Genomic DNA, 106,733 nt, shown 5'->3' with positions numbered 1-106,733 from the left:
CAGCCGCCCCGCCCGCCGCAGCCGCCGCAGCCGCCGCAGCCGCCGCCTCGGCCGTATCCGCACAATAGGCTGAGCGAATGAAGATCGCGCGCTTCTCCCACGACGACACCATCGCATTCGGCATCGTCGACGAGGAGGAGGACGAGCTCGTCGTGCTGAAGGCCGACCCGATGTTCGCCGGGTACGACCCGACGGGGGAGCGCGTGCCGCTCGCCGAGGCGAAGCTTCTCGCACCGGTCATCCCGCGGTCGAAGATCGTCGCGGTCGGCAAGAACTACCGCGAGCACGCGGCCGAGATGGGCGGCGAGGCTCCCGAGGAGCCGCTGCTGTTCATGAAGCCCAACACCTCGGTGATCGGTCCGGGCGACGCGATCGTGCTGCCCCCGCAGAGCGAGCGCGTCGAGCACGAGGGCGAGGTGGCGGTGGTCATCGGGCGCATCGCGAAGAACGTGAGCGAAGCGGATACCGCAGGCGTGATCTTCGGGTACACGATCGCGAACGACGTCACCGCCCGTGACCTGCAGCGCCGCGACGGCCAGTGGACCCGTGCCAAGGGCTTCGACACGTTCTGCCCGCTCGGACCGGTGATCGACACCGACCTCGACGTCGAGCGCGGAACGATCGAGACGAGCGTGAACGGCGAGCGCCGGCAGGACGGGCGGCTGGCCGACATGGTGCACGGCGTGGCCGCGATCGTGTCGTACGCATCGAGCGTGTTCACGCTGCTCCCGGGCGATGTCATCCTCACGGGCACTCCCGCGGGCGTCGGGCCCCTCGTCGACGGTGACACGGTTGAGATCACGGTCTCGGGCCTCGGCACGCTCTCGAACCCCGTGCGCTCGGCCGGGTAAGCACGATTGCCGTCGCCGAGCATGCTGAACGTCGCGTGAGCATGGTGCGTATCGCCTGAGCATCGCGCGTTGCCTGAGCGCACGCGCGCAGGCCAGGCGCCTGATCGCGCGGCCTGTTCGCCCGCCTCGCAACTCGCGCGCGGGCAGACTTCTATCCCGCGAAGCGCGCAGGCTCTGGTTCCCGCACAGGACGCGGTGTCGGCGGAACAGGCAGGCGCACGGGATCAACCGGATTCATGATGTCGGCTGGCGTCTTCGATCGCATCAACCTCGGTGTCTGCCCCGGATCGACCGCCGCAGGAGGGATCAGCCAGTACGTCGCGCCTTCGCGCCGAACCTCCCACCCCTCGTTGTGGTACCTGAGATGGTCGCGTCGGCAGAGCAAGATGCCGTCGGCGATGTCGGTGCGCCCATCGTCGCTTTGCCAGTGGTCGATGTGATGCGCCTCGGTCCACGAGGGCGGGCGCTTGCATTCGGGGTCCATGCATCCGCCGTCGCGGATCGCGAGGAGCGCCTTCTGCTTGGCGGAGAAGAGACGTTCGTCTCGGCCGAGGTCGAGGACTGCGCCCCCGTCGTCGAATCGCACCGGCATGTATCCCTCGCAGAGGCCCGTGTGGATCGCACCGATCGGCAGTCGGTCTGGGTGGCCCTCAATCATGCCCGAGCCGCGGCCCGCCGCCAGTGCGTGCGCGTTCACCACGATGCGAACGGAGGGCTTCTGAAGGTTCAGCAGTCGGGTCGGGTCGACGCTGACGCCGGACCGGAGCAGCTGCACGAGCCCGTCGGCGGCGTTGCGCTCTCGTATCGCCCGCGCATCGGCGAACGCCCGGTCGCCGACCGCCGGATCGCCGAATCCGCGGCGCACCTTCGGTTCGACGAGTCGTGGGTGGGTGAGCTGGTCGAACACCGCCTTGACGAGCATGCCCGACTCGGGTTCGAGTTCGAACTCGCCACGGACCATTCCGTCGGGCTTGACCCACACGCGCCAGAACTGCTGGTCGTGCTGCACGGCGGCACGCGTGGCGACGCCCGCAGCATCGATGCGATCGCGGGCCTGCCGGGCTGCGAGTCGCGCCGCATCGGCGTGGGCGTTTCGGCACTTCGGAATGAGCTCTTCGAGTTCGGCAGTGAGGCACGCTGCGTCGGCGTCGCCACCGGGCTCGCCCAGGCCCGACCTGATGGCCTCGGCGACTGCGACCGTCAAATCGCCGTCCACCACTGCCGAGCTCAGCGGTGCGAACCAAGGCGCGTTGACCTCGGGCAGCACGGCCGCGGCGGCGGGGTCGTCGTATCGCATGCGCTCGAACTCGGCCGCCGCCTCGGCATCTGCCACCATCGTGCCCACTGAGACGAGTGCAGCCGCATCGCGCTTGGATGAGCGGGTGATCGACTGCAGCATCGCACCCGCCGACGTGTGCCCGTCTCGCCGGGCGAGCCCGTGAACGCCGAATCCGACACGCGACCGCCGCGCGACCTCAGCCGCCGCGAGCGCCTGATGCCGCTCGACCTCGTGTCGCAGCGCCGAGATCGACTCGAGCGCGGTGACCAGCGTCGCGTCATCCGCTTCGTGGAAGCTGGCAGGGGTGAGCCCGAGCGAGCGCAACTCGCCGGTGATTCCGGCGAAGTCGGGGAGCGTCTCTGGCATGTCTCCATCGTCTCGCCACCCACTGTCACTCGAATGAATCTTCTGAGTATCTGTTTACGTGAAGCTCGCCTGGCCGCACCATCCAAATGCGCTTTGGGCGATTGCGGCCACGGTGGAGGAAGCCACAACGGTGGTGACGGGGTACTACGACCGGGTCGAGGAGACCATCCCTGCCAACGCAATGCTCGGTACGAGCCAAGAGATTGTCCAGGAACCTTGTCCGCTTGAGGACCGTGGAGATCGGGCGACCGTCCGATGCGTGATCAACCTTGAGCCGACGATGGATCGCGTCGCGTGGGCTGCCTCCCTTTCGAAGGAGTTCCCCGAAGCGGACAGCTGGGTGGTGCGCGTGAGGACGCTCGACTCTCGCGAGAACCTACGTATCCGAATCGTCGGGAAGACCATGATCATTCTCAACATCACCGCCGTCCGCAACGCGGCCGGTGAAGCGAGCATCATCATGACGTCCGCGAGCGGGTGCAGCCAGCCTATGAAATGACCCGCCCCAGCACGACACGCGCCAACTTCATTCGAACTGACACTCGAATGAACCTTCGAAGAACGGCGGATGCCCCTGCGACGCTTCGGCCCGAACGGCGGACCGCTCTCAGCGCCCGAGCGCCCGGGCCGCGCGATCGACGTCCTCATCGTCGTTCCACACGTGGAAGGCCACCCGCGCACGCCCGGCGCGACCCGACGCGGTGATGCCCGCCGCGGTGAGCGCCGCGAGGTCGGCCCCGTCGCCGTCGGCCCACGTGACGATCGCGCTGTCGGATGCCGCGGCCCCGAGCCGCTCGCGGAACGCGTTCGCGAGCCCGAGGTCGTGCCGCCGCACGTCGTGCATGTCGAGTGCGGCGGCGAACCCGAGGGCGGCCTCGGCGCCGGCCCACGCGTGCCACGCGGGGGAGACGTCGAAGCGGCTCGCATCATCGGCGAGGAAGAGCGCGGGCCCGTAGCAGGACGCCCACGGGTCGGCTCCCGAGTACCACCCCGCCGCGTACGGCGTGAGCTCGGCGAGCGCCCGGTCGGAGAACGCGGCGAACGCGGCGCCGCGCGGCGCGGAGAGCCACTTGTAGGCGTGGCACACGATCAGGTCGGCCTCGAGGTCGGTGGTCGGCATCCATCCGGTCGCCTGCGTCGTGTCCACGAGCACGCGGGCGCCGGCGTCGCGGGCGGCCGCGGTGACGGATGCCACATCTGCGACCTCCCCGGTCGCGGACTGCACGAGCGAGTACGAGACCATCCAGGTGTCGCCGGTCACCGCGTCGGCGAGCGCGTCGAGCGGCACGTGCCGCACGCGCAGGTCGCCGCGGGCGAGGAACGGCGCGACGACCGAGGAGAAGTCGCCGTCGACGCACACGATCTCGGCGCCGCGCGGCGCGGAGGCCGCGGCGAGCCCGGTGAAGACAGAGACCTGCGACCCCGTGGCGACGCGGCTCGGCTCCACACCGAGGAGGGCCGCGGCGTGACCGCGCGCGCGTTCGAGCATCGCCGAGTACTGCGGTGCACTCGCGCCGCCGACGGCCCACCGGTCGAGGTCGCGTCGCACCGCGTCGCGGGTGACGTCGGCGGGGAGGCCGAGCGTGCACGCGGCGAGGTAGCCGCTGCCGGCGTCGAATCGCTGTCGCATGGATTCCATGCGGCCAGTCTGTGCTCGGGGCATCCATTCGACAACGACAGGTGAGTGATCACATACATGACAGCGGGTTATGATTCGGTCATGTACGATGCATCCGTCGAGCACCTCTCCGCGGCACTCGACCTGCAGACCGTGCGTGTGGCGCGGCAGGTCGCCGAGCACGGCTCGCTCACGGCGGCCGCCGAGGCGCTCGGCTACAGCCAGCCCGCGGTGAGCCAGCAGCTCAGGCGCTTCGAGGAGCGCACGGGCATCGCGCTCGTCGAACGCGTGGGCCGCGGCATCCGTCTCACGCAATCGGGGCGCGTGCTCGCCCGCCATGCCAACGCCGTCGCGACCGCGCTCGAAGCCGCCGCGGGCGAACTCGCCGAGATCCGCGGACTCCGCACCGGTCGGGTCAGGCTCGTCGCATTCCCGTCGGCGTCGGCGACGCTCGTGCCGCGGCTTATCGCCGCCCTCGGCGCGCGGCATCCGGGCGTCGCCGTCACCTACGTCGAGGCCGAGCCGCCCGAGGCGGTCGCCGCGGTGCGCGCCGACCGGGCCGACCTCGCGATCACGTTCAGCTATCCCGGCGACCGCGACGACCCGCACCGGGCGAGCGCCCGGGGTCTCGACGTGCGCGCGTTCGGCGACGAGCCGATGCGGCTCGTGCTGCCCGAAGGGCATCCGGCCGCGGCATCCGACGTCGTCGACCTCGCGAGGCTCGGCGACGACCCCTGGATCGCCGGATGCCCCCGCTGCCGCGGCCACCTGCTCGAGCTCACGGATGTCGCGGGCTTCACGCCCCGCATCGCGTTCGAGACCGACAACTTCGTCGCCGTCGAGGGCATGGTGGCCCAGGGTCTCGGCGTCGCGCTGCTGCCGGCGCTCGCCCTCGACGCGTCGCCGCGGCATCCGGGCGTCGTGACCAGGCCCACCGCACGCGCCGACGTGCGCTCGCTGCACCTCGTGACCGCGCGGGGCGCCGAGCGGGTCCCCGCGGTCGGTGCGACCCTCGCGGTGCTGCAGGAACTCGCGTCGACCGCATGACCCGGCGCGGCAGGACCCGGCGCGGCAGGACCCGGCCGGTCGGTAGCATGGACGCGTATGTCTGACGCAACCCACCCCTTCTCCACGGCCTCCGGCAGCGACATCCGCGTTCGCTTCTGCCCGTCGCCCACCGGTACGCCGCACGTCGGACTCGTGCGCACCGCCCTGTTCAACTGGGCGTACGCGCGCCACACCGGCGGCATCTTCGTGTTCCGCATCGAGGACACGGATGCCGCGCGCGACAGCGAGGAGAGCTACGAGCAGATCATCGACGCCCTCACCTGGCTCGGCCTCGACTGGGACGAGGGCATCGGCATCGGCGGCCCGAACGAGCCGTACCGCCAGTCGCAGCGCGGTGAGCTCTACGCCGGGGTCATCGAGCAGCTGAAGGCGGCCGGGCACCTCTACGAGAGCTACTCGACCGCCGACGAGATCGACGCCCGCAACGAGGCCGCCGGCCGGCCCAAGCAGTTCGGCTACGACAACTTCGACCGCGATCTCACGGCGGAGCAGAAGGCGGCGTACCGCGCCGAAGGACGGCAGCCGGCGCTCCGCATGCGGGTGCCCGACGTCGAGCTCGCATTCGACGACCTCGTGCGCGGCCGTATCGACTTCCCGGCCGGGTCGACGACCGACTTCGTCGCCGTGCGCCCCAACGGCGTGCCGCTCTACACGTTCGTGAATCCCGTCGACGACGCGCTCATGGGCATCACACACGTGCTGCGGGGAGAGGACCTGCTCTCGTCGACCCCCCGCCAGATCGCGCTGTACCACGCGCTCATCGACATCGGCGTGACCTCGTTCATCCCGCGTTTCGGACACCTGCCCTACGTCATGGGCGAGGGCAACAAGAAGCTCTCCAAGCGCGACCCCGAGTCGAATCTGTTCCACCACCGCGACCGCGGCTTCGTGCCCGAGGGGCTCGTCAACTACCTGGCGCTGCTCGGCTGGGGCTTCTCCGCCGATCGCGACGTGTTCAGCCGCGAGGAGCTCGTGGCGGCGTTCGACGTGTCACACGTCAACCCGAATCCTGCCCGCTTCGACCTGAAGAAAGCCGAGGCGATCAACGGCGACCAGATCCGCCGGCTCGACGTCGCCGAGTTCGCGGCGCGCACGGTGCCGTACCTGCAGGCGGCGGGCGTGGTCGAGACCCCGATCACCGCAGCGCAGGAGGCGCTGCTCGTCGAGGCCGCCCCGCTCGTGCAGGAGCGCATCGGGCTGCTCGGCGAGGCTCCCGGCATGCTCGGTTTCCTCTTCACGGATGCCGCGGGCCTGTCATATGCCGACGACGCCCTCGCTGCCCTGCCCGACGACGCCGGTGCCGTGCTTTCGGCGGCGCGCGAAGCGCTCGACCGGCTCCCCGCGGATGCGTGGACGCACGACCAGATCGAGGAGGCCCTGCGCGGCGCCCTCGTCGACGGGCTCGGCCTGAAGCCGCGGGTCGCGTTCGGCCCGGTGCGCACGGCGATCTCGGGCCGGCGCGTGTCGCCGCCGCTCTTCGAGTCGATGCAGATCCTCGGCAAGATCGACTCGCTGGAGCGCATCGACGGGTTGACCGCGCGCCTCGGGTCGACGGTCGGGTAGCGCCGCCTCGGTTTGGCCGGGGTGCGATGCGTAGGCTAGAGTTGCATGTCGGCCCGGGGCTTCGGTTCCAGGCCATTGGGGTATGGTGTAATTGGCAACACGGCTGATTCTGGTTCAGTTGTTCTTGGTTCGAGTCCAGGTACCCCAGCGCAAGGCCCGCGAGGATTCGCGGGTCCTTTTCGTTTCTCCGGCGCATGCGGTCGGCACGCGGCTCGAGCCCTCAACGAAACTCCCGCGGGGACTTCGGCGGTGCCTGGAGCACCGGCCGGAAGCCAGGCGGCTGCGGACGGCGGCCGGGTGACGGATGCCTCGGGCAATGCAGCGAGGCTGCGCGCGAGCGCGGTGCCGACGTTTCCGGTGCCGACGACGCCATAGCGTAGAGCCTATGGGGACATGGGTTCCTCACGAATAGACCTGCGTGATTGACCTGGCGGCGGTCGGATGCCGCGCCGTCGCGCTCATGACGTGAAGTCGATCACGACCTGGAGTTGGTCGCGCGGGTTCTGATCCAGCGCGCGGTACGCCTCGGCGATCTCGCTCAGCGTCACGGTGCGACTGATGAGCGAGAGCACGTCGAGCCTTCCCTCGCTGGCGAGGCGGAGCGCCGTGGCATTGAGGCGGTACCGGTCCCAGCGGTGGCTGACGGCCGCAGCCGAAGCGGAGATCTGCGAGCACACGAGCTGCACCCGGTTGTGATGGAACTCCTCGCCGAGCCGCAGGCCGACGGCATCGCCCTGGAGGAAGCCGGCGACCACGACGCGGGAGTTGTACGAGACGGAGCGGATCGCCTCGTGGAGTGCGCGCGCGCTGCCGCTGATCTCGATCGCCACGTCGGCGCCTCGGCCCTCGGAAAGCTCGCGGATGCGCTCTGCGACCGGCTCGGCAGAGTCCAGAGCCGCTTCCGCGCCGAGTCGAAGAGCGAGGTCGCATCGCGCGGCAATTCCGTCGACGGCGACCACCCGGCCCCCGTTGAGGCGCGCGAGCTGCGCTACGAGTTGCCCGGGCACGCCGAGCCCGAACACGGCGACGATCTCGCCCACGTGGATGTCGGCGTCGATCACCGCGTTGAGGGCGACAGCGCCGATGTGGGAGAAGATCCCGATGCGCGGGTCCACGTCGTCGGGAAGCACGCGCCTCGCGGCATCCGTCGCCTCGAGCACCGCGGAACTGCGGTGCCCCCACGTTCCCCACACGCGGTCGCCGAGGGCGACTCCGGCGTGCGGGCCCGCGACCTCGACCACCTCGCCGACCTCCTCGTACCCGAGATCGGTGACCGGGAACGACGGCACTGCCGACCCCTCGAAGAAGAGCCGCAGGTCAGGGTCCCAACGTCTCGTGAGGTGCGGGCTCGTGCCCCGGTAGCCGGCCAGCTCGGTGCCGGCTGAGATACCCGAGTACAGCGTGCGCACGCGCACCTGGCCGTCGGCCAGCGGCGCGTCGGGCTCTTGCACCACCGCCACCGTGGCCACCCGGGGAAAGGTCACATGTGCTCCCACCACGACCGCCCTTCGAAACCGACGGACTCACGTTAGGTGACCCCCCGGCTGGGCACAATGCTTTGTCCAATGATCCGGCATAAAGAAGCCTCGAAACCTCGACCCACGGATGTGAACGCGGACAATTACGTCTTGCGGCACGACATAAGTCGGGTGTTCAATTTGCTCAGCACCGTTGGTTCCAGGATCCGCGGTCCCGGGATCCGCGTCGATGAAGACCACCGAGTGCCGCCATGCACCGCGAGTTCTCCAGACCGAAAAGAGTGATCATGCGCACCGTTCGAACCTGCGTCCTCGCTGCCGTCGCGACATCCGCCCTCCTGCTCGCGGGCTGCACCCCCGCATCCGACGAGGACGGAGGCGGAGGCGACGACCAGCTGCTCATCTGGACCGTCGAAGACATCGCGGAGCGCGTCGAGGTCCAACAGGCCCTCCTCGACGCGTACGCCGAGGAGAACGAGCTCGAGATCGAGCTCGTCGCCCTCGCCGAAGATCAGTTGTCGACGGTGCTCGCTTCGGCGGCCGCCTCGAACGAACTGCCCGACGCCATCGCGGCGGTTTCGCTCAACGCCGTCAACCAGCTCAACAACGACGGGGTTCTCGATCCCGCCGCCGCGGAAGCCATCGTCGAATCACTCGGAGCAGACACCTTCTCCGAGCGCGCCCTCGAACTGACCCAGTCCGACGGCACACAGCTCTCGGTGCCCAGTGACGGCTGGGCGCAGCTGCTGTTCTACCGCACCGACCTGTTCGAGGCCGCCGGTCTCGACGTGCCGAACACGTACGAGGCGATCACCGAGGCCGCCACGACGCTGCAGTCGCCGGAGGTCGCGGGCATCGTCGCCGCCACGGCGCCCGCCGACTCGTTCACGCAGCAGACGTTCGAGCACTTCGCGCTCGCGAACGACTGCCAACTGGTGAACGACGAGGGTGACATCCTCCTCGACAGCCCGGAGTGCGTCGAGTCGATCGACTTCTACACGAACCTCATCACGCAGGGCTCGGTGGCGGGCAATCAGGATGCCGACACCACGCGCGCGACCTATTTCGCGGGCGGCGCCGGCATGGTCGTCTGGTCGTCGTTCCTGCTCGACGAGCTGGCGGGCCTGCGCAACGACGCGCTGCCGACGTGCCCGCAGTGCGCGGCCGATCCGGGCTTCCTCGCCGCCAACACGGGGGTCGTGAGTGCGATCGAAGGACCGGGCGGCAGCGAGCCGGCGTCGTTCGGCGAGATCGTCTCGTGGGCGGTGCTCACGGGAGCGTCCGAGGAGACTCGCGGGCTCGTCGAGCACATGATGGGCGACGCGTACCTCGACTGGCTCGCGCAGGCTCCGGAGGGGAAGGTCCCGACCCGGCTGGGAACCGCCGACGATCCCACCGCGTTCGTCGACGGGTGGCTGGAGCTCGAGGCGGGCGTCGACGCCAAGGCGCAGCTGTCGTCCGTGTTCGGGGAGGAGACCCTCGCCGCGGTGCTCGACTCGCCGAACTCCTTCGACCGCTGGGGCATCCCGCAGGGATACGGCGGGCTCGCCGGAGCCGTCGGCTCGCAGTTCGTCCTTCCCGGCGTGCTGTCGGAGACGATCAACAGCGGCACGTCTGCGGAGGACGCCGCCGGCCAAGCCGCCGAAGAGGCGACCACCATCAAGCAAGACCTCGGCCTCTGACCGCCGATCGGGGCGCCCGGCCCGGATTCGCCCGGCGCCCCGGTACGGCCCGCCGTAAGGAGGAACTTCCCATGACGGCAACCGAGACCCGCGACCCATCGACGCCCCCGCTCCCCGGAGCCCGGCGACCGGGTCGGCGACGCACGCTCACGCAGCGGGATTCGCGCACCGGCGCGCTGCTGATGACCCCGACGCTCATCATCGTGGTCGCCGTGGTGATCTTCCCGCTCCTCTGGTCGGTGGTGATCGCCTTCCAGAAGCTGAGCCTGATCCAGATCGGCACGCAGAACCCGTTCAGCAACTTCACCCTCGACAACTTCCGCCTCGTCTTCTCCAGTGGCGACTTCTGGTCGGCGCTGGGCACGACGATCGTCTACACGATCGGATCGGTCATCCTCGTGCTCTTCCTGGGCACGGTCGCGGCGATGGCCGTGCGGAAGCCCTTCCCCGGCCGCACGTTCGTTCGTGCGGCCTTCCTCCTGCCCTACGTCGCGCCCGTGGTCGCCGTCACGTTCGTGTGGCGGATCATGCTGAACCCCGAGTTCGGCATCGTCAACGAATGGGGGCAGAACCTGTTCGGGTGGGACCGCCCGATCCCGTTCCTGTCCCAGGCTGTCGCGCAGTGGGACGTGCTCGGGCTCGAGATCCCGATCCCGACGGCCCTGCTCACCGTCATCGTCTTCGAAGGATGGCGGTACTTCCCGTTCGCCTTCCTGTTCCTCATGGCCCGGCTCGAGGCCATGTCCACCGAACCGGAGGAGGCGGCGCTCGTCGACGGGGCAGGGCCGTGGCAGACCTTCCGATACGTCATCTGGCCGCAGCTCGTGCCGATCATCGGCGTGCTCGCGATCCTGCGCACCATCTGGACCTTCAACGAGTTCGACGACATCTTCCTGCTCACCGGCGGAGCGGCCGGAACCGAGGTCGCGAGCGTGCGCATCTTCCAGCTGCTCACCGTGCAGCGCAACGTCGGCGCCGCGTCCGCGACATCCGTCGTGCTGGCCTTGATTCTCATCGCGATGCTCTTGACCTATGTGCTCGTGATGCGTCGGAGAGGGGAGAAGATATGACCGCCGACATCACGGTCGCCCTCGCCGACGAGCAGGCCACCGTTCCCCAACGGCGCCAACGCCGCCGCCACCCCGGTCTGCAGCGCCAGCGGCTCATCCTCGCAATCATCCGCTGGGTGACCATCTCGCTGTTCCTGATCGCCGTGCTCGTGCCGTTCCTCTACATGCTGCTGCTCTCGGTGCGGCCCATCGAGAGCCTGCTGCGCAACCCCGGATCGCTGCTCCCGAGCCTCGACGAACTCACCCTCGACACCTACATCGACGTCTTGGCCCCGGTGTCCGAGGGTGGCCAAGGGTTTCTCACGTTCCTCGTGAACAGCGCGATCGTCGCGATCAGCTCGGTCATCCTCGCCCTGCTGGTCGCCATCCCCGGTGCGTACGCGATCGCACGTCTGCCGTTCTTCGGGTCGCGGCAGGTGAGCGCGCTGTTCCTGGCGGCCTACCTGTTCCCGGCGATCGTCGTCGCGATTCCGCTGTTCGTGATCTTCACGCGGATCGGCCTGCGTGGATCTCTCCTCGGCCTGGTCATCGTCTACGCCGCCCAAACCGTTCCGGTCGCGATCTACATGATGCGCAACTACTTCGAGACGGTGCCCGCGTCGGTCGAAGAGGCAGGGCTCATGGACGGGTTGTCCCGCGTCGGTGTGCTGCGCAGGATCACCCTGCGGTTGGCCATGCCGTCGATCATGGCGACGGGCCTGTTCGTCTTCATGATCGCGTGGAACGAGTTCCTCTTCGCGCTTCTGTTCCTCGTCGACCGGCGACCCCTGTGGACGGTGTCGTTGGGCCTGGCTCAGCTGTCGGGCAGCATCGAAGTTCCGACCACCGTGCTGATGGCGGGATCCGTGGTGCTGACCCTGCCCATCATCGTGCTGTTCTTCCTGACCGAGCGCCTGCTCACGGGCGGGCTGACAGCCGGCGCGGAGAAGGGCTGATCCGCGTGCCGAACGCGACGGGCAGTGCAAGCGCCGGCGAGATCCTCGAGCTGGTGCGCTCAGGGCGCGCTCGCACGCGCCGCGAGGTACAGGAGCTCACCGGGCTCTCGCGATCCACTCTGTCGCTGCGGATGTCGCAGCTCATCGCCGCAGGCTACGTGCGGGAGTCCGGGCAGGTCGCGGCATCGACCGGTCGACCGGCCCGTATCCTCAGCTTCGACGAGCACGGGCAACTGGTGCTCTCGGTGGACATCGGTGCGACGCACGCGAACCTGGCACTCCTCGACGCGGGGAGCCGGGTCATCATGCGAGCGCAGGCGGAGATCGATATCGCCGCAGCGCCGGGCGTCACGCTCCGCGGCCTCGCCAAACGACTGATCGAACTGCTCGGTCGCGCGGAGAGGCCGCTCTCGGCTGTCGCGGGCGTCGGGGTCGGCATCCCGGCGCCCGTTCGTTACGCCACCCAGCGGCCGAACAATCCGCCGCTGATGCCGCGGTGGCACGACTTTCCCATCGCTCAAACCCTGGGCGACCTGCTCGGACTGCCCGTCTTCGTCGACAACGACGCGAACCTCATGGGGCTCGGCGAGGCGCGCGACCGGTACCCGGAGGCGCCCAGCCTGCTGTTCGTGAAGGTCGGCACCGGCATCGGCGTCGGGATCATCCTGCACGGTCAACCGGAACGCGGGATCGCCGGCGGCGCGGGCGACATCGGGCACATCCGCATCGTCGAAGGCGAAAAGGCCCATGCCTGCACCTGCGGCGCAGCGGGATGCCTCGCCACCGAGGCCAGCGGCGGGGCCATCGCACGGATGCTTCGCGACGACGGTCGTGACGCGGGATCCGCGACCGACGTCAGCCGGCTGGTAGCCGCCGGCGACCCGCGTGCCGTGGAGCTCACGAGGCGGGCGGGCAGGCTGCTCGGAGACGTGCTGGCGACCTCGGTCGCCCTGCTCAACCCGGCGGTGGTCGTGATCGGCGGGGTCATGGGCGGCTCCGGGTCGGTGCTGCTGGACAGCGTGCGCGACCGGATCTACGAGCGGACCGTGCCCATGGCCACGCGCGAGCTGTTCGTCGCGGCCAGCGCACTCGGCTCGGACGCCGGCATTCAAGGAGCCGGCCATCTGGTGATCGACCAGACCTTCTCAGCGCGATCCGTCGACGACCGGCTGCGGCCGGCGAGCTGACAGGGACCCCTGATGCACGATCCGCTGTCTGCGCAGGACCTCCTCGTGGATGAGGTCCGGCAGCGACGCGAGAGCGGGTTCGACCTCGCCGGACTCGAGCACGTGACTTCGGCCGCCGACATCGCCGAGGCGGAGCGGATGCTGGGCCGGCTCGAACAGCTGACGCGGCGTGAGGACTGGGCGTACGTCGAACCCGACGACCTCGATGCGATCGCCGCCGAGAGCGGACCGGCTGCGGATGCCGCAGGGACGATGCCGGATCTCGACCGATTCCAGGGCGCGTGGCTCGGCCGGATCGCGGGATGCAACGTGGGCAAGCCGGTCGAAGAGGGGCGGATCTGGACGAGCGCCCGGATTCGCGAGTACCTCGATCGAGCAGGTGCCTTTCCGCTCCGGGACTATGTTCCGCCGCCGGACCCGCAGTCGCAGGAGGCGTTCGCGCTGCGGGAGAGCTGGCCGCGCACGACACGCGGCAACGTGAACGGCTCCGATCGCGACGACGACATCGACTACACGATCCTCACGCTGCAGCTTCTCGAACGGCACGGGCGTTCGTTGTCCACGGCCGACGTCGCCGACGCCTGGCTGGCCTTCCTCCCGTACGCCCGGGTGTACACGGCTGAGCGCGCGGTATACGTGAACCTTCTGCACGGGGTGCCGCCGCACGGGGCGGGGGAACGGCGGAACCCGTACCGGGAGTGGATCGGCGCGCTCATCCGGGGCGACGCCTACGGATGGACGCATCCGGATCGGCCGTGGGCGGCCGCACGCCTGGCCTACCGCGACGCGGTGCTGTCGCATCGGGCCAACGGCATCTACGGCGAGATGTGGAGCGCCGCCCTCGCCGCGTGCTCGCTGGTCGAGCACGACGTCGACGTGGTCGTGGAGCGGTCGCTCGCCGTCGTGCCCCGCCGATCACGGCTGGCCGAGTCGATCGGCTTCGTGCGGGGGTTGCGACGCGACGGCCTCGATTGGGATGCCGCGCTTGCGGCGATCCTGCAGCGGTTCGGGCACTACGAGTGGGTGCACACGGTCAACAACGCCGCCCTCATCACCGCGGGCCTGCTGTGGAGCGAGCACGACCTCGCGGTCGGGGTGGGCAACACCGTCACGGGCGGATGGGACACCGACTCCAACGGCGCCACGGTGGGCTCGGTGCTCGGAGGAATCCTCGGCGCACGCCACCTGCCCGCCAACCTGATCGATCCGCTGCACGGCCGCACGCGCTCGGCCGTGTTCGGCGCCGACAACTCGCAGATCCGTGAGCTGGCGGAGCGGACTCGCCGGCTCGCGACGAGGTTCTCCGACGGGGCATGAACTCCATGGATGCCACAGACGACCTCCCCGACCACCGCCCGCATGTGCCCTCTCAACCGGTGCGCGTCGGTCTCATCGGGGCCGGATCCATCGCACGCAGCGCCCACCTTCCCGCGTATGCGGCATGGGGCATACCCGTTGCGGCGATCGCCTCGCGCACGGCCGCGCACGCGGAGGAGCTCGCCGCGAGGTTCGGCATCGAAACCGTCCACGAGACGGTCGACGCGCTCCTCGCTGACGAACGCGTGAACGTCGTCGACATCGCCACGGGGCCGGTCGGCCGGCTCGACCTCATCGCATCCGCGGTGCGGGCGGGAAAGCACGTGCTCGCCCAGAAACCGTTGAGCATCGATGAGGATGAGCTGCTCCGCCTTCACGACGTGCTCGCGGAAGCGCGTGAACTCGGCCTGAAGGTGGCGGTGAACCAGAACGGGCGGTGGGCGCCTGCCTGGCGGCTCGCGACGCTCCTCATCCGAGGGGGCGCCATCGGCGACGTCGTCGGCGTGACGCACCTGCACGACAAGCCGCTTCCGCCCCTGGCCGGCACACCGTTCGACGACGTGCCCCACATGTTGCTCGCCGACTACCTGGTGCACTGGATCGACATCACGCGATGCTGGCTCGAAGGCTCGCGCGTGACGAGCGTGAGCGCACAGGACTCGCGCGTGCCCGGCCAGCCCGTCGACGCCCGAAACCCGTGGCACGCGGGGATCCAGGCGGTCGTCGATTCGGGTGCGAGCGCGTCACTGCGCATCGTCGGGAACGCGCACGCGCGTCACGGCGGCTGCCCGTTCTGGATCCACGGCACCGAAGGCACCCTTCGCGGCAGCGTGCTCCTGGGCAGCGACCGGCTCGAGCTGGAACGCGGCGCCCGCGTCACCCGTCTCCCCCTCGAAGGCGAGTGGTTCACCGACGGGTTCGCGGGGGCGATGGGGGAGCTGCTCAGTGCCATCGCCGAGGACCGGGAGCCCGAGAACTCCGCCCGCCACGTCATCGCCACGGCCCGTCTGGGGTTCGCGGCCGTGCGGTCGGCGCAGGCGGGCGGTGCGCCCGTGCATCCGGAGGGCCTGGTGCTCGACGCGATCGCAGACTCGCGGAAGGATGACGCATGACCACGATCGACGAGGTTCCCGTCGGACCCGAGGGGCGCGTCTACGCCGAGGGCTGGCAGAGCTGGAGCCCGACGACCTGGTACGGCCGCGTCGATCCCGCGCATCGGCCGTCGCAGCAGCGGGAGCACCTGATGCGGTTCCGTCCCGGCAGCCCGCTGACCGACGGCGTGCAGGGCGAGGGTCTTCTCGTCGTCGACCCCGGCGACGGCAGTCCGGTGCGCACGTACGGCACGATGGATGCCTCGACGGAGGTCCCTTCCATCCGAGCGGCGTGGCTCGGCGATCGCGTGGTCGTCGACGCCGAGACCCCGGTGGAGATCTGGACGACGGATGCCGGTGACGCCGCCTCTTCGCCCGCCGCAGTCGGCGGCACCGGCTCACCGGCAGGACGCCGCGCGCTGGAGGAGTTCGGCGACAGGTTCGGCGCGACATCCGGTGCCCGCACGGGGACGCCGCCGCGGGTGTGGTGCACGTGGTACCGCTACTTCGAGGACGTCACCGCCGACGACCTCGTCGAGAACCTCTCCGCGATCGACGAGCACGCCCTCCCCGTCGACGTGGTGCAGATCGACGACGGCTGGAGCCTCGGCACGGGGGAGTGGATGAAGCCGAACCCCCGTTTCGGATCGCTCCCCGACGTGGTCGCCCGGATCCGCGACAACGGACGACGCGCGGGCATCTGGCTCGCACCGTTCGTCGTCGGCTCACGATCCGACGCCGCACAGCGGCAACCGGAATGGCTCACCGGTCCGGCCGGCCGCAACTGGGGTGACGACCTCATCGGCCTCGATCTCACGAATCCCGGTGTGCAGGCGTACCTGCGCGAGGTCGTCGCCTCGCTCAGGGAACTCGGCGTGGACTACCTGAAGCTGGACTTCCTCTACGCCGGCGCGGTACCGGGCCCGCGGCACGACCCCGACGCAGGGTCCGTCGAGGCGTACCGTTCGGGGCTCGGCCTCATCCGCGAGGTGATGGGCGATCGGGCCTACCTGCTCGGGTGCGGCGCGCCCATCCTCCCCAGCGTCGGACTGGTGGATGCCATGCGGATCTCGCCCGACACGTTCCACGAGGGCGGAGAGGACGGCTCTCAGGGCCTTCGCGGCGCGATGTCGCTGCAGGCGCGAGCGTGGCAACACGGCCGCCTCTGGACCACCGACCCCGACTGCCTCGTGGCGCGCCCGCAGTTCGCGCTGCGCGACGAGTGGGCCGACGTCGTGCTCGCCGCGCCGGGGCTGCGCGGCTTCTCCGACCGCATCGCCGAGCTCGACACGCACGGTCTGCGGCTCGTCGAACGACTCCTGGACGGGGCATCCGCATGACGGATTCGAGGGTCGAGCCGATGACCGAGCCGGACGTCGCGAGCCTCCGGGCGCGCCTCGCGCCGCTCGTCGAGAGCCTGTATGCGCAGCGGGGTCCCGACGTGCTCGACGAGATCATCGCGCTCGCCGAGCGATGGGCGCCGAAGCTGCGGCCCACCGACCGCGATCGGCCCGACGAGAGCACTGCCTACCTCATCACCTATGGCGACGCGTTCCGGCGCCCAGGCGAGAGTCCCCTCCACACGCTCGCACGCGTGCTGCGCGAGCACGTGCGCGACGCGGTCACCGACGTCCACCTCCTCCCCATCTACCCCTGGACGTCCGACGACGGCTTCGGTGTCGTGGACTATCGCCGCGTCAACCCCGACCTGGGAACCTGGCAGGACATCGCCGACCTGCGCGCCGACCACGCGCTCATGCTCGACTTCATCGCGAACCACGTCTCAGCGTCGAGCCCCTGGTTCCGCGGTTGGCTGGCGGGCGACGCCGTCTACGCCGGGTACTTCCTGGCGCCCGGCGCCGACTTCGACGATTCGCGTGTCGTCAGGCCGCGAACGAGCCCGCTCGTGCACGAGTTCGACCGTCCCGACGGCACGAGGGTCGGCGTGTGGACCACGTTCGGAGCCGACCAGGTGGACCTCGACCCGAGCACGCCCGCGGTGCTGCTCGATCTGACCGACGTCCTGCTCGGTTACCTCGCGCGCGGCGCCACGACGATCCGACTCGATGCCGTCGGATGCCTCTGGAAGCAGTCGGGCACGACGTGCATGCACCTGCCGCAGACCCACACGATCATCCGCATCTGGCGGGCGCTGACCGACGCGCTGGCACCCGGGACGCAGCTGCTCACCGAGACGAACGTCCCGCACGCCGACAACATCTCCTACTTCGGGAACGGCGCCGACGAGGCGCACATGGTCTACCAGTTCGCCCTTCCGCCGCTGGTGCTGCACGCCTTCGTGACCGGACGTGCGACGGCGCTGTCGGCGTGGGCCGAAAGCATCGGCGCCGTGAGCGAAACCGCGACGTGGTTCAACTTCCTCGCCAGTCACGACGGCATCGGCATGCGCCCGACCGAAGGTCTGCTCACCGACGCCGATCGCGGGCTCCTCGTGCAACGCACCCTGGCCCGCGGCGGTCGGGTCTCGATGGCACGTCGCCCCGACGGAACCGAGGACGTCTACGAGCTCAACACCAACTATCTCGACGCACTCGTCGCCCCCGACGATCCCGATCCGGATGCCTCGGCCGTCGTCCGCGGGCTGGCGGCGCACGTCATCCTGCTGTCCGTCGTCGGCGTTCCCGCGATCTACTACCACTCGCTGCTGGGGTCGGGTCAGGACCACACGGGCATGGAGGAGAGCGACATCCCGCGGCGCATCAACCGCGAGGCACTCGACGCCGATCGGCTGGCGGCGGAGCTCGTGTCGTCGCCGCGCAGAGCCGGCATGGTGGAGGGTCTGCGCCGGCTCCTCGAGGTGCGTCGCGCCCTCCCCGGGTTCTCGCCCTTCGCCGACCAGTCGGTGGAGCCGCTCGACGACCGTGTGCTGGTGATCCGGCGCGCTGCTGACACCGACGACGAGGTGGTCGCGGCGGTGAACGTGAGCGAGGAGACGGTCGAACTGCCGACGCTCGGCGGCACCGACGCCCTCACCGGCACTCGGCACGAAGGACTCACGCTGAAGGGATTCGGCTACGTCTGGCTGCGACCCACGTCGCCGAGTCCAGGCCGCTGAGGGTACGCACGAGGCATCCCCGCACAGAACGGCTCTTTACAGCGGGCCGCCGCTGAGGTTGCATTGGGAACGACGACGAAGGCGCGCCATGCCGAACCAGGCTCGTCTCGGTGGGACTCGCGTGAGGGGTGAACGTGGAGGCACGGAACAAGCGGAATCGCGATTTCGCCGAGACTCGAACTCCCGTGGGCGTCATCGGCGGACTCGTCGGCCTCGTCGCGGCGAGTGCGGCGGCGGCCACGCTCGTCGTGGTCGGGATCACACCGGCGATCGCGACCGTCGGCCTCGCGGCATCCGGAACCATCGGGATGTTCGAGAACCTCCCGAGTTACCTTCAGATCGGCGAGCTCTCCCAGAAGAGCGACATCTACGCGACGAGATCCGACGGAACGCCGGTGCTGCTCGCGTCGTTCTACGACCAGAATCGCGTCGAGGTCGGCTGGGACGCGGTCAGCCAGTACGTGAAGGATGCCGCGGTGGCGGGCGAGGATCCGCGGTACTACGACCACGGCGGCATCGACCTGCAGGGCACCGTGCGTGCCGCGGTGACGACCGCCACCGGCCGCGAGACCCAGGGCGGATCCTCGATCGCGCAGCAGTACGTGAAGAACGTGCGGGTACAGGAGTGCGAGCGCGAGGCGGGCGCGACCGCGCTCGACGGGCTGTCGGATGAGGAGTCGGCCGCGCTGACCCCCGACCAGCGCCATGCCTTGGTCGAGGAGGCGAAGCTCGCCTGCTACGACACGGCCACCGAGACCACCATCGACCGCAAGCTCAAGGAGATGCGCCTCGCGATCGGCGTGGAGAAGCGATACAGCAAAGACGAGATCCTGCTCGGCTACCTCAACATCGCAGGCTTCGGCGGCACGGTCTACGGCATCGAGGCGGCGGCCAACTACTACTTCTCGACCAGTGCGGCGGGCGTCACGCTCGCGCAGGCCGCGTCGCTCATGGCCATCGTCAACAACCCGGTGAAGTTCCAGCTCGACCGCCCCGACAGCGAGACGAACGGGGTGGCGAACGGATACGCGGAGAACACCAGGCGACGCGACTACATCCTCACGAAGATGCTCGAGCAGAAGAAGGTCACGCAGACCGAGTTCGACGAGGCGATCGCGACGCCGGTGCAGCCCGCGATCATGGAACCGAGCACAGGCTGCCAGACCGCGGCCGGCAGCGCCTACTTCTGCGACTACGTGAAGAACATCCTGCAGACCGACCCCATCTTCGGTGAGGACGCGCAGGAGCGTTTCCTGAATTTCCGCCGCGGCGGATACGACGTCTACACCACCCTCGACCTCGACCTGCAGAACGCCGCCGAGACCGCGATCGCGAACAACGTGCCCCAGGCGTATCCCGGATGGGACCTCGGCGCGGTGATGTCGAGCGTGCAGGTCGGCACCGGGCGCGTGCTCGCGATGGCGCAGAACAAGGTCTACAGCCAAGACCCGGCGGTGCTCGCGATCGGCCCGCAGTACACGAGCATCAACTACAACACCGACTACGCGCAGGGCGGATCGAGCGGATTCCAGCCGGGCTCCTCGTACAAGGTGTTCACGCTGGCGCAGTGGCTCAACGAGGGGCACGGCCTCGGCGAACGCGTCGATTCGCGTCCGAAGAGCAACTGGGGCGTCTTCCAGGACAGCTGCGAGGGTCCGCACTTCGCGGGCGGCTGGAACCCGAGAAACGATGCGAACGAGTCCGGCGCCAACTACAGCGCGCTGGAGTCGACGATCGGCTCGATCAACACGGGCTTCGTCGGCATGGCGAAGCGGCTCGACCTCTGCGGCATCCGCAAGACCGCCGAAGCGTTCGGGGTGCATCGCGCCGACGGCGATCCGCTCTTCCAGGGCCCGTCGGCGGTGATCGGCACCAACGAGGTCGCGCCGCTCAGCATGGCGGTCGCGTTCGCGGGGATCGCGAACAACGGGGTCACCTGCACCCCGATCGCAATCGACCGGATCGTGGGTCGCGACGGCGCCGAGATCCCGCCGCCGAAGACCACCTGCACGCAGTCGGTCTCTCCCGATGTCGCCGCCGCGATGCATTACGCGCTCGCGCGGGTGATGACGAGCGGCACGGCTCAGCAGTCATGGAACGGCACCGAGCCTCGCGTGCCGCTCATCGGCAAGACCGGCACGACGGATGGCGCGAAGGACACGTGGATGGTCGGGGCGAGCTCGAAGGTCGCCACGGCCGCGGCGGTCGTCAGCGTGAACGGGGAGGCGAACCAGCGCGGCATCTCCTTCGACAGCGGCCAGGCGGCGACGGCGCGGCACCGGATGTGGCCTGTGGTCATGTCGGTCGCTGCGGCCAAGTACGGCGGCGACCCGTTCACCGAGAGCCTCGGACCCAGCGGGCCCCCGAGTAATGCGCCCGATGGGGACTCAAGTGAGCCGACCGAGGTCGGTCCGCCTGAGGGCGATGCACCCGGTGACGGCGAGACGGATCTCGGCGGCGACGATGGTGACGTGCCCGGCGGGGGCGATGTGCCCGGCGGAGGCGACGTGCCGGGCGGCGGCGACGTGCCGGGCGGCGGCGATGTGCCGGACGGCGGCGTGCCGGGCGGCGGCGTGCCCGGTTGGCCGGACGGCTGGCCCGACATCGATGCTCCGGGGTGGCCGAACACCGGGTGAGCCGGTGCCGACCGCCGAGAACGAATCGGCGGGTCAGAAGTCGAGCGTGTCGCCCGGTTCGAGCGGGAGGTATTCTCCGCCGCCCTGTTCGGTCGCCCAGGCGAGGCGTGCGTTCGACAGTGCCTTGCCCGCCTGCGACAGCAGCATCTCGTGCGTCGGGAATGCCCGTCGCGGCGCTACCGCCATGACGTAGTCCATCGCCTCGCTGATCTTCATCCAGGGTGCGGCGGCGGGTGCGGCGAGCACGTCGACCGCGACATCCTGGGGCACGGCGAACGAGTCGCCCGCATAGTAGAGCGCGTCGTTCACGAGAACGCCCACGTTGTCGATGATCGGGATCGAGGGGTGGATCTGCGCGTGCTTCCCGCCGAAGAAGCGAAGCCGGAAGGTTCCCACGTCGATCTCGTCGCCCGCGGCGACGGCCTGCACCGCGAAGTCGGATGCCGCGGCGGCGACGCCCGCCGCACCGAAGATGCGCACGTCGGGGTTCGCCTCGACGATGCGGCGAAGCTGCTCGGGCGTCCAGTGGTCGTCGTGCTGATGGGTGACGACCACCGCGACCGCGCCCGACGACTCCGTGATCGGCGTCGTGAACTTGCCCGGATCGATGTAGAGCTTGTTCGCGGAGTCCTCGATGACGAGCGCGGCGTGCTCGAGCTTCGTGAGTCGCATGGTTCGAGCCAACACCGGTCGTCGGTCGGCGCGCAAGCCCGTCGCCTGCCAGAATCGCTCCATGGACCGTGCCCCCCGGCGCCTGCTCGTGGCCGTCAATCCGGCGGCCTCCTACGGCCGGCATCGTTCCGTCGGTCCCGCGGTCGCGGAGCGGCTCATCGCCGAGGGCTACGAGGTCTCGATGGTTCGCGAGGCGAACTTCGAACTGATCCGGCGGGAGGCCGAGTCGGCGTTCGCACAGGGCACCGACGGCCTCGTCGTCGTGGGCGGCGACGGCATGGCGTCGCTCGGGGTCAACCTGGTCGCCGCGACGGGGGTGCCGCTCGGCATCGTCGCGACCGGCACGGGCAACGACTTCGCGCGAAGCCTGGGCCTGCCGCTGGACGATCCTGTCGCGGCAACCGAAGCGCTGGTGACGGCACTCGTGCGACCGCCGCGCACGATCGACTCGGGGGTCGTCCGGCACGGCGGGCTCCGCACGTGGTTCGCATGCGTCGTCTCGACGGGGTTCGACGCGGTCGTGAACGAACGAGCGAACCGCATGACCCGCCCGCGTGGCCGGAGCCGGTACACGATGGCACTCGTGCGCGAGCTCGCGACGTTCCGCCCGCGCAGGTATGCCATCACCATCGACGGGGTGCGCCGCGAACAGCACGCGATGCTCGTCTCGGTCGCGAACGCCCCCTTCATCGGCGGCGGAATGAAGGTCGTGCCGCACGCCGACCTCGCCGACGGCCTCCTCGACGTGTTCATCGTGCATCCCGTCTCGCGTGCCGCACTGATCGCGGTGTTCCCGAAGGTGTTCGCAGGCGAGCACATCCACCATCCCGCCGTCGAGTTCGTGAGCGGCCGTCGCATCGTGATCGAGGCCGACGACATCGTGGCGTACGCCGACGGCGAGCGGATCGGCGCGCTCCCGATCGAGGTCGAGGTCGTCGCCGGGGCGCTCTCGGTCTTCGCCTGAGAGCGACGGATGCCTCGCCGGCCTCGATTTTGCGGCGGCCCGACGGCTGTGTCATACTCTTCAAGTTGTCGATTCGGCCCCATCGTTTAGCGGCCTAGGACACCGCCCTCTCACGGCGGCAGCGCGGGTTCAAATCCCGCTGGGGTCACGCAGTGACATCCGACAACCGACCGAATGCCCTCGCCATCGCGAGGGCATTCGGCGTTTCCGGGGTGGTTCGGCGTGCGGCATCCGTTGAAACCCATCGGCTAGACTCGTCGAGCGAAGGGGAGTATCCCGCGGGGCGCATGCCTCGGGCCACGATCGTCAATACGAGCGGCAGAGACGCCGCTCCGGGCGTGGCGGCGCGCAGCGCGCGGTCGGGAGAGACTTTCGGGTTCACCTGTCCCCCCACGCACCCGGAAGGCCCCACGTTGCTCGAACTCCCAGCCTGGTTCGAAATCGGATCACTCGTCGTCCTCACGCTCATCCTCGTCGCAGACCTCCTCCTCGTCCTCAAGCGGCCGCACGTCCCGTCGTTCCGGGAGTCGACCCTGTGGGTCGTGTTCTACGTCGTGCTCGCGCTGATCTTCGCGCTGCTCATGTTCGTGCTCGGCGACGCCGAGCACGCCGGCCAGTTCATCGCCGGATGGCTCACCGAGTACAGCCTGTCGATCGACAACCTCTTCGTGTTCGTCATCATCATGGCGCGCTTCGCGGTGCCGAAGAAGATGCAGCAGGAGGTGCTCATGGTGGGCATCATCCTCGCGCTGCTCTTCCGCGGGGTCTTCATCCTGCTCGGCGCGCAGCTCATCGAGAACTTCAGCTGGATCTTCTACATCTTCGGGGCCTGGCTCGTGTGGACGGCCTACCAGCAGGCGTTCGTCGAGCACGACGACGACCGTGAGAACCCGATCATCCGGCTGCTCCGCAAGCGCGTGCGCATCGCCGACGACTACGACGGCATCAAGCTGCGCACCACCGTCGACGGAACTCGCATGTTCTCGCCGGTGCTCATCGTGTTCGTCGCGATCGGCACCACCGACCTGCTGTTCGCGCTCGACTCGATCCCGGCGATCTTCGGCATCACGGAGAGCGCGTTCATCGTGTTCACCGCGAACATCTTCGCCCTCATGGGCCTCCGCCAGCTCTACTTCCTGCTCGGCGGACTCCTCGAGCGCCTCGAGTACCTCAAGTACGGCATCGCGTTCATCCTCGCGTTCATCGGCGTGAAGCTCGTGCTCCACGCGCTGCACGTGAACGAGCTGCCGTTCATCAACGGCGGCGAGCACGTCGACTGGGCGCCCGAGATCTCGACGTGGGTGTCGCTCGGCGTCATCGTGGCGGCGATGGCGGTGGCCACGATCGCGAGCATCGTCAAGGCTCGGGTCGACTCCCAGCGTCGCGGCACCAGGCTGCTCGACGAGGTGCCGCACTTCACGGAGGACGACCACCGCCCCGCCCGGTGAGCCCGGCGACATCCGGCGCTCCGTCTCCGCGTGGTCCGCACGTGCGAGCCCGAGTTGCTAGCGTGGGGAAGCGGCGCCTGGAGCGGGCGCCCGGGCGGTTGCCCGGCAACGTGCTGCAACGAGGAGAAACGTGTCGGCTGATGGCGAGGACATCGTCGCGCTCCCGCGCGGCTCGGCCGTGATCGCGCACAGCGCGCAGAGCGACGTCGGCCGGGTTCGCAGCGTGAACGAGGACTCGTTCCTCGCCGAGGCGCCCGTCTTCCTCGTCGCCGACGGCATGGGGGGCCACGCCCGTGGCGACGCGGCGAGCCGTACCGTCGTCGACACGTTCCGCCGTCACATCGAGGCGGGGCGACCGACCTCGCCCGAGCAGGTGCTCGACGCGATCCACAGTTCGAACGAGGCCGTGCGAGCCCTCAGCGACGAGGGGGAGGAGGGCACGGCGGTCGCGGGCACCACGCTCACGGGCGTCGCGCTCGTCGACGCCGGCCACGGCGACGGCCTCCACTGGATGGTCTTCAACATCGGCGACTCCCGGGTCTACTCCTGGGACGGGCGCACCCTCGACCAGCTGAGCGTCGACCATTCGGCCGTGCAGGAGCTCGTCGACGCCGGGCTCATCCGACCGGAGGAGGCCGAGCGGCATCCCGACCGCAACGTCATCACCCGTGCGATCGGCGCCGACGAGGTCGTCGACCCCGACGTGTGGCTGATCCCGGCTCTCGGCCGCCAGGTCTTCCTCATCTGCTCCGACGGACTCTCGAGGGAGGTCGACGACGAGCGCCTGGCGCATATCCTCGCCGGTGCGACGAGCCACGCGGCGGGCCTCGCGGGTGAACTCGTCGAGGCTGCACTCGACCACGGCGGCCGCGACAACGTGACGGTGGTCGTCGTCGAGTCGGATCTCGGCCAGAGGGAGGACGACGACGAGACGACTCGAGATCGGCCGGGCTCCTCCGGGTCCCCTGCGCCCGAAGACACCACACCGCGCGGCTCGGGAGGCGATCGTGGCGACCTACCTGCCTGATCAGGCGGCGGACTGGCTGGCGGCCGTGCGCGGCAGGGTGGTGCTCCTGGCGCCCGCGTCGGCCTCGGCCGAGCTCACCGCGCTCTGGCCGCGCCTCACCGACGGCGACCCCACCTCGCATGTGCTCGACCGGCTGACCGCCGGCGGGCTCGCGGCGACGCCGTCGTTCGCGCTCGTGGTGCGCGACATCGCGAACGGCTCCGTACGGGTCGTCGTGCGGGGCCCGCTGACGGTGCGCACCGCTGGCGAGGATGTCTCGGGCATGGGCGTGTCGACGTGGACCGAGCGCGTGCTGGAGACGACCTCGTTCGAGGTGACGGCCCGTTCCCCGGCGCCCGACTCGGCGCCCGACTCGGGGATTCCCGTCGTCGAGGCCGTCGTGCCGGCCCTCTCGGTGATGTCGCACGGGGTCGAGTCGATCGCACGTGAGAGCCCGGCCGTCCCGCCCGTGCCGCCCGTCCCGCCCGTCGCAGCAGCCGAGCAGACGATGGTGCCGGCAGAGGACACCGTCGCCGGGCCGCCGACCCCCGCACCGCCACTGCCCGCGATCGCGGAGGACGGGCGTCTCGAACACGGTGGCGATCACGACGGACTCACCGTCGCCAGCATCGATCTCAGGCGCCTCCGAGCCGAACGCGCCGCGCGCGTGACCGAGGAGACGCCCGGCCTCGGCCTGCCGAGCGTCGTCGTCGACGGGCGGCGGTCCGCGCCGGCGGCGGCGGCGAGCCTGCGAATGCCCGACGGTGCCCTCGAGCCGCTCGGGCCGGGCGTCATCCTCGGGCGCGCGCCGAGCGTCAGCCAGTTGTCGGGCGGGCGACTGCCCCGGCTCGTCACCATCGGCGCAGGCGATCCCGACATCTCCCGCAGCCACGTGCGCATCGGGGTCGAGGGCGACACGGTCGTCATCACCGATCTGCACTCCCGCAACGGCACGCACGTCGTGGCACCGGGCAAGCCGCCGGTGAAGCTCCGCGCCGGGGAGCCCGCCCCGGTGCTCGCCGGCACCGTCATCGACCTCGGCGGCGGCTGGACCGTCGAGGTGGTCGGCGACTGATGCGCCGCGCACCCTCGACGCCGCCCGACCTGCCCGGGTATACGCCGCTTCAGCTGCTCGGCTCCGGCGGCTTCGCCGACGTGTTCCTCTACGAACAGCGGCTGCCGCGCCGCAAGGTCGCCGTCAAGGTGCTGCTCGCCGAGGGGCTCGCTCGCGATACCCGGGCGCAGTTCGTCGCCGAGGCGAACCTCATGGCCCAGCTCTCAGCGCACCCGTTCATCGTCACGATCTTCCACGCCGACGTCTCGGGCGACGGTCGGCCCTACTTCGTCATGGAGTACTGTTCCGGTCCAAGCCTCGCCGAGCAGTACAAGCGCGAACGATTCGCCGTCGAGGATGCGCTGCGCACCGGCATCCGTCTCGCAGGGGCGGTCGCCACCGCGCACGCCGCCGGCATCCTGCATCGCGACATCAAGCCGGCGAACGTGCTCACGAACGCGTACGGATGGCCCGCGCTCACCGACTTCGGCATCTCATCGAACCTCGAGGGAGAGCTGCCGGTGCACACGGTGACCTCGCCCGATGACGGCTCGGCGACGTCGTCGGGGCAATCGGCGGTCGGCATGAGCGTGCCGTGGTCGCCGGCCGAGATGTTCGAGGACGACCCGAGGCCCGACCAGCGCAGCGACGTCTTCTCGCTCGCCGCGACGGTGCACACGCTGCTCGCGGGACGCACGCCGTTCGAGATCGCGGGACGGCCCAACGGATCGCTCGACCTGATCGGCCGCATCGAACGCGGCGCGATCACGCCGATCGACCGGCCCGACGTGCCGCGGACCCTCTCGTCGGTGCTCGCGAAGGGGCTGGCGACGCGGCGCGACGACCGCTACCCGACCGCGGTCGAGTTCGCCAGGGCGCTGCAGCGGGTCGAGCTCGAACTCGGCTACGCACCGACCTCGATCGAGGTGCCGAATCTCGCGATCGAGCGGTCGGGGTCCGATGACGACGGCGCGGATGCCACGCGCGCCCGCGCCGTGCGGTCCGTCGATGCACAGCCGATCGTGCCGACCGCGGCGCACGCCTCGGGTGGCGGCGATGCGACCCGGGCTCGGACGCCGCGCCTCATCGGCGCACAGTCGCCCGCCGCCGGGCTCGCGGGCGCGACGACCCCCGACGACGGCACGGTCATGCGGAACGCCGTACCGCGCTCCTCGACGGCGCACGACACGGTCGACGAGACCGTCGCCCGCCCACGGCGGGCCGCGGCATCCGACCCCGATGCCGAGGACGTGACGCACCGGCGTCCGCGTCGCGCCGACGTCGCAGGTGCGCACCCCGGCACCGACGACACGCGCACCCCCTCGCCGAAACGGTCGCGTCTCGGCGCGGTCGTCGGCATCGCCGCCGGGTTCGTCGTCGCTGGCGCCGTGGGGGTCGCGGTGGCACTCTCGGGCACGGTGCAGCAGGCTCAACCCGACACGACGGCCGCGCCCGTCGTCGAGGACGCGATCATCGAGGCGACCGTTCCCGTGCCGGTCGTCGCGCCGGGGACGCGTTCGGCCGACGGCACGACCGTCTCGTTCCCGGTGTCGCACGAGAACGCCGAGGACGGCGATCGGTACCGCTGGCAGCGCGCCGACGGCTCAGGTTCCGTCGAGGTGACGGATGCTCCGGTGATCCTGGTCTTCGACGCGCCGACCGACGGGCGCATCTGCGTCGACGTTCAGGTGCAGCGGGGGAGCAAGACCTCCGAGGCCGCGACGGGATGCACGTCGTGAGGCCGCTCCGCGTCGAGTTCTGCGGCGAGTGGTACACCGTCGACGGCGACCGGCCGTTCACGATCGGCCGCGAATCCGACCTGACGATCGACGACAACCCCTACCTGCATCGCACCTTCCTCACCCTCTCCTCGGAGTTCGGGCTGTGGTGGCTCTCGAACGTCGGGCAGTTGCTGTCGGCCACCGTCTCGGATGCGACCGGGAGTGTGCAGGCGTGGGTCGCTCCCGGCGCGAAGCTGCCGCTCGTCTTCCAGACCGTGCACGTCATGTTCAGCGCCGGATCGACCGCCTACGACTTCACGGTGCACGCCGAGGAGGACTTCTACAACACGTCGCTGACCGCGAGACCAGAGGACGGCGGCACGACGATCCTCCCGGTGACCCTCACGTCGAGCCAGCGGCTGCTCGTCGTCGCCCTGGCCGAACACGTGCTGTCGCAGCCCACCGCGGGCCGTGCGTCCGTTCCGACTTCGGCCGCGGCGGCCGCACGCCTCGGCTGGAGCATGACGACCTTCAATCGCAAGCTCGACAACGTCTGCGAGAAGCTCGACAAGCTCGGCGTCGACGGGCTGCGCGGCGGTCGCGGGAAGCTCGCCACCAACCGTCGCGCGCGGCTCGTGGAGTATGCGGTCGCGACGCGTCTGGTGAGTGTCGACGACCTCGCCCTGCTCGGGGAGACACGCTCCGACGACGTTCCGTCGAACGACTCCTGAGCCGTGCCGGATGGGCAGGGCTCCCCATTTGGGGGCCACTTCGGACCGTGTTACGTTGAGGCCCGTTCGCCGCGCGCCGGCATGTCGCGATCGACGCACCCGACCGACGAAATCCTGGGGAGATGAGAGTGGGCGCTTTCGCCGCATGGGTTCGTGCGCGCAAGACCGTCGCCTCGGGTGTCGCGCTCGCCGTGCTCGCCGGCGTGCCGCTGGGCTTCGCAGTCCTGCACCAGGGGTTCCCGGTGACAGATCCCGACCTGCGTGCGCGCGACGTCTGGGTGACGAATGCAGAGGAACTCCTCGCGGGGCGTCTGAACCGCCAGATCGAGGAGCTCGACGCCTCGGTCGCCACCGCGACGAACGAGATCGACGTCTTCCAGAACGGCGACGACGCCTTCCTCTTCGACCCGAGCATCGGCTCGATCGAACGCATCGACGCCGCGTTCACGACACTCGTCCAGCGTATCGACGTGCCACCGGCCTCGAGCGTGGCCCATGGCGGCGACGTGCTCGCCGTGCTCTCGCCGAAGGGCGAACTCTGGCGGGTCGCGGCGGGTGGCGAACTCGCCTTCGACTACCGCGGCACCGACCCCATCGCCGAGGTCGGCAGCGACGGTCGGGTCGCGGTGAGTCCCGACGGCACGATCTTCGCCACGTCACCCGGCGACGGCGAGCTCCTCGAGTTGCGCCGCGACGCCGACGAGCCCGAGCGGTCGGAGCTGCCCGAGCTCGGGCGGCATCAGCTCGCCGCGGTGGGCGAACGCGCCGTCGCGCTCGATCTCGACGCTGATGCCGTGATCGTCGAGGGTCGCTCGTTCGAGCTCCCCGAGCCGGCGCTGCGGATCCAGCAGTCGGGCGCTGCAGATGACGCGGTGCTGCTCGCCGGCGGCGCATCCCTGCTCGAGGTGTCGCTCGGCGACGGGGCGGTGCGCGAGATCCAGGGCGAAGCGGATGCCGCGGCCACGACGCCCGACGAGGTGGCCGCGCCGGTGCGGCTCGGCGCGTGCGTGCACGGAGCATGGGCGATCTCGTCGCGCTATGTCGTCGCCTGCGAGGGTGCTGAGCCCGAGTCGGCGGGCCTCGAACAGGCCACGGCCGGTTCGCGCCTCGAGTTCCGCGTGAACCGCGACGTGATCGTGCTGAACAACCTCTCGAACGGCAACTCCTGGCTCGTCGACTCCGACCTCCGCCTCGTCGACAACTGGGACGAGGTCACGCCGCCAGAGGAGAGCGAGGAGCTCGAGGGCGACGAGAAGAGCGCCCAGCAGACCTTCGAGGACACGCTCGCCGAGCGCACCGACGTGAACCGTCCGCCCGTGGCACGAGACGACGACTACGGTGTACGCCCGGGCCGGGCGACGATCCTCGAGGTGCTCGAGAACGACACCGACCCCGACGGCGACGTGCTCACGGTCGCCGCGACCGGCGACGTGTCCGAGTCCGTGGGCAGGCTCGAGCTCATCGACGGCGGGCGCGCGCTGCAGTTCACCTCGAACGAGGGAGCTGCCGGCACCGCGTCGTTCCGCTACACGGTCGACGACGGCCGCGGCGGCGTGGCCGAGGCATCCGTCGACGTGCGGGTCGTGCCCGAATCGGAGAACGCGGCGCCGGCGTCGATTCGATCGGGGGCCATCAGCGTCGAACAGGGCCAGCAGCTCTCGTACAACGTGCTGGGCGACTGGAACGACCCCGACGGCGACGACCTGTACCTCGTCAACGCGTCGCCCACCGGGGGAGACGCCGTGCGTGCGAGCCCCGACGGGTATCTCACGTTCGAGCACCGGTCCGCGGAGCTCGGGCAGAAGGAGGTGCAGTTCACCGTCTCCGACGGCGTCGCCACCGCTGCGGGCACCCTGACCGTCGACGTGAAGCCCGCGGGCTCGCTGAATCCGGTAGGCACGCCCGACTTCGCTCGCGTCTTCACGGGCGAGACCGCACTCATCGAGCCGCTGGCGAACGACCTGTCGCCGTCGGGGGCGCCGCTGCAGCTGCTCGGCGTCGCCGAACAGCCCGCCGCGGCCTCGGTCACGCCGAACATCGAGCGCGGCACGATCTCGTTCACCAGCAACGAGCCGGGCGAGTACATCTTCCGCTACGACGTCGCCGCCGGCACCGCAGTGAGCGTCGGCCTCGTCCGCGTGCAGGTGGTGGAGGCCCCCGCCGACGCCGGTGCGCCCATCGCCGTGAAGGACACCGCCTACCTGCGGGCCGGGGAGCCGCTCTCGATCCCGGTACTGGCCAACGACGTCTCACCGTCGGGCCGCGTGCTCGCGGTGCAGTCGGTCGACGATGCGGCCGGCGAGGGACTCGTGTCGGTGGAGATCATCACCAACACGGTGCTCCGCGTGACGGCCTCCGCCGCGGTCGACCGTCAGCTGCAGTTCGCCTACACCGTCTCCGACGGGGTGAACAGTTCGACGGCGACGGTGATCGTCGTGCCGGTGCCGCCGCTCGTGAAGCACCAGCCCCCGGTGGCCCTCGATGACGGCACGAACGTGCGCGCAGGCGACATCGTGACGGTGCCGGTGCTCGACAACGACTACCACCCCGATGCCGCGGACCTGCACGTGCTGCCCGAACTGGCCGAGGTCGAGGCACCCGAGGGCGTCGCGTTCGTCGACGGCGACACCGTGCGCTTCCAGGCGCCCGAACAGCCCGGCGTCTACTCGGCGGTGTACACGATCGGCGACGACTTCGAGCAGACGGCCCGCGCGACGGTGCGGTTCACCGTCATCGCGAAGGACGCGGGCGAGAACCGTGCGCCGCTGCCCACGCCGCTCACCTCGCGCACCTTCGCCGGATCCGCTGTGCGGATCGACGTGCCGCTCGACCAGCTCGACCCCGACGGCGACTCGGTGTTCCTCACCGGCGGAACGTCGACGCCCGAGCTCGGCCGGATCATCGACCGCACGAGCACGTCGTTCACGTACGAGGCCTTCGCCGGGTCCGCGGGCACCGACACGTTCACGTACGAGCTGCGCGACGCGCTCGGCGCGAGCGCGACCGGCACGATCCGGATCGGCGTCATCCCGAGGGCGGCCACGCAGCTGCCGCCCACGGCGGTCGACGACGCCGTCGAGATGAAGCCCGGACGCACGGCGTCCGTCGAGGTGCTCCTCAACGACTCCGATCCGAGCGGCTACCACCTGCGCGTGACCGACCTCCCCGAGGTCGACGACGGCATCGAGGCCGAGATCCGCGACCGGCGGCGCATCGTGGTGACCGCGCCCGACCAGGAGGCCGCATACACCGTGCGCTACGAGATCTCCAATGGGCACGGCGGAACCGACACGGCGTTCCTGCAGGTGGCGGTCACCGAGGACGCGGTGATCCCGCCGCCCACCGCGGAGGACCAGGTGATCGAACCGCGGGAGGTCGTCGACGGCGAGCCCGTGACGGTGCATCCGCTCACCGACGCGACGAACCCGGGCGGACTCGTCGAAGACCTCGTCGTCTCGGTGGACGGCCCGAACGCGTCGCGCGCCGAGGTGACCTCCGCCGGCAGCATCGTCGTGACGCCGGGGCGGGAACGGTACGCGGTGGCGTATCGGCTCACGAACGAACTCGACGACCTGTCGGCGATGGCCTTCGTGATCGTTCCGCCGGTGGAGGCCGGCGACGACACCGTCGAGGAGACCCAGCGGCCCAAGACGCCCGAGGAGCTCGCGGCGGAGGAGAAGGCCAAGTTCCCCGCGCCGTACCTCGCCGACCTCGCCGAGATCATCGTGCCCGTGAACGGGCGCATCGAGTGGGGCGTCGACCAGCTCGTCGTCGTCCCCTCGGGCAAGCCCGCGCGCATCCTGTCGGCGTCGGCGACCGAGTCGGACGAATCGTCGTTCGTCGACGCGACGACGTTGCGGTACGTGCCGGCCCGCGACTACCGCGGTCCCGCCTCGGTCACATTCGAGGTCACCGACGGCAGAGGTGCCGACGACCCCGTCGGGAGGACGGCCGTGCTCACCATCCCGATCACGGTCGGCGACCCGGACTTCAACGACGCCCCGCCCGCCTTCACCCCGCGCAGTGAGACGATCGAGGCCGGCGAGGCGCCGCTCGACCTCGACCTGCGCTCCTCGACCGATCATCCGAACCCCGACAACATCGCACGGGTGTCGTACTCCGGTCTGTCGGGCGCCACCGCCGACGTGGACGCCGCCATCGTCGACGGCGCGACCCTGCGCGTCTCGGCGCCGCTCGGAGTGCAGCCCGGCACGAGCGTGCGGCTCACGTTCGACGTCGCCTTCAACGAGTTCACGGTGCCCGGGTACGTCGACGTGAAGGTCGTGTCGTCGACCCGTGCGCTCCCGAAGGCGAACGACGACGGGCCGGTGAAGCTCGAACGCGGCCAGAGCACCACGCAGTCCGTGCTGGCGAACGACTTCAACCCGTTCGCCCCCGACACGCCCCTCCGCGTCGTCGACGCCACGCTCGACCAGGCCAGCGTCTCATCGAACGCGACCGTGAGCTTCACCGCCTCGGACGTGACCGTGCGGGCGGCGGCCGGCTTCACCGGCACGGTGAGCGTGATCTACCGCATCCAGGACGGAACGCGCGATCCGGCCCGTGAGACGCAGGGCCGCCTGCTCGTCGACGTGTGGGACCAGCCCGAGCGGCCCAATCCGCCCGCGATCGTGAACTCGGGCGACGGCAGCGCGACCATCCGGTGGACCGCGCCGGCCGCCAACGAGTCCGCGATCGACCAGTACGAGGTGAGCTACGGCAGCACCTCCGCACCCTTCGGCGCTGCCGCCGCGGGCGTGAACCAGCGCATCACCGGCCTGAACAACGGCACGGCGTACACGTTCAAGGTGCGCGCGCACAACGCCGTCGGCTGGGGCGAGTGGTCGTACGCGTCGGCATCGGTGACCCCGTACGGCACGCCGACGCCGCCGCGGAACCTCCGCGCATCCCCGGCCGGCGACGCGCCCGCCCGCGTCGACGTCGACTGGGCGGCGCCCGACGACACCGGCGGCGGCTCGGTGACCTATCGCGCCCGTATCGACGGCGGCGGGTGGAAGTCCGTGAGCGGCAGCTCGACGTCGTTCGCCGGGGTCGGCGCCGGCACGCACGACATCGACGTCGTCGCCAGGAATGCCGCGGGCAACGAGAGCAGCGCGGCGAGCGTTCGCTTCAACGTCGACGCCCCGCGGCCGGTCGTGCGCCTCTCGAAGGGCCAGAGCGCGGCCGGGCAGCCGGGCTGCAGCAGCGGCTACTGCTGGTACCTCGACGTGGACGTGCAGAACCTGCCGCGCGGCACGCACAACCTCACGACCTACTGCAACGGCGGCCAACTCGGGTCCTCGCAGATCACCGTCGGTGCGAACGGAAGCGGATCGTTCCGCGGCTCGTACAGCGAGGGCGGCTTCTGCGGATACCCGAACGTCTGGGTGCGCATCCACGCCCCCGGCGGACCGTACGACAGTCCCGTGCAGAACTGGTCCCGATGACGACAGGAGAGACAGACGACATGACCGTGACCCAGGAACAGGCCCTCTGGTTCCAGGACGCCTTCTCGAAACTCGTCGACAACGTCGACCGGGCCATCCTCGGCAAGCGCCACGTGATCGAGCTGGTGATCACCGCCATGCTCTCCGACGGCCACGTGCTGCTCGAGGACTTCCCGGGCACCGGCAAGACCGTGCTCGCGAAGGCGCTCGCGAACACCCTCGACGGCACGCACTCGCGCATCCAGTTCACCCCCGACCTGCTGCCGTCCGACGTCACGGGCGTGACCATCTACGACCAGGGCAAGGGCCGGTTCGAGTTCCACCGCGGTCCGATCTTCGCGTCGATCGTGCTGGCCGACGAGATCAACCGGGCGAGCCCGAAGACCCAGTCCTCGCTGCTCGAGGTCATGGAGGAGGGTCGCGTCACGGTCGACGGCGTGGGCTACGACGTCGGCAGCCCGTTCATGGTCATCGCGACGCAGAACCCCGTCGAGCAGGCGGGCACCTACACCCTCCCCGAGGCCCAGCTCGACCGGTTCCTCATCAAGACGTCGCTCGGATACCCCGACCACGACACCGCCGTGACCCTGCTCCTCGACTCCGCCAACCGTGCGCGGGCCTCGCGGGTCTCGCCGATCATCGCCGCGAGCTCGGTCACGACGATGGCGCAGCTCGCCTCCGAGGTGCACGTGGATGCCGCGGTGCTGTCGTACCTCAACGAGATCGTCTCGGCGACCCGCGACCATCGCGACTCCGCGCTCGGCGTGAGCATGCGGGGGGCGCTCGCGCTCGCACGCATCTCGAAGACCTGGGCGATCGCGAACGGACGCACCTACGTGACACCCGACGACGTGCGCGAACTCGCGGTGCCGGTGCTCGCGCACCGCATCATCGTCGACCCCGAGTCGGAGTTCTCGGGCGTCACCGCCGAGGACATCGTGTCGCGCACGCTCGTCGACGTGGCGCCGCCGGCGTACCGGGCGGCATGACGGCCGGGACCGGCGCGCCGACCACCCCGCCGCCCCCGTCGCAGGCGCGCATCGCGCTTCGCTCCGTCGCACGGTCGGTCGCGGCATCCGCTCGCTCGACCGGCGGACGGGTGCGCGCGAGCGTCGCCCGCGCCGCAGCCGTCGCCGCGCCGGTCACCGGCGTCGTGTCGCGGACCGGGTGGCTCGTGCTGGCGGGCGCGGCGATCTCGCTCGGGCTCGCCTGGGCCTTGAGCTGGGTCGAGTTCGCGTTCCTCGGCGCGACGCTGCTCGCGGCCGTGGCCGTGTCGATCCCGTTCGTGTTCGGACGCATGCGGTACCGCGTCGGCATCGAGCTGCAGCCGACACGCGTGGTCGCCGGCGAGCGCGCGCTCGGGCGCCTGGTGATCGAGAACGTGGGCGATGGGGCATCCGTGCCCTCCCGCCTCGAGCTGCCGGTCGGCGGCGGGCTGGCGGAGTTCGTGGTCCCCGCGATCGCGCCGGCGGCCGGGCACGAGGAGCTCTTCGCGGTGCCGACGAACCGGCGCGCCGTCATCGTCGCCGGGCCCGCGGCATCCGTTCGCGGCGACCAGCTCGGCCTGCTGCGGCGTGAGGTGCGCTGGACCGAGCCCGTCGAGCTCTTCGTGCACCCCGCGACCGCACGGCTCCGGCCGTCAGCCGCGGGACTCGTGCGCGACCTCGAGGGAGAGGTCACGAAGACCATCACCGACCACGACATCTCCTTCCACGCGCTGCGGGCCTACGAGCCCGGCGACGCCCTGCGGAACGTGCACTGGCGCACCTCGGCCCGCACGGGCCGGCTGATGGTGCGGCAGTACGAGGAGACGCGTCGCTCGCAGCTGCTGCTCGTGCAGGCCACGCGACAGGGCGACTACGCGTCCGGCGACGAGTTCGAGCTCGGCGTCTCGGTGTTCGCGTCGCTCGGCGTGCAGGTCATCGGCGATGCGACGAGACTCGCAGCCGCCACCGACCGGCTCCGCCTGCGAACCGCCACGCCGACGTCGCTCCTCGACGACACGAGCCGCATCGAACCCGCAGACGGCAGCACCGTCTCGATCCGAGACCTCGTGCGCGCGGCAGCGCGACGGGCGCCCGCGCCGAGCGTGGTGATCGTCGTGGGCGGGTCGCTCGTGCCCGTCGCGGAGTTCCGGGCCGTCGAGACCGTGCTCGGCGCCGACACGCAGGTCATCGCCTTCCGCGCCGAGCACGGCGCCGCATCGCGCATCGCACGGGTGGGCGACTCGACGATCGTCACCGTCGGCGCACTCGATGAGCTGCCGCGGCTCGTGCGGCGGGTGCGCCCATGATCCGCCTGCCTCGCTCCGCCTGGAGCGACCTCGCCGTGCTCTCGCTGCTCTCGCTGCTCGGGATCGCCGGGTTCGAGACGGCCTTCGGCGACCTGGACTTCCTCGCCGCCGCCATCGCCGGGATCGCCGTCGGCACGGCCGCCGCGCTCGCGGGAACCGTCTGGCGGCTCGGTGTGCTCACGACCGTGCTCCTCGCGTTCGCCGCGTACTTCCTGCTCGGGTCGCCGTTCACGATGCCGGATGCCGCGCTGCTGGGGTTCCTCCCGAGCGTCGCCACGCTCTCGGGGCTGGCGCTCGGCGCGGTGCACGGCTGGGCGGACGTCGTCACGATCGGCGCTCCGGTCGAGGCGCCCTACTACGTGGCGGCCGTGCCGTACTTCGCCGCGTGGCTGGTGTCGCTCGTCGTCGCGATGCTGGTGCTGCGCTGGCTCCCGGGCAGGCGCACGCCCGCGCGTTCGGCCGTCGTGCTGGCCGGGCCGGTGCTGCTGTTCCTGTCGGGCATCCTGCTCGGCACCGGCGAGGCGTTCTTCGCCGGAGTCCGCGGCGTCGCGTTCGCCGCGATCGCGCTCGTCTGGCTCGCGTGGCGGCGGGGCGCCGCGGTCGAGGCCACGGGGGAGGGCGCACGGCGCCTGCGCCGGCGCAAGCTCGCCGGGTCGGCGGCGGTCGTCGCCGGGGCGGTCGTGGTCGGCGCGGTGGCGGGACTCGCGCTCGCGCCCGCGGCATCCGAGCGATTCGTGCTCCGTGACCGGATCGTGCCGCCGTTCGACCCGCTCCAATTCGCGAGTCCGCTCGCCGGATTCCGCAACTACACCAAGGACCTCGCCGAGGAACCGCTGTTCCGGGTGTCAGGGCTGGAGCCGGGCGACGTCGTCCGGCTCGCCACGATGGACTCGTACACCGGCCGGCTGTGGAACGTCGCCGGACCAGGGGATGCCGCCGACGGCGGCTACACCATCGTCGGCTCGACCCTTCCGGCGCCCGAGCTCGCGAGCCTCGGCGGCTCGCGGGAGATCGAGGTCGCCGTCGTGGCCTACGACGACGTGTGGCTGCCGACGGTGGGGTACGGTTCGAGGCTCGAGCTGCTCGACGAGGGCACCTCGGATCGCAGGGGCGACCTGCGCTACGACGCCGACGCCGGCACGGGGGTGCTCACCAGCGGCGCCGCCGAGGGTGCACGGTATCGGCTCGAGTCGCGCATCCAGCGCGTCCCCGACGACGACGACCTCGTCGACACGCCGGTTGCACGACTCGACGCGCCCGAGGTGGAGAACCTCCCCGACGTCGTCGCAGCCAAGGCCGAGGAGTACGCCGGCGACGCGACGAGTCCGATCGAGCAGCTCCGCGCCATCGAGCGTGCGCTGAAGACCTCCGGATTCCTCAGCCACGGCCTCGCGAGCGACCTCGTGCCGTCGCGGGCCGGTCACGGCGCCGACCGGCTCATCGAGTTGTTCACGCGCTCGCAGATGGTCGGCGACGAGGAGCAGTACGCGGCCGCGATGGCGCTCATGGCGCGTCATCTCGGATACCCCGCGCGGGTGGTCATGGGATTCGCACCCGACGTGCCCGAGGACGCCGCCGACGCCGCCGACGCCGCCGACCCCGACGAGGTCGAGGTGATCGGTTCGGATGTCACCGCCTGGGTCGAGGTGCCGTTCGAGGGCGTCGGCTGGATCCCGTTCCGCCCCACGCCCGACCAGGTCGACGTCCCGCAGGAGCAGACGCCGAAGCCGAAGTCGGAGCCGCAGCCGCAGGTGCGGCAGCCGCCGCGCGCCGAGCACGTGGAGGACGACCTGCTGACGACGGTCGAGATCGACGACACCGACGAGGAGGACCGGGATCGCCCGTTCGAGGTCCCGGGCTGGGTCTGGGTCACGCTCGCCTCCGTGGGCGTCCCCGCCGCGGTCGCCCTGCTGCCGGTGCTCGTCATCGCGCTGCTGAAGCGCCGCCGGCGCGAGCGGCGCCGGAGCGGGCCGAACGAGCGGCAGGCGGCCGGAGCCTGGGAGGAGCTGGTCGACCGCTACGCCGAGCTCGGCCTCGACCCGCCCGAGAGAGCGTCGCGGCTCCAGTCCGCGCGGTCGCTCGAGCGCCAGCTCGCCGAGCAGGGGCTGCCGGTGCCGGGCGGCGAGGGCGATGGCGTGCGCCTCGCGACGCTCGCGGCCACGATCGATCGCGACGTCTTCGGCGGAGCGGATGTGAGCGGCGAAGCCGTCGCCCGTCGCTGGACCGAAGCGGATGCCGCGGCGGCGGCCGTCTCGCTGGCCGCGGGCCGGCTCCGTCGGTTCGTCGCACGATACCGGTTCCGGCGCGGGCGCTGACGGACGGCCGCCGGTCCAGGCGCCGCCCTCGTTAGAGTGATGGGGTGGCCGAGCCGGACTTCATCGTCCCGCCGCCCGGGCTGATCCCGGCGGCGCCGCCCGCCGACGCCCCCGTCCGCAGGCCACCGGATGCGCCGCCGCGCATCCTTCCGGCGATCGCCGCGCCGCCCGGGGTTGCGCCGCCGCCCGGGATCGCGTCGCCGCCCGTCCGCGTGGAGGCGCCGGCAACGGTCGTCGGGCCGGGCGTCTGGCGCATCCGCGGTACGGGCATCGACGTACTGCTCGGCCGGCCCGTGGTCCTCGGACGCGACCCGTCGGTGGACCCCGCACGACCGGCCGACCCACTCGCGGTGACGGATCCGGCGCGATCCGTCTCGAAGACGCACGCGCGCATCGAGGTCGTCGACGACCTCGTCGTGGTCACCGACCTCCACTCCACGAACGGCACCAGGGTCCAGCGCGCCGACGGCGAATCCCGCGAGCTTCACCCCGGTCGCGGCACCCCCGTGCCGTGCGCAGCCACCCTGCTCCTCGGCGAGTACCCGGTGCGGCTGGACCGGGTGCCTGCCGACACGGTGTAATCTGGATGGGTGCGCGCTCCACGACTCCTCCTTCTTCCATGCCGCGGCGGGGCCTCGTTCTAGGCCGATCCCGTCGCGGAGTCCGTCGTCGGTCGACCACTGATTCTGAGGAAGCGAACGCATGATCCACACGAGCACGTCGGAAGCGCCACCCCGCACCCTGGCCGAGAAGGTCTGGGATGCACATCTGGTGAAGAAGGGCGACGAAGGCACCCCCGACCTCATCTACATCGACCTCCACCTCGTGCACGAGGTCACCAGCCCGCAGGCGTTCGACGGCCTCCGCATGGCCGGGCGCCCGGTGCGCAGGCCCGATCTCACGATCGCGACCGAAGACCACAACACCCCGACGCTCGCGATCGACCGGCCGATCGCCGACCCGACCAGCCGCACCCAGATCGAGACGCTTCGCCGGAACGCTGCGGAGTTCGGCATCCGCCTGCACTCCCTCGGCGACAAGGAGCAGGGCATCGTGCACGTCGTGGGGCCGCAGCTGGGCCTGACCCAGCCCGGCATCACCGTGGTCTGCGGGGACTCGCACACCTCCACGCACGGCGCGTTCGGCGCGATGGCGTTCGGCATCGGCACCAGCGAGGTCGAGCACGTGCTCGCCACGCAGACCCTGCCGCTGAAGCCGTTCAAGACGATGGCGATCAACGTCGAGGGCACCCTCCGGCCCGGCGTCACCGCGAAAGACGTCATCCTCGCCGTCATCGCGAAGATCGGCACCGGCGGCGGGCAGGGGTACGTGCTCGAATACCGGGGCAGCGCCATCCGGGCCCTCTCGATGGACGGGCGCATGACGATCTGCAACATGTCGATCGAGGCCGGTGCCCGGGCCGGCATGGTGGCACCGGATGCCACGACCTACGAGTACCTCCGGGGCCGTGCCCATGCGCCCGAAGGCGCCGACTGGGACGCGGCCGTGGAGTACTGGCAGACCCTCGCGACCGACGCCGACGCCGAGTTCGACGCCGAGGTGTTCATCGACGCCGACGCCCTCGAGCCCTTCGTCACGTGGGGCACCAACCCGGGGCAGGGCGTCTCGCTCTCCGAGCGCGTGCCCGACCCCGCCTCGATCGACGATCAGCACGAGCGCGCCGCCGCCGAGCGGGCGCTCGAGTACATGGCGCTCGAGCCCGGCACGCCGCTGAAGGACATCCGGGTCGACGCGGTCTTCATGGGGTCGTGCACGAACAGCCGCATCGAAGACCTCCGCGCCTTCGCCTCGGTCATCAAGGGCAAGCAGAAGGCCGACGGAGTGCGCGTCATGGTGGTGCCGGGCTCGGCGCGGGTGCGACTCGAGGCCGAGGCCGAGGGGCTCGACAGGGTGTTCGAGGAGTTCGGCGCCGAGTGGCGCTTCGCGGGCTGCTCGATGTGCCTCGGCATGAACCCCGACCAGCTGGCACCCGGCGAACGGTGCGCGTCCACGTCGAACCGCAACTTCGAGGGGCGCCAGGGCAAGGGCGGTCGCACGCACCTCGTCTCACCGCTCGTCGCGGCGGCGACCGCGATCCGCGGCACGCTGTCGAGCCCCTGGGACCTCGAACAGCCGCTCCCTGAGCCTGTCGAAGGGAGCGTCGCTTCGGCGAGCTCAGCGAGCGAGGAGAACTGAGATGGAGAAGGTCAGCACGGTGACGGGCGTGGCGGTTCCGCTGCGCCGTTCCAACGTCGACACCGACCAGATCATCCCTGCCGTGTTCCTGAAGCGCGTCACCAAGACCGGCTTCGACGACGCGTTGTTCCACGCCTGGCGGCAGGACCCCGACTTCATCCTGAACGACCCCGCCTACGAGGGCGCCCGCATTCTCATCGCCGGTCCCGACTTCGGCACGGGATCGAGCCGCGAGCACGCGGTCTGGGCGCTGCGCGACTACGGCTTCGACGTCGTGATCAGCTCGCGCTTCGGCGACATCTTCCGGGGCAACTCCGGCAAGCAGGGCCTCGTCGCGGCGCAGGTCGCCTACGAAGACGTGGAGCGCCTGTGGGAGGTGGTCGAGGCCGACCCGCGAACAGCCGTCACGGTCGACCTGGTCGAGCGCACGGTGACCGCCGGTGCACTCACAGTTTCGTTCGACATCGATGACTACACTCGGTGGAGGCTTCTCGAAGGGCTCGACGACATCGGGCTCACCCTGCGGGACGAGGAGTCGATCGCCGCGTTCGAGACACATCGAGAGGCGTGGCGGCCGAAGACCCTCCCGATCCGGGAGCCGGCAGAATCAGGGAGCCTGTGAACACACTCGGACAGGATGCCAAGAACCACGGCACGGCGGTCGGATTGAACGTCGACCGCATCACGATCAACGGCGGCAAGCCGCTGCGTGGCCGCATCGAGCTCAAGGGCGCGAAGAACCTCGTCACGAAGGCGATGGTCGCGGCGATCCTCGGCGACACGCCCAGCGTGCTGAAGGACGTGCCCAACATCAGCGACGTGCGCATCGTGCGAGGCCTCCTCGAGGTGCACGGCGTGAGCGTCACGCACGGCGTCGACGAGGGCGAGCTCATCCTCGACCCCTCGGCGGTCGAGTCGGCGCACATGGCCGACATCGACGCGCACGCGGGCTCCAGCCGCATCCCGATCCTGTTCTGCGGGCCGCTCCTGCACCGACTCGGCGAGGCGTTCATCCCCGACCTGGGCGGATGCCGCATCGGCGACCGGCCCATCGACTACCACCTCGAGGTGCTGCGCAACTTCGGCGCCATCGTCGAGAAGCTCCCGAGCGGCATCCGGATGTCGGCACCGGGCGGCCTCCACGGCGCCAAGGTCGCGCTGCCGTACCCGAGCGTCGGGGCGACCGAGCAGGTGCTCCTCACGGCCGTGCTCGCCGACGGCATCACCGAGCTCTCGGGCGCCGCGATCGAGCCCGAGATCATGGATCTCATCAACATCCTGCAGAAGATGGGCGCGATCATCACGGTCGACACCGACCGCGTCATCCGCATCGAGGGCGTCGAGAAGCTCGACGGCTACACGCACCGCGCCCTCTTCGACCGCAACGAGGCCGCGAGCTGGGCGGCCGCGGCCCTCGCGACCGACGGCGACATCTTCGTCGGCGGCGCGCGACAGGCCGAGATGCTCACCTTCCTCAACGTGTTCCGCAAGGTGGGCGGCGACTTCGAGATCGAGGAAGACGGCATCCGCTTCTTCCACCCCGGAGGCGAACTGAAGCCGGTCATCATCGAGACCGACGTGCACCCTGGGTTCATGACCGACTGGCAGCAGCCGCTCGTCGTGGCGCTCGCGAAGGCCAAGGGCGTCTCGATCGTGCACGAGACGGTGTACGAGCAGCGATTCGGCTTCGTCGACGCGCTCGTCGAGATGGGCGCCTCGATCGACGTGCACAAGGAGTGCCTCGGCGGTCGTCCGTGCCGGTTCGGGCAGCGCAACTTCCAGCACTCCGCGGTGATCTCGGGCCCGACGCCGCTGCGCGGCGCCGACATCGAAGTGCCCGACCTCCGCGGCGGCTTCAGCCACCTGATCGCGGCGCTCACCGCGGACGGCCGTTCGACCGTGTCGAACGTCGGCATCATCGCACGCGGTTACGAGAACTTCATCACCAAGCTGGAGCTCCTCGGGGCGGACTTCGAACTCGAAGGATAATAGGCGAGTGCCTCACGACGACTCGTCTCCAGCTGCGCCGGCGAAGGCGCGTTCGGAGACCCGCCGCCCTTCGTTCTTCTGGGTGCTCGCCGCCCTGGTCCTTCCGGTCATGAACCTCGCGATCCGCTTCCGCTTCCACCATTCCGAGCGGATGCCGCAGGCGGGCGCCTTCGTGCTCGCCCCCAACCACTACAGCGAGATCGACCCGGTCGTGATCGGCATGGCGTGCTGGAAGCTCGGCCGCGCGCCGCGCTTCCTCGCGAAGGCGTCGCTGTTCAAGAACCCGGTGCTCGGGTGGCTCCTGCGCACGTCGGGCCAGATCCCGGTGGAGCGGGCGGGGAGCAAGAGCCACGCGGCCCTGCGTGCCGCGGAGGAGCTCGTCGAGAAGGGGCGAATGGTCGTCGTCTATCCCGAGGGCTCGCTCACCCGCGATCCCGACCTCTGGCCGATGCGCGGCAAGACCGGCGCCGTTCGCATCGCGCTCGAGCAGGACATCCCCATCATTCCGGTGGCGCACTGGGGCACGCAGGCCCTCATGCCGCGCTACGGCAAGAAGCTCAGCCTCGTTCCACGCAAGACGATCGACGTCGCCGTCGGCGAGCCGCTCGACCTCGGCGCCTACCGCGGCAAGCCGCTCGAGCCGGCGATGCTGCTGAAGGCCACCGGTGAGCTGATGGACGCGGTCGCCGGGCTCCTCGCCGAGCTCCGCGACACGCCCGCCCCCGCCGAGCGCTGGGATCCCGCGGCGCACGGCCAGAAGGAGACGGGTCGCCTTGAGGACTAGAACGCCGGGCCGGAAGCCCCCGGGCAGGCGTGTCGCCGTCCTCGGCGCCGGCAGCTGGGGCACGACGTTCGCCAAGATCCTCGCCGACGGCGGCGCCGACGTCGTGATCTGGGCGCGCCGGCCCGAGCTGGCCCGCGAGATCCAGGAGGCGAAGCGGAACAGCGACTACCTCTCCGGGGTGAACCTCCCGCTCGGCCTCCGCGCGACGAGCCGGCTCGACCTCGCACTCGCGGGCGCCGAACAGGTGTACGTCTCGGTGCCGAGCCAGTCGCTCCGCGACAACCTGAAGGTCTTCGCGCCGCACCTCCACGCCGAGGCGACCGTCGTCTCCCTCATGAAGGGCGTCGAGAAGGCGACGGGGCTGCGCATGAGCGAGGTCATCGCCGACGTGCTCCGCCTCGCTCCTGCGCAGATCGCCGTCATCTCCGGGCCCAACCTCGCGCTCGAGATCGCGAAGGAGCAGCCGACGGCGGCGGTCGTCTCGTCGGCGAGCCTCGAGACGGCGCAGGCCGTGGCATCCGTCGCCCGCAACCGGTACTTCCACTCGTTCGTCAACACCGACGTCATCGGCACCGAGTTCGGCGGCGTGCTGAAGAACCTCATCGCCGTCGCGATCGGCATCGTCGACGGGGCCGGGTACGGCGAGAACACGAAGGCCTCGATCATCACGCGCGGACTCGTCGAGATGACCGACTTCGCGGTCGCCTACGGCGCCCACCCCGAGACCCTGTCGGGTCTGGCCGGCCTCGGCGACCTGATCGCCACGAGCCAGTCGCCGCTGTCGCGGAACAACACCGCCGGACGCCTCCTCGGGCAGGGCTATCACCTCAGCGACGTGGTGAACCAGATGCAGCAGACCACCGAGGGGCTCGCGTCGGTCGCGCCGATCCTCGAGCTCGCGCGGGCGAAGGGCGTGGAGATGCCCATCGTCGAGCAGGTGCGCCAGGTGCTCGCGGGCACGCTCGATCCGAAGGACATCGCGCCGCACCTCACGACCGACGACGAGCCGCAGGGCGAAAGGACGAACGATGGACAAGCTCAGGGTGGTTCTGCTGTTCGGCGGGCGTTCCAGCGAGCACTCGATCAGCTGCGCCACGGCGGGCGGGGTGCTGGGGGCGATCGACCGTAGCCGGTTCGACGTGATCCCGGTCGGCATCACGCGCGACGGCGCCTACGTGCTCGAGTCCGACGACCCGGCGCGCTTCGCCCTCGACCCCGGGCACCTGCCCGAGGTCGTCGACAACGGCACCCGGGTGCGCTGGCCCGAGAGCGCGACGTCCCGAGAACTGACGGTGACGGACACTTCGACGGAGCTCAGTGGACCTGCCGCTTCGGGCGAGCGTTCGCTCGGCGAGGTCGATGTGGTCTTCCCGATCCTGCACGGCCGGTTCGGCGAGGACGGCACGGTGCAGGGCCTGCTCGAGCTCGTGGGGCTGCCGTACGTCGGCAACGGCGTGCTCGCGTCGGCGGTCGGCATGGACAAGCACTTCACGAAGACGGTGCTCGAGGGCGCGGGCATCGCCGTCGCCCCGTGGGTCACGCTCACCCGGGTGGCCCTCGACCACGATCCCGAGCTCTGGAAGCGCCGGGTGCACGCCCTCGGCCTGCCGGTGTTCGTGAAGCCCGCCCGTGCCGGCTCGTCGGTCGGGGTGAGCAAGGTGGCCGACTGGTCGGAGCTCCACGCCGCACTCGACGTCGCCTTCGCCGAGGATGGCACGGTGCTGATCGAGGCGGCGGTCGGCGGTCGCGAGATCGAGGTCGCCGTACTCGAGGCAAGACGGGGCGAGACCGATCGCGTGCGGGTGAGCGTGGCGGGCGAGGTGGTCGTCACGGGTCGCGGGTTCTACGACTTCGAGGCGAAGTACCTCGACGCCCCCGGCGTCGAGCTGATCTGCCCCGCCGACCTCGGCGACGGCGAGCTGTTCGAACTGCACCGTGTCGCACGCCGGGCCTTCGAGGCGATCGGCGGTGAGGGGCTGGCCCGGGTCGACGTGTTCCTCACCGACGAGGGGTTCGTCGTCAACGAGGTCAACACGATGCCGGGGTTCACCCCGATCTCGATGTTCCCGACCTGCTGGCTGAACACGGGCCTGAGCTACCCCGAGCTGATCACCGAGCTCATCGAGGTCGGTCACGCCCGCGGCGCCCGCTAGCTCGAGGCCCGCCGGCTACCACTCGGGGTCGATCGGCGCGTCGTCGATCGCGACGCAGCCCCCCTCCGCGGGGATCGCGGATACCGCCGACGACAGGTCGGCGAGCGCGGTCGACCCCGACACCACGTCGTTGTCGACGAGCACCTCGACAGCGGGCGTGCGCCCGTACGTCGTGAACAGGTAGTTCGGGGCATCCGACTCGTCGATGACCCAGTCGACGCCGTCGACGCTCACGCAGCGGTCGGTCGTCGGACCGGGCGGCTGCACGCCGCAACGCAGCAGCACGGATGCCGGTTGCCCCCACGCTCCCGTGCCCTGCGCGTTCGTCTCGCGCTCGGCGAGCCCCGCCACCGTGTCGGGCAGGCGCACCACGACGGCGGCGCAGTCGGCATCGGTCGCGTCAGGCGCCCGATCGAACGCCACGGCCTGCGCGCACCCGGCCAGCGCCAGGGCGCCGAGGAGCGCGGCGAGCATTGCGAGGACGGCGCTGAGGCGACCGCGGCGCGGGGGGCGGGCGACTGGGTGGGGCATCCCGATCAGGCTACCGTGAGTGGCATGGAACCAGCTGCGCACCCGGGCGACGGCACCTCGATCGCCGAGCTCGGCGAGAGCGCAGTGCTCGCCCGCATCCTCCCGCGGCTCCGGGCGGGCGACGCAGCGCTCCTCGGGGCGGGCGACGATGCGGCGGTCGTCGCCGCGGCCGACGGCCGGATCGTCGTGACGACCGACCTGCTCGTGCACGGGCCCGACTTCCGACTCGCGTGGTCGACGCCGTTCGAGCTCGGCTGGAAGGCGGCGGCCACGAATCTCACGGATGTCGCGGCGATGGGCGCGCGGCCGACCGCGCTCGTCGTGGCGATCGCGGCGCCGCCGGCGACACCGGTCGCCGTGCTCGAGGGCTTCGCCGACGGGCTCCGCGAGGGGCTCGCGGCGCTCGCCCCGGGCGCGGGCGTCGTCGGGGGAGACCTCTCGGCGTCATCGGTGCTCACGATCGCGGTGACGGCGTTCGGCGACCTCGAGGGGCGAGCCCCGGTGCTCCGCTCCGGCGCCCGGGTCGGCGACCTCGTCGCGCATGCGGGCGCCCGTGGTGACGCGGCTCGCGGCCTCGCGCTGCTCTTCGCCGAGGGCACGGATGCCGCGGGCGAGCCCGACGCGGCACGTGCGCACGACGTGCGGAAGCGGCATCCGGAGCTCGTGCGCGCCCAGCTCGCTCCAGAACCGCCGGTCGCGTCCGGCGTCGTCGCGGCCCTCGCCGGCGCGACGGCCATGCTCGACGTCTCCGACGGGCTCGCCCGCGACGCCCGGCGCATCGCCGAGGCGAGCCGCATCGGCATCGACTTCGACGCCGCCGCGCTCGGACCCGACGTGCGCGTGGCCCTCGCGGGCGCCGAGGACCACGGCCTGCTGGCGACCTTCCCCGCAGGAGCCCGAGTGCCCGAGCCGTTCGAGGTCATCGGCAGGGTCGTCGATGCGCCGGGCGAGATCCTCGTCGACGGCATGGCCGCGGGTGCCGACGGCTGGGATCCCTACTCGGGCTGGGACGGCCGTGCCGGCTGAGCGCCCGCCCACCAGAGCGTGGTCTCGCCGTAGTCGCGGCGCCGCTCGGGCGCGATGCCGGCGGGCCAGATGGGCTCGGGCGACCGGGAGCTGCGCTCCACGACGACGATCGCGTCGGGGGAGAGGAGTGGCGCGAGGAGCATGAGGTCGTGCGCGAGGGCCCGTTCGCCGAGCTCGTACGGCGGGTCGATGAAGACCAGGTCGAACGTGCCCGAGGCGGACTCGAGGTATGCGGCGACCGATCGCACCGCCACGCGCACGCGCACCCGATTCCCCCGCAGGGCCCGGGTGACGGCGTCGGTGTTCCTGCGGCACACCTCCGCGGCCGGTTTGGCACGCTCGACGAGCACCACCTCCGCTGCGCCCCGGCTCGCGGCCTCGAGTCCGAGCGCGCCCGATCCTGCGTAGAGGTCGAGCACGGCCGCGCCGTCGATGGCGTCGCGGGACTCGAGCGCGGAGAAGATCGCCTCGCGCACACGGTCGCTCGTCGGGCGCGTTCCGGAGCGCGGCACGGCGAGGCTGAGGGAGCCGGCGGAACCGGCGATGATGCGGGTCATGCTCTCGGCAGCCTAGCGAGGCGCGCAGGCACTGTCATGCCCGCGCGGCATCGGCGTCCGCGCTGCCATGATTGAAGGGTGGATGACTCGACCGACCGGCCGCCCGCCGAACCGTCCCGCCATCGCGGCGACGAACAGCAGATGATCGACCGCCTGTGGGACTTCGGCGACCCGGCCGCGAGCGAGGAGCGCTTCCGCGAGGCGGCCGACGACGACGAGCACACGGCGCACGTCCGCGCCGTGATGGCGACGCAGCTCGCGCGGGCGCTCGGAATCCAGCATCGCTTCGCCGAGGCGTTCGAGGTGCTCGACGCGGTCGGCACCGAGGGGACCCCGTCGGGCGACGCCGAGCGCGACGTCTCGGAGGTGCGGGCGCGGGTCGCGATCGAGCGCGGCCGGATCCTGGCCGCCGATCCCGACCACCTTGCGGAATCCATCCCCGAGCTCACCCGCGGCGTGCGGGAGGCGGCGCTCGCCGGCTCGCCGTTCCTCGTGCTCGACGCCCTGCACATGCTCGCGCTGAACGACGCCGGGCACGAGGAGGAATGGGCGGCGGAGGGACTCGACGTGCTCGCCGGCTCGCGCGATCCACGGGTGCTGCGCTGGGGCGTCGCCCTGCACAACAACCTCGGCTGGACGATGCACGACGCCGGCCGGCCCCAGGGGGCCCTCGCCGAGTTCGAACGGGCCGTCGAGTCCGCCGACCGCTACGGCACGGCCGAGCAGCAGCACGTCGCGCGCTGGTCGGTCGCCCGGTGCCTGCGCACGCTCGGCCGCACCGAGGAGGCGCTCGACCTGCAGCGGGAGCTCGCCCGCGCTCGGCCCGACGATCCCTACGTGCAGGAGGAGCTCGCTGCATTGACGGGGGAGGAGCCTACGATCGAGCCATGACGGCAGCGGATGCCCCGGGCGCCGGCCGGTTCAGCCTCGACACGCGCCTGGCGGGGGCGCTCGGCGGCCGCACCGCGCAGGCGATCGAGCGCGCGTTCGGCCACCGCACCGTCGGGGAGCTGCTGGCGCACTACCCGCGGCGCTATGCGCTCCGCGGCGAGCTCACCGCCCTCGCGAGCCTGCCCCTCGACGAGAACGTCACGATCGTCGCCGAGGTGCTCGAGGTGCGTGTGCGCGAGATGCGCCAGCGTCGCGGGTCGATCCTCGAGGCCAAGATCTCCGACGGCACCGGCATCCTGACGCTGACGTTCTTCAACCAGAAGTGGCGCGAGAACGAGCTGCGCCCCGGCCGTCGCGGCATCTTCGCCGGCAAAGTCGGCGACTACCGGGGCAACCGCCAGCTCGCGCACCCCGACTACGAGCTCTTCGACGACGACGTGCCGCTCTCGGCCGGCGACGCCGCGGCGAAGCGGTGGGCCGAGGCGCCGATCCCCATCTACCCGGCGACGGGCGCGCTCGCGAGCTGGCAGCTCGCGAAGTCCATCGCGCTCCTCCTCGACGGACTGGGGCCCGTCGACGACCCGGTTCCCGAGCGGGCGCGCGCCGCCCGCTCGCTCCTCACCCAGCGCGCCGCGCTCGAACAGGTGCACCGTCCCGAGGTCGAGGCCGACTGGAAGGCGGCCCGTCGCACGCTCCGCTTCATCGAGGCGTTCGTGCTGCAGACCGCGCTGCTCGAGCGGCGCGCCGAGCTCCGGGCGCACACGACGACGGCGCGGCATCCGTCCGACGGCGGGCTCCTCGAACGGTTCGAGGCGTCGCTGCCCTTCGACCTCACCGACGATCAGCGGGCCGTCGGCGCCGAGATCTCCGACGACCTCGAGCACCCGGTGCCGATGAACCGCCTCGTGCAGGGCGAGGTCGGTTCGGGCAAGACCGTCGTCGCACTCCGCGCGATGCTCGCGGTGGCCGACTCGGGCGGGCAGTCCGCGCTGCTCGCGCCCACCGAGGTGCTCGCCGCGCAGCACCTGCGCTCGATCGCCCGCATGCTCGGCCCCGAACTCTCGACGGCGGTGATGCCCACCCTCATCACGGGGCAGCTGTCCGCGGCCGAACGCCGGAAGGCGCTCCTGCGTGCCGCGGCGGGGCAGGCGCGCATCGTCGTCGGCACCCACGCGCTCATCGGCGACGCCGTGTCGTTCGCCGACCTCGGGCTCGTCGTCGTCGACGAGCAGCACCGCTTCGGCGTCGAGCAGCGCGAGGCGCTGCGCCTGAAGGGGCAGCATCCGCCGCACGTGCTCGTGCTCACCGCCACGCCCATCCCGCGCACCGTCGCGATGACGGTGTTCGGCGACCTCGACGTGTCGACGATCCGGGAGCTCCCCGCAGGCCGGGCCGGCATCACCTCGCAGGTCGTGCCGCTCGCCATCCGCCCGGCGTGGCGGCCGCGCGTGTGGGAGCGCCTCGCCGAGGAGATCGAGCAGGGCCGGCAGGGCTTCGTCGTGTGCCCGGCGATCGAGCCCCGCGTCGCGGAGGACGACGGCGAACCGCCCGCCGACGCCGAGGACGGCGTCGAGAACGGCGCGCACGCGGCATCCGTCGCCTCCGTGCTCGCCGAGCTCGCCGGGCACCCGCGGTTCGCCGGCAAGCGGGTCGCACCGCTGCACGGGCGCATGGGCTCGGACGAGAAGGATGCCGCGATGCGCGCGTTCGCGGCGGGAGAGCTCGACGTGCTCGTCGCGACGACGGTCATCGAGGTGGGCGTCGACGTGCCGAACGCGAGCGTCATGGTGGTCGTCGACGCCGACCGGTTCGGCGTCTCGCAGCTTCATCAGCTGCGCGGACGGGTCGGTCGCGGGTCCGTGCCCGGGCTCTGCCTGCTCATGACCGCGGCCGAGCCGGGCTCGGTCGCACTGCAGCGGGTCGAGGCCGTCGCGGCGACCCTCGACGGGTTCGAACTCGCCCGCGTCGACCTCGAGCTCCGGCAGGAGGGCGACGTGCTCGGCGCCACGCAATCGGGCGGGCGGTCGTCGCTGAAGCTCCTCCGCGTCGCGCGCGACGGCGACGTCATCGCCGACGCGCGCGAGGTCGCGGCCGAGGTGCTCGTCGCCGATCCCGGCCTCGAGCGCCACCCCGCGCTCGCCGCCGAGGTGCGCCGCCGCCTCGACGCCGAGACCAGCGGATTCCTGAGCAAGGGCTGAGACTCTCGTGCAGCAGTCCAGGGGCCCCGACCGGGCACTACGCTGTTTCGTATGCAGCGGATCGCCGTCGTCCCAGGCTCGTTCGACCCCGTCACGCTCGGCCACCTCGATGTGATCTCCCGGGCCGCGGGTCTCTACGACGAGGTTCACGTCGTCGTGGTGCACAACCCCGACAAGTCGGCCCTGCTCCCCATCGCACAGCGCGTCGCGCTCATCGAGCGCTCCATCGCCGACGCGGGCATCCAGGGTCGCATCGTCGTGGCGTCCTGGAGCATGGGACTCCTCGTCGACTACTGCACGGATGTCGGGGCATCCGTGCTCGTGAAGGGCATCCGCTCGCAGCTCGACATCACCTACGAGACGCCGATGGCCATCGTGAACCGCCATCTCGCGGGCGTCGAGACCGTTTTCCTCCTGACCGATCCCGAGAACGCGCACGTGTCGAGCTCGCTCGTCAGGCAGGTCGCCGCCCTCGGCGGCGACGTCTCGCCCTACGTGCCGCTCGTGGTGGCCGATTACCTCCAGGCGGCGATGACGCCATGAGCGAGACGGTGGTCACGGCCGCGGGCACCGGCGACTCGGGGGCCCAGGGCGGCGTGATGGGCATCGACGAGGTCGGCTCCCGCGCCGCCGACATCGTGCAGAACGTCGAGACCGTCATCGCCGGAAAGCGCGACGCCGTCACCGCGGCGCTCACCGTGCTGCTCGCCGAGGGGCACCTGCTCATCGAGGACGTTCCCGGCGTCGGCAAGACCATGCTCGCCAAGGCACTCGCCCGGTCGGTCGGCAGCTCCGTCAGCCGCATCCAGTTCACTCCCGATCTCCTCCCGAGCGACGTCACGGGCGTCTCGATCTTCGACCAGCAGAGCCGCCGGTTCGAGTTCAAGCGCGGGCCGGTCTTCGCGAACATCGTCATCGGCGACGAGATCAACCGGGCCAGCCCCAAGACGCAGTCCGCGCTCCTCGAGTGCATGGAGGAGGGGCAGGTCACCGCCGACGGCAAGACCTACGTGCTCGACCAGCCGTTCACCGTGGTCGCGACGCAGAATCCGGTCGAGATGGAGGGCACCTACCCACTGCCCGAGGCCCAGCGCGATCGCTTCATGGCACGCGTCTCGATGGGCTACCCGTCGGCGCCCGACGAGCTCGCGATGCTCTCGACCCGCGAGACGTCGAGCCCTCTCGATCGGCTCGGCACGGTCGTGTCGCTCGCCGAGCTCCGTGCCATGATCGCCGCCGTGCAACACGTGTTCACGTCGCAGCCGGTGAAGGAGTACGCCGTCGAGCTCGCCCGGGCGACCCGCGACGACCGGCAGCTCAGGCTCGGGGCGAGTCCACGCGCGACGCTCCAGCTGATCCGCGCCGCGAAGGCCCACGCGGCCATGCACGGCCGGGACTTCGTGCTGCCCGACGACGTCGACGCCCTCGCCGTGCCCGTGCTCGCGCACCGGCTGGTGCCGACCAGCCGCGCCGTGGGCTCGCACGACCGCGACAGCGGGCCGCTCATCGACGCCATCGTGCGCCGCATCGTGGGAGAGACTCCGGTACCGGTCGGCAGCGCACGAAGGAACTGACCCATGTCCCGCCCGCGTTCCGCGAGAGTCTCGGCCTGGCCGCGACTCACCGGCCGCGGCCGGTCGCTCATGATCGTCGGCGTGCTGCTCCTCGCGGTCTCGCTGTGGTTCGACCTCCGGGACATCCTGCTGCTCGCCTTCGTCGGCATCGCGATGCCCCTCGCGGCGGCCGTCTTCGTCGTCGTGCGCACCCCGCGACTCGCGGTCACGCGCTCGTTCGCACCCGCGGTGGTCGCGGCCGGCGGCTGGACCCGCGTGTCGCTCGTCGTGAAGAACCGAGGACGGCGCACGCTCGATGGCGCGCACTGGCGAGACACGATGCCCGACGGCTTCATCAGCCCGCCAGAGGCGATCCTGCCCGCCATCGGGCCGTACGAGGGCGTCCTGCCCTCGGGCGACGACACGGTGCACCTCGCGTACCGGCTCCGGATGCCGCGGCGCGGGGTCTACCCGGTCGGGCCGCTCCGCATCGGCGTCGCCGACCCGTTCGGCCTCGCTCACATCGACCGCGAGGTCGGATCCGGGCACGAGGTCGTGGTGACCCCGAGGGTGACTCCGCTCGAGGCGGCGCTCGGCAGCGCCGCCGCGATCGACGGCGTCGTGCACGGGCTGCAGCGTCGCACGCATCCGAACTCCGACGAGCTCATCGCCCGCGAGTACCGCTACGGCGACCCGCTGAGGCGGGTGAACTGGGCGGCGACGGCGCGTCGCGGCGAGCTCATGGTGCGCGAAGAGGAGCAGCGGGGCGATCCCGAAGCGCGCATACTCCTCGACACGACCCTGGCGGGCCGGCCGCGCGTGTCCGCGCTTCGACGCGAGCACGATGACAGCGCACACTTCGGGTTCGAACTCGGTGTGGAGATCGCCGCGTCGATCGGCGTGCACCTGCTCGACCGGGGGTTCCGCGTGCGGTGCACGCAGGTCGGCGATCCCGAGCACGGCCTGACCCCCGGCGCGGCGATCGACGGGGGCTACCGGATGCCGGGAGGAGACCACGCATTCCTCGAAGACCTCGCCCGGCTCGAGCGGCCCGAACGGGCCGCGGGCCGCGCGGTCGGGTCCGATGTGCCGGAGGCCGGCGCGCGCGCCCGTGAGGCTCGCGCTCCCGGCTTCGCCGTGCTCGTCGATCCCGGCGAGCAGGACGCGCGCAACCTCGTCGCGCTGCGGCCGACGTTCGAGCCCGCCGTGGCATTCGCGACCGATGGCGTGTCACAGCTCGTGGTCGGCCTGCTCGAGGAGGCCGACTGGCGGATCGTGCGCGTGCGACGCCCCGTCGAGATCGGCGACGCGTGGTCGGCGATCGCGACGACGCCGCGCGCGCGCGTCGCCTCGAAGCCGGGTGGTGCGGCATCCGGCGCCGACGACGCACGCGAGACGACGGAGGGGGCCGGCGATGCGCCCTGACCCCGTTCCGCTCTCGCGCGTGCAGCGACTCGCGCTGACGGCGGCATCGTTCCTGTTCCTCGTGATCGCGACCATGGCGCTCGGTCCGCTGATCTCGGGCAGCGGATGGTGGTGGCTGTGCGCGTTCATGGCCGCGGGCACGATGTTCGCCGGCCTCGGCCTTCGCGCGATCCGCACGCCGCCGTCGCTCGTGCCGGTGCTCGAACTCGTCGTGGTCGTGCTCCTGCTCACCCTCCTGTTCGGCGGTGCGTCGAGCTTCGCCCTCATCGTGCCGACCGCGGGCACGTTCGACACGTTCAGCGAGCTCCTCGCCGCATCGCAGCGCACGATCGAACAGCAGTCGGTGCCCGCGATCGCCGTGCCGCCGCTGACGTTCGCACTCGCGCTCGGCGTCGGCCTGCTGGCCGTGGTCGCCGACACCCTCGTGCAGACCGCGCGGATGCCGGCGCTCGCCGCTGCACCCGCGCTCGTGCCGATCCTCATCCCCGGCTTCATCATCGAGGAGGGTGCGGAGCTGCCGACGCTCGTCCTCACGGCCGCGGCGTACCTGCTGCTGCTCAGGGTCGACGTGCGCGTGCGCCGGCGCGCGAGGCTCGACGCGGGCGACGAGGGCGACCAGGCGGCGACCGTGATCGCGCCGAAACGGGTGCCGATCGTGTCGACGCTCGGTGCCTCGCTCGGCCTCGCCGCAGTCGGCCTTCTCGCGGCGTCCGTACTGGCGGCATCCACGCCGAGCGTCTCGACCAGCCTCCTTCTCGGCTCCCCATCGCAGGGCACCCTGTTCGCACGAGGCGTGAGCCCGTTCATCGACCTCGGTCGCGACCTCCGCCGCCCCGAGCCGCTTCCCGCGTTCCGCTACCTCGCTCGAGACGGCGACCGACCCTACTTCACCCTCCTCACCCTCGAACGGTTCGAGGGTGAGGTGTGGGCGACCACCGACCGAGCCGTCGACGGCGACAACACCGTCGACGCGATGCCGCGCCCCGACGGGCTCTCGAGCGGGGTCGAGACCTCGGAGCATCCGATCGACGTCATCGTCGACGAGGTGCGCACCACCTGGCTGCCGGTTCCGTACCCGACCGCGCGGATCGAGGGACTTCAGGGGTCGTGGTTCTGGGACGACGGCTCGCTCACCGTCCGCAGCGTCGACACGGACACGGGCGGGCAGCGCTACCGGGTGACCCGGCTCGACGTCGAGCCGACCCCGCAGCAGCTCAGGAGCGCAGACCGGACCCCGTCCGACGAGTTCGCCCCGTTCCTCGAACTGCCCGACGAACTGCCGGGGATCATCGCCGAGACGGCGGCGTCGGTCACCGCCGGAATGGCATCGCGGTACGACGCGGCGGTCGCCATCCAGGCGTATCTGCGGAGTTCGGACTTCGACTACTCGACGGAGGCGCCGGTCACCGAGGGCTACGACGGCGGCGGATTCGACGTGATCGCGAGGTTCCTCGAGACGAGGTCCGGCTACTGCGTGCACTTCGCGTCGGCGATGGCCGTGCTCGCCCGCGAGGCCGGGATCCCTTCCCGCATCTCGATCGGCTACACGCAGGGATCGCCCACGGACGACCGGATCGGCGGCGTGCTGCAGGTCGCGGTCGACTCGCATGATCTCCACTCCTGGCCCGAGCTCTACTTCGAGGGTGTCGGCTGGGTGCCGTTCGAACCGACGCCTGGTCGTGGCACGGTTCCCGGTTACTCGCGTCCCGGCGCGGGTGAGGAGCAGGCCCCGGCGGTGCCGAGTCCCGGTCCTGCATTCCCGGGTTCGAGCGGCCGGCCCGACGTCGATCCCAGCCTCGGACTCGGCGGGCAGGGCGGCGACCCGCTCGCGACCGCGGGCGGGTGGTGGCTCCGTGGAGGCGTGCTCGTGGCCATCGTCACCGCGCTGCTGCTCCTTCCCGCAGCCCTCCGGCTGAGCCAGAGGATCACACGTCTGCGACGGATCCGGCACGGTGAACGGCCCGCGGATGCCGCGTGGGACGAGTTCGCGGCGACCGCCCGCGACCTCGGGGTGGGCGGTACGGGCGGGGAGACCCCGCGGGAGTTCGCCGCGCGCATCACGGGGCGCGACGCGTTCGACGACGCGCGCACGCGTTCGGCCGTGATCCGGCTGCGTGACGCCGTCGAGCGGGAGCGCTACGGTCCCGTCGACGGCATGCACGGGCCGGCGGGATCCGTCGTGACACTCGTCGACGACCTCGCGGTCGCGCGTGCCGCGCTTCGTGAAGACGCCGCCGCCGCCGAGCGGGTGCGGGCGTTCCTCGTGCCGCATTCCCTGTTCGACCGGGTGCGGAAGGCGTTCGGAGATCGCACGGCCGCCGGAGCGTAGAATCGTCGATCGTGGCCACACAGCATTCCCCGTTCCGTGTGAACGTGCGCGACCTCGTGAACCGTCCGGGCGAGATGCGCGAGCATCGTCTCGCGGTCTCCGTCACCGAGCCGATGGGCGAGGGCCTCGTCTCCGTGAAGGAGTCGTCGTCGATCGACATCGACGTGCGGCTCGAGTCCGTGCACGAGGGGATCCTCGTCACCGCTGAGGTCGACGCCGTCGCCGAGGGCGAGTGCGGGCGATGCCTCATCGACATCGCCCTGCCCGTCGAAGTCGAGTTCCAGGAGCTTTTCGCGTATCATTCTGGAGAAGCTTTCGAGTATGAGGTTCAAGACGACCACGTGGATCTTGAATCGCTCATCCGAGATGCGGTGGTGCTGTCACTGCCGTTCCAGCCGGTGTGCCGGCCGGATTGCCCGGGTCTCGACCCAGAGACCGGGCTCCGACTGGCCGATCATCCGGAACTCGTCGCCCCTGAGCACCACAGCGACCCGCGGTGGTCTGCGCTCGCGGGGTTCAAGGCTTCCGAAGACCAAGGCCCGGATGCTGCATCCGGCGCCTCCCAGCAGAGAGATTGAGAGAGAGTCATGGCTGTTCCCAAGCGGAAGAAGTCACGCGCCAACACCCACGCGCGCCGTTCGCAGTGGAAGGCCGAGGTCCCCACGCTCGTCAAGACCGTCGAGAACGGCAAGGTCACCTACAGCCTCCCGCACCGTGCGAAGGTCGTCGAGGACTCCGCGGGCACCCCGCTCTTCCTCGAGTACAAGGGCCGCAAGGTCGCCGACGTCTAGTCGGCCCGAGCCTCGCAATCGACCGGTCGTGACGCGGACGGAGCGCGCTGGGACTGAGCTCGCCGCTCACGGGGAACGAACGCTCGGCGATCTGCAGCAGACGCTGCACGTCGAGGTGGATCCCGCCCTGCTCCTCCTCGCGCTGACGCACCGGTCGTTCGCGTACGAGAACGGCGGCATCCCGACCAACGAGCGCCTCGAGTTCCTCGGCGACTCCATCCTCGGGCAGGCCGTCACCGTCAAGCTGTTCCGCGACCACCCCGATCTCGACGAGGGCGAGCTCGCCAAGCGTCGCGCGAGCCTGGTATCGAGTGCCGCCCTCGCAGAGGTGGGCCGCACGATCGGGCTGGGGCAGTACATCCGGCTCGGACGTGGCGAGACGATGACCGGTGGGGCCGACAAGCCCTCGATCCTCGCCGACACCGTCGAGGCGATCATCGGCGCCGTCTACCTCGATGCCGGGGGCGACGCGGCCACGGCGTTCGTGCTGCGACTGATCACTCCGCTGCTCGACGACCCCGAGCGGTTCGGCGCCGCGATGGACCCGAAGACGAGCCTCCAGGAGATCGCGGCGCGGCGCGGCGCCCCGGCGCCCGTCTACACCGTCACCGAGTCAGGGCCCGACCACAACAAGCACTTCATCGCCACCGTCTCGGTCGGCCGGCTCGTTCAGGCGTCGGGCGAGGGATCGAGCAAGAAGCAGGCCGAGATGGCCGCGGCGCTGGAGGCGTGGACCGAGCTGAACGGCGCCTGACGTGCCCGAGCTCCCCGAGGTCGAGGTCGTGCGTGCCGGGCTCGCACCCGCCGTCACGGGAGCGCACGTCACCGCGGTCGATGTGCTCGACGCCCGCGCCCTCACCCGTCACGACGCGGCATCCGGCGACTTCGAAGAGGTCGTCACCGGAGCGCGCATCGAGGCCGCGGTGCGACGCGGCAAGTTCCTCTGGCTTCCCCTCGGCGCCGAACGGGCGATCGTCGGCCACCTCGGCATGAGCGGGCAGCTCCTGCTGCGCACCCCCGACCATCCGGGCGATGACCGTCACGCACGCATCCGCATCCACGTGGAGCATCCCGAGCACGGAGAGCTCCGCGTCGACTTCGTCGACCAGCGCACCTTCGGCTCCCTCGCCGTGGATCGCCTCGTCCCGTCACCCGATGGGGCGATCGCCGGGTTCTCCGGTGCCGTCACCGGCACGTGGGCGCGCGGCATCCCGGCCCAGGTAGCGCACATCGCCCGCGACCCGCTCGACCCGGCCTTCGACGACGACGCGTTCCTGGCTGTGTTCGCGCGGCGACCGTCGGGCGTGAAGCGGGTGCTTCTCGACCAGACGCTCGTGAGCGGCGTCGGCAACATCTACGCCGACGAGTCGCTCTGGGCGGTGCGCCTGCACGGCGAACGGCCCGCCTCCTCGATCCCGCCCCGGCGTGCGAAGGAGCTCCTCGCCGCCGTGCGCGAGGTGCTCGGGCGCGCCCTGGCCGAGGGCGGCACGAGCTTCGACGCCCAGTACGTGAACGTCAACGGCGCGTCGGGGTACTTCGCGCACTCGCTGAACGCATACGGCCGCGCGGGCCTGCCCTGCGCGCGGTGCGGCACGCCGATGGTGCGCGAGGCGTTCATGAACCGGTCGTCGCACCGGTGCCCGCGCTGCCAGCGGCTCCGGATGCCTCGACGGCGCGCCGCGGTATAGAAGATCGGCGGAGCAGCCACGTCTGCCGGTCACGGCAGAGGCAGGCAGGTCAGACCTCCGCCACCCGCTGCCAGGCGGCCTCGAGGCCGCACCTGCGGAAGCCGAGCGCGATGTTGATCGCGAGCATGTGCTCGTTCTCATCGGCATTCCACGTGTAGACGTCGGTGCGTTCGGGCGCGGCCTCGGCGAGCCGCACCAGGTTCGCGAGCTTCACGAGCATGCCGAGGCCATTGCCCCGGTGCGGCCCGACGACGAGGGTGTCGTATTGATAGACGATCGAGCGCCCGAGCGGCAGCTCGAGTTCGGTGTACCCGGCGATCTCGCCGTCGCCGGTCACGGCTGCCGCGACGAGCACGCTCGTGCCGCCGTCGAGTTGCTCGTCCTCGTGCTCGCGTACGCGCTCGGCGTCCCAGCGCTCCTCGTCGATCGTGACGCCGCCGGCCGGGACGTCGAGCGCCATGCGCTCCCGGGCGGCGGCGTAGGCGTCGACGAGGCCGTCGGGCGTGCGGTCGGTCCAGGCAACGAGCCGGTAGCCGCGGGCGGCCGCCCGGGCGGTGCGGGCCTCGAGCGCACGGCGGAACTCGTCGGTGCGGCCGGACACCGTGAGGCTGCTCACCCGTTCGAGCTGCGCAAGCGCATACCCGTGCGATGCGGCGAAGCCGGCCGCGGGAGCCGAAGCCGGCAGTACCGCGTCGCCGTCGGGCGCGCGCAGCATGGGTGCGTCAGCGGGGAGGCTTCCGCCGTCGGGATGATCGGAGTACGCGACGACGGTGGAGCGGCCGAGGTCGCGGGTGAAGCTCTCGGCCGCGGCGAGGAGCTTCGAACCGACGCCGCGTCGCCGATGCGACGGCAGCACGCCGAGGGCCAGCTCGACCGTGGTCGCCCCGGCGTCGCGCTCCCAGCCCAGGGCCGCCCTGCCGACCATCACGGCGTCCTCCCATGCGGCGACGAGGGCCCTCCCGCGGTGCGCGTCGTTGTGCTGCAGGCCGAGCAGCTCCGCCGCGGTCTCCGCGAAATGGTCGTGGCCCCAGTTCGCCCGTTCGAGCTCGAAGCCGATCGCCGCATAGGCCTCGAACTCGGCCGCCTCCGGTGTGCCGAGCGCCTCGGGCACCGGCACCCGCCGGATCTCGATGGACATGCTCGCGCATCCTCCCGCCGCCGTCGGGCAGCCGCCCAGAATAGCGCGGCATCCGCTTCGCCGGCAAGGACCGATCGGGCGCAGCGCGGCGGGGGCGAACGGCGCGGCGCCGTTCCTCGGCTACGCTCGTCGGCAGCGCGCTCGCGAGTCGGAAGGGTGGGACGTGTACCTCAAGAGCCTGACGCTGAAGGGCTTCAAGTCCTTCGCCCAGCCGACGACGTTCGCATTCGAGCCCGGCGTCACCTGCATCGTCGGACCGAACGGCTCAGGCAAGTCGAACGTCGTCGACGCACTCGCGTGGGTCATGGGGGAGCAGGGCGCGAAGACGCTTCGCGGCGGGAAGATGGAGGACGTCATCTTCGCGGGCACCGCGACGCGCGGCCCGCTCGGTCGCGCCGAGGTGAGCCTCACGATCGACAACGCCGACGGCGCCCTGCCGATCGAGTACAGCGAGGTGACGATCTCGCGCACCCTCTTCCGAAGCGGGGCGAGCGAATACGCGATCAACGGAGAGACCTGCCGGCTGCTCGACGTGCAGGAGCTGCTCAGCGACTCAGGGCTCGGCCGCGAGATGCACGTCATCGTCGGTCAGGGTCAGCTCGACGCGGTGCTGCATGCGAGCGCCGAGGACCGTCGCGGGTTCATCGAGGAGGCGGCGGGCATCCTGAAGCACCGCCGGCGCAAGGAGAAGACCCTGCGCAAGCTCGACGCGATGCAGGCGAACCTCACGCGGCTCTCCGACCTGGCGGGTGAGATCCGGCGCCAGCTGAAGCCGCTCGGACGCCAGGCCGAGGTCGCCCGTGAGGCGGCGACGATCGCCGCCGTGGTGCGCGACGCCCGCGCGCGCCTGGTCGCCGACGAGGTCGTCGGCCTCCGCCTCGCCCTCGAGGCGCACGGCCGCAGCGAGAACGAGCGACACAGCGAGCGGCAGGTGCTCCAGGACGAGCTCGAACAGCATCAGGCGCGCGTCGAGCGACTCGAGGCCGCCTACGTGGGCGACGACGTCGACACCGCGCGATCGACGAGCCACGCGCTCGAGTCCGCGCAGGAGCGGCTGCGCGCACTCGATGCGCTCGCCCGCCAGCGCATCGCACTGCTCGGCGCCGAGGTGCAACCGACGGATGCCGCGCCCAGCGTGACTCGGACGATGATCGACGAGGCGAAGGCAGGACTCGACGCATTCGCCGCAGCGGTCGGCGACGGGGCATCCGGCCTCGAATCGGCGGTCACGGCGACGCGGGTCGCACGCGACGAGCTCGACCTGGTCGACGAGGGCATCGCAGCGCAGAGCGCCCGCGTCACCGCGTACGACCTCGAGCTCTCGAAGGTCGCGGGTCGAGCCGATATGGCGTCCTCGAAGCTTGCGATGGTGCGCGGAGAGGTGCTGCGCCACGCGAACGCCCTCGAAGCGGCCGGTGCCCGCCGCGATGCCGCGGCGGCGTTGCTCGTCCAGGCCGAGACCGAAGCCGGGTCGGGCGATGACGCCGAGACCGATCTCGACGAGGCGTACGAGCTCGCCCAGGCGGCCGTCTTCGAAGCGGAGGCCGAGATCGAACGCATCCGCGAGGAACTGCACGGTCGCGAACGTGAACAGGGTGCGCTCGCCGCACGCACCGCCGCACTCTCGCTCGCGCTCGACCAGAAGGACGGCTCGGCCGCGCTCGTCGGGGCCGGCGTCGCGGGCGTGCGCGGCCTGCTCGCCGAGTCGCTGCGGGTCGAGCCGGGCTACGAGCCGGCGATTGCTGCGGCTCTCGGATCGCTCGCCGACGCGGTCATCGTCGACGACCGAGCCGCCGCGTTCCGGGCCCTCGAGCACGCCGAACGCGGCGAGCTCGGCAGGGTCGCCCTGGCGTTGGCGGATCCGGGAACGGTGAGGCGTTCCGCCCCCTCGGTCGACGGCCTGATTCCCGCCGGCGACGTCGTCACCGCCCCCGATGGCGTCGTCGGCCTCCTCGCGGAAGTGCTCATCGCCGACGACCTCGCCTCGGCACGTGACGCGGAGCACACGCTCACCCGGGTCGACGCGCCCGCGACCGTGATCACGAAGGACGGCACCGTGGTCGGCCGGTACGTCATCCACGGCGGGACAGGCCGCGAGCAGAGCCGCATCGAGCTCATCGCCGAGCGCGACCGCGCGAATGCGCGCCTCGAGGAGGTGCGCACGGAGCTCGAGCGCTCACGGCACGACCTCGCCGAGCAGCGCACCATCCTCGATCGGTCGAAGCAGCAGGCGAAGCACGCGCTCGCGGCCCTGCGCGAGTTCGACGCACAACTGGCCCAGCGCACCGAGCAGCTCAACCGTGCGCGCGTGCAGGCGGAGGCGATGGAAGCTGAGGCCGCGCGCCTCGAGCAGGCCGCAGCCGGCGCGCGGGAGCGCGTCGCCGACGCCGAACGCGCCGCCGACGAAGCGCGCGCCGACCTCGAGGCCGTGAAGGCCACCGCGCGCCCCGTGCTCGACGTGTCGGCGCGCGACGGTGCGCTCGTGGCGCTCGAGCTGGCCCGCGAGCGCGAGGTCGAGGCACGGCTGAAGCTCGAGACCGCGAAGGAGCGGGTGCGTGCCGAGGAGGCGCGCGTGCGGGCGATGGGGCGCCAGTTCGAGATGGAGCAGCAGGCGGCAGCGGATGCCGCTCGCCGCGCCGTCATCCGTCGCGCCCAGCTCGAGGCGGCCTCGCGCGTCGCCGAGTCGCTCCCCGCCGCCCTCGCCTCCGTCGACGCCTCGGTCGCGGAGGCCCGCGTCGCGCTCGGCCGCGCCGAGGCCGAACGCTCCAGCCGAAACGAGGAGCTTCAGCGGGTACGTCGTGAGGAGGCCGCGGTGCGCGAGCGGTTGCACGTCGTCACCGAGGACGTGCACGGGCTCGAGCTGCGCATCTACGAGAAGAAGCTGCACGTCGCCGCGCTCGTGGAGCGGGCCGAGTCGGAGCTCGGCCTCGACGAGGCCGTACTCGTCGCCGAGTACGGGCCCGACGTGGCGGTGCCCGGTGACCACGAGGACGACGAGCCGCGCCCGTTCTCGCGCGACGAGCAGCAGCGGCGCCTCGCGGGCGCCGAGCGGAAACTGGCGCAGCTCGGCCGCGTGAACCCCCTCGCACTCGAGGAGTTCGCCGCGCTCGAGCAGCGGCACAAGTTCCTCACCGAGCAGCTCGCCGACCTCGCGGACACGCGCAAGGACCTGCTCACGATCATCGAGGAGATCGACGGCAAGATGGAGTCGATCTTCCGGGGCGCGTTCGAGGACACCCGCGAGGCGTTCGCCGAGGTCTTCCCGGTGCTCTTCCCGGGTGGCACCGGCTCGATCTCCCTCACGAACCCCGACGACATGCTGACGACCGGCATCGAGGTGGCGGTGAAGCCCGCGGGGAAGAAGATCGAGCGGCTGTCGCTCCTCTCGGGCGGCGAGCGCTCGCTCGCGGCGGTCGCCCTGCTCATCGCGATCTTCAAGGCGCGCCCGAGCCCGTTCTACATCATGGACGAGGTGGAGGCGGCGCTCGACGACGCGAACCTGGGACGCCTGCTCACCACCCTCGAGGACCTGCGCGAGTCCAGTCAGCTCATCGTGATCACTCACCAGAAGCGCACGATGGAGATCGCCGACGCGCTCTACGGCGTGTCGATGCGTCAAGACGGCGTGTCGGCGGTCGTCGGGCAGCGCGTGCGGGAGGAGCGCGAGGCGAAGGCCAGCTGAGATCCAGGGGAGGAACGTGATCGCCGCGTGATGGACGTGCCGCGAACCGCCGGCGGTTCCTTCGCGGTGAACATCGGCCGCTATGGTGGAACCCGTGCCTTTCGCGCTCGCGCTCACCGTGATCCTGGCGGTGCTGGCGATCTTCCAGTTGGCGCGCGCCTTCGGCGCCCCCCTCGGCCGATTCGCATGGGGCGGGAAGCACCGCGTGCTTCCCGTGGGTTTGCGCATCGGCAGCGTGCTGTCGATCCTCGTCTACGCGCTGATCATGGTCATCGCCTGGGACCGGGTTGGGGCGATCGACGTGTTCCCCGAGCCGTTCTCGGAGGTCGCGATGTGGGTGATCTTCGCCTACTTCGTGCTCGGCATCCTGTTGAACGCGATCTCGCGCAGCAAGCCGGAGGGCTTCACGATGGTGCCCGTCTCGATCGTCTTGGCCGGTCGACTACCGGAGGGTCGATGATGGGGATGGTCCGCAAGCCATCCCCTCACGAGCGGTGTGCGTCGTGCCAGGCCTGGGTGACCTCTGGACGCAGACGGCCGCGGTCGGAGACGGCCAGCCCGGCAGCCATGGCCCAGGCGCGGACCTCCCGGGTGGTGGGTCCAGCGAGGGGCGACCGGGACACGTCGGGGTCGTCGGTGACGCCGATGCGGGAGGTGGCGGCGAACTCAGCCGCAGCCCAGGCGTGGGCAGCGGCGAGGTAGCGGTAGGTCCATTCCTCCGCGAGCTGGCGGGTCTCACAGAAGACGATGGGCACGGTGGGCCAGCGAACCTGCAGCTCGGCCAGGCCGTCGGCCACGATTGCGGGACGGATCCGGTCGAGCTTGAAGATCTGCGAGTAGCGGTCCTCCACCACGACTGCGGCACGCGGGAGCGCGGCGAGCTCGCCGAGGGCGAACCGTAGAGTGCCGTTGGTGAGGCTGGAAACCAGGTCGGGCAGGGACTTGCGCTCCACGGCCGCGACCAGCCGGTCATCCGCCTCCACGCCGTAGTCGCCGCAGGGCAGAGTCCTCTTGGTGGTGCGCACCTGCTGACCGGAGAATCCGTAGGCGTACCGCTCCCGGGTATCGACGACGATCTGCAACTCGGTGATGCCGGCGGCCCTGGCGGTCGGCAGGGCCACGTTCGGGCGGGCTTGCTTGCGGGTGCGTGGGGACTGCCAGAACACCGCTTCCCGGCCGCGCGCAGCGGTGAACACGAGTTGGGAGCGGTTCTCCCGGCTCCTGTCAAGGATCAGGTCGATGGCCGCCCCGCGGCGCGCGCAGGAACGGACGGGCACCCGTTCGACGACGTCCGGGTCATCGGGCCATTCGTCCAAGCCGACCGGGTAGCAGTACAGCGCCTTGGTTCGCGGCCATGTGCCCGCGGTGCGAAACACCAACCCGGCGCCGAGCGGTATCCGCAGCAGGTACGGCAGCCGTGAGTCGGGGTCGGGGTTGGTCGCGATCAGCAATTCAGCCATCGTCGCCACCGTCGTGAGGTGTGCCATGTGTCAAGTTCGTCTCCGCGGATCCACAACGTGATGCCCACTACTGATGAGGCTACGCCGACTCCGGGGCGTGCCCACCACCGCTCAGCTCAGGTGAGCCGGCGGTCGTCGGGCTCGACGATGCGGAACCACCGGTACCCGTACGCGTCGAGGTGCACGTCGATCCGGCCGCGCTCGTCGAGGTCGAACGCGTCCACGGTGAACAGGTCGGACAGCTTCGAGTCCGGCGCGACCTCGCCGAGCTGGAGGGTCACGACGGTCGGTACCGCCGCGAAGTTGTGCACGGCGACGAACCGGCCGACGTCGGCGGTGATGCGGTGCGCCAGCACGGCGTTCTGCCCGCTCGGCAGGACCTCGAGGCGTCCCCAGCCGATCTCGGGTGAGCTGCGGTAGCGCACCGCGAAGCTCCGGATGGCACTGAGAAGCGAGTCGGGGTCATGCATCTGCGCCTCGACGTTCACATGTTCGGGCGCGCAGCCGTCCGTCGGGGGCTGCGAAACGAGCCTGCGCGGCGTGGCGCGCGAGAACCCGCCGTTCACCTCGTCGGTCCACTGCATCGGCGTGCGCACGGCGAGCCGCTTGCGTTCGGCCCCGTTCTCGCCCATGCCGATCTCCTCGCCGTAGAAGAGCACGGGGGTCCCGGGCAGCGAGAACAACAGGCTGTACACCATGCGGATGCGACGTGGATCGCCATCGAGCATCGGCGGAAGTCGCCGCACGATGCCGCGACCGTAGACGCGCATCCACTCCTCGGGAGCGAAGGCCTCGAAGACCTCCTCGCGCTCGGCGTCGGTCAGCTTGTCGAGCGTGAGCTCGTCGTGGTTGCGGACGAAGTTGGCCCACTGCGCCTCGGGCTCGAGCTGGGGCCGTTTCGCCAGCGACGCTGCGAGCGGGCGCGCGTCCTCGCGCGCCAGCGAGAGGTAGAACGCCTGCATCCCCAGGAAGTCGAACTGCATCGTGAGCTCGGCGGGTTCACCGCGGCGACCGAAGAACTCGAGCTGCTGGTCGAACGGAAGGTTCACCTCGCCGAGGAGCACGGCCTCGCTCGATCGACGTTGCAGGAATCGCCGGATGTCGCGGAGGAACTCGTGCGGATCCCCGATGTCGACGCCCGCGGGCGGTTCGATGAGGAACGGCACCGCGTCGACGCGGAACCCCGAGATGCCGAGCTCCAGCCAGTACCCGATCGTCTTCGCGATCTCGTCCCGTACCGCGGGGTTCGCGATATTGAGGTCGGGCTGGTGCCGGTAGAACGTGTGCAGGAAGTACTGGCCGGTGCGCTCGTCGAGCTCCCACACGCTGTCCTCCTCGCCGGGGAACACCGTCTGCGGCTGCTGCTTCGGCGGTTCGTCGACCCACACGTAGAAGTCCCGGAACGGCGCCGTGCGGCTCCGACGCGCCGACTTGAACCACGGATGCCGGTCGGACGTGTGGTTCATGACGAAGTCCATGATCACCCGCATGCCGCGATCGCGTGCGGTGCGGGTGAACTCGGCAACGTCGCCGAGGGACCCGAGCCTGGGGTCGACCCCGAGGAAGTCGGTGATGTCGTAGCCGTCGTCGCGGTCGGGCGTCGGCTGGAACGGCATCAGCCAGATGCACGTCACGCCCAGTTCGGCGAGGTGGTCGAGTCGATGGGCGAGCCCCTCGAAGTCGCCGTAGCCGTCGTCGTTCCAGTCCATGTACGTTTCGACGTCGAGGCAGTAGACGACGGCGGTCTTCCACCAGAGGTCGCTGCGATCGGTGATCCTCATCTTCCTGCCTCCTTGAGCGCGGGCAGGACCCGTTCGCCGAACGTGTCGATGAACCCGTCCTGCTCGGTGCCGACGTGGTGCAGGTAGACGCGGTCGACGCCGAGCGCGACGATGTCGGCGAGGTGGGCGAGATGCCGGGCGGGGTCGGATGAGCACAACAGGGTCTCGGCCACCTGCCCGGGCGTGACGTCAGCGGTGCGCTCGTCGAAGTCCTGCGGCCGGTCGAGCTCCCACGCGAGGTTCGCCGGGACGAGGCTCTGGCGCCACTGGTCATGGGCGATCGCCACCGCCTCCTCGTCGGTCGGCGCCCAGCTCAGGTGCACCTGCACGGCCATCGGCCCGCGTCCGCCGGCATCGCGATAGGCGTCCATGAACTGGCGGAGCGCGCCCGTCGGCTGGTCGATCGTGATGACCCCGTCGGCCCAGGGTGCGACCTCGCGAGCCGTCTCAGTGCTCACCGCAGCGGCGAACAGCGGGGGCGGCACCGCGGGGAGGCTCCACACGCGGGCCCGGTCGACCCGGACCAGCCCGTCGGCCGAGACCTCCTCACCGGCGAGCAGCCGGCGGATGACGTCGACGGTCTCGGCGAACCGGGCGTCTCGCTCGTCCTTGTCGGGCCACGGATCTCCCGTGACGTGTTCGTTGATGGCCTCGCCACTGCCGAGCGCCGCCCAGAACCGCTCCGGATACATCTCGGCGAGGGTGGCGAGCTTCTGCGCGGCGACCGCCGGATGGTAGCGCTGGCCGGGAGCCGTGACCACGCCGAGCGAGAACCGCGTGGCTTCGAGCGCGGCGGCGAGCCAGCTCCATGCGTACCCGGAGTGTCCCTGCCGCACGCTCCACGGCTCGAGGTGGTCGCTGCACATCGCGCCGTCGAATCCGGCCTGCTCCGCACGCTTCACCGCAGCGAGGAGACGGCTCGGGGGGAGTTGTTCGTGCGAGGCGTGGAATCCCACGATCGTCATCCGCAGTCCTTCCGTCGTTCCCGAGGGTTCCGTGCCCGTGACGGAGCAGCAACCCCTTGCCGGTCGCGGCGTCCTCGTGTACCCGGGGCGCCCCGCGGCATCCGCTCGCCCGGCCTCGCCATAGGCTGGATGCATGGCAGAACGCGCATCCTGGTCGCTCGGCGCGGCCCTTCGCGGGGTCTTCGGCGCGAAGACGATCGACGACGGCACGTGGGACGACCTCGAATCGGCGCTCATCCGGGCGGACTTCGGCCCGGCGATCACCGAAGAGGTCGTCGACGCGATCCGGGCGCAGGTCGACCGGTACAAGACCACCGACCCCCGCGACGTGCAGCGGATGCTCCGCGAGCTCATCGAGGAGCGGCTCGCGAAGTACGACCCCACGCTGAAGCTCACCGAGCGTCCTGCCGTCGTGCTCGTCGTGGGCGTGAACGGCGTCGGCAAGACGACGACGATCGGCAAGTTCGCGAGGTTCCTGCGCAGCTACGAGCGGAGCGTCGTCGTGGGTGCGGCCGACACGTTCCGCGCCGCGGCGGTCGACCAGCTCGCGACATGGGCGCACCGGGCCGGGGTCGGGATCGTGCGTCCTGAGCGCGAGGGCCAGGACCCGGCATCCGTCGCCTTCCAGACGGTGGAGAAGGCGAAGCAGGATGGCACCGAGATCGTCATCATCGACACCGCCGGCCGCCTGCACACCAAGGGCGGGCTCATGGACGAGCTCGGCAAGATCAAGCGGGTCGTCGAGAAGCAGGCGCCGATCAGCGAGGTGCTGCTCGTGCTCGACGCGACCACCGGGCAGAACGGGCTCGCGCAGGCCGAGGCGTTCCTCGAGCACGGCGGCGTCACCGGGCTCGTGCTCACGAAGCTCGACGGCACCGCGAAGGGCGGCTTCGTGCTCGCCGTGCAGGAGAAGACCGGGCTGCCGATCAAGCTGATCGGCCAGGGCGAGGGGATCGGCGACCTCACGGGTTTCACGCCGCACGTGTTCGCGCAGAAGCTCGTCGGGTAGCGACAGGGGAGGCATCATGGCGACCGAGCACGATTACTTCGGAATCGTCGGCGACTACTGGTCGGAGATGGTGGAGTACGGCGACCAGCGTGTGGAGGTCGTGCTCGACGCCGATTCAGACGGAGTCTCGTCGGCCTCGCTCGACGCGGCGGCCGTCATGGTCGGCGAACTCGAGCTCATCGACGACGAACTCCGGTCGGCCTTCGTGGGGCAGCTCGACTCGGGCACGAGCCCGGTGACGCGGTTCCTGCGCACCGTGCTCGAGGGCGAGAATGCCGAAGCTGCGGATGCCGCGATCGATCGTGACTCGGGTGACCACGACATCGACGCGCTCCGCTCGCTGAGTCTCGTTCGCGTCGACCTCAGACCCGATGCCGACGGCGACGGCGAGGCCTTCGCCGAGTTCGAGTACGGACTCGCGCCGGATGACCTCGACCCGCGCCTGGTCGCCTCGATCGACATCGCGCGCGAGGTCGTCGACGTGCGGTTCGAAGGCTGAGCTCACCGCTGTTCGAGCACGTCTGCTGCCGACGGGGCCTCGCGGTCGGACGGCGTCCGCCGTCGAGCGGCGAGCACGATGAGCACACCGGAAGCAACGCCGACGACCATCGGGGACGGGACGAGGAGTACGGCGGCCACGGCGAACCAAGCGGCGAGCACCCAGCCGGACCAGGCCGGCGGCACGAACCCCCGACCCGCACCCCACCAGAGAAGCGCGCCGAGTACGATGAGCGGCACCGCGAAGCTGCCGACACCGCCCCAGAACGCAAGTGCGTTCCGGAACGACGCGTCACCCGCATTCGGACCCTGCATGAGCGGTACCGCGGCCCAGAAGCCCGTCGTCGCCCAAACGGCCATGCGCGATCCGGCGACGACGCCCATGACGACGAGGTGGCCGAAACCGAGTAACACCAGCAGGACGCCCGCCACGCGCAGCATTCGCGGGCTGTTCACAGTGTTCATCGATCGTCCGCTCCTCATCATGTACGGCACCGTATGCTTGATCTGTACCGTACCGTACACTTGCAATTCCAGTGCCGCAATCGTTCGCGGCAAGACCGCCGAGGAGGAAGCCATGCCCGCTGTCGTCGTAACCCCACGGCAGCGCTGGATCGACGCCGGGCTCGACGCGCTCGCCGACGGCGGCACCGACGCTGTGCGCGTCGAGACGATCGCGACCGTGCTCGGGGTCACGAAAGGCGGGTTCTACGGACATTTTCGCGGTCGGCCGGCGCTGCTCGAGGCGATCCTCGACGAATGGGAGCGTCGCTGCGTCGATGAGGTGATCGAAGAGGCCGACGCCCTCGGCGGTGATGCGGCCGACCGTCTCCGCCTCGCGGGTCGACTCTCGTCGTCCGAGCGTCTCCAACGCATCGACCTCGCCGTCCGCGAATGGGCCCGCCACGATCGAGCCGTTGCCGACCGGCTCCGCCGTGTGGATGGGCAGCGCATGGACTACCTGCGCTCCCTGTTCGGCATGTTCATCGACGAGCCCGGCGAGGTCGAGGTACGGAGCACCCTGCTCTTCGCCCTCGCCATCGGTCGTCACTTCATGATGGTCGGCGACGACCGTGCCACGGCACGGGCGGTGATCAGCCGAGCCGCCGAGTTCCTGCTCCGCTCCGAAGCGTCCAGCCCGCGGAGCGGGGAGGCATCCACGGTCACTTAGAATCGAAGGCACCATGGCTACCTTCGGAAACCTGTCTGACCGCCTCGCCGAGACCTTCAAGAACCTCCGCACCAAGGGCAAGCTGTCGGCGGCCGACGTCGATGGCACCGTGCGCGAGATCCGTCGTGCGCTGCTCGACGCCGACGTCTCGCTCGATGTGGTCAAGCAGTTCACCGCGCACGTGCGCGAACGCGCCCTGGGCGACGAGGTCAACAAGGCGCTGAACCCGGCCCAACAGGTCGTGCAGATCGTGAATGAGGAACTCATCGCGATCCTCGGCGGCGAGCAACGCCGGCTGCAGTTCGCGAAGAACCCGCCGACCGTGATCATGCTCGCGGGTCTCCAGGGCGCCGGCAAGACGACGCTCGCGGGCAAGCTGGCGAAGTGGCTCGTGAAAGACGGCCACACGCCGATCCTCGTCGCGGCCGACCTGCAGCGCCCCAACGCCGTGAACCAGCTCCAGGTCGTCGGCTCCCAGGCCGGCGTGCCGGTGTTCGCCCCCGAACCGGGCAACGGCGTCGGCGATCCCGTGCGGGTCGCGAAGGACGCGATGAAGCACGCCGAGCGCAGCCTGCACGACGTCGTCATCATCGACACGGCGGGCCGCCTCGGCGTCGACGCCGAGATGATGAAGCAGGCTGCGAACATCCGCAAGGCCACGAACCCCGACGAGGTGCTGTTCGTCATCGACGCGATGATCGGCCAGGACGCGGTCACCACGGCGAAGGCATTCCAGGAGGGTGTGGACTTCACCGGTGTCGTGCTGTCGAAGCTCGACGGCGACGCCCGCGGTGGCGCGGCGCTCTCCGTGGCATCCGTCACCGGGCGACCCATCATCTTCGCGTCGACCGGTGAGGGCCTCGACGACTTCGAGCCGTTCCACCCCGACCGCATGGCGAGCCGCATCCTCGACCTCGGTGACATCCTCACCCTCATCGAACAGGCCCAGGAAGCCTTCGACGAGGAGGAGGCGCTGAAGGTCGCCGAGAAGCTCGCGACCGAGCAGTTCACCCTCGACGACTTCCTCGCTCAGATGCAGCAGCTCCGCGGCGCCGGCTCGATCAAGAAGATGCTCGGCATGCTGCCAGGTGCCGGCGGCATGAAGCAGCAGCTCGAGAACTTCGACGAGCGCGAGATCGTGCGAACCGAGGCGATCATCCAGTCGATGACGCCGGCCGAGCGCAAGAACACGAAGCTCCTGAACGGCTCCCGGCGCCTGCGCATCGCGAGAGGCTCGGGCATGACCGTCACCGACGTGAACCAGCTCGTGCAGCGCTTCGAGCAGGCCGCCAAGATGATGAAGACCGTCGCACGCGGTGGGATGCCGCAGATCCCCGGGATGGGGCCGATCCCGGGTGCCGGCGGCTACGGCGGGGGCAAGCGACAGGCCGCCAAGGGCAAGAAGAAGTCGTCGGGCTCGCGCTCGGGCAACCCCGCGAAGCGTGCGGTCGAGAACGCCGCGATCGCGTCGGGCGTGACGCCGGCCAGCGCCGGGGCGCCCGCCGGTTCGGGCTTCGGGCTCGGCGGTGGAGCCGGCGCAGGCGCCAAGCAGGGTCAGGCGGCACCGAGCGAGGAGGAGCTCGCGGCGCTGCAGAAGTTCCTCGGCCGCTGACGGCGGTCAGTTCAGCTCCCGGGCAGTACCGGCCGCGGCTTCCGCAACGAGCGCAAACTACCGATCCCGTATCCTGCTCACCAGCGCCGCGAAAGTCGCAGCGTGAACACCCTCCAGCAGGTCGGTTCACCACGAACCGCCAAGAGCCCCTTCCGTGGCGGCCTGCGCGTTCGCAGTCCGGAGCGACATGTGCTCCCAGGGTGTCCGGTACTTGCGTACCGGATCTGCGGAGCGAACACCCTCGGGTCGAGTAACGCTGGGACCGTTCAGTCACACTCCACGCCCGGCGAGCCGCGCCTCGATCTCGAGGAGCCGATCGATCTCGAGCGCCTGTGATGTCGCAATCTCACGAGCCCACCGTGTGACGGCGGGCTCGCCGCGCTCGCCGAGCCGTGCCTCGGCCATCTCGACCGCGCCCCGGTGGTGCGGCACCATCGCGGCGATGAACAGGTCGTCGAATGCCGCACCGTCGAGGGTCGTTGCACGGTCGAACGTCGAACGACTGATCTCCCCGGACATCGCCTCGTGTTCGTGCTCGGCGTTCGCGCGGCCCCGTGACCGTCGCGTGTCGAGCCAGGCGCTCACCGTATCGGCCTCGGCTGCCTGCACCACGAGGATGCGCCCGGCGAACTCGGCCAGCTCGGGATCCTCCACCCGCCCCGGCGCGAGCTCGGCGAGCTCTACCGCCTGCTCGTGATGCGCGACCATCGCGCTCATGAACGCGAGATCGGCGGCCGTTGCGCCGCTCTCCGCTGCGCTGTGAGATGCCGGGTCGTCGGATGCCACGGCATCTCGGGCCCCAGCCTCGCTGCTGCCCGGCGGTGCGGGAGTCACGAACGGCGGTGCAGGGGTCACGAACGCCGTCGTCGCCTGACCGCTTCCGCTCGCCGTGCACGACGAGAGGGCGGGCGCCGCGAGCAACGAGATGAGTGCGACCCACACGATCGCGGCACCGCGCGGCATCCGCTCGCTCATGACCCCGCCCGGCGACGCCGCCGTGCGAGCACGACGCGACGTCGCGCGACCACGGCCGCGGCCGCCGTCGTTGCCAGCACGAGGAGGATGGCGATCACCCACCACGGCCGGCCGGTGTCTCCCTCGCTCTCGGCGGCCGCGGACGTCGACGACGGCGCCGCCACCGTGACGCTCGCGAGCGCGAGGCGCGGTGCCGACGCGTCGCCGCGCGCGACGAGATCGTACCGCCCGGGCTCGAGCGGGCCGGGAAGCGTGACGCTCGTCGCGGGGAGCGACCCGTCGGCCGCCGCCGCGACGGTGGCGAGCACCGTCTGGGTCGGCATCCACCAGATGTCGGTCGTCTCGCCGGGCGTGAGCGAACCGGCCGGGAGCGAGACGGTCGCCGCGGCGTCGGCCGCGGGCTCGATCGTCGCCGGCTCCACCGAGAGCGTCTCGAGCGGGGCGCGCTCGACCTCCGCGGCCGGCACGACCGGCGCCTCGCGCCATACCCAGGCGTACTCGGGCTGGGTCTGCGGATTGAGCCCGGCGTCGTCGTACCGTGCGGCGTCGGCGAAGATCGGATCGGTGAGGCGCAGCACCTCGAGTCCCTCGTACATGTCGCTCGCGTACAGGTACCCGCGATAGGGATACACCGACCAGATGCCTGCGGTGAAATCCATCGAGTACCCGTAATCGGGTCGGTCGAACCAGGTGAGTTCGACCGGCGCGGCCGGGTCGGAGAAGTCGACGACCGACACGCCGCCCTCGAGCCACGCCTGCGCGACGACGAAGCGGCCGGGCACGGGCACGAGCCCGCCCGAGTGGGCGACGCACTTCTCGAGATCGGATTGGACGCGCGGCAGCTTGTACGTGCCCGCCTTGACGAGGCCGCCCGCCTCGATGAGCCACACCGCATCCGCCCCGCGGTCGGCGCCGAATGCGGGCGAGCAGGTGTTGATGAACCCGTCGCCGAGTTCGTCCTGGAACACGATGCGAGTCGCGTCGTTGTCGAAGATGCCCGAGTGCCAGAACGCGACCGCCGGATCCCGCACTCGCTGCAGGACCACGGGGGCGAGGGGGTCGGCGATCGAGAGCAGCAGACCGTCGCCGCGGCAGGCGGCCACGGCGAGCGCCTTCGCCGGGTAGGCGGTGATGTCGTGGCATCCGGTGGTCGACCTGGTCTCGGCACCGCCCGCGACCCGGTCTTCGGGCCCGAAGGCGGTCTCGTCGTCGAAGAGGTCGAGCTCGCCCGCGACGGCAGCGTTCTCGGGGGCGTCCAGGGGGACCTCGATGATCTGCAACGGGTTGCGTCCAGTGCAGTTGCGGGATGCCCCGCGGCTGTACGCGTTCATGTAGACGAACACACGTGCGCTGTTCTCCGGGTCGGGCACGACCGTGTGCGTGTGCGACCCGCAACGGGTGCGCACAGCAGCCGCGTAGCGGGGCTCGCGGGGCTCGCTGATGTCGAAGATCCGGAGCCCCTCCCAGTTCTCCTCGGTCTCGGGCACGCGGGTCGCCTGGCAGGAGTCGTCGGACATGGTCTCGTCGATCGACACGAACACCAGGTTCCCGACGGCGCTCACGTCGCCCTGTCCGCCGGGACACGAGACCGCGCTCACGAGCTCGGGCGCCGTCGGGTCGGCGATGTCCCAGAGCGAGAAGCCGGCGAAGTTGCCCTGCACCAGGTGGTCGCCCGTGAACGCGAGGTCGGAGTTGATGAAGTCGGGGTCGTCTCCGTGCCGGAACGGGTTGTCGCGGTGCGCGACCCACTCCAGACCGGGACCGATCGAGGGCTCCCGATCGGCGGGCTGTGCGGCCGCGGGCGGGGCGATCAGCGCGAGGACCGCGCCGGTGACCGCCACGCCGACCGCGGCCGGCCGCGCTCGCCGCACGACGCGATCCGCTCGCTGCACCACACGATCGCCGGGCACGGTTCAGCCCTGCGAGTCGCCGTCGCGTCGCACCCGCGCACCGTCGACGAAGGCGTCGAACGACGAACCCCGGAGGAGCTCGATCGGCCGCGGGCCGGTGTTCGCGCGCCCGATGAGCTCGTCGTGGTCGACGGAGGCGCCGGATGCCGCGAACACCACGTTGCCCAGGCTCTCACCGGCGGCGACGGCCGGGGAGGCGAGCGCGACCACCTCGGGATGGATCGACGCGAGGGTTGCGCCGACCTCCCGGCTCATCTCGAGCCCCCCGGTCGCGAGGGTGTTGACGACGATGATGCCGTCTGGAGCGAGAAGCTGGCCGAGCTGGGTGAAGAACTGGACCGTCGACATGTGGCGAGGTGACACTCTGCCCGAGAAGACGTCGACGATCGCGACGTCGTAACCGCCGGCGATGCGCGCCGCGCGCTCGACCGCCGCCCTGCCGTCGTCGTACTCGACCGTGAGCTCGACCCCGTCGTGGAGGGGCAGCGCGTCGAGCACGAATTCGAGGAGCTCACGGTGGAGCTCGACGACGTGCTGCACCGAGCCCGGGCGAGTGGCGCCCACGTACCGTGGAATGGTGAGTGCCCCCCCGCCGAGGTGCAGCACCCGGATGGGGAGGTCAGGCCCGCGGCATCCGTCGATCACGGCGGCGACGAGCCGCGCGTACTCGAGCTGGAGGTCGCGAGGGTCGAGCGGATTGACATGCGACTGCGTGATCCCCTCGATGACGAGGGAGTACCCGCCGTGCGTGCCCCGCTCGGGCAACAGCCGCGCGCTCACCTGCTCGCCGTCGAGTTCGAGTCGGGGATCGCGCATGCGTCCCACCCTAGGTCGGCGTCGCACGGCAGGCCAGACGGCGCGGCCACTTCGGGATCATCGGGGCGGAGTTCCGGAGGCGGACGTCTCCGCCGCATAGGATGTGCGCCAAGGACCGCGGCATCCAAGGGCGGATGGCGCCCGTCGGCGAGGTCCGTGAATGGAGGCGCGGTGCAGGCGGTCCAGTCGGATCAGGTCTCGGTCGGCTGGGACGAGCGCGTCCTCGCCGCGCACACGACCCCGCATTACATGCAGTCGAGCACCTGGCAGGCGATCCGGTCAGGTGGCCCGTGGGAGGTGACGCGGCGCGACCTCGGCACCGGGCATGACTACCCGGTGCTCGTGTTCGAGCGGCACGCCGAGGGTTTCGGCACCCTGGCGCACCTTCCCCGTGTGAGCGGCGTCACCGCCGGCGACGTCGCCCCGCTCACCGAGCGCATCCGGGCGGAGCGCGGCGCCGCGTTCGCCACCAAGCTCGAGGTGCACCAGCCGCGGGATGAGGAGCTCGTCGACGCCCTCGCAACGTGCGGGTGGCTGCCGACACGGGCCTCCCAGTATCGGCACACGGTCATCGTCGACACGGCGTTGAGCGACGAGGAGATCCTCGCGAGCATGAAGAAGCGCGCGCGCAGCGAGATCCGCATCGCCGAGAAGAACGACGTGCTCGTGGGCCGCGCAGAGCTCAGCGACGAGAACCGGGAGCACATGCTCGATCTCGTGCGCGAGACCGAGGAACGGTCGGGCGCGTTCTTCCGGGGCGCGGGCTATCTCGCGCGAGTGTGGCAGGCGTTCGTCGCCGACGATCGCGGGCAGCTGTACTTCGCGTGGCACGGCGGGCGAGTCGTGGCCGGCGCGTTCGTCGTGCGGTTCGGCGCGAACGCCTGGTACAAGGACGGCGGGTCTCTCCGCGACCAGCCTCAGCTCATGGCCTCCCGCCTGCTGCAGTGGGGCATCATCCGCGACCTCGCGGCATCCGGCATCCGCCGCTACGACCTCGGACACGTGCCGCCGCCCGCCGATCCCGACGCGCCCGGCCAGGGCGTGCTCACCTTCAAGAGCGCGTTCGCGCGCGACGTGCTCGAGTACATGCCGGCGTTCCAGCTCGCGCACGAGGGTCGCGCCGAACAGTGGCGCCGCGGCGAGAACGCGTTCATCGCCCGGCACCTCGAGCGCGCCGGCGACTACTGGTACTGACGGAGCACCGCAGCGGGGTCTTCGCAACCCGTCGACGGGCTGGGTCCGGCGTTGGTACCGTGCGGGAAGGCACGGGTCAGCGAGGAGATGGAGGCGCAGCCATGGTTCGACTGGAGGACGTACGCGAGGGAATGGACGTCATCGACGCGTCCGGTCAGAAGGTCGGGACGGTGAAGTCGGTGAAGATGGGCGATCCTCAGGCGGTGACGGCCGAGGGGCAGACCGTCGGAGAACGAGACGGCCTCCTGGATGTCGTGGCCGATCTCTTCACGGGCTCGGAGGACATGCCCGCCGAGGAGCGGGAGCGACTCCTCCGGGTCGGGTACATCGAGGTCGACGGCACCGGCATCGGCGGGAACTTCTTCGCCGCGGCCGACGCGGTCGAGGAAGTGTCCGAAGACTCGGTGCGCCTGAGCACCGACCGCACCGGCTCCTGACGGGGATCGCTATGAAGCGGATGCCGCGGCATCCCTCGGCGGTGAGACCCCGTTGCGGAGCTCGCGCGCGAGATGCGCGACGACCGCCGTGAGGTCGCCGCCCGATGCCTCGGCGACGCGCAGCTGTCGCTGATAGCTCGCGCCGCGGTCGAGCGTTTCGCGCACCGACTGGAGTTCCGCTGCGCAGCCGAGCCGGTCGGCCACGGGCACGAGCATCGTGAGGAGGTCGCGCAGGTCGTCGGAGACGAGGCGCTCGGTGCCCGCGACATCCGTGATGATCTCGGCATCCATGCCGTAGCGGGCGGCGCGCCACTTGTTCTCGCGCACGTACCACGGTTGCAGCACCGGGAGGGTCTCGCCCTCGTCGAGGCGCGTCGACATCCACTCGACGAGGCATTGCACGAGGGCGGCGATCGCCGCGATCTCGCCGGCCGTCGAGACGCCGTCGCAGACCCGCACCTCAACGGTGCCCCAGCGCGGCGACGGGCGGATGTCCCAGCGCACCTCGGTGTGGTCCTCGATGACGCCGGTGCGCACGAGGTCGTCGACGTACCGCTCGTACGAGGCCCAGTCGGCGAGGGGGAAGGGGAGTCCCGCGGTCGGCAACTGCTGGAACATGAGCGCACGGTTCGACGCGTACCCGGTCTCGACGCCCGCCCAGAACGGGCTCGATGCCGAGAGCGCCTGCAGGTGAGGGAGGTAGGCGAGCAGCCCGTCGAGGATCGGCAGCGCCTTGTCGCGCTCGTCGATGCCGACGTGCACGTGGATGCCCCAGATCATCATGTTGCGACCCCACCACCGGGTGCGGTCGATGAGCTTGTGATAGCGGGGCTTGTCGGTGAGGTGCTGGTCGTACCACTGGCTGAACGGGTGCGAGCCGCTGCAGACGAGCTCGTACTCGCCGAGCTCGTCGATCACCGCCCGCACCTCGGCGAGTTGGCCCTCGAGGTCGGCGACCGCGTCGGCCACGCGCTCGTGCACGTCGCTCACGAGCTCGACGGTGTTCGTGAGGAGCTCTGACGTGATCCACGGATGGTGCTCGCCGTCGCTGCGCGCATCGAGCACCTCGAGCACGCGGTCGGCGACGGACGCGAGTTCCCCCGTGGCACGATCGACGATCGCGATCTCCCACTCGATCCCCACGGTGGACCGGGCTGACCGGGCGAACTCGATGTGCATTCGAAGCCCCGTTCTCTCAGTGCGACCCGAGGTGGGGACATCATGGCACGAGAGCGGCGCTTCGTGGCAGGTTGAATTCACGGGGCGTCGCGCCGAGCGCCCGTCTCCCTTGGCGGCTACGCTGTGCCGCATGACACATCACTGCGGACCTGCGACATGACCCGGCCCACCAAGCTCCTCGAAGTCGTGAGCCTGCGCGAGCAGGTCGAGCGTGCCCTCGCATCACGGATCGTCGCAGGAGAGTTCGCCCCGGGCGTGGTGCTCACGGTCCCCACACTCGCCGCGGAGTTCGGAGTCAGCGCGACGCCGGTGCGCGAGGCGATGCTCAATCTCGCGAGGCGGGGTTTCCTCAGCCCGATCCGCAATCGCGGCTTCCGGGTGACGGATGTCTCTTCCGACGAACTCCATCAGCTCGGCGAGGTGCGAATGCTGCTCGAGGCGCCGCCCATGCGGCAGATCGCAGGCCGTGTTCCCGACGATGTCGCCGAACGGTTGCACGCGCTGGCCGATGAGATCGTCCGAGCGGCCGTTGAGCGGCGATTCCAGGATTATCTGGAGGCCGACACCGCATTCCACTTGGCGCTACTCGAATTGACGGGCAACGTGCATCTCGTCGCAGTCGTGCGCGAGTTGCGGGCGCAGACGCGGCTCATCGGTCTCGTCAACGTCGCCGGAACCGATGCGCTGGCTCGGTCGGCGCTCGAGCACGAAGAACTTCTCGGATTGCTCGCCGGCGGCGACGGGGACGCGGCGGAAGCGCTCATGCGACGTCATATCGGGCACGTCGAGGGAGTCTGGAGCGGTCGCGCCGAGGTGGCCGACCTCGGAGAATGAGTTCACGGATGCCTCGCGGAGCACGTCGGGGCTCCCGGCGAGAAGGGCGGGGACGCGATGCGGGTCGCGGTGATCGGTGCCGGCATCATCGGCGCGGCGTGCGCGCTCGAACTGGCCGAGCGCGGCGCGGAGGTGATCATCATCGATCGGGTCGGCGTCGCCGGCGAGACCTCGAGCCGGTGCGAGGGGAACCTCCTGGTCAGCGACAAGGAGCCGGGGCCCGAAGCCGACCTGGCGATCTCCTCGAACGAGCGGTGGCGCTCGCTCGCCACGAGACTCGACGAGGGGCGCACCGGCGGCCAGCCGCCGACCGAGTTCGAGGCGAAGGGCGGGGTGGTCGTCGCCTTCCCGGGAGGCGAGGCGGCGCTGCGTCGATTCGCCGCCTCCCAGCGCGAGATCGGCATCCGCGCGGATGAACTCGACGCGGACCGCCTCCTCACTGCTGAGCCGCACCTCTCACGCGAGGTCGCCATCGGGATCCACTATCCCGATGACGCACAGCTGCAGCCGTCGAACACGACGCAGGCGCTCGTCGCGACCGCGATCCGGCGCGGCGCCCGCCTCGTCGTCGCCGAGGCGACGGGCGCGCGCACCAAGCACGGTCGGATCGCGGCGCTCGACAGCACGGCGGGTCGTATGGAGGTGGACGCGGTCGTCAACTGCGCGGGACCGTGGGCCGGAGAGATGGCAGGCCGCCTCGACGCACCGCTCGACATCCGCCCCAGACGTGGGGTGATCCTCGTGACGACACCCATGGCGCAACGGATCTTCCACAAGGTGTACGACGGCGACTACGTGGGCGCCGTCGGTTCCGGGGATGCCTCGTTGCAGACCTCGACCGTCGTGGAAGCCACACCGGGCGGCACGGTGCTCATCGGCTCGAGTCGCGAGCGCGTCGGCTTCGACGATCACCCTGGCGTCGGCCCGGCGACCGCGATCGCTGCCAAGGCGATTCGGATGTTCCCGTTCCTCGCCGGCACGGGCCTGTTGCGGACGTACTTCGGGTTCCGGCCCTATGCTCCCGACCACCTTCCCGTCATCGGCGAGGATCCCCGCCTCGCGGGGCTGTTCCACGCGACCGGCCACGAGGGCGCCGGGATCGGGCTGGCCCCTGCGACTGCAGAGCTGATCGCGCACGCCGTGCTCGGCACGTCGACTGCGCTCGACCCGGCGCCGTTCCTGCCCGGTCGCGCCGGGCTCTGGATGACCGCGTGAGCGGCGAGGTCGGCATCATCGTGGACGGCGAGCCCGTCTCGGGTCGCGACGGCCAGACGATCGCGGGCGTGTTGATCGGTTCAGGACGTATCACGTGGCGGACCGCGCAGCAGGGTGAGCGCGGCGTCTTCTGCGGCATCGGCGTCTGTCACGACTGTCTCGTCACCGTGAACGGCGTTGAGGGCGTTCGGGCATGCCGGCGCCGGGCCGTCGACGGCGACCGCATCGAGCGGGAGGTGCGCCGATGACGCACATCGCGATCCTCGGCGGCGGACCCGCAGGACTGGCGGCGGCACACGCCGCGCTGGCCGCCGGTGCCGAGGTGACCCTGCTCGACGAGGGCGAACGCCTCGGCGGACAGTACTGGCGCCACCAGCCCGGCATCACCGACCCGCGCATGCAGCACGACTTCGAGCGCTTCGAGCGACTCCGCGACTCGCTCGAGCATGCGGAGGTCCATTCGGCTGCCGCGGTGTGGTCGGCGGAGCGCAGCGACGGCGGTGACGAGCGCGGGCGGCGCATCGTGCTCCGGGCCGTCGTCGGCGACGCCGACGCGGCGGCCCGGCGCACGGTGGTCGTGGAGGCCGATGCGGTCGTCGTGGCGACCGGCGCACACGATCTCGCGCTCCCTGTTCCCGGCTGGACCCTGCCGGGAGTGACGACCGCTGGCGCCGCGCAGGCGCTCGCGAAGCGCGACGGCGTCTCGGTCGGGCGCCGAACGCTCGTCGCGGGAGCCGGACCGTTTCTGCTGCCGGTCGCCCAGTCGCTCGCACTTGTGGGCTCAACGGTCGTCGGCGTGCACGAGGCATCCCGAACCGGAGCACTCGCCCGCGGATGGCTGCCGAACCCGTGGCAGCTCGCCGGCAAGGCAGGGGAGCTCGTGGAGTACGTCGGCTCGCTCGCTCGTCACCGCATTCCGTACCGCGTCGGCAGCGGCGTCGTCCGGGTGGTCGGCGATGGCCGGGTGGAGGGCGCAGTCGTCTCGTCACTCGACGCCGAGTGGCGGCCGATCGCCGGCACCGAGCGCGAGGTCGACTGCGACGCAGTTGCACTGGGCCACGGGTTCACGACGAGGCTCGAGGCGGCGATCATGCTCGGTTGCGCGATTGCGGGCGATCGAAGCGGCCGGTTCGTCGTCGTCGACGAGGAGCAGCGAACGACGCAGGAGCACGTGTACGCGGCGGGCGAGGTCACCGGGATCGGTGGCGCCGATGCCGCGCTCGCCGAGGGCGCGATCGCGGGATTCTCGGCAGCCGGCCTGCCGCTCGACGATCCGCGGATGCGCACAGTGGTCGCACGTCGCGCCCGGATCCGCAGGTTCGCTCGGCGGCTCGAGACAGCGCATGGCATCCGCCCAGGATGGACCGCGTGGCTCGACGACGACACGATCGTCTGCCGCTGCGAGGAGGTCACGAAGCGCGCCATCTCCGAACGGGCCGAGGTGCCACTTCGCGCGCTGCGCTTGGCTACACGGGCGGGGCTCGGGCCTTGTCAGGCGCGCACGTGCGGCCGTGCCGTCGAGTCGATCGTCGCGGAGGCCGGCGGCGCCATCGCCGGCGGATTCGAGCGCCGGCCGTTGCTCGCGACGGTGCGATTGGGAGAGATCGCGCGGCGCGAGCGTTGACAGGCCGAGCGCCACAGAGAACACAGAGAATTGATGCGAAGTCGTGGTAGCGTGTGATATGTTACACACTACCCAACGCGTCGAAGGAGCCGCTGATGACCACGAGTACCACCGAATACCGCACGCAGACACCGGTTGATGCCGGCGAAGCCCGTCGTGTCCGCAAGGTCATGACCGCCTCCGCAATCGGGCACTTCGTCGAGTGGTTCGACTTCGCGGTCTACGCGTACGCCGCACCGGTGATCGCCATGCTGTTCTTCCCCGACTCGGATCCAGCGGCCGCGCTCCTGGCGGTCTTCGCGATCTACGCCGTCGGCTTCGTCGCCCGCCCGATCGGCGCATTCCTGCTCGGCAACCTCGGCGACCGGTTCGGGCGCAAGCGGGTGCTCGCCTCGGTGATCCTCGTGATGGGCGTGTCGACCACGTGCATCGGCCTGCTGCCGACCTACGCCGCGATCGGCGTTTTCGCCCCGATGCTGCTCATCGTCCTGCGAATGCTGCAGGGGCTGTCCGCGGCAGGGGAGACGATCGGGTCGAACTCGTTCGTCGCCGAGCACTCGCCGATCGCACGACGCGGATTCAACGTCGGCCTCGTCTACACGTGGTCGAACCTGCCGCCCGTGATCGCGGCGCTGCTCGTGCTCGCGCTCACCAACCTGCTCACGGCCGACGCCTACGAGACCTGGGGCTGGCGCGTGCCGTTCCTGCTCGGCGCACCGCTCGCCGTCGTCGGGCTCTACATCCGCTCCCGCGTCGACGAGTCGCCCGCATTCCTCGAGATGCGTGAAAGCCGGCAGGTCGAGTCTGCACCCATCCGCGCGGTCTTCCGCGAGCAGTGGCGCAACATGCTGGTCTGCTTCAGCATCGCCGCCGTCGCAAGCCTCGGCTACTACTCGCTCACCGGCTACTTCTACTCGTACATGACGGTCACGATCGGCCTCGACTCCTCTGCGGCGCTCATCTCGAACAGCGTCGCGCTCTTGATCACCTTCGTGACCGTCCCGATCTCGGCATGGGTCTCCGACCGCATCGGCCGCCGTCGCATGCTCCTGATCGCCGGGCTGTTCGGTGCGGCCGTCGCGGTGCCCGCGTATCTCATCGTCGGCGTCGCGACGCTCGGCGCTGCGATCGTCAGCCAGGGCCTGCTCGGTCTCGCCCTCGGCCTCTTCTTCGGGCCGGCCGGCCCTGCGTTCGTCGAGCTGTTCCCGGCGCGCGTGCGCTACACCGGGGCATCCATCAGCTACAACCTCGCGTTCACGATCTTCGGAGGCACCGCGCCCCTCGTCGCCACCTGGCTCATCGGACTCACCGGCTCGACCATCGCACCCGCCTGGTACGTCGTCGCCGTCTCGGTGTTCGCGCTCGTCGTCATGCTCGGCATGCCCGAGACGAACCGGCGATCGATGCGCGACCTGGCGGCCAGCCCCACCGAGCGACGCTGACGCGCGCTCCAGGCCCATCCCCGCACACCTACACCAATGCCGACAGAATGGAACACGAAATGACCCAGCAGACCATGGACCTCGGCGGCGTCGTCGTCGCCACGACCCTCGCCTTCAAGGAAGACGCCTCGGCGCCCGCGGGGCTCGCCGTCGACTACGACCGGTTCGCCGAGCACGTCGACTTCCTGATGCGAGAAGGATGCCGCGGCGTCGGCCCGAACGGCTCGCTCGGCGAGTACTCATCGCTCACCGACAAGGAGCGACGCAAGGTGATCCAGGTGGCGGTCGAGGCCGTCGACGGACGAGGCATCGTCATCGCCGGCGCCCATGGCGTCGGCAGCCACCAGGCCCGCGTCTGGGCCGAGTGGGCGCGCGAAGACGGCGCCGATGGGGTGCTGCTGCTGCCGCCGACGCTCTACCGGGCGAACGAGGGCGAGGTCATCGCGCACTTCGAAGAGGTCGCGAAGGCCGGCCTGCCGATCATGGCCTACAACAACCCGTTCGACACCAAGGTCGATCTCGTGCCGTCGCTCGTCGCGAAGCTCGCCGAGATCCCCGAGGTCGTGGCGATCAAGGAGTTCTCGGGTGACGTGCGCCGGGTCTACGAGATCAAGGAACTCTGCGACATCGACATCATCGCCGGCGCCGACGATGTGCTGTTCGAGATGATGGTGAACGGGGCGGTGGGCTGGTTCGCGGGCTATCCGAACGCCTTCCCGAAGCAGGCCGTCGAGCTCTACAACCTGCTCGCAGACGGCAGGTGGCAGGAGGCCCGCCACCTGTACGAGCAGCTCGTGCCGGTGTTCCGGTGGGACACCCGCACCGAGTTCGTGCAGGCCATCAAGCTGTCGATGGACATCTGCGGCAACTCGTACGGCGGTGCGACACGACCGCCGCGCGGACCCCTCAGCGACGCGCAGCGCGCCCAGGTCACCGCCGACACCGAGATCGCGCTCGCCGCATTGGCTGTCCGCTGATGCACGCGCGCCGGGTGATCTCGGCCGTCGACACCCACACCGAGGGGATGCCGACCAGGGTCGTCACGGGTGGCGTCGGCCGGATCCCCGGCGCGACCATGAACGATCGCCGCTTGTACGCGATGGATCACCTCGAGGGGCTGCGAGGCCTGCTCATGAACGAACCGCGCGGCCATGCCTCCATGTCGGGTGCACTGCTTCAGCCGCCCGCACGCGACGACGCCGACTGGGGCGTGGTGTTCATCGAGGCGAGCGGGTTCCTGCCGATGTGCGGCCACGGCACGATCGGCGTCGCGACGGTGCTCGTCGAGACGGGCATGGTCGAGGTCACCGAGCCGGTGACCGAGATCCGGCTCGATGTTCCAGCGGGCCTCGTCATCACGCGAGTCGCGGTCGAGGACGGACGGGCGAAGCACGTCACGATCGAGAACGTGCCGAGTTTCGTCGAGCGATTGGATGCCTCGGTCGTGGTAGCGGGCTACGGCATGGTGCCGTATTCGATCGCCTACGGCGGCAACTTCTATGCACTTGTGAAGCTCGACGACGTCGGCCTCCCCTTCGACCGCTCCCGCAAGGACGACATCCTGCGTGCGGGGCTCGCGATCATGGAGGCCATCAACGAGTCCGCCCCGCCCGTGCACCCCGAGCTCGACGGCGCGAACCACGTGCACCACGTCGAGTTCATCGCCCCGGGTTCGGACGCGGTGCGATCGCGCCACGCCATGGCCATCCATCCGGGGTGGTTCGACCGGTCGCCGTGCGGCACCGGCACGAGCGCGCGCATGGCCGAGTTGCACGCTCGCGGCGAGCTGGCGCTCGAGACCGATTTCGTGAACGAATCCTTCATCGGCACCGAGTTCACCGGCCGGCTCGTCGGCGAGACCACGGTCGCCGGCAGGCCCGCCGTTGTTCCGACGATCACCGGCCGCGCATGGATCACCGGACTCGGACAGTACTTCCTCGACGACGACGATCCGTTCCCCGAGGGATTCGTGGTCTGACCTGATTCGTCATCTGACCCGCCGAGCGAGAACAACGGAGCATCATGAACCCAGAAACCGACACCGACCTCATCGCCGAGCGTGCAGCTGCCGCCGCCGGTCCGTTCGCCGATATCGCACCGAAGGGCCGCGCCGCCGCGCTCGTCGCCGTCGCTGACGCCCTCGACTCGGCGGCGGACGAACTGATCGACATCGCCGTCCGCGAGACGGGGCTCACCCGACCGCGTCTGCAGGGGGAGGTGCGGCGTACGTCGAATCAGCTGCGCCTGTTCGCCGAGGCGATAGTCGACGGCGCCTACCTCGACGTGCGCATCGACGAGGCCGATTCCGATTACGTGATCGGCCCCAGACCCGACGTGCGACGCATGCTCGCTCCGGTCGGTCCCGTGCTCAACTTCGCGGCATCGAACTTTCCGTTCGCGTTCTCGGTGGCCGGCGGCGACTCGGCGGCGGCGCTCGCTGCGGGCTGCTCGCTCATCGTCAAGGCTCATTCGGGTCATCCTGAGCTCTCTCGACGCACCGCTGAGGTCGTGATCGGAGCGCTCGCCGCGGCAGGAATGCCCGACGGCGTCTTCCAGCTCGTCGAGGGGCAGCAGCGCGGCCTCGAGCTGCTGCAGGACGACCGAATCCGCGCAGGCGCCTTCACCGGGTCGACGCATGTCGGCCGCATGTTGGCCGACGTTGCCGCGACCCGGCCGCGACCGATTCCGTTCTTCGGCGAACTCGGAAGCGTGAATCCCGTGTACGCCACGGCCGCCGCCGTCGAAGCCGAGGACGACCTCCTGGCGGGGTTCGTCGCGTCCGTGTCGGGGTCGGCCGGGCAGCTCTGCACGAAGCCGGGATTCCTGTTCGTGCCGGACGGCGTCGACCTCGGCGCGGCCGCCGCCGCCGCCGCATCCGTCGTCGAGCATCGCCTGCTGAACCCCGGCATCGGGCGGGCGTTCGAGCAACGCCGCGCCGCAGTGCTCGGCGCCGAGGGCGTGAGCGCACTGGCTGCCGGCGCAGTGCGCGTCGGGGACGACGAGCAGCGATTCGCGACGCCCACCGTCGTGGAGGTCGATGTCGAGACCCTTCGCGAGCATCGCGATGAGCTACTCGAGGAATCGTTCGGCCCGCTCTCGGTCATCGTGCGGTATTCGGATGTCGCGACCCTGCCCGAACTCCACCGCGAGTTGTTCCCGGGCAATCTGACGGGCACGCTGCACGCGACCGATGCCGACGCCGACGCCGTGGCACCGCTCGTCGAGGCACTCGCCGAAACCAGTGGTCGCGTGCTCTTCGGGGGATGGCCGACCGGTGTCTCGGTGACGGGCGCGATGCAGCACGGCGGACCATTCCCCGCCACGACAACGGACGCCACGAGCGTCGGCACCGCGGCGATCGCGCGGTTCCTGCGCGGCGTCGCCTACCAGTCGGCACCACCCGTGCTGCTGCCGGTGCCGCTGCGCGACGACAACCCGTGGAACGTGCCGCAGCGGCGCAGCATCGCGGGGCGTTCGGCCGGTTGGGGGAGCCTCACCGGCGAGCACTGACGTCGAGCGGATGTCGCGCCACAGGTCGGACGCCGCAGCGCATCACGCCGCCTCGGGCCCATCGATCGCAAGTCGGGCGACCGCGAGATCCTGCCAGCCCATGCCGCAGGTCTTGAACACCCGCGGCCGGTCGGTGGCGGTGGCCGCTGCACCGGTGACGATGCGTGCCATCGGCACGAGCGCGTCGGGCGAGAGCAGCCCCTCCTCGATGGCCATGATCACGTCGCCGGCCTCGGTGCGGGCGACGCGCTCGGTCTCGACGATCACCTGGCTGCGGGCGAGTAGCTCTCCGGCAAGCTCTCTGCGGTCGGCGTCGTGCGATCCGATCGCGATCACTGTCGCGCGGTCGGCGACGAGGTCGGGCTCGAAGAGCGGCGTCTGCGCCGTCGTCGCACAGACGATGATGTCGGCGGATGCGACATCCGCCTCGCTTCCCACTGCGACATCGATGTCGGCAGCCGACGCCTGTTCCACCGCGCGTTGCGACTTCGCTGCGTCGCGGCCGACGAATCGAACGCGTCGGATGTCGCGGATCGCACGCATCGCCTCGACATGGCGTATGCCCTGCGGACCGGTGCCGAACACGACGAGGGTGGACGCCTCGGGCGTCGCGACGACGTCGGCGACGGCGGCCGACACGGCAGGCGTGCGGATCGAGGTGAGCTCGGTGCCGTCGATCAGGGCGAGTGGCGTCAGGGTCTCGGCGTCGAGCAGGACGTAGATCGCCTGGATCCGCTCGAGCCCGCGGGCGGGGTTGCCGGGGGCGACCGTGGCGAATTTCTGACCGGCGTGGCCCCCGAGGTCGGCGGGCATCAGCAGAAGTTGACCGTGTCGAACGTCGACGATGGCGCGTGGGGGATCGTCGTCGGGGTCGAAGCCCTCACGGACGGCGGATTGCAGGGCGCGGACGGCCTGTTCCATGCTCACCCGATCCGCGAGCGCCTGGTGGTCGATGAGGCGCAGGGAATCGAAGATGCCGGGCATGAACTCATCCTACAAAGTAGTGCGTAATATGTCACATAGCACATCGCAGTATCCGAGCAGGAGGTCGGCGTTTCCCTGGTTTCGCGGATCTCAGGGATGTCTGCAAGAATGGTCAGTCGAGTTCTGTACCGCCCGACCCTCTATCCGGCGCGCAGAACCTCATTGAGCTTCCGCCGAGTGTGCACCCCACGCTCACGGCTGTCAGTTCGCCCACCTCATAACACTTCAGGAGAATTGTGGCTGTCAAGATCCGTCTCAAGCGCCTCGGCAAGATCCGTGCGCCGTACTACCGCATCGTCGTCGCCGACTCGCGCACCAAGCGCGACGGTCGCGTCATCGAGGAGATCGGCAAGTACCACCCGACCCAGAACCCCTCGTTCATCGAGGTCGACTCCGACCGCGCCCAGTACTGGCTCTCGGTCGGCGCGCAGCCGACCGAGCAGGTCGCCGCGATCCTCAAGCTCACGGGCGACTGGGGCAAGTTCAAGGGCGACGAGAACGCCGTGTCGCGGGTGCAGGCGCCCGCAGCCAAGACCGCGTTCGTCGCCGACGACGCCAAGAAGCCCGTGCTGAAGCCCAAGGCCGAGAAGCCCGCCAAGGCCGCCGAGGAGTCCCCGGCAGAGGCCGAGGCTCCCGCAGCCGACGAGACCGCGACGGACGAGGCGTAGGCCTTGCTCCAGTCCGCGCTCGAACACCTCGTCAAGGGGATCGTCGATCACCCTGATGACGTGAAGGTCGTCTCCGCGTCGAGCGCACGCGGCGAGGTCCTCGAGGTTCACGTGAACCCCGAGGACCTCGGTCGCGTCATCGGTCGCGCCGGCCGCACCGCGAAGGCGCTCCGCACGCTCGTGACCGCGCTCGCCGACGGGCGCCGGGTCCGCGTCGACGTCGTCGACACCGACGGCTGACGTGGCCGACGCAGCCCGAACGCAACTCCGGGTCGGCCGCCTCACGAAGGCGCACGGCCTGAAGGGCGCCATCAAGCTCGAGCTCTACACCGACGACCCCGAGCGGCGGTTCGTGCCGGGCGCCGAGTTCTCGCTGCAGGTGCCCGAGTCCTCGCCGTGGCACGGCAAGCACCTCACGCTCCGCGAGCTCCGCTGGTACAACGGACACCCCGTCGGCTTCTTCGACGGCGTCGACGACCGCACCGCCGCCGAGGGCCTCGTCAAGGCGATCCTCTGGGTCGAGCACGTCGACGAGGAGGCCCCCGAGCCCGATGCGTGGTACGACCACCAGCTCGTCGGCCTCGCGGTGCTCCGTGACGGCGAGAAGATCGGCGAGGTCGCTCACGTCGACCACCTGCCCGCACAGGACCTGCTGATCGTGAAGTCGCACGGCCGCGAGGTGATGGTGCCGTTCGTCGCCGCCATCGTGCCCGAGGTCGACCTCGACGCCCGCACGATCACGGTCACGCCGCCGGCCGGGCTCTTCGAGGACCTTCCCGAGATCGATGCGGAGGCGACGACCGCATCGGATGCCGCGAATGCAGCCTCCGGGCCCGGCGAGCCCGAGGCATCCGGCCCCCGCGACGCACCCGCCGAGTAGGGCGCCCCATGCGGATCGACATCGTCACGATCTTCCCGTCGTTCTTCGACGTGCTCGACCTGTCACTGCTCGGCAAGGCGCGTCAGTCCGGGTTGTTCGACGTCCGCACGCACGACCTCCGCGACCACACGCACGACCGCCACCGCACCGTCGACGACACGCCGTACGGCGGCGGCGCCGGCATGGTCATGAAGCCCGAGCCGTGGGGCGAGGCCCTCGACGCGATCATCAGCGATGCGGCATCCGATGCCCTGCTCGTGGTGCCCTCACCGGCCGGCGAGCCGTTCACGCAGGCCATCGCCCACGAGCTCGCGGCCGAGCAGCATCTCGTGTTCGCGTGCGGGCGCTACGAGGGCATCGACCAGCGTGTGGTCGACCACTACGCCACCCGCATGCGCGTGCGCCTCATCAGCCTCGGCGACTACGTGCTCAACGGCGGCGAGGTCGCCGTGATGGCCATGATCGAGGCCGCGGGCAGGCTCGTGCCAGGTGTGGTCGGCAACCCCGAGAGCCTCGTCGAGGAATCCCACGCCGACGGCCTGCTCGAGTACCCGAGCTACACGAAGCCCGCGGTGTGGCGCGGCCTCGAGGTGCCGCCCGTGCTCCTCTCGGGCAACCACGGCGCCGTCGCGGCATGGCGCCGGGAACAGCAGCTCGAACGCACCGCGCGCGTCCGCCCCGAGCTGCTCGAGGGCTGACCGCGCTCAGCTGCGCTGCGTGAGCACGATCGGGTCGCCGTCGGTGACGGCGATCGTGTGCTCGGAGTGGGCGCCGCGCGACCCGTCGGCGCTGCGCAGCGTCCAGCCGTCGGGGTCGGTGAAGATGCGGTCGGTGGTCTCGAGGAACCACGGCTCGATCGCGATGACGAGGCCGGGCCTCAACGGCAGACCGCGTCCAGGTCGGCCGTTGTTCGGCACGTGCGGGTCGCCGTGCATGGTGCGGCCGACGCCGTGGCCGCCGAAATCGGTGTTGATCGTGTAGCCCTCGGCCTTCGCGACATCCGCGATCGCCCGTGAGATGTCGCCGACGCGGTTGCCCGACCGCGCCGCCGCGATGCCGGCGTCGAGCGCGCGCCGAGTCGTGTCGATGAGGCGCACGTCCTCGCCTCGCGGTGTGCCGACGACGACTGAGATCGCGGAGTCGGCGACCCAGCCGTTCACCGACGCGGCGAAGTCGAGGCTGAGCAGGTCGCCGTCGCGAAGCACGTAGTCGCGGGGGAGGCCGTGCAGCACCGCGTCGTTCACCGACGTGCAGATGACCCTGCCGAAGGGGCTCGCGCCGAACGACGGGTGGTAGTCGATGTAGCAGCTCTCGGCACCCGCGTCGCGGATCATCTCGTGCGCCAGCGCGTCGAGTTCCAGCAGGTTGACGCCGACGGCGGCGGCCTTCGACGTCGCCTCGATCACGCTCGCCACGAAACGTCCGGCAGGCCGCATCTCCTCGATCTCGGCGGGGGTCCTCAGTTCGATCACGCTCATCCTCTCCGTCCTCCATTCTGGTGGGTCAGTGCTGGATGTCTGCCCCGTCGGCGCCGTGGGGCCGGCGTTCGGGCGGGTCCGCCCTGAGTGAACACCCGGCCGGCGCGAAGGTCGCCGCGCTACGCTGTCGCCATGCTCATCCGGCGTGCATTCCTCAGGTGGCTGGTCGCCGCCGCGGTCGTGCTGCCGATCTGGCTCGGCATAGGCTGGGCGATCTTCGGCGGCGGCGGCTGGGGCACCCTCGGTCTCGTGATCGTCGTGCCCGTGGCGTTCATCGCCCTGGCGATCGTCGCCCTGCTCGTGTGGATCCGGCCCACCGTGCGCGCTCGGCGGGCATCATCGTGGACGGATGTCGCGGTCGTCGGCGCCTGGCATGCGTCCATCGTCGGCGTCGGCTTCTACGGCGAGGGCGGCGCGTTCTTCGGGGTCATCGCCATCCTCCTCGCGGTCGCGGCGTTCTGGAGCGCGGTGTGGCAGCTCGTCCGCGACGGCGCCCGCCGCGTGCAGGCCACGATGAGCGAGTTCGAGCGCCTCGCGGCCCAGCAGACCGGTCAGTCCCAGGGTCCGGATGCCGCGGGCCGTCCGCGCGGGCAACGCCCACCCTTCGGCGACGACGAGGGCGACGTCATCATCGTTCGCGAGGTACGCGACTGACACCACGACGCGTCGCGCGAGGCATCCGCCCTCGACCAGATCGGGGACCGTGGACCGCTTTGGCGAGTGGGCCCGGGCATGGCACAATAGAGGATTGTGCCGCCGCAGGACTCTGCCTCCGGGGAGGACGCACCGCGCGGGCGATCGCGCAGGCGGCACCGGAATCTTCCATCCATGATCCGCGTTCGACCGGTGGCGGGCGCAGAGAGCGAACCATCATGCACATCCTCGACCACGTCGACGCCGCGAGCCTGCGGTCGGACATCCCCGACTTCCGCCCCGGTGACACCGTCAAGGTGCACGTCAACATCATCGAAGGCACGCGCTCGCGTATCCAGGTCTTCCAGGGCGTCGTCATCGGCCGCCAGGGCGAGGGCGTGCGCGAGACCTTCACCGTGCGCAAGGTCAGCTTCCAGGTCGGCGTCGAGCGCAAGTTCCCGGTGCACTCACCGGTCATCGACCACATCGAGGTCGTCACCCGCGGCGACGTGCGTCGCGCGAAGCTCTACTACCTGCGCAAGCTCCGCGGCAAGAAGGCGAAGATCAAGGAGAAGCGCGAGAGCTGATCCGCCTGCCGCAATCCGCCCGCGCTTCGCGAACGGTTGGCATGCTCCCGAGCTCCCCACCCCTAGACTGGGTGGGGAGCTCGGGCGGTTAAATGACAGAAGAAGCAATCACCTCGCAATCGGATGGCGCGGTGAACTCGGCGGCGCGCAGGAAACGCAGCACGCTCCTCTTCCTGCGCGATCTGCTCGTCATCTTCACGGTGGCCGTGCTCGTCTCGTTCCTCATCAAGACGTTCCTGATCCGGTCGTTCTTCATCCCGTCGCAGTCGATGGAAGAGACCCTCGTCCGGGACGACCGCATCATCGTGAACCAGCTCGTGCCCGAGCTGGCCCCGATCGAGCGTGGCGACGTCGTCGTGTTCCAGGATCCCGGTGGCTGGCTTCCCGCGCGCGTCGAGACTCCGCAACCGCCTCTCGTCGCGGCGGTCGACTGGTTCCTCGCGTTCGTCGGCCTCTCCGCTCCAGACTCGAACGACCACCTCGTGAAGCGCGTGATCGGGCTTCCCGGCGACCACGTGATCTGCTGCAACGCGCTCGGCCAGATGAGCGTGAACGGCGTGCCGCTCGACGAGCCCTACGTCGCACTCCCTCCCGGCGAGACGAAGGTCTCCCGTGACGACTTCGACAAGGTGGTGCCCGACGACTCCCTCTGGGTCATGGGCGACAACCGCTACAACTCCAAGGACTCCCGCTACAACGGCGAGACTCCGCTCAAGGGATTCGTGCCGGTCGAGAACGTCGTGGGTCGCGCGTTCGTCGTGAGCTGGCCGATCTCCAACTGGGCATGGCTCGGGAACTATCCCGAGGTCTTCGAAGGCGTCGACCAGGCAGCAGGCTGACCATGACTCCCGTCGCAGTGCCCACGTTGCGCGCGGAGCGCGAGCTGTTCGGCGCCGGGGCATCCGTGGTGCTCGCGTGCGATGAGGTGGGGCGCGGTGCGCTCGCCGGTCCGGTCACAGTCGGGCTGGTGCTCATCGACGCGAGCGTACGCCGCATGCCTGCCGGTCTCCGCGACTCCAAGCTCTTGGCGGAGCCGCGGCGCGAGGCGATGGCGCCGAGGGCCTCGGCCTGGGTGCGGGCGTGGGCGGTCGGCGAGGCATCCGCCGCCGAGATCGACGAACTCGGCATCATGGCGTGCCTCGGGCTCGCCGGTGCCCGGGCCTTCGCCGCGCTCCCCGCGGACGAGCACGACGTGACGGATGCCCCGCTCATCCTCGATGGCAACTACGACTGGCTGAGCGCCTCGATCGAGCACCGAGCGCGCGTCACCACTCGCATCAAGGCCGACCGGGACTGCGCGTCGGTGGCCGCGGCATCCGTCATCGCCAAGGTGCATCGCGATGGCGGTATGCGACGAGCGCACGACGAGCTGCCCGTGTACGCGTGGAATGAGAACAAGGGCTACTCGACCCCCGCCCACTTCGCCGCGATCGAGGAGCACGGACCGAGCGGGATCCACCGCACCACCTGGCTGCACGAGCGCCCCGCCGAGGCTCCGGCGCTCTTCGACCTCGGCGTAGGATGAATCCGATGGATGAGGACGAGTTCGAAGACTACGACCGCGAGGTCGAGCTGGCCCTATACCGTGAGTACCGCGACATCGTGTCGCAGTTCAAGTACGTGGTCGAGACGGAGCGACGCTTCTATCTCGCGAACGAGGTCGAACTCGTGCGTCGCGACACCGAGCACGACTTCTACTTCGAGCTCACGATGAAAGACGTCTGGGTGTGGGACGTCTACCGCGCCGACCGGTTCGTGAAGTCGGTGCGCGTGCTCACCTTCAAGGACGTGAACGTCGAGGAGCTCGCGACACGCGACTTCGAGCTGCCGAAGGAACTCGCGCTCGACGAGTAGGCCCTAGCGTCCCGGTCGTGGGTGACGGATGGCCCTCCTTGGCATTCGCGCTACGGGCCCGCCCGGATGGTGTGCGCGGCGCTTCCGCGGCACTATTGCATCAAAGCGAATTAGCCCGGTCGGGGGTGATGTGCACCGTGGGGAAAGTGCTCGCACGCAGACCGCACGACGGCGTCGAGGCGGATGTCAGGGTGGGGTCGAGGCACGGTGAGTCGAGGAGCTCCCGATGAGTCCGGCCGTGCGCGGATATGACGACCTCGAGTTGCGCGTCGATCGTGACACCGGCGGGGCTTATGCCGTGGTCGCGACGGCGCCCGATGGCCGTTCGGCCCGCGGATCGTTCACCTCGCCGGTCACCGACGACGAGCTTGATGACTTCGTACTTCGCGTCGGCCTCGCACGCCGCCGCCGCAGCGGACCGGACGACCGGATGGGGGCGATGGAAGCGTTCGGCTCCTCGCTGTTCGATGCGCTGATCCGGGACGAGGTGAGCACGGTGTACCACTCCGCCCGAGCCGCCGCGTCCGGGCGGGATCGTGGTCTCCGGATCACGCTTCGGCTCTCGGGGGCACCCGAGCTGATGCGTCTGCCATGGGAGCTCCTGTACCAGCGGCCCAGGTTCCTCGCGCAATCGATACAGACTCCGGTCGTGCGGACGCTCGACGTCGACTCGGCGCTGCGCCCGCAGACGATCACGCTACCCCTGCGGATCCTCGGCGTGGTGAGCAGCCCGACCGGGTTCACGGAGCTCGACGCCGACGCGGAACGGCACAACCTGCAGCGGGCGCTCCAACGCCTCATCGATGCCGGCCTGGTCGAATTGAGTTGGCTGGACCGGCCGACCCTCGGGGAGCTTGCCCGGAGGGTCGCCGAATCCGACGACATCCACGTCCTTCACTACATCGGTCATGGCGCGTACGACGAAGAGACGGAGTCGGGGATCGTGATCCTCGAATCGCCGCTTGGCCGCGCGCACGACGTCACCGGGCAGCAGCTCGGGGCGATGCTGCAGGACGAGCTGAGCCTCCGGCTCGTCATCCTCAACGCCTGCGAAGGAGCTCGGAGTTCGCGGATCGATCCCTTCTCGGGCGTTGCCACGAGTCTCGTCGAGTTCGACATCCCCGCGGTCGTCGCGATGCAGTTCGAGATCACCGATGATGCTGCGATCGCGTTCAGCGACAGCCTCTACACCGGGCTGGCCCAGGGCATGCCCATCGACGCCGCAATCGCACCCGCTCGGCGAGCGATCGTCGGCGCGATGAGAGAGGCAGAGTTCGCGACGCCGGTGCTCTACCTGCGCTCGGGCGACGCCGTGCTGTTCGACGTAGCCGCGTCGGACGAGGGGTCGGGACAGCGCGAGGAAGCCGGCGAAGGCGGACACGCCCCGCTGCCCGGGCGGAGCAAGGACGCGACGGCGGTCCCTCCTCGAACGGGGTCGGCCGTCAGTCCTGGGCCCCACGTGTCCGCGCCGATCGCGACGGCGTGGATCGGCGCTGGAATGTTCACGCTCGTCGGAGCCATCATGCTGGTTGCTGCATTCGGAACCCTCGTCGAGTTGGCATCCACGGCGATCATCATCAGGTCGCTGGCGGTGATTGCGCTGGTCGTCCACTACCTCACGCGTCCGAACCGCGACGGCATCGTGGGCGCAATCCTCTACGTGGCGGGCTTGGTCCTCAGCGTCAGCCTCGAATCGATCCTCGGTTGGAACCTCGCGCTCGCCGGGTGGGGCCGGATCGCCTGGGGCGTCGTGCTGGTGGTCATCGGCGGATGGCTCATCTGGGCAGGGAGGGACAAGGATGCTCAGTTCGCAGGCAGCCTCCGAGCCCCCGCGATCTGGGTGATCGCGGCGGGAGCCGCCGATCTGCTCGCGCAGTCGCTGACGCTCGCATTCACGACGTCGTGGATCGCCGCGGTCGTGTGGCTGAGCTTCTTCCTCGCCTGCATCAGCATGTTCGCGATCGCGGCGGGCTATGCGATCTCCGCGCGTCGTCTGGCTCGCGAACGAAGCACGATCACCGGCGGCCTCGACGAGTGACGGAGGCCCCGCGTGTCCTCCGTGTCCTCCCAAAGGCGGACTCGCGTGGGATGATAACGAAACGATAACATCACTGCATCGCGACGATCCGGGTGGTCCGGGGCACTGGTTCCTTCGTTGCGTCGCGGTTCGAATCCCGCCGTCGCGTCTGAGTGTTCGACCGCCCGGCTGGCGCTTCGCTATACCTCCGGGTCTCGCCGTTCGCACCGTTCTTCACCGCCGCACTTGTCCTCGACATCCGGGGTCGCTGCCCGACCGTCGTACCTGACGTCCGACCCGGCCGCGCGTCCGCGACATCCGCGCCACGCTGGTGGCGGAGGTGGTGCTCGTGGCCCACAATGCGGAACTCGGTCGGCACGGCGAACAGCTCGCGGTCGACCACCTGGTCGGTCGGGGCATGACGGTGCTCGACCGCAACTGGCGGTGCCGGCTCGGTGAGATCGACATCGTCGCGACCGACGGGCGCGACACCGTGTTCGTCGAGGTGAAGACGCGCACGTCACACGATTTCGGGCACCCGTTCGAGGCGATCACCCCGGTGAAGCTCGCCAGGCTGCGACGCCTCGCGGTGGCCTGGTGTGCAGCGACGGATGCCCCGGTGTCCCGTATCCGCATCGATGCGGTCGCGGTGCTCGCGCCGGCCGAGGCGCCCGCCCTGATCGAACACCTCGAGGGGATCAGCTGATGGCGGTCGCGCGCACCAGATCCGTCGCGCTGCTCGGTCTCGCCGGCTCGATCGTCGAGGTCGAGGCCGACCTTTCGTCGCAGTTGCCCGGATTCGTGATCATCGGTCTCCCCGACGCCGCGCTCGGCGAAGCCCGCGAACGCGTGCGTTCCGCCGCGATGAACGCGGGCTGCCCGCTGCCGAACCGCAAGCTCACGGTCAACCTGTCGCCCGCGACCCTGCCGAAGCACGGCTCGGGATTCGATCTCGCCATTGCGCTCGCGTGCCTCGCGGCATCCGGAGAAGTCTCCGTCGACTCGGTCGACCGCGTCGTGCACCTCGGCGAGCTGGGCCTCGACGGCCGCCTGCGGCCCATCGACGGCATCCTGCCGGCCGTGCTCGCCGCCGTGCGCGCCGGGCACGACACCGTGATGGTGCCCGAGGCGAACGCCGCCGAGGCCGCGCTCGTACCCGGGATCCAAGTGATCGGCGTCGCCTCCCTCCTCGAGGCTGCGATCCGGCATGGCGGTCGGTTCGACGAGCGCCCGGTCGAGCCCGTGCCGGCACTCGTGCGATCCGACGGTGGCGCGCCGGGTCTTGTCGGCGACCTCGCGGATGTCGCGGGCAACCACGAAGCCGTCGAGGCGCTGTTGACCGCCGCCGCCGGCGGACACCACCTCTTCCTGCTCGGGCCGCCGGGAGTATGTCCCTAAGCGTGCGCGTGGTGTGGCGTCCCGCCGGTAGGCTGAGCCCAACTCAGTTCGACGACCAATCAGCGGGGATACATGGCGAACAAGACGATGTTCGGTTTCAGGCTTGATCGGGTGACTCTGCACCATGGACGGACTCGACAGGGCCAGGCATTCGTCGATGCGACGCTCGATGGGAGCCCAGAAGAGACGTTTTGCCAGTCCCTCGAATCGATGAGAGATCGCCTCGTCGGTGTTACACGCACGGGGAACCTCAAGTACGAGCTGGCAGAGGATGATCGGGCTCCCGCAGAGCTCACGGACGCAGTCCCGACGATCCGTGTCGAGTCGATGGCCATCGGCGGTTCTCGGGTGGACTTCGTGGTCCGGATCGGCCGACGGGGGAGCCATGATCTCGCGATAGGCACTCAATCGGACGAGGACGTCGAACTCGGAGATCTGGCATCCACGAATCCGTTCCTCGTGTCGCTCTATCTGCCGACGGCAGGCACTGACGCCGTGCTCGTGTCTGAAGTGCGGTCGAGGACCTCGGCTGGCTACCAGCTCCTCAAACTCATAGGCGTCACGTCGTACGAGAGCGCGGCGTCGACCGGGGTCTTCGACAACGGTCAGTGGTGGCGGCTGACCTCCAACCCGATCGGCGATGTGGAGCGGCTTGAGGAAGTTCTCACTCAAGGAAACGGCCTCGCGTTCCAGCTTGAGCGGCACAACGCACCAAAGGGAAAGGCAAGGAGCACGGACAAGGTGATCCTCCGTCGGAATGGTCTTCCGGCCAGCAAGCTGAGCTCCGTGAAAGCGATGGTTCTCGGCTGGGCGAAGCTCGATGTCCCAGAGAACTACGACGACGCTCCGGCCGGCTCGCCGGTGGAGCAGCTCGCAAGTCTCGTCGGTTTCGACATCGAGCCCGCGCTCTTCGATGACGGCAGCCTCTCGTACGATGACGCCCAGGGGCGGACCCAGACGATTCGTCCGAGCAACGTCGGCGATGTCTTTATCTATCCGGTCGCTGTGGGTGATCGGCCAACCGAGGCCAAGACCAGGGCGGCAGCAGAAGATCGAGTTCGTCGACTCCAGTCGAGTTTGAGAATCCCGCTCAGCATCTAGGGGGTGCCACATGGGCCTTGTCAGCCTCACGGCCCTCCTGCGTGCGCAGTTCAAGGTCACCCGATTCAGGTCTCGCAACTCGTTCACGTACTGGACCAAGGTCGGGATCTTGCTTCTGACTGTCGCCACGATCGTCGGATGCAGTCTGTATTTCCGATGGACGATCCGGTCTACTGACGGGTTGATCGCGGGGATCGCAATCTTCGCCGGCGGGTTTCTCGCGGCGTTCACGCACCTGTCTACGGTTCGGCAGACCCTCGGAGAGCGGCACGCCCAGCAAGGTGCGGCAGAACGGCCGGAACGTGACCTCGTGGACATCGCGGTAACGCGGTTGCTGGGAGCAACTCTCGTGAGTGCAGCGACAGCAGCGGTGCTCGTCGTGGGAACCAGCGCGGCTGCGAACGATGAGGGGGAGGTTGTCGGCGGCTTCGCGGCGGCCACCTGGGCCGGCGCTGCACTGTCCCTGGCGCTATTCACCTCCGCGGTGTCGGCTCTATACAGCGCGTACCTGCAGATGAACCGAGTCGATCCTGACCTGGACGGGTCGCGCAGAACTTGAGCTCAGGCAGTCGGCACGCCTCGTGGCGGCGCGGGGATCCCGGACGTGTCTGACCCCGTCGATAGGATCAGAGACATCCTCAGCCTCTTCATAGACCAGGAGACCCACCCGCCGTGTCAGTCCTGTCCAACTTCGTGTGGAGTGTCGCCGACACCCTGCGCGGCCCCTACGCCGAGGCCGAGTACGGCTCAGTCATCCTTCCCTTCACGGTGCTGCGTCGCCTCGAGTGCGTCATGGACCCGCACCGCGACGCCATGGCCGAGATCGTGGCGCAGTACCCGGGGGAGCAGCAGCGGCGCACGCACCTGAAGCTCAAGACCCGCACAGCTGACAGCGCGGGGCTGTCGTTCTGGACGACGAGTGATTACACGCTGAAGAAGGCGCTGCAGGACCCTGACAACCTGGCCGCGAACCTCATCGACTACGTCGGCGGCTTCTCGGCGAACCTCGACGTGTTCAAGTCGTTCGACTTCGAGAACGTCATCCGCACGCTCGACGGACGCAACCGGCTCGCGCAGGTCGCCCGACACTTCGAGCGGATCGACCTGTCGCCCGACGCGGTGTCCAACGCCGACATGGGGGACCTGTTCGAGAATCTGATCTACCGGTTCGCGGAGTCTGCCAACGACGGTGCGGGCCAGTTCTACACGCCGCGTGACGTCGTCCGGCTCCTCGTCGACCTCGTCTACGCCGAAGACACCAAGGCGCTGCGCGACCGCGGCACCGTGCGTTCGATCTACGACCCCACGGTCGGCACCGGTGGCATGCTCACCGTCGCTGACGAACACCTGCACGACCTCAACCCCGATGCGTCGACGGCGCTGTTCGGTCAGGAGATCAACCCGCGCACGTACGCCATCTGCAAGGCGGACCTTCTCATCAAGGGCCAGGACCCGTCCAACGTCCGCCAAGGCGACACCCTCGTCGTCGACAAGTTCGAGGGCCGGCGGTTCGACTACGTGCTGTCCAACCCGCCCTTCGGCACGGATTGGAAGGCGGTTGAGTCGGATGTGAAGAATGAGCACGACCGCGGCGGCCAGGGCCGCTTCGCGCCGGGCCTGCCGGCTGTCGGCGATGCCGCGATGCTGTTCCTGCTGCACGTCGCCTCGAAGATGCGCGACGTCGACGAGACGGGCCGCGGTGGCAAGGCCGGCATCGTCCTCAACGGCTCGCCGCTGTTCAACGGTGGCGCGGGCTCCGGTCCGTCGGAGATCCGCGGCCACATGCTGGAGAACGACCTGGTCGAGGCCATCGTCGCGTTGCCGAACGACATGTTCTATAACACCGGCATCGCCACCTACCTGTGGGTCCTGTCGAACGCCAAGTCACCGGAGCGAAAAGGCACGGTGCAGCTCATCGACGCCACCGGTCTGGGGTCTAAGTTGCCCAAGTCGATCGGTTCCAAGCGGGTGGAGGTCTCCGAGGACCACCGCGAAGATGTTGTGCGCGCCTTCGCGGGGACCCAGAGTGAGGACGGCAGGGCCGAGGTGCCGGTGAAGGTGTTCGCCAACCGTGACTTCGCCTACTGGACCGTCACGGTCGAGCGCCCACTCCAGTTGCGCTTCCAGTGCACCTCGGAGACGATCGGTGCCGTGGCCGAGCAGAAGACCCTCGGCAAGGTCGATGGACTGGCCGAGGCGCTCGAGTCGTTCGGTGAAGAGATCTATCTCAACCGCGAGAAGCTCAACAAGGAGCTCAGCGGCCACCTGCGGGATTGCGGCGTCAGTCTGACCACGGCACAGCGTAAGAAGCTGTGGCAGACCATCGGCGTCCACGACGAGACCGCGGATTACTGCCTGCACGCCTCGGGCACTCGAAAGGGCGAACCCGAGCCGGATCCGGCGCTGCGCGATACCGAGAACGTGCCGTTCGGCTGGGGCGGGAATCCGAAGACTCAGGAAGCGCTCAAGGAGACCGTCCAGGCGTACTTCGACGCCGAGGTCAAGCCGCACGTCACCGATGCTTGGATCGACTGGGACAAGACCAAGACCGGGTACGAGATCCCGTTCACTAGGCACTTCTACACCTACGAGCCGCCTCGGCCGCTCGATGAGATCGACGCAGACCTCGAGCGCATCGTCGGCGAGATCATGGAGTTGCTACGCGAGGTGGAGGCGTGAGTGTCACAGAACTCGATGCGGTAGCCGAGCGCGTCCACAAGTGGCTCGGAGTTCTGCCATCGGGCTGGGCCGGTGCACGCCTTCTCGAGGTCGCTAACGCGTGGACGAGCAACGTCGACAAGCACACGGTGGAGGGCGAGCCCTCAGTCAGGCTCTGCAACTATGTGGATGTTTACAAGAACGACGGCATCGTCGACTCGCTTGACTTCATGGCTGCCTCCGCGACGCGTGACCAGATCCGAAAGTTCCGTATCCGCGTGGGCGACACACTCATCACCAAGGACTCAGAAACCGCGGACGACATCGGCGTTCCGGCGTACGTCGAGTTCGAAGCCGACGACCTGATCTGCGGCTACCACCTCGCTATCGTCCGACCCGACCAGCGCAGGATCATCCCGAGGTTCCTGTACTGGGCGCTCGATTCAGAGCCCGTTGCTCGCCAGTGGGGTGTCACCGCCGCAGGCGTGACCCGTGTCGGGATTCGCAGCACCGACCTCAACAAGGTCACGATTCCGCTCCCACCGCTCGACGAGCAGCGCGCCATCGCCGACTACCTAGACCTGGAGACGGCTCAGATTGACGCGCTCGTGGCGAAGCAGGAGTCGTTGCTGACTCTGCTCGCCGAGCGCAAGAGATCTGTGCTTAGTCAAGTGCTCGCCGAGGTGGAGGGTAAGTCTTGCCGGCTGAGATGGCTGTATCGCCCGTCAAGTGAGGCGAACAGTCCAGACGAGGAAGTGCTCTCGGTGTATCGGGAGCACGGTGTCATCCTGAAGGCGTCGCGATCCGACAATTTCAACAAGACTCCTGAAAACGTCGATCGCTACCTCTTGGTTCGTCCCGATGACTTGGTTGTCAATAAGATGAAGGCGTGGCAGGGCTCTCTGGGAGTTTCCACCTACCGTGGCATCGTCAGCGCCGATTACGAGGTGCTCCGACCAAGCACCAGCTACCTAGACCCTGAGTTCGCTCACTTCCTTCTGCGATCGCCTCAGATGGTCGTCGAGTACCGGGTCCGGTCACGAGGGATCCGACCCTCCCAGTGGCGGTTGTACTGGCAGGAATTCGCCGACATCGAGATCAGCGTTCCGCCTCTGGATGCGCAGGTCCTTGCTGCCTCTCAAATCAAGACCGAAACGCAAGCAATCGACACGCTCATCTCCAAGGCTGAGGAGCACATCGCGTTGGCCAAGGAGCGGCGCTTGGCGCTGATCACGGCGGCGGTGACTGGGCAGATTGATGTCCGTACGGCGAGAAAGGCGAGCTGAGGACAAATGGCAGCACCGGATGGCACGCGCGAGGCAGTGTTCGAGACCGAGATCGCCAAGTACCTCGCTGTTCATGGCTGGGAGTACAGCCAGACCGACGAGGGTTACGACGTCGAGCGGGCGATCTGGCCCGAGGATGTGCACTGGTGGCTGAGCGAGACGCAACCGGACGAGTACGCCAAGGTCGTCCGCGTAGGCACCGCCGCCGAGTCGGCCGACCGCGAGGCGTTGCTCGCTTCCCTCGTCTCCCGGCTCGATACGCCGATGAGCTCTGGCGGCGGCACGCTCAACGTGCTGCGGCGGAAGTTCTCACACACCCGGGGCGCGACCGCGCATCTGCGGATGTGCCAGTTCAAGCCGGCGACGACGCTGAACCGCGAGGTCTCGGAACACTATCGGAAGGTGCGGCTGCGAGTGGTTCGGCAGGTCCACTTCTCGCCGAAGCGCGGTGACTCACGCTCGATCGATCTGGTGTTCTTCGTCAACGGCCTGCCCGTGGCGACTTGCGAGCTGAAGTCGTTCTTCAAGCAGGAGTGGCGCACCGCGATCACCCAGTACCGCAAGGACCGGGAGCCGGCCGGGCAGCCACTGCTGGGGTTCGGCACCCGAGCGCTGGTGCACTTCGCAGTCGACGACGATCAGGTGCACATGACGACAAAACTGGCCGGTGAGAGGACCTACTTCCTGCCGTTCAACCGCGGGCAGGACGACACGGGCGCTGCCGGGAATCCAGCCAACCCGGACGGTGCTGCCACGTCCTATCTGTGGGAGCAGGTCCTGCAGCGTGACAACTGGCTGGCCATCCTCGGGTCGCAGATGTTCTTGAAGACCGAGGCCGACGAGGATCCCGCCACCGGAAAGATCAAACGGTCCACGACGCTGATGTTCCCGCGCTATCACCAATGGCGCGCAGTCAAGAGGCTCGTCGACACGATCTCCGACGAGGGGCTGGGCCGCCGGTATCTGATCGAGCACTCGGCCGGGTCGGGGAAGACGAACACGATCGCCTGGACCGCACACCGGCTCGCTCGGCTCCACGACGAGTCAAACACGAAAGTGTTCGACAAGGTCCTCATCGTCTCCGACCGCCGCGTCCTCGATGCGCAGTTGCAGCAGGCCGTCGAGCAGGTCGACGACACGGTCGGCACCGTCGCGGTCATCGACTCCGCTGCGGTGCGGCGCTCCGGGGGCTCCAAGTCCCGCGCCTTGCTGGACGCGCTGACCGGATCGGCGCTCATCGTCGTTGTCACGATCCAGACCTTCCCGTACGTCAAGGGACTGTTGGAAACGACGCTGGGCGATCGGAACTTCGCAGTGATCATCGACGAGGCGCATACCTCGCAGTCGGGCAAGACAGCCGCGGATCTGAAGAAAGTCCTGACCGAGGGAGGCCAACTCACCGACGAGGAGGAGCTCGACAGTCAGGATGTCGTCAACCAGGTAGTGGAGGCAGACGTCGCCCGTGAGCAGCAGATCGCTGCCGAGACCGCGGCGCGGGCAGGTGCTCGGAACGTGTCGCTGATGGCGTTCACGGCGACGCCCAAGACGAAGACGAAGACTCTGTTCGGGCGAGAGAACGACGAGGGGAAGCCGGTCTCGTTCGACGTTTACCCGATGCGGCAGGCGATCGAAGAGGGATTCATCCTTGACGTGCTGCGCGGCTACCAGACCTACAAGACCGCCTTCGAGATCGAGCAGCACGGCGACAGTGGTCTGATCACTGGGATCACCGGGAGCGACGATGCGCCGGATCGTCTCGTCGACCCGCAGGCCGCGACGCGCAAGATCATGAGGTTCGCGAACCTGCACCCGACGAATGTCGGTCAGAAGGTCGAGCTCATCGTCGAACACTTCCGTGCCAACGTCGCACACCTGCTCGACGGGCACGCGAAGGCCATGGTCGTGACCGACTCGCGGCAGGCCGCTGTCCGCTACAAGCTCGAGACGGACAAGTACCTCGCCCAGAAGGGGTACGGGTACCAGACGATCGTGGCCTTCTCTGGGAAGATCAGCGACGACGAGTACGGGCTCTCCGACGCCACCGAGGCCTCGATGAACCCGGGTCTCGGCTCCGATCTGGCTCGGGAGTTCCGCCGGCCCGAATACCGGCTCATGCTGGTCGCCGACAAGTTCCAGACCGGCTTCGATCAGCCGCTGCTGTGCGCGATGTACGTCGACAAGCGGTTGCCCGATGTGCACGCGGTACAGACCCTGTCCAGGCTCAATCGCACGTATCGCGCACCGTCCGGCGAGGTGAAGGACCGCACCTTCGTGCTCGACTTCGTCAACGACCCCGACGAGATCCGCGACGCGTTCCTCACCTACTATCTCGAAGCGCACGTCGAGACGGCGACCGACCCGAACCTCGTTCACAGGCTCGCGACCAAGCTGGCTCAGGAGCGGATCTACACGCCTGCGGACGTCGAGCGCTACGCCGAAGCTTGGTGGACGCCGAACCAATCGCATGCTGCTCTCGCCGCGGCCGTGACCCCGGCTCGCGACGAGTTCTTGAATCGGTGGGCGGATGCGGCCGAACAGCACGACAGCCAGGCTCTCGACGAGCTGCGGACGTTCCGCAAGGACTGCGGCTCCTACGTGCGCTTGTACGACTTCATGTCCCAGGTCATCGACTACGGCACCAGCGACCTGGAGAAGCTCGCGGAGTTCCTGCGCCAGTTGACCCGATTGCTCCCCTCCGATGAGTCAGGTGGAGACGTCGACGTGTCCGGGCTCGAGCTGCGCCACGTCCGGCAGATCGATCAAGGGAAGGCCGACATCGCGCTGTCGGGTGACCAGGACACTCCGAGCCTGACGGGCATCACCGGTGTCGGGTCTCGTGTCTCGCGCCAGGATCCGCAGCAGGAGCTGCTATCCGAGGTCGTTGCTCGGATCAACGCCTTGTTCGGAGCCGAGTTCGCCGATCCGCAGATCGAGGGCTTCGTGATCGCGGCGGCCGGCATGGCAGAGGAGGACCCCCGCATCGCTGAGCAGATCGACCACAACGCCGTTGACCAGTTCCTCGCGTCGCCCGACCTTCGCGAGACACTGACCGACGCAGCGGTCCTCAACGAAGGGGCCTTCGGCAAGCTCACCGGCGCGCTCACCGGCGAGAGCGACCGCGCCGACGAGTTCATCCGTCTCATCGGTGCGTACCTGTACCAGTCGCGGCGACTCCGCATGGACGACTCACGCATCGATGAAGGCATCGATCGCCCGGACGGGAGCGGGTGAGGGGTGCCGATGAAGAAGACTGCTCCACACCCCGCGCTCGAGCACGTGCTCGCGAGTGCGAGCGACGACATGACCGCGGGAAACGACCACGGCGGCCATTTGTCCGACGAGCACACCACGAGCCTTTCGCTGGCCCGCGCACTCGCTGTCGGCAGTCTCAGCCGCCTCGACCCAGACGCTTCGTCAGTCAACATCTGGGACCCTTCGGCCGGATCAGGATTCGCAGGGTCCATCCTCGTCAGCGCACTGCAGGCCGCGGGTGTGCGCACGCGCTATCGCGGCCAGGACATCAATGAGGCCGCAGTACTGGCGAGCAGCAATCGATTCGCCGCGTTCCCCGACGCAGAGATCGTCCGTGGCGACACGTTGACCTACGACGCCCACGCGGACCTCGTCGCCGACCTCGTAATCGTCGACGCTCCCTGGGGTACGAGCTGGGCAAGTTCAGTTCCTGCAGTCAAAGCCAGGCAGAACGAAGGGGCGTTCTCATTCGGCGTCCCGCAGCATTCGGACAGCACGTGGCTCTT

General features: G+C 70.0%; 92 protein-coding genes and 2 tRNA genes (1 of these 94 only partly in view). 77 read left to right on the top strand and 17 right to left on the bottom strand.

The window, feature by feature from the left end:
- Window positions 1-77 precede the first annotated feature (77 nt).
- Window positions 78-851 carry a fumarylacetoacetate hydrolase family protein gene (locus tag ACFWN7_RS02485; protein ID WP_376937093.1) on the top strand — a complete coding sequence of 258 codons (774 nt, stop codon included), beginning with the start codon at window positions 78-80 and terminating at the stop codon, window positions 849-851.
- A 151-nt stretch (window positions 852-1,002) separates the two neighbouring features.
- On the opposite strand, the gene ACFWN7_RS02480 is transcribed toward ACFWN7_RS02485, so the two are convergent.
- Window positions 1,003-2,496, bottom strand: coding sequence for a DUF222 domain-containing protein (locus ACFWN7_RS02480; protein ID WP_376937092.1), 1,494 nt, complete (start codon window positions 2,494-2,496; stop codon window positions 1,003-1,005).
- Window positions 2,497-2,554: 58 nt separating this feature from the next.
- On the opposite strand from ACFWN7_RS02480, the gene ACFWN7_RS02475 reads away from it, so the two are divergent.
- Window positions 2,555-2,995 carry a hypothetical protein gene (locus ACFWN7_RS02475; RefSeq protein WP_376937091.1) on the top strand — a complete coding sequence of 147 codons (441 nt, stop codon included), beginning with the start codon at window positions 2,555-2,557 and terminating at the stop codon, window positions 2,993-2,995.
- 108 nt (window positions 2,996-3,103) lie between these two features.
- Here ACFWN7_RS02475 and ACFWN7_RS02470 read toward each other — a convergent pair whose 3' ends face one another.
- The gene (locus ACFWN7_RS02470) at window positions 3,104-4,135 is read right to left on the bottom strand and encodes an aminotransferase class V-fold PLP-dependent enzyme (protein WP_376937090.1); all 1,032 of its coding nucleotides are present in this window, start codon (window positions 4,133-4,135) and stop codon (window positions 3,104-3,106) included.
- An 81-nt stretch (window positions 4,136-4,216) separates the two neighbouring features.
- Here ACFWN7_RS02470 and ACFWN7_RS02465 point away from each other — a divergent pair, with 81 nt between their 5' ends.
- The 3 genes from ACFWN7_RS02465 (at window position 4,217) to ACFWN7_RS02455 (ending at window position 6,893) form a co-directional block, all read left to right on the top strand.
- Entirely contained in the window at window positions 4,217-5,161 is a 945-nt protein-coding gene (locus ACFWN7_RS02465) for a LysR family transcriptional regulator (protein ID WP_376937089.1), read from the top strand.
- A 57-nt stretch (window positions 5,162-5,218) separates the two neighbouring features.
- The gene (gltX, locus tag ACFWN7_RS02460) at window positions 5,219-6,745 is read left to right on the top strand and encodes a glutamate--tRNA ligase (RefSeq protein ID WP_376937088.1); all 1,527 of its coding nucleotides are present in this window, start codon (window positions 5,219-5,221) and stop codon (window positions 6,743-6,745) included.
- A gap of 76 nt (window positions 6,746-6,821) precedes the next feature.
- Window positions 6,822-6,893, top strand: a tRNA-Gln gene (locus tag ACFWN7_RS02455).
- Between the two features lie 310 nt (window positions 6,894-7,203).
- On the opposite strand, the gene ACFWN7_RS02450 is transcribed toward ACFWN7_RS02455, so the two are convergent.
- Entirely contained in the window at window positions 7,204-8,244 is a 1,041-nt protein-coding gene (locus tag ACFWN7_RS02450; protein ID WP_376937087.1) for a zinc-binding alcohol dehydrogenase, read from the bottom strand.
- Window positions 8,245-8,510: 266 nt separating this feature from the next.
- Here ACFWN7_RS02450 and ACFWN7_RS02445 point away from each other — a divergent pair, with 266 nt between their 5' ends.
- From ACFWN7_RS02445 to ACFWN7_RS02405, 9 genes are all read left to right on the top strand, one after another.
- Window positions 8,511-9,905: an ABC transporter substrate-binding protein gene (locus ACFWN7_RS02445; protein ID WP_376937086.1), complete on the top strand. Its 1,395-nt coding sequence runs from the start codon at window positions 8,511-8,513 to the stop codon at window positions 9,903-9,905.
- A gap of 71 nt (window positions 9,906-9,976) precedes the next feature.
- A complete protein-coding gene (locus tag ACFWN7_RS02440; protein ID WP_376937085.1) occupies window positions 9,977-10,975 on the top strand; it encodes a carbohydrate ABC transporter permease in 999 nt (332 codons plus the stop codon).
- Window positions 10,972-11,910, top strand: a complete 939-nt coding sequence (locus tag ACFWN7_RS02435; RefSeq protein ID WP_376937084.1) for a carbohydrate ABC transporter permease — start codon at window positions 10,972-10,974, stop codon at window positions 11,908-11,910. The genes ACFWN7_RS02440 and ACFWN7_RS02435 overlap by 4 nt, the downstream gene beginning before the upstream one ends.
- A gap of 5 nt (window positions 11,911-11,915) precedes the next feature.
- Entirely contained in the window at window positions 11,916-13,097 is a 1,182-nt protein-coding gene (locus tag ACFWN7_RS02430) for an ROK family protein (RefSeq protein ID WP_376937083.1), read from the top strand.
- 12 nt (window positions 13,098-13,109) lie between these two features.
- Window positions 13,110-14,414: an ADP-ribosylglycohydrolase family protein gene (locus ACFWN7_RS02425; protein WP_376937082.1), complete on the top strand. Its 1,305-nt coding sequence runs from the start codon at window positions 13,110-13,112 to the stop codon at window positions 14,412-14,414.
- 5 nt (window positions 14,415-14,419) lie between these two features.
- A complete protein-coding gene (locus ACFWN7_RS02420) occupies window positions 14,420-15,526 on the top strand; it encodes a Gfo/Idh/MocA family protein (protein ID WP_376937081.1) in 1,107 nt (368 codons plus the stop codon).
- Window positions 15,523-16,845, top strand: coding sequence for a glycoside hydrolase family 36 protein (locus ACFWN7_RS02415; protein WP_376937080.1), 1,323 nt, complete (start codon window positions 15,523-15,525; stop codon window positions 16,843-16,845). Before ACFWN7_RS02420 ends, ACFWN7_RS02415 begins: the two co-directional genes overlap by 4 nt.
- A gap of 20 nt (window positions 16,846-16,865) precedes the next feature.
- Window positions 16,866-18,581 (top strand): alpha-amylase family glycosyl hydrolase, encoded by a 1,716-nt coding sequence (locus tag ACFWN7_RS02410; RefSeq protein ID WP_376937079.1) that lies wholly within the window; start codon window positions 16,866-16,868, stop codon window positions 18,579-18,581.
- A 134-nt stretch (window positions 18,582-18,715) separates the two neighbouring features.
- Window positions 18,716-21,217 (top strand): transglycosylase domain-containing protein, encoded by a 2,502-nt coding sequence (locus ACFWN7_RS02405; protein ID WP_376937078.1) that lies wholly within the window; start codon window positions 18,716-18,718, stop codon window positions 21,215-21,217.
- A gap of 33 nt (window positions 21,218-21,250) precedes the next feature.
- On the opposite strand, the gene ACFWN7_RS02400 is transcribed toward ACFWN7_RS02405, so the two are convergent.
- A complete protein-coding gene (locus tag ACFWN7_RS02400; RefSeq protein WP_376937076.1) occupies window positions 21,251-21,889 on the bottom strand; it encodes an MBL fold metallo-hydrolase in 639 nt (212 codons plus the stop codon).
- A 61-nt stretch (window positions 21,890-21,950) separates the two neighbouring features.
- Between ACFWN7_RS02400 and ACFWN7_RS02395 the strand changes: the two genes are divergently transcribed.
- The 18 genes from ACFWN7_RS02395 (at window position 21,951) to ACFWN7_RS02310 (ending at window position 45,990) form a co-directional block, all read left to right on the top strand.
- Window positions 21,951-22,853, top strand: a complete 903-nt coding sequence (locus ACFWN7_RS02395) for a diacylglycerol/lipid kinase family protein (protein ID WP_376937075.1) — start codon at window positions 21,951-21,953, stop codon at window positions 22,851-22,853.
- Window positions 22,854-22,928: 75 nt separating this feature from the next.
- Window positions 22,929-23,001, top strand: a tRNA-Glu gene (locus ACFWN7_RS02390).
- A 265-nt stretch (window positions 23,002-23,266) separates the two neighbouring features.
- The gene (locus tag ACFWN7_RS02385; protein WP_376937073.1) at window positions 23,267-24,301 is read left to right on the top strand and encodes a TerC family protein; all 1,035 of its coding nucleotides are present in this window, start codon (window positions 23,267-23,269) and stop codon (window positions 24,299-24,301) included.
- Between the two features lie 130 nt (window positions 24,302-24,431).
- On the top strand, window positions 24,432-25,328 hold the full coding sequence (locus ACFWN7_RS02380; RefSeq protein WP_376937071.1) for a PP2C family protein-serine/threonine phosphatase: 897 nt from the start codon (window positions 24,432-24,434) through the stop codon (window positions 25,326-25,328).
- Entirely contained in the window at window positions 25,309-26,382 is a 1,074-nt protein-coding gene (locus ACFWN7_RS02375) for an FHA domain-containing protein (protein WP_376937070.1), read from the top strand. The genes ACFWN7_RS02380 and ACFWN7_RS02375 overlap by 20 nt, the downstream gene beginning before the upstream one ends.
- A complete protein-coding gene (locus tag ACFWN7_RS02370) occupies window positions 26,382-28,100 on the top strand; it encodes a serine/threonine-protein kinase (RefSeq protein WP_376937069.1) in 1,719 nt (572 codons plus the stop codon). Before ACFWN7_RS02375 ends, ACFWN7_RS02370 begins: the two co-directional genes overlap by 1 nt.
- On the top strand, window positions 28,088-28,813 hold the full coding sequence (locus ACFWN7_RS02365) for a hypothetical protein (protein ID WP_376937067.1): 726 nt from the start codon (window positions 28,088-28,090) through the stop codon (window positions 28,811-28,813). Before ACFWN7_RS02370 ends, ACFWN7_RS02365 begins: the two co-directional genes overlap by 13 nt.
- 122 nt (window positions 28,814-28,935) lie before the next feature.
- Window positions 28,936-34,260: an Ig-like domain-containing protein gene (locus ACFWN7_RS02360; RefSeq protein WP_376937066.1), complete on the top strand. Its 5,325-nt coding sequence runs from the start codon at window positions 28,936-28,938 to the stop codon at window positions 34,258-34,260.
- 20 nt (window positions 34,261-34,280) lie between these two features.
- Window positions 34,281-35,249, top strand: coding sequence for an AAA family ATPase (locus ACFWN7_RS02355; RefSeq protein ID WP_376937065.1), 969 nt, complete (start codon window positions 34,281-34,283; stop codon window positions 35,247-35,249).
- The gene (locus ACFWN7_RS02350) at window positions 35,246-36,553 is read left to right on the top strand and encodes a DUF58 domain-containing protein (protein ID WP_376937064.1); all 1,308 of its coding nucleotides are present in this window, start codon (window positions 35,246-35,248) and stop codon (window positions 36,551-36,553) included. The genes ACFWN7_RS02355 and ACFWN7_RS02350 overlap by 4 nt, the downstream gene beginning before the upstream one ends.
- Window positions 36,550-38,868 carry a transglutaminase family protein gene (locus tag ACFWN7_RS02345; protein ID WP_376937063.1) on the top strand — a complete coding sequence of 773 codons (2,319 nt, stop codon included), beginning with the start codon at window positions 36,550-36,552 and terminating at the stop codon, window positions 38,866-38,868. Before ACFWN7_RS02350 ends, ACFWN7_RS02345 begins: the two co-directional genes overlap by 4 nt.
- A 44-nt stretch (window positions 38,869-38,912) precedes the next feature.
- The gene (locus ACFWN7_RS02340) at window positions 38,913-39,449 is read left to right on the top strand and encodes an FHA domain-containing protein (RefSeq protein WP_376937062.1); all 537 of its coding nucleotides are present in this window, start codon (window positions 38,913-38,915) and stop codon (window positions 39,447-39,449) included.
- A gap of 121 nt (window positions 39,450-39,570) precedes the next feature.
- Window positions 39,571-41,064, top strand: coding sequence for a 3-isopropylmalate dehydratase large subunit (gene leuC, locus ACFWN7_RS02335; RefSeq protein ID WP_376937061.1), 1,494 nt, complete (start codon window positions 39,571-39,573; stop codon window positions 41,062-41,064).
- Between the two features lies 1 nt (window position 41,065).
- Complete coding sequence (gene leuD, locus ACFWN7_RS02330) at window positions 41,066-41,686, top strand: 3-isopropylmalate dehydratase small subunit (RefSeq protein ID WP_376937060.1); 621 nt, start codon at window positions 41,066-41,068, stop codon at window positions 41,684-41,686.
- Window positions 41,683-43,053 (top strand): UDP-N-acetylglucosamine 1-carboxyvinyltransferase, encoded by a 1,371-nt coding sequence (gene murA, locus ACFWN7_RS02325; RefSeq protein ID WP_376937059.1) that lies wholly within the window; start codon window positions 41,683-41,685, stop codon window positions 43,051-43,053. The genes leuD and murA overlap by 4 nt, the downstream gene beginning before the upstream one ends.
- 7 nt (window positions 43,054-43,060) lie before the next feature.
- On the top strand, window positions 43,061-43,837 hold the full coding sequence (locus ACFWN7_RS02320) for a lysophospholipid acyltransferase family protein (protein ID WP_376937058.1): 777 nt from the start codon (window positions 43,061-43,063) through the stop codon (window positions 43,835-43,837).
- Window positions 43,827-44,966 carry an NAD(P)H-dependent glycerol-3-phosphate dehydrogenase gene (locus ACFWN7_RS02315; protein ID WP_376937057.1) on the top strand — a complete coding sequence of 380 codons (1,140 nt, stop codon included), beginning with the start codon at window positions 43,827-43,829 and terminating at the stop codon, window positions 44,964-44,966. The genes ACFWN7_RS02320 and ACFWN7_RS02315 overlap by 11 nt, the downstream gene beginning before the upstream one ends.
- Window positions 44,866-45,990, top strand: coding sequence for a D-alanine--D-alanine ligase family protein (locus ACFWN7_RS02310; RefSeq protein WP_376937056.1), 1,125 nt, complete (start codon window positions 44,866-44,868; stop codon window positions 45,988-45,990). The genes ACFWN7_RS02315 and ACFWN7_RS02310 overlap by 101 nt, the downstream gene beginning before the upstream one ends.
- A 15-nt stretch (window positions 45,991-46,005) precedes the next feature.
- On the opposite strand, the gene ACFWN7_RS02305 is transcribed toward ACFWN7_RS02310, so the two are convergent.
- Complete coding sequence (locus ACFWN7_RS02305; RefSeq protein ID WP_376937055.1) at window positions 46,006-46,521, bottom strand: DUF3515 domain-containing protein; 516 nt, start codon at window positions 46,519-46,521, stop codon at window positions 46,006-46,008.
- A 24-nt stretch (window positions 46,522-46,545) separates the two neighbouring features.
- On the opposite strand from ACFWN7_RS02305, the gene thiL reads away from it, so the two are divergent.
- A complete protein-coding gene (gene thiL, locus ACFWN7_RS02300; RefSeq protein WP_376937054.1) occupies window positions 46,546-47,547 on the top strand; it encodes a thiamine-phosphate kinase in 1,002 nt (333 codons plus the stop codon).
- On the opposite strand, the gene rsmD is transcribed toward thiL, so the two are convergent.
- A complete protein-coding gene (gene rsmD, locus ACFWN7_RS02295) occupies window positions 47,517-48,104 on the bottom strand; it encodes a 16S rRNA (guanine(966)-N(2))-methyltransferase RsmD (RefSeq protein ID WP_376937052.1) in 588 nt (195 codons plus the stop codon). The two genes, thiL and rsmD, sit on opposite strands and share 31 nt — an antisense overlap.
- A 78-nt stretch (window positions 48,105-48,182) precedes the next feature.
- Here rsmD and ACFWN7_RS02290 point away from each other — a divergent pair, with 78 nt between their 5' ends.
- The 10 genes from ACFWN7_RS02290 to mutM all read left to right on the top strand — a co-directional run bounded on the left by ACFWN7_RS02290 (window position 48,183) and on the right by mutM (window position 58,979).
- A complete protein-coding gene (locus ACFWN7_RS02290; protein ID WP_376937051.1) occupies window positions 48,183-48,995 on the top strand; it encodes a hypothetical protein in 813 nt (270 codons plus the stop codon).
- A complete protein-coding gene (locus ACFWN7_RS02285) occupies window positions 48,992-51,193 on the top strand; it encodes an ATP-dependent DNA helicase RecG (RefSeq protein ID WP_376937050.1) in 2,202 nt (733 codons plus the stop codon). Before ACFWN7_RS02290 ends, ACFWN7_RS02285 begins: the two co-directional genes overlap by 4 nt.
- Before the next feature lie 51 nt (window positions 51,194-51,244).
- On the top strand, window positions 51,245-51,736 hold the full coding sequence (gene coaD, locus ACFWN7_RS02280; RefSeq protein ID WP_376937049.1) for a pantetheine-phosphate adenylyltransferase: 492 nt from the start codon (window positions 51,245-51,247) through the stop codon (window positions 51,734-51,736).
- Window positions 51,733-52,767, top strand: a complete 1,035-nt coding sequence (locus ACFWN7_RS02275) for an AAA family ATPase (RefSeq protein ID WP_376937048.1) — start codon at window positions 51,733-51,735, stop codon at window positions 52,765-52,767. The genes coaD and ACFWN7_RS02275 overlap by 4 nt, the downstream gene beginning before the upstream one ends.
- A gap of 3 nt (window positions 52,768-52,770) precedes the next feature.
- A complete protein-coding gene (locus tag ACFWN7_RS02270; RefSeq protein WP_376937047.1) occupies window positions 52,771-54,171 on the top strand; it encodes a DUF58 domain-containing protein in 1,401 nt (466 codons plus the stop codon).
- Window positions 54,161-56,500 (top strand): transglutaminaseTgpA domain-containing protein, encoded by a 2,340-nt coding sequence (locus tag ACFWN7_RS02265; RefSeq protein WP_376937046.1) that lies wholly within the window; start codon window positions 54,161-54,163, stop codon window positions 56,498-56,500. Before ACFWN7_RS02270 ends, ACFWN7_RS02265 begins: the two co-directional genes overlap by 11 nt.
- A gap of 11 nt (window positions 56,501-56,511) precedes the next feature.
- On the top strand, window positions 56,512-57,078 hold the full coding sequence (locus ACFWN7_RS02260) for a YceD family protein (protein WP_376937045.1): 567 nt from the start codon (window positions 56,512-56,514) through the stop codon (window positions 57,076-57,078).
- Window positions 57,079-57,087: 9 nt separating this feature from the next.
- Entirely contained in the window at window positions 57,088-57,291 is a 204-nt protein-coding gene (gene rpmF, locus ACFWN7_RS02255) for a 50S ribosomal protein L32 (protein ID WP_022887809.1), read from the top strand.
- Window positions 57,292-57,382: 91 nt separating this feature from the next.
- On the top strand, window positions 57,383-58,045 hold the full coding sequence (gene rnc, locus ACFWN7_RS02250; protein WP_376937103.1) for a ribonuclease III: 663 nt from the start codon (window positions 57,383-57,385) through the stop codon (window positions 58,043-58,045).
- A gap of 1 nt (window position 58,046) precedes the next feature.
- A complete protein-coding gene (gene mutM, locus ACFWN7_RS02245; RefSeq protein ID WP_376937044.1) occupies window positions 58,047-58,979 on the top strand; it encodes a bifunctional DNA-formamidopyrimidine glycosylase/DNA-(apurinic or apyrimidinic site) lyase in 933 nt (310 codons plus the stop codon).
- A gap of 49 nt (window positions 58,980-59,028) precedes the next feature.
- On the opposite strand, the gene ACFWN7_RS02240 is transcribed toward mutM, so the two are convergent.
- A complete protein-coding gene (locus tag ACFWN7_RS02240) occupies window positions 59,029-60,117 on the bottom strand; it encodes a GNAT family N-acetyltransferase (protein WP_376937043.1) in 1,089 nt (362 codons plus the stop codon).
- Window positions 60,118-60,280: 163 nt separating this feature from the next.
- On the opposite strand from ACFWN7_RS02240, the gene smc reads away from it, so the two are divergent.
- On the top strand, window positions 60,281-63,799 hold the full coding sequence (gene smc, locus ACFWN7_RS02235; RefSeq protein WP_376937102.1) for a chromosome segregation protein SMC: 3,519 nt from the start codon (window positions 60,281-60,283) through the stop codon (window positions 63,797-63,799).
- A gap of 94 nt (window positions 63,800-63,893) precedes the next feature.
- Window positions 63,894-64,259 carry a hypothetical protein gene (locus ACFWN7_RS02230; protein ID WP_376937042.1) on the top strand — a complete coding sequence of 122 codons (366 nt, stop codon included), beginning with the start codon at window positions 63,894-63,896 and terminating at the stop codon, window positions 64,257-64,259.
- Window positions 64,260-64,284: 25 nt separating this feature from the next.
- Here the strand turns inward: ACFWN7_RS02230 and ACFWN7_RS02225 are convergent, their stop codons facing one another.
- The 3 genes from ACFWN7_RS02225 to ACFWN7_RS02215 form a co-directional block, all read right to left on the bottom strand.
- Window positions 64,285-65,286, bottom strand: coding sequence for an ERCC4 domain-containing protein (locus ACFWN7_RS02225; protein WP_376937041.1), 1,002 nt, complete (start codon window positions 65,284-65,286; stop codon window positions 64,285-64,287).
- An 89-nt stretch (window positions 65,287-65,375) separates the two neighbouring features.
- Complete coding sequence (locus tag ACFWN7_RS02220; protein ID WP_376937040.1) at window positions 65,376-67,040, bottom strand: alpha-amylase family protein; 1,665 nt, start codon at window positions 67,038-67,040, stop codon at window positions 65,376-65,378.
- Window positions 67,037-68,005, bottom strand: coding sequence for a TIGR03885 family FMN-dependent LLM class oxidoreductase (locus ACFWN7_RS02215; RefSeq protein WP_376937039.1), 969 nt, complete (start codon window positions 68,003-68,005; stop codon window positions 67,037-67,039). Before ACFWN7_RS02215 ends, ACFWN7_RS02220 begins: the two co-directional genes overlap by 4 nt.
- 133 nt (window positions 68,006-68,138) lie before the next feature.
- Here ACFWN7_RS02215 and ftsY point away from each other — a divergent pair, with 133 nt between their 5' ends.
- Together ftsY and ACFWN7_RS02205 are read left to right on the top strand one after the other, a co-directional pair.
- Window positions 68,139-69,014, top strand: coding sequence for a signal recognition particle-docking protein FtsY (ftsY, locus tag ACFWN7_RS02210; protein ID WP_376937038.1), 876 nt, complete (start codon window positions 68,139-68,141; stop codon window positions 69,012-69,014).
- Window positions 69,015-69,030: 16 nt separating this feature from the next.
- The gene (locus tag ACFWN7_RS02205; RefSeq protein ID WP_376937036.1) at window positions 69,031-69,513 is read left to right on the top strand and encodes a DUF2004 domain-containing protein; all 483 of its coding nucleotides are present in this window, start codon (window positions 69,031-69,033) and stop codon (window positions 69,511-69,513) included.
- Window positions 69,514-69,515: 2 nt separating this feature from the next.
- Here the strand turns inward: ACFWN7_RS02205 and ACFWN7_RS02200 are convergent, their stop codons facing one another.
- Window positions 69,516-69,977, bottom strand: a complete 462-nt coding sequence (locus ACFWN7_RS02200) for a hypothetical protein (RefSeq protein ID WP_376937035.1) — start codon at window positions 69,975-69,977, stop codon at window positions 69,516-69,518.
- 112 nt (window positions 69,978-70,089) lie between these two features.
- Here ACFWN7_RS02200 and ACFWN7_RS02195 point away from each other — a divergent pair, with 112 nt between their 5' ends.
- Entirely contained in the window at window positions 70,090-70,683 is a 594-nt protein-coding gene (locus ACFWN7_RS02195) for a TetR/AcrR family transcriptional regulator (RefSeq protein WP_376937034.1), read from the top strand.
- A 13-nt stretch (window positions 70,684-70,696) separates the two neighbouring features.
- Window positions 70,697-72,295, top strand: a complete 1,599-nt coding sequence (gene ffh / locus ACFWN7_RS02190) for a signal recognition particle protein (RefSeq protein ID WP_376937033.1) — start codon at window positions 70,697-70,699, stop codon at window positions 72,293-72,295.
- A gap of 270 nt (window positions 72,296-72,565) precedes the next feature.
- Here the strand turns inward: ffh and ACFWN7_RS02185 are convergent, their stop codons facing one another.
- The 3 genes from ACFWN7_RS02185 to ACFWN7_RS02175 are packed head-to-tail and all read right to left on the bottom strand — an operon-like array spanning window position 72,566 to window position 75,996.
- Complete coding sequence (locus ACFWN7_RS02185; RefSeq protein WP_376937032.1) at window positions 72,566-73,270, bottom strand: DUF305 domain-containing protein; 705 nt, start codon at window positions 73,268-73,270, stop codon at window positions 72,566-72,568.
- Entirely contained in the window at window positions 73,267-75,180 is a 1,914-nt protein-coding gene (locus tag ACFWN7_RS02180) for an LVIVD repeat-containing protein (RefSeq protein WP_376937031.1), read from the bottom strand. Before ACFWN7_RS02180 ends, ACFWN7_RS02185 begins: the two co-directional genes overlap by 4 nt.
- 3 nt (window positions 75,181-75,183) lie before the next feature.
- Entirely contained in the window at window positions 75,184-75,996 is an 813-nt protein-coding gene (locus ACFWN7_RS02175; protein WP_376937030.1) for a spermidine synthase, read from the bottom strand.
- Between the two features lie 171 nt (window positions 75,997-76,167).
- Here ACFWN7_RS02175 and ACFWN7_RS02170 point away from each other — a divergent pair, with 171 nt between their 5' ends.
- Together ACFWN7_RS02170 and ACFWN7_RS02165 are read left to right on the top strand one after the other, a co-directional pair.
- Entirely contained in the window at window positions 76,168-77,190 is a 1,023-nt protein-coding gene (locus ACFWN7_RS02170; protein WP_376937029.1) for a lipid II:glycine glycyltransferase FemX, read from the top strand.
- A gap of 101 nt (window positions 77,191-77,291) precedes the next feature.
- Window positions 77,292-77,627, top strand: coding sequence for a hypothetical protein (locus ACFWN7_RS02165; protein ID WP_376937028.1), 336 nt, complete (start codon window positions 77,292-77,294; stop codon window positions 77,625-77,627).
- Window positions 77,628-77,636: 9 nt separating this feature from the next.
- On the opposite strand, the gene ACFWN7_RS02160 is transcribed toward ACFWN7_RS02165, so the two are convergent.
- Window positions 77,637-78,806, bottom strand: coding sequence for a glutamate--cysteine ligase (locus ACFWN7_RS02160; protein WP_376937027.1), 1,170 nt, complete (start codon window positions 78,804-78,806; stop codon window positions 77,637-77,639).
- Window positions 78,807-78,962: 156 nt separating this feature from the next.
- On the opposite strand from ACFWN7_RS02160, the gene ACFWN7_RS02155 reads away from it, so the two are divergent.
- The 8 genes from ACFWN7_RS02155 (at window position 78,963) to ACFWN7_RS02120 (ending at window position 87,431) form a co-directional block, all read left to right on the top strand.
- Window positions 78,963-79,640, top strand: a complete 678-nt coding sequence (locus ACFWN7_RS02155) for a GntR family transcriptional regulator (protein WP_376937026.1) — start codon at window positions 78,963-78,965, stop codon at window positions 79,638-79,640.
- Between the two features lie 57 nt (window positions 79,641-79,697).
- Window positions 79,698-80,855: an NAD(P)/FAD-dependent oxidoreductase gene (locus ACFWN7_RS02150; RefSeq protein WP_376937025.1), complete on the top strand. Its 1,158-nt coding sequence runs from the start codon at window positions 79,698-79,700 to the stop codon at window positions 80,853-80,855.
- Complete coding sequence (locus tag ACFWN7_RS02145; protein ID WP_376937024.1) at window positions 80,852-81,103, top strand: 2Fe-2S iron-sulfur cluster-binding protein; 252 nt, start codon at window positions 80,852-80,854, stop codon at window positions 81,101-81,103. Before ACFWN7_RS02150 ends, ACFWN7_RS02145 begins: the two co-directional genes overlap by 4 nt.
- Entirely contained in the window at window positions 81,100-82,479 is a 1,380-nt protein-coding gene (locus tag ACFWN7_RS02140; protein WP_376937023.1) for an FAD-dependent oxidoreductase, read from the top strand. The genes ACFWN7_RS02145 and ACFWN7_RS02140 overlap by 4 nt, the downstream gene beginning before the upstream one ends.
- Before the next feature lie 95 nt (window positions 82,480-82,574).
- Window positions 82,575-83,921: an MFS transporter gene (locus ACFWN7_RS02135; protein ID WP_376937022.1), complete on the top strand. Its 1,347-nt coding sequence runs from the start codon at window positions 82,575-82,577 to the stop codon at window positions 83,919-83,921.
- A 59-nt stretch (window positions 83,922-83,980) separates the two neighbouring features.
- A complete protein-coding gene (locus ACFWN7_RS02130) occupies window positions 83,981-84,898 on the top strand; it encodes a dihydrodipicolinate synthase family protein (RefSeq protein ID WP_376937021.1) in 918 nt (305 codons plus the stop codon).
- Window positions 84,898-85,899 (top strand): proline racemase family protein, encoded by a 1,002-nt coding sequence (locus tag ACFWN7_RS02125; protein WP_376937020.1) that lies wholly within the window; start codon window positions 84,898-84,900, stop codon window positions 85,897-85,899. Before ACFWN7_RS02130 ends, ACFWN7_RS02125 begins: the two co-directional genes overlap by 1 nt.
- A 44-nt stretch (window positions 85,900-85,943) precedes the next feature.
- Window positions 85,944-87,431, top strand: coding sequence for an aldehyde dehydrogenase family protein (locus ACFWN7_RS02120; RefSeq protein WP_376937019.1), 1,488 nt, complete (start codon window positions 85,944-85,946; stop codon window positions 87,429-87,431).
- Between the two features lie 42 nt (window positions 87,432-87,473).
- Here the strand turns inward: ACFWN7_RS02120 and ACFWN7_RS02115 are convergent, their stop codons facing one another.
- Entirely contained in the window at window positions 87,474-88,415 is a 942-nt protein-coding gene (locus tag ACFWN7_RS02115; protein ID WP_376937018.1) for an ornithine cyclodeaminase family protein, read from the bottom strand.
- Between the two features lie 236 nt (window positions 88,416-88,651).
- Here ACFWN7_RS02115 and rpsP point away from each other — a divergent pair, with 236 nt between their 5' ends.
- The 4 genes from rpsP to trmD are packed head-to-tail and all read left to right on the top strand — an operon-like array spanning window position 88,652 to window position 90,661.
- A complete protein-coding gene (gene rpsP, locus ACFWN7_RS02110; protein WP_376937017.1) occupies window positions 88,652-89,083 on the top strand; it encodes a 30S ribosomal protein S16 in 432 nt (143 codons plus the stop codon).
- A 3-nt stretch (window positions 89,084-89,086) separates the two neighbouring features.
- On the top strand, window positions 89,087-89,323 hold the full coding sequence (locus ACFWN7_RS02105) for an RNA-binding protein (protein WP_376937016.1): 237 nt from the start codon (window positions 89,087-89,089) through the stop codon (window positions 89,321-89,323).
- 1 nt (window position 89,324) lies between these two features.
- Entirely contained in the window at window positions 89,325-89,963 is a 639-nt protein-coding gene (rimM, locus tag ACFWN7_RS02100; protein ID WP_376937015.1) for a ribosome maturation factor RimM, read from the top strand.
- A gap of 8 nt (window positions 89,964-89,971) precedes the next feature.
- On the top strand, window positions 89,972-90,661 hold the full coding sequence (gene trmD, locus ACFWN7_RS02095) for a tRNA (guanosine(37)-N1)-methyltransferase TrmD (RefSeq protein ID WP_376937014.1): 690 nt from the start codon (window positions 89,972-89,974) through the stop codon (window positions 90,659-90,661).
- 6 nt (window positions 90,662-90,667) lie between these two features.
- Here trmD and map read toward each other — a convergent pair whose 3' ends face one another.
- Entirely contained in the window at window positions 90,668-91,435 is a 768-nt protein-coding gene (gene map / locus ACFWN7_RS02090; RefSeq protein WP_376937013.1) for a type I methionyl aminopeptidase, read from the bottom strand.
- A gap of 138 nt (window positions 91,436-91,573) precedes the next feature.
- Between map and ACFWN7_RS02085 the strand changes: the two genes are divergently transcribed.
- The 14 genes from ACFWN7_RS02085 to ACFWN7_RS02020 all read left to right on the top strand — a co-directional run.
- Window positions 91,574-92,095, top strand: coding sequence for a hypothetical protein (locus ACFWN7_RS02085; RefSeq protein ID WP_376937012.1), 522 nt, complete (start codon window positions 91,574-91,576; stop codon window positions 92,093-92,095).
- 218 nt (window positions 92,096-92,313) lie between these two features.
- Complete coding sequence (gene rplS, locus ACFWN7_RS02080; protein ID WP_056729232.1) at window positions 92,314-92,661, top strand: 50S ribosomal protein L19; 348 nt, start codon at window positions 92,314-92,316, stop codon at window positions 92,659-92,661.
- Window positions 92,662-92,753: 92 nt separating this feature from the next.
- A complete protein-coding gene (gene lepB / locus ACFWN7_RS02075; RefSeq protein ID WP_376937011.1) occupies window positions 92,754-93,500 on the top strand; it encodes a signal peptidase I in 747 nt (248 codons plus the stop codon).
- 2 nt (window positions 93,501-93,502) lie between these two features.
- Window positions 93,503-94,186, top strand: a complete 684-nt coding sequence (locus tag ACFWN7_RS02070; protein ID WP_376937010.1) for a ribonuclease HII — start codon at window positions 93,503-93,505, stop codon at window positions 94,184-94,186.
- A gap of 5 nt (window positions 94,187-94,191) precedes the next feature.
- Window positions 94,192-94,515, top strand: a complete 324-nt coding sequence (locus tag ACFWN7_RS02065) for a DUF2469 family protein (protein ID WP_307038613.1) — start codon at window positions 94,192-94,194, stop codon at window positions 94,513-94,515.
- Window positions 94,516-94,741: 226 nt separating this feature from the next.
- Window positions 94,742-96,553, top strand: coding sequence for a CHAT domain-containing protein (locus tag ACFWN7_RS02060; RefSeq protein ID WP_376937009.1), 1,812 nt, complete (start codon window positions 94,742-94,744; stop codon window positions 96,551-96,553).
- 328 nt (window positions 96,554-96,881) lie between these two features.
- A complete protein-coding gene (locus ACFWN7_RS02055) occupies window positions 96,882-97,238 on the top strand; it encodes a YraN family protein (protein ID WP_376937008.1) in 357 nt (118 codons plus the stop codon).
- The gene (locus ACFWN7_RS02050; RefSeq protein WP_376937007.1) at window positions 97,238-97,930 is read left to right on the top strand and encodes a magnesium chelatase domain-containing protein; all 693 of its coding nucleotides are present in this window, start codon (window positions 97,238-97,240) and stop codon (window positions 97,928-97,930) included. The genes ACFWN7_RS02055 and ACFWN7_RS02050 overlap by 1 nt, the downstream gene beginning before the upstream one ends.
- Window positions 97,931-98,002: 72 nt before the next feature.
- Entirely contained in the window at window positions 98,003-99,031 is a 1,029-nt protein-coding gene (locus tag ACFWN7_RS02045) for a hypothetical protein (protein WP_376937006.1), read from the top strand.
- A 10-nt stretch (window positions 99,032-99,041) separates the two neighbouring features.
- Window positions 99,042-99,590 carry a hypothetical protein gene (locus tag ACFWN7_RS02040; RefSeq protein ID WP_376937005.1) on the top strand — a complete coding sequence of 183 codons (549 nt, stop codon included), beginning with the start codon at window positions 99,042-99,044 and terminating at the stop codon, window positions 99,588-99,590.
- Between the two features lie 113 nt (window positions 99,591-99,703).
- Window positions 99,704-101,710 (top strand): N-6 DNA methylase, encoded by a 2,007-nt coding sequence (locus ACFWN7_RS02035; protein ID WP_376937004.1) that lies wholly within the window; start codon window positions 99,704-99,706, stop codon window positions 101,708-101,710.
- Window positions 101,707-102,975 carry a restriction endonuclease subunit S gene (locus ACFWN7_RS02030; RefSeq protein ID WP_376937003.1) on the top strand — a complete coding sequence of 423 codons (1,269 nt, stop codon included), beginning with the start codon at window positions 101,707-101,709 and terminating at the stop codon, window positions 102,973-102,975. The genes ACFWN7_RS02035 and ACFWN7_RS02030 overlap by 4 nt, the downstream gene beginning before the upstream one ends.
- A 6-nt stretch (window positions 102,976-102,981) precedes the next feature.
- Complete coding sequence (locus ACFWN7_RS02025) at window positions 102,982-106,206, top strand: type I restriction endonuclease subunit R (protein ID WP_376937002.1); 3,225 nt, start codon at window positions 102,982-102,984, stop codon at window positions 106,204-106,206.
- 9 nt (window positions 106,207-106,215) lie between these two features.
- Window positions 106,216-106,733, top strand: partial view of a class I SAM-dependent DNA methyltransferase gene (locus ACFWN7_RS02020; protein ID WP_376937001.1) — the beginning only. 2,005 nt of this gene lie beyond the right edge of the window; only the first 518 of its 2,523 coding nucleotides appear in the window; it begins with the start codon at window positions 106,216-106,218; its stop codon lies off the right edge, out of view.

It is taken from the genome of Agromyces sp. NPDC058484 (genome assembly GCF_042720415.1).
Taxonomy (GTDB): domain Bacteria; phylum Actinomycetota; class Actinomycetes; order Actinomycetales; family Microbacteriaceae; genus Agromyces.
This window is presented reverse-complemented; position numbering and strand designations above follow the sequence as displayed.

Excerpts from the sequence above, each read along its gene's own strand:
- ACFWN7_RS02350 (WP_376937064.1), top strand. The coding sequence starts at position 35,246 with ATGACGGCCGGGACCGGCGCGCCGACCACCCCGCCGCCCCCGTCGCAG.
- ACFWN7_RS02310 (WP_376937056.1), top strand. The coding sequence starts at position 44,866 with ATGGACAAGCTCAGGGTGGTTCTGCTGTTCGGCGGGCGTTCCAGCGAG.
- ACFWN7_RS02065 (WP_307038613.1), top strand. The coding sequence starts at position 94,192 with ATGGATGAGGACGAGTTCGAAGACTACGACCGCGAGGTCGAGCTGGCC.
- ACFWN7_RS02365 (WP_376937067.1), top strand. The coding sequence starts at position 28,088 with ATGCACGTCGTGAGGCCGCTCCGCGTCGAGTTCTGCGGCGAGTGGTAC.
- ACFWN7_RS02155 (WP_376937026.1), top strand. The coding sequence starts at position 78,963 with ATGACCCGGCCCACCAAGCTCCTCGAAGTCGTGAGCCTGCGCGAGCAG.
- ACFWN7_RS02165 (WP_376937028.1), top strand. The coding sequence starts at position 77,292 with ATGGTTCGACTGGAGGACGTACGCGAGGGAATGGACGTCATCGACGCG.
- ACFWN7_RS02265 (WP_376937046.1), top strand. The coding sequence starts at position 54,161 with ATGCGCCCTGACCCCGTTCCGCTCTCGCGCGTGCAGCGACTCGCGCTG.
- ACFWN7_RS02445 (WP_376937086.1), top strand. The coding sequence starts at position 8,511 with ATGCGCACCGTTCGAACCTGCGTCCTCGCTGCCGTCGCGACATCCGCC.
- ACFWN7_RS02160 (WP_376937027.1), bottom strand. The coding sequence starts at position 78,806 with ATGCACATCGAGTTCGCCCGGTCAGCCCGGTCCACCGTGGGGATCGAG.
- ACFWN7_RS02135 (WP_376937022.1), top strand. The coding sequence starts at position 82,575 with ATGACCACGAGTACCACCGAATACCGCACGCAGACACCGGTTGATGCC.
- ACFWN7_RS02425 (WP_376937082.1), top strand. The coding sequence starts at position 13,110 with ATGCACGATCCGCTGTCTGCGCAGGACCTCCTCGTGGATGAGGTCCGG.
- ACFWN7_RS02410 (WP_376937079.1), top strand. The coding sequence starts at position 16,866 with ATGACCGAGCCGGACGTCGCGAGCCTCCGGGCGCGCCTCGCGCCGCTC.
- ACFWN7_RS02305 (WP_376937055.1), bottom strand. The coding sequence starts at position 46,521 with ATGCCCCACCCAGTCGCCCGCCCCCCGCGCCGCGGTCGCCTCAGCGCC.
- ACFWN7_RS02150 (WP_376937025.1), top strand. The coding sequence starts at position 79,698 with ATGCGGGTCGCGGTGATCGGTGCCGGCATCATCGGCGCGGCGTGCGCG.
- ACFWN7_RS02115 (WP_376937018.1), bottom strand. The coding sequence starts at position 88,415 with ATGCCCGGCATCTTCGATTCCCTGCGCCTCATCGACCACCAGGCGCTC.
- ACFWN7_RS02175 (WP_376937030.1), bottom strand. The coding sequence starts at position 75,996 with ATGCGCGATCCCCGACTCGAACTCGACGGCGAGCAGGTGAGCGCGCGG.
- ACFWN7_RS02060 (WP_376937009.1), top strand. The coding sequence starts at position 94,742 with ATGAGTCCGGCCGTGCGCGGATATGACGACCTCGAGTTGCGCGTCGAT.
- ACFWN7_RS02140 (WP_376937023.1), top strand. The coding sequence starts at position 81,100 with ATGACGCACATCGCGATCCTCGGCGGCGGACCCGCAGGACTGGCGGCG.
- ACFWN7_RS02400 (WP_376937076.1), bottom strand. The coding sequence starts at position 21,889 with ATGCGACTCACGAAGCTCGAGCACGCCGCGCTCGTCATCGAGGACTCC.
- ACFWN7_RS02025 (WP_376937002.1), top strand. The coding sequence starts at position 102,982 with ATGGCAGCACCGGATGGCACGCGCGAGGCAGTGTTCGAGACCGAGATC.
- thiL (WP_376937054.1), top strand. The coding sequence starts at position 46,546 with ATGGAACCAGCTGCGCACCCGGGCGACGGCACCTCGATCGCCGAGCTC.
- ACFWN7_RS02040 (WP_376937005.1), top strand. The coding sequence starts at position 99,042 with ATGGGCCTTGTCAGCCTCACGGCCCTCCTGCGTGCGCAGTTCAAGGTC.
- rplS (WP_056729232.1), top strand. The coding sequence starts at position 92,314 with ATGCACATCCTCGACCACGTCGACGCCGCGAGCCTGCGGTCGGACATC.
- ftsY (WP_376937038.1), top strand. The coding sequence starts at position 68,139 with ATGGCAGAACGCGCATCCTGGTCGCTCGGCGCGGCCCTTCGCGGGGTC.
- ACFWN7_RS02050 (WP_376937007.1), top strand. The coding sequence starts at position 97,238 with ATGGCGGTCGCGCGCACCAGATCCGTCGCGCTGCTCGGTCTCGCCGGC.
- ACFWN7_RS02215 (WP_376937039.1), bottom strand. The coding sequence starts at position 68,005 with ATGACGATCGTGGGATTCCACGCCTCGCACGAACAACTCCCCCCGAGC.
- ACFWN7_RS02270 (WP_376937047.1), top strand. The coding sequence starts at position 52,771 with ATGTCCCGCCCGCGTTCCGCGAGAGTCTCGGCCTGGCCGCGACTCACC.
- coaD (WP_376937049.1), top strand. The coding sequence starts at position 51,245 with ATGCAGCGGATCGCCGTCGTCCCAGGCTCGTTCGACCCCGTCACGCTC.
- ACFWN7_RS02275 (WP_376937048.1), top strand. The coding sequence starts at position 51,733 with ATGAGCGAGACGGTGGTCACGGCCGCGGGCACCGGCGACTCGGGGGCC.
- trmD (WP_376937014.1), top strand. The coding sequence starts at position 89,972 with ATGCGGATCGACATCGTCACGATCTTCCCGTCGTTCTTCGACGTGCTC.
- ACFWN7_RS02355 (WP_376937065.1), top strand. The coding sequence starts at position 34,281 with ATGACCGTGACCCAGGAACAGGCCCTCTGGTTCCAGGACGCCTTCTCG.
- rsmD (WP_376937052.1), bottom strand. The coding sequence starts at position 48,104 with ATGACCCGCATCATCGCCGGTTCCGCCGGCTCCCTCAGCCTCGCCGTG.
- leuC (WP_376937061.1), top strand. The coding sequence starts at position 39,571 with ATGATCCACACGAGCACGTCGGAAGCGCCACCCCGCACCCTGGCCGAG.
- ACFWN7_RS02435 (WP_376937084.1), top strand. The coding sequence starts at position 10,972 with ATGACCGCCGACATCACGGTCGCCCTCGCCGACGAGCAGGCCACCGTT.
- ACFWN7_RS02205 (WP_376937036.1), top strand. The coding sequence starts at position 69,031 with ATGGCGACCGAGCACGATTACTTCGGAATCGTCGGCGACTACTGGTCG.
- leuD (WP_376937060.1), top strand. The coding sequence starts at position 41,066 with ATGGAGAAGGTCAGCACGGTGACGGGCGTGGCGGTTCCGCTGCGCCGT.
- ACFWN7_RS02125 (WP_376937020.1), top strand. The coding sequence starts at position 84,898 with ATGCACGCGCGCCGGGTGATCTCGGCCGTCGACACCCACACCGAGGGG.
- ACFWN7_RS02485 (WP_376937093.1), top strand. The coding sequence starts at position 78 with ATGAAGATCGCGCGCTTCTCCCACGACGACACCATCGCATTCGGCATC.
- ACFWN7_RS02200 (WP_376937035.1), bottom strand. The coding sequence starts at position 69,977 with ATGAACACTGTGAACAGCCCGCGAATGCTGCGCGTGGCGGGCGTCCTG.
- ACFWN7_RS02220 (WP_376937040.1), bottom strand. The coding sequence starts at position 67,040 with ATGAGGATCACCGATCGCAGCGACCTCTGGTGGAAGACCGCCGTCGTC.
- ACFWN7_RS02130 (WP_376937021.1), top strand. The coding sequence starts at position 83,981 with ATGACCCAGCAGACCATGGACCTCGGCGGCGTCGTCGTCGCCACGACC.
- ACFWN7_RS02085 (WP_376937012.1), top strand. The coding sequence starts at position 91,574 with ATGCTCATCCGGCGTGCATTCCTCAGGTGGCTGGTCGCCGCCGCGGTC.
- rpmF (WP_022887809.1), top strand. The coding sequence starts at position 57,088 with ATGGCTGTTCCCAAGCGGAAGAAGTCACGCGCCAACACCCACGCGCGC.
- ACFWN7_RS02225 (WP_376937041.1), bottom strand. The coding sequence starts at position 65,286 with ATGGCACACCTCACGACGGTGGCGACGATGGCTGAATTGCTGATCGCG.
- ACFWN7_RS02195 (WP_376937034.1), top strand. The coding sequence starts at position 70,090 with ATGCCCGCTGTCGTCGTAACCCCACGGCAGCGCTGGATCGACGCCGGG.
- ACFWN7_RS02070 (WP_376937010.1), top strand. The coding sequence starts at position 93,503 with ATGACTCCCGTCGCAGTGCCCACGTTGCGCGCGGAGCGCGAGCTGTTC.
- ACFWN7_RS02285 (WP_376937050.1), top strand. The coding sequence starts at position 48,992 with ATGACGGCAGCGGATGCCCCGGGCGCCGGCCGGTTCAGCCTCGACACG.
- ACFWN7_RS02415 (WP_376937080.1), top strand. The coding sequence starts at position 15,523 with ATGACCACGATCGACGAGGTTCCCGTCGGACCCGAGGGGCGCGTCTAC.
- ACFWN7_RS02240 (WP_376937043.1), bottom strand. The coding sequence starts at position 60,117 with ATGTCCATCGAGATCCGGCGGGTGCCGGTGCCCGAGGCGCTCGGCACA.
- gltX (WP_376937088.1), top strand. The coding sequence starts at position 5,219 with ATGTCTGACGCAACCCACCCCTTCTCCACGGCCTCCGGCAGCGACATC.
- ACFWN7_RS02345 (WP_376937063.1), top strand. The coding sequence starts at position 36,550 with ATGATCCGCCTGCCTCGCTCCGCCTGGAGCGACCTCGCCGTGCTCTCG.
- ACFWN7_RS02470 (WP_376937090.1), bottom strand. The coding sequence starts at position 4,135 with ATGGAATCCATGCGACAGCGATTCGACGCCGGCAGCGGCTACCTCGCC.
- ACFWN7_RS02120 (WP_376937019.1), top strand. The coding sequence starts at position 85,944 with ATGAACCCAGAAACCGACACCGACCTCATCGCCGAGCGTGCAGCTGCC.
- lepB (WP_376937011.1), top strand. The coding sequence starts at position 92,754 with ATGACAGAAGAAGCAATCACCTCGCAATCGGATGGCGCGGTGAACTCG.
- ACFWN7_RS02465 (WP_376937089.1), top strand. The coding sequence starts at position 4,217 with ATGTACGATGCATCCGTCGAGCACCTCTCCGCGGCACTCGACCTGCAG.
- ACFWN7_RS02420 (WP_376937081.1), top strand. The coding sequence starts at position 14,420 with ATGGATGCCACAGACGACCTCCCCGACCACCGCCCGCATGTGCCCTCT.
- ACFWN7_RS02395 (WP_376937075.1), top strand. The coding sequence starts at position 21,951 with ATGGACCGTGCCCCCCGGCGCCTGCTCGTGGCCGTCAATCCGGCGGCC.
- ACFWN7_RS02360 (WP_376937066.1), top strand. The coding sequence starts at position 28,936 with ATGAGAGTGGGCGCTTTCGCCGCATGGGTTCGTGCGCGCAAGACCGTC.
- ACFWN7_RS02185 (WP_376937032.1), bottom strand. The coding sequence starts at position 73,270 with ATGAGCGAGCGGATGCCGCGCGGTGCCGCGATCGTGTGGGTCGCACTC.
- ffh (WP_376937033.1), top strand. The coding sequence starts at position 70,697 with ATGGCTACCTTCGGAAACCTGTCTGACCGCCTCGCCGAGACCTTCAAG.
- ACFWN7_RS02370 (WP_376937069.1), top strand. The coding sequence starts at position 26,382 with ATGCGCCGCGCACCCTCGACGCCGCCCGACCTGCCCGGGTATACGCCG.
- ACFWN7_RS02480 (WP_376937092.1), bottom strand. The coding sequence starts at position 2,496 with ATGCCAGAGACGCTCCCCGACTTCGCCGGAATCACCGGCGAGTTGCGC.
- ACFWN7_RS02045 (WP_376937006.1), top strand. The coding sequence starts at position 98,003 with ATGGCGAACAAGACGATGTTCGGTTTCAGGCTTGATCGGGTGACTCTG.
- ACFWN7_RS02440 (WP_376937085.1), top strand. The coding sequence starts at position 9,977 with ATGACGGCAACCGAGACCCGCGACCCATCGACGCCCCCGCTCCCCGGA.